The sequence below is a fragment of the Rhodobacter maritimus genome (assembly GCF_058747975.1).
The window spans coordinates 1,853,099-1,963,523 of sequence record NZ_CM179095.1; the positions used below are offsets into that span (position 1 = coordinate 1,853,099).

Annotated in this window: 111 protein-coding genes, 1 tRNA gene and 4 pseudogenes (2 of these 116 cut by a window edge); 41 read left to right on the forward strand and 75 right to left on the reverse strand. The window is 65.1% G+C overall.

Annotation, left to right across the window (positions count from 1 at the left end):
* Positions 1–52 carry the 3' end of an ion channel gene (locus tag AC4PTO_RS09385; RefSeq protein ID WP_123193413.1) on the forward strand. 215 nt of this gene lie to the left of the window's left edge, so only the last 52 of its 267 coding nucleotides appear in the window; the start codon falls outside the window, past its left edge; its stop codon occupies positions 50–52.
* A 53-nt stretch (positions 53–105) separates the two neighbouring features.
* Here the strand turns inward: AC4PTO_RS09385 and AC4PTO_RS09390 are convergent, their stop codons facing one another.
* The gene (locus tag AC4PTO_RS09390) at positions 106–567 is read right to left on the reverse strand and encodes a c-type cytochrome (protein WP_492727971.1); all 462 of its coding nucleotides are present in this window, start codon (positions 565–567) and stop codon (positions 106–108) included.
* Between the two features lie 81 nt (positions 568–648).
* Between AC4PTO_RS09390 and AC4PTO_RS09395 the strand changes: the two genes are divergently transcribed.
* The 8 genes from AC4PTO_RS09395 to AC4PTO_RS09430 all read left to right on the forward strand — a co-directional run bounded on the left by AC4PTO_RS09395 (position 649) and on the right by AC4PTO_RS09430 (position 8,243).
* Positions 649–1,047: a hypothetical protein gene (locus AC4PTO_RS09395; RefSeq protein WP_492727972.1), complete on the forward strand. Its 399-nt coding sequence runs from the start codon at positions 649–651 to the stop codon at positions 1,045–1,047.
* A gap of 72 nt (positions 1,048–1,119) precedes the next feature.
* On the forward strand, positions 1,120–2,673 hold the full coding sequence (locus tag AC4PTO_RS09400) for a multicopper oxidase family protein (RefSeq protein WP_062563567.1): 1,554 nt from the start codon (positions 1,120–1,122) through the stop codon (positions 2,671–2,673).
* A 120-nt stretch (positions 2,674–2,793) separates the two neighbouring features.
* Positions 2,794–2,922 (forward strand): hypothetical protein, encoded by a 129-nt coding sequence (locus tag AC4PTO_RS09405; RefSeq protein WP_264224588.1) that lies wholly within the window; start codon positions 2,794–2,796, stop codon positions 2,920–2,922.
* 16 nt (positions 2,923–2,938) lie between these two features.
* A complete protein-coding gene (locus tag AC4PTO_RS09410; protein WP_492727975.1) occupies positions 2,939–3,325 on the forward strand; it encodes a DUF302 domain-containing protein in 387 nt (128 codons plus the stop codon).
* A 1-nt stretch (position 3,326) separates the two neighbouring features.
* Positions 3,327–3,998 carry a TVP38/TMEM64 family protein gene (locus AC4PTO_RS09415; protein ID WP_492727977.1) on the forward strand — a complete coding sequence of 224 codons (672 nt, stop codon included), beginning with the start codon at positions 3,327–3,329 and terminating at the stop codon, positions 3,996–3,998.
* Positions 3,998–5,350, forward strand: a complete 1,353-nt coding sequence (locus AC4PTO_RS09420) for an APC family permease (protein WP_492727979.1) — start codon at positions 3,998–4,000, stop codon at positions 5,348–5,350. Before AC4PTO_RS09415 ends, AC4PTO_RS09420 begins: the two co-directional genes overlap by 1 nt.
* Before the next feature lie 48 nt (positions 5,351–5,398).
* Entirely contained in the window at positions 5,399–7,732 is a 2,334-nt protein-coding gene (locus tag AC4PTO_RS09425) for a heavy metal translocating P-type ATPase (RefSeq protein WP_097176345.1), read from the forward strand.
* 31 nt (positions 7,733–7,763) lie between these two features.
* Entirely contained in the window at positions 7,764–8,243 is a 480-nt protein-coding gene (locus AC4PTO_RS09430) for a DUF411 domain-containing protein (RefSeq protein ID WP_097176411.1), read from the forward strand.
* Between the two features lie 205 nt (positions 8,244–8,448).
* Here the strand turns inward: AC4PTO_RS09430 and AC4PTO_RS09435 are convergent, their stop codons facing one another.
* Complete coding sequence (locus AC4PTO_RS09435) at positions 8,449–8,664, reverse strand: hypothetical protein (protein WP_272857823.1); 216 nt, start codon at positions 8,662–8,664, stop codon at positions 8,449–8,451.
* A 38-nt stretch (positions 8,665–8,702) separates the two neighbouring features.
* Positions 8,703–9,032, reverse strand: a pseudogene (locus tag AC4PTO_RS09440) (YcbK family protein); the annotation flags it as partial.
* 108 nt (positions 9,033–9,140) lie between these two features.
* Here AC4PTO_RS09440 and AC4PTO_RS09445 point away from each other — a divergent pair.
* Entirely contained in the window at positions 9,141–9,824 is a 684-nt protein-coding gene (locus AC4PTO_RS09445) for a UPF0149 family protein (RefSeq protein WP_492727981.1), read from the forward strand.
* A 63-nt stretch (positions 9,825–9,887) separates the two neighbouring features.
* On the opposite strand, the gene AC4PTO_RS09450 is transcribed toward AC4PTO_RS09445, so the two are convergent.
* From AC4PTO_RS09450 to AC4PTO_RS09480, 7 genes and pseudogenes are all read right to left on the reverse strand, one after another.
* Positions 9,888–10,226, reverse strand: a complete 339-nt coding sequence (locus tag AC4PTO_RS09450; RefSeq protein ID WP_492727982.1) for an HNH endonuclease — start codon at positions 10,224–10,226, stop codon at positions 9,888–9,890.
* Between the two features lie 336 nt (positions 10,227–10,562).
* Complete coding sequence (locus AC4PTO_RS09455; protein WP_492727984.1) at positions 10,563–11,261, reverse strand: recombinase family protein; 699 nt, start codon at positions 11,259–11,261, stop codon at positions 10,563–10,565.
* An 87-nt stretch (positions 11,262–11,348) separates the two neighbouring features.
* On the reverse strand, positions 11,349–11,888 hold the full coding sequence (locus AC4PTO_RS09460; RefSeq protein WP_492727985.1) for a phage terminase small subunit P27 family: 540 nt from the start codon (positions 11,886–11,888) through the stop codon (positions 11,349–11,351).
* Complete coding sequence (locus tag AC4PTO_RS09465) at positions 11,878–12,321, reverse strand: hypothetical protein (protein WP_492727986.1); 444 nt, start codon at positions 12,319–12,321, stop codon at positions 11,878–11,880. Before AC4PTO_RS09465 ends, AC4PTO_RS09460 begins: the two co-directional genes overlap by 11 nt.
* On the reverse strand, positions 12,321–12,539 hold the full coding sequence (locus AC4PTO_RS09470; protein ID WP_492727988.1) for a DUF7220 family protein: 219 nt from the start codon (positions 12,537–12,539) through the stop codon (positions 12,321–12,323). The genes AC4PTO_RS09465 and AC4PTO_RS09470 overlap by 1 nt, the downstream gene beginning before the upstream one ends.
* Positions 12,536–12,910, reverse strand: a pseudogene (locus AC4PTO_RS09475) (DNA methyltransferase); the annotation flags it as partial. The pseudogene AC4PTO_RS09475 and the gene AC4PTO_RS09470, both read right to left, overlap by 4 nt.
* Positions 12,911–12,928: 18 nt before the next feature.
* Positions 12,929–14,677 (reverse strand): annotated as a pseudogene (locus AC4PTO_RS09480) (ParB N-terminal domain-containing protein); the annotation flags it as partial.
* A 495-nt stretch (positions 14,678–15,172) separates the two neighbouring features.
* Between AC4PTO_RS09480 and AC4PTO_RS09485 the strand changes: the two are divergent.
* Positions 15,173–15,610, forward strand: coding sequence for a PACE efflux transporter (locus tag AC4PTO_RS09485; protein ID WP_492727990.1), 438 nt, complete (start codon positions 15,173–15,175; stop codon positions 15,608–15,610).
* A gap of 50 nt (positions 15,611–15,660) precedes the next feature.
* Positions 15,661–16,068 carry a GFA family protein gene (locus AC4PTO_RS09490; protein WP_492727992.1) on the forward strand — a complete coding sequence of 136 codons (408 nt, stop codon included), beginning with the start codon at positions 15,661–15,663 and terminating at the stop codon, positions 16,066–16,068.
* Between the two features lie 9 nt (positions 16,069–16,077).
* Here the strand turns inward: AC4PTO_RS09490 and AC4PTO_RS09495 are convergent, their stop codons facing one another.
* The 5 genes from AC4PTO_RS09495 to AC4PTO_RS09515 all read right to left on the reverse strand — a co-directional run bounded on the left by AC4PTO_RS09495 (position 16,078) and on the right by AC4PTO_RS09515 (position 22,888).
* Positions 16,078–19,059 (reverse strand): bifunctional DNA primase/polymerase, encoded by a 2,982-nt coding sequence (locus AC4PTO_RS09495; RefSeq protein ID WP_492727994.1) that lies wholly within the window; start codon positions 19,057–19,059, stop codon positions 16,078–16,080.
* A 54-nt stretch (positions 19,060–19,113) separates the two neighbouring features.
* Positions 19,114–19,299 (reverse strand): helix-turn-helix transcriptional regulator, encoded by a 186-nt coding sequence (locus AC4PTO_RS09500; protein ID WP_492727996.1) that lies wholly within the window; start codon positions 19,297–19,299, stop codon positions 19,114–19,116.
* The gene (locus AC4PTO_RS09505; RefSeq protein WP_492727998.1) at positions 19,286–19,471 is read right to left on the reverse strand and encodes a hypothetical protein; all 186 of its coding nucleotides are present in this window, start codon (positions 19,469–19,471) and stop codon (positions 19,286–19,288) included. The genes AC4PTO_RS09500 and AC4PTO_RS09505 overlap by 14 nt, the downstream gene beginning before the upstream one ends.
* A gap of 79 nt (positions 19,472–19,550) precedes the next feature.
* On the reverse strand, positions 19,551–20,264 hold the full coding sequence (locus AC4PTO_RS09510) for a sigma-70 RNA polymerase sigma factor region 4 domain-containing protein (RefSeq protein WP_492728000.1): 714 nt from the start codon (positions 20,262–20,264) through the stop codon (positions 19,551–19,553).
* 419 nt (positions 20,265–20,683) lie between these two features.
* Positions 20,684–22,888, reverse strand: coding sequence for a hypothetical protein (locus AC4PTO_RS09515; protein WP_492728002.1), 2,205 nt, complete (start codon positions 22,886–22,888; stop codon positions 20,684–20,686).
* A gap of 363 nt (positions 22,889–23,251) precedes the next feature.
* Here AC4PTO_RS09515 and AC4PTO_RS09520 point away from each other — a divergent pair, with 363 nt between their 5' ends.
* From AC4PTO_RS09520 to AC4PTO_RS09555, 8 genes are all read left to right on the forward strand, one after another.
* Entirely contained in the window at positions 23,252–23,707 is a 456-nt protein-coding gene (locus tag AC4PTO_RS09520) for a DUF2924 domain-containing protein (RefSeq protein WP_492728004.1), read from the forward strand.
* On the forward strand, positions 23,704–25,020 hold the full coding sequence (locus tag AC4PTO_RS09525) for a recombinase family protein (RefSeq protein WP_492728005.1): 1,317 nt from the start codon (positions 23,704–23,706) through the stop codon (positions 25,018–25,020). Before AC4PTO_RS09520 ends, AC4PTO_RS09525 begins: the two co-directional genes overlap by 4 nt.
* Positions 25,017–25,487: a hypothetical protein gene (locus AC4PTO_RS09530; protein ID WP_492728007.1), complete on the forward strand. Its 471-nt coding sequence runs from the start codon at positions 25,017–25,019 to the stop codon at positions 25,485–25,487. Before AC4PTO_RS09525 ends, AC4PTO_RS09530 begins: the two co-directional genes overlap by 4 nt.
* A 141-nt stretch (positions 25,488–25,628) precedes the next feature.
* Entirely contained in the window at positions 25,629–25,772 is a 144-nt protein-coding gene (locus AC4PTO_RS09535; RefSeq protein WP_492733595.1) for a hypothetical protein, read from the forward strand.
* A gap of 33 nt (positions 25,773–25,805) precedes the next feature.
* A complete protein-coding gene (locus AC4PTO_RS09540) occupies positions 25,806–27,683 on the forward strand; it encodes a DNA methyltransferase (protein WP_492728009.1) in 1,878 nt (625 codons plus the stop codon).
* Positions 27,619–29,799 carry an Eco57I restriction-modification methylase domain-containing protein gene (locus tag AC4PTO_RS09545; protein ID WP_492728011.1) on the forward strand — a complete coding sequence of 727 codons (2,181 nt, stop codon included), beginning with the start codon at positions 27,619–27,621 and terminating at the stop codon, positions 29,797–29,799. The genes AC4PTO_RS09540 and AC4PTO_RS09545 overlap by 65 nt, the downstream gene beginning before the upstream one ends.
* On the forward strand, positions 29,789–33,055 hold the full coding sequence (locus AC4PTO_RS09550) for an N-6 DNA methylase (RefSeq protein ID WP_492728013.1): 3,267 nt from the start codon (positions 29,789–29,791) through the stop codon (positions 33,053–33,055). The genes AC4PTO_RS09545 and AC4PTO_RS09550 overlap by 11 nt, the downstream gene beginning before the upstream one ends.
* Positions 33,049–34,134 (forward strand): restriction endonuclease PLD domain-containing protein, encoded by a 1,086-nt coding sequence (locus AC4PTO_RS09555; protein ID WP_492728015.1) that lies wholly within the window; start codon positions 33,049–33,051, stop codon positions 34,132–34,134. Before AC4PTO_RS09550 ends, AC4PTO_RS09555 begins: the two co-directional genes overlap by 7 nt.
* Before the next feature lie 428 nt (positions 34,135–34,562).
* On the opposite strand, the gene AC4PTO_RS09560 is transcribed toward AC4PTO_RS09555, so the two are convergent.
* The 4 genes from AC4PTO_RS09560 to AC4PTO_RS09575 all read right to left on the reverse strand — a co-directional run bounded on the left by AC4PTO_RS09560 (position 34,563) and on the right by AC4PTO_RS09575 (position 37,454).
* Positions 34,563–35,492, reverse strand: a complete 930-nt coding sequence (locus AC4PTO_RS09560; RefSeq protein ID WP_090735052.1) for a cation diffusion facilitator family transporter — start codon at positions 35,490–35,492, stop codon at positions 34,563–34,565.
* A complete protein-coding gene (locus AC4PTO_RS09565) occupies positions 35,482–36,252 on the reverse strand; it encodes a transglutaminase-like domain-containing protein (protein ID WP_137457499.1) in 771 nt (256 codons plus the stop codon). The genes AC4PTO_RS09560 and AC4PTO_RS09565 overlap by 11 nt, the downstream gene beginning before the upstream one ends.
* A gap of 88 nt (positions 36,253–36,340) precedes the next feature.
* Positions 36,341–36,943 (reverse strand): cation efflux transmembrane domain-containing protein, encoded by a 603-nt coding sequence (locus tag AC4PTO_RS09570; protein WP_090735048.1) that lies wholly within the window; start codon positions 36,941–36,943, stop codon positions 36,341–36,343.
* A gap of 82 nt (positions 36,944–37,025) precedes the next feature.
* Positions 37,026–37,454, reverse strand: a complete 429-nt coding sequence (locus AC4PTO_RS09575) for a MerR family transcriptional regulator (RefSeq protein WP_007426244.1) — start codon at positions 37,452–37,454, stop codon at positions 37,026–37,028.
* A 173-nt stretch (positions 37,455–37,627) separates the two neighbouring features.
* Between AC4PTO_RS09575 and AC4PTO_RS09580 the strand changes: the two genes are divergently transcribed.
* Genes AC4PTO_RS09580 through lnt form a run of 10 tightly spaced genes read left to right on the forward strand, consistent with a single transcriptional unit; the run spans position 37,628 to position 45,107 of the window.
* Complete coding sequence (locus tag AC4PTO_RS09580) at positions 37,628–38,230, forward strand: SCO family protein (protein ID WP_255330492.1); 603 nt, start codon at positions 37,628–37,630, stop codon at positions 38,228–38,230.
* A gap of 5 nt (positions 38,231–38,235) precedes the next feature.
* Positions 38,236–38,658 (forward strand): disulfide bond formation protein B, encoded by a 423-nt coding sequence (locus AC4PTO_RS09585; protein ID WP_119001078.1) that lies wholly within the window; start codon positions 38,236–38,238, stop codon positions 38,656–38,658.
* A complete protein-coding gene (locus tag AC4PTO_RS09590) occupies positions 38,655–39,314 on the forward strand; it encodes a DsbA family protein (RefSeq protein WP_119001077.1) in 660 nt (219 codons plus the stop codon). Before AC4PTO_RS09585 ends, AC4PTO_RS09590 begins: the two co-directional genes overlap by 4 nt.
* A 23-nt stretch (positions 39,315–39,337) precedes the next feature.
* On the forward strand, positions 39,338–39,805 hold the full coding sequence (locus tag AC4PTO_RS09595) for a copper chaperone PCu(A)C (protein WP_119001076.1): 468 nt from the start codon (positions 39,338–39,340) through the stop codon (positions 39,803–39,805).
* A complete protein-coding gene (locus AC4PTO_RS09600) occupies positions 39,805–40,431 on the forward strand; it encodes an SCO family protein (RefSeq protein ID WP_119001075.1) in 627 nt (208 codons plus the stop codon). Before AC4PTO_RS09595 ends, AC4PTO_RS09600 begins: the two co-directional genes overlap by 1 nt.
* Positions 40,428–41,801 carry a M23 family metallopeptidase gene (locus AC4PTO_RS09605; RefSeq protein WP_119001074.1) on the forward strand — a complete coding sequence of 458 codons (1,374 nt, stop codon included), beginning with the start codon at positions 40,428–40,430 and terminating at the stop codon, positions 41,799–41,801. Before AC4PTO_RS09600 ends, AC4PTO_RS09605 begins: the two co-directional genes overlap by 4 nt.
* Positions 41,802–41,804: 3 nt before the next feature.
* Positions 41,805–42,260, forward strand: a complete 456-nt coding sequence (locus tag AC4PTO_RS09610) for a DUF411 domain-containing protein (protein WP_119001073.1) — start codon at positions 41,805–41,807, stop codon at positions 42,258–42,260.
* A gap of 12 nt (positions 42,261–42,272) precedes the next feature.
* Positions 42,273–43,055 carry a ZIP family metal transporter gene (locus AC4PTO_RS09615; RefSeq protein ID WP_101498978.1) on the forward strand — a complete coding sequence of 261 codons (783 nt, stop codon included), beginning with the start codon at positions 42,273–42,275 and terminating at the stop codon, positions 43,053–43,055.
* Positions 43,056–43,074: 19 nt separating this feature from the next.
* Complete coding sequence (gene lspA / locus AC4PTO_RS09620) at positions 43,075–43,533, forward strand: signal peptidase II (protein ID WP_090735086.1); 459 nt, start codon at positions 43,075–43,077, stop codon at positions 43,531–43,533.
* Entirely contained in the window at positions 43,500–45,107 is a 1,608-nt protein-coding gene (gene lnt, locus AC4PTO_RS09625) for an apolipoprotein N-acyltransferase (protein WP_119001072.1), read from the forward strand. The genes lspA and lnt overlap by 34 nt, the downstream gene beginning before the upstream one ends.
* Here lnt and AC4PTO_RS09630 read toward each other — a convergent pair.
* Both AC4PTO_RS09630 and AC4PTO_RS09635 read right to left on the reverse strand, forming a co-directional pair.
* A complete protein-coding gene (locus tag AC4PTO_RS09630; RefSeq protein ID WP_040611036.1) occupies positions 45,088–45,600 on the reverse strand; it encodes a L,D-transpeptidase family protein in 513 nt (170 codons plus the stop codon). The two genes, lnt and AC4PTO_RS09630, sit on opposite strands and share 20 nt — an antisense overlap.
* Positions 45,601–45,662: 62 nt before the next feature.
* Entirely contained in the window at positions 45,663–48,017 is a 2,355-nt protein-coding gene (locus AC4PTO_RS09635; RefSeq protein ID WP_119001071.1) for a heavy metal translocating P-type ATPase, read from the reverse strand.
* Positions 48,018–48,198: 181 nt separating this feature from the next.
* Here AC4PTO_RS09635 and AC4PTO_RS09640 point away from each other — a divergent pair, with 181 nt between their 5' ends.
* Positions 48,199–48,483, forward strand: a complete 285-nt coding sequence (locus AC4PTO_RS09640) for a hypothetical protein (protein ID WP_040610620.1) — start codon at positions 48,199–48,201, stop codon at positions 48,481–48,483.
* A 36-nt stretch (positions 48,484–48,519) separates the two neighbouring features.
* Here the strand turns inward: AC4PTO_RS09640 and AC4PTO_RS09645 are convergent, their stop codons facing one another.
* The 16 genes from AC4PTO_RS09645 to AC4PTO_RS09720 all read right to left on the reverse strand — a co-directional run bounded on the left by AC4PTO_RS09645 (position 48,520) and on the right by AC4PTO_RS09720 (position 62,620).
* Positions 48,520–49,200, reverse strand: coding sequence for a L,D-transpeptidase (locus AC4PTO_RS09645; RefSeq protein ID WP_090735029.1), 681 nt, complete (start codon positions 49,198–49,200; stop codon positions 48,520–48,522).
* Between the two features lie 157 nt (positions 49,201–49,357).
* On the reverse strand, positions 49,358–50,434 hold the full coding sequence (locus tag AC4PTO_RS09650; protein ID WP_255330494.1) for a DUF2793 domain-containing protein: 1,077 nt from the start codon (positions 50,432–50,434) through the stop codon (positions 49,358–49,360).
* Between the two features lie 10 nt (positions 50,435–50,444).
* Entirely contained in the window at positions 50,445–54,410 is a 3,966-nt protein-coding gene (locus AC4PTO_RS09655; protein WP_322329514.1) for a baseplate multidomain protein megatron, read from the reverse strand.
* A gap of 9 nt (positions 54,411–54,419) precedes the next feature.
* Positions 54,420–54,854: an NlpC/P60 family protein gene (locus AC4PTO_RS09660; protein WP_090735024.1), complete on the reverse strand. Its 435-nt coding sequence runs from the start codon at positions 54,852–54,854 to the stop codon at positions 54,420–54,422.
* Positions 54,851–55,735 carry a phage/gene transfer agent baseplate hub protein gene (locus AC4PTO_RS09665; protein WP_322329513.1) on the reverse strand — a complete coding sequence of 295 codons (885 nt, stop codon included), beginning with the start codon at positions 55,733–55,735 and terminating at the stop codon, positions 54,851–54,853. Before AC4PTO_RS09665 ends, AC4PTO_RS09660 begins: the two co-directional genes overlap by 4 nt.
* On the reverse strand, positions 55,732–55,875 hold the full coding sequence (locus tag AC4PTO_RS09670) for a hypothetical protein (protein ID WP_155992549.1): 144 nt from the start codon (positions 55,873–55,875) through the stop codon (positions 55,732–55,734). Before AC4PTO_RS09670 ends, AC4PTO_RS09665 begins: the two co-directional genes overlap by 4 nt.
* Entirely contained in the window at positions 55,862–56,092 is a 231-nt protein-coding gene (locus AC4PTO_RS09675) for a hypothetical protein (protein ID WP_272860080.1), read from the reverse strand. The genes AC4PTO_RS09670 and AC4PTO_RS09675 overlap by 14 nt, the downstream gene beginning before the upstream one ends.
* An 86-nt stretch (positions 56,093–56,178) precedes the next feature.
* Positions 56,179–56,409 (reverse strand): hypothetical protein, encoded by a 231-nt coding sequence (locus AC4PTO_RS09680; RefSeq protein WP_272860081.1) that lies wholly within the window; start codon positions 56,407–56,409, stop codon positions 56,179–56,181.
* A 4-nt stretch (positions 56,410–56,413) separates the two neighbouring features.
* Positions 56,414–57,058, reverse strand: a complete 645-nt coding sequence (locus tag AC4PTO_RS09685; protein ID WP_272860082.1) for a lysozyme — start codon at positions 57,056–57,058, stop codon at positions 56,414–56,416.
* Positions 57,059–57,186: 128 nt separating this feature from the next.
* The gene (locus AC4PTO_RS09690; protein ID WP_272860084.1) at positions 57,187–57,537 is read right to left on the reverse strand and encodes a hypothetical protein; all 351 of its coding nucleotides are present in this window, start codon (positions 57,535–57,537) and stop codon (positions 57,187–57,189) included.
* Positions 57,534–58,160, reverse strand: a complete 627-nt coding sequence (locus tag AC4PTO_RS09695; RefSeq protein WP_272860085.1) for a DUF2460 domain-containing protein — start codon at positions 58,158–58,160, stop codon at positions 57,534–57,536. Before AC4PTO_RS09695 ends, AC4PTO_RS09690 begins: the two co-directional genes overlap by 4 nt.
* A 3-nt stretch (positions 58,161–58,163) precedes the next feature.
* A complete protein-coding gene (locus AC4PTO_RS09700) occupies positions 58,164–60,578 on the reverse strand; it encodes a phage tail tape measure C-terminal domain-containing protein (protein ID WP_272860086.1) in 2,415 nt (804 codons plus the stop codon).
* Positions 60,571–60,699: a DUF7697 family protein gene (locus AC4PTO_RS09705; protein ID WP_255453286.1), complete on the reverse strand. Its 129-nt coding sequence runs from the start codon at positions 60,697–60,699 to the stop codon at positions 60,571–60,573. Before AC4PTO_RS09705 ends, AC4PTO_RS09700 begins: the two co-directional genes overlap by 8 nt.
* A 98-nt stretch (positions 60,700–60,797) precedes the next feature.
* Positions 60,798–61,235: a phage-derived protein YdaY family protein gene (locus tag AC4PTO_RS09710; RefSeq protein WP_272860087.1), complete on the reverse strand. Its 438-nt coding sequence runs from the start codon at positions 61,233–61,235 to the stop codon at positions 60,798–60,800.
* On the reverse strand, positions 61,235–62,176 hold the full coding sequence (locus AC4PTO_RS09715) for a phage tail tube protein (protein WP_272860088.1): 942 nt from the start codon (positions 62,174–62,176) through the stop codon (positions 61,235–61,237). The genes AC4PTO_RS09710 and AC4PTO_RS09715 overlap by 1 nt, the downstream gene beginning before the upstream one ends.
* 24 nt (positions 62,177–62,200) lie before the next feature.
* A complete protein-coding gene (locus tag AC4PTO_RS09720) occupies positions 62,201–62,620 on the reverse strand; it encodes an acyl-CoA transferase (protein ID WP_272860089.1) in 420 nt (139 codons plus the stop codon).
* A 99-nt stretch (positions 62,621–62,719) separates the two neighbouring features.
* On the opposite strand from AC4PTO_RS09720, the gene AC4PTO_RS09725 reads away from it, so the two are divergent.
* Positions 62,720–63,592 (forward strand): GIY-YIG nuclease family protein, encoded by an 873-nt coding sequence (locus AC4PTO_RS09725; RefSeq protein ID WP_272860090.1) that lies wholly within the window; start codon positions 62,720–62,722, stop codon positions 63,590–63,592.
* Between the two features lie 60 nt (positions 63,593–63,652).
* On the opposite strand, the gene AC4PTO_RS09730 is transcribed toward AC4PTO_RS09725, so the two are convergent.
* The 8 genes from AC4PTO_RS09730 to AC4PTO_RS09765 all read right to left on the reverse strand — a co-directional run bounded on the left by AC4PTO_RS09730 (position 63,653) and on the right by AC4PTO_RS09765 (position 71,466).
* Positions 63,653–64,282, reverse strand: coding sequence for a DUF6441 family protein (locus AC4PTO_RS09730; protein WP_272860091.1), 630 nt, complete (start codon positions 64,280–64,282; stop codon positions 63,653–63,655).
* Positions 64,279–64,590, reverse strand: coding sequence for a head-tail joining protein (locus AC4PTO_RS09735; RefSeq protein ID WP_272860092.1), 312 nt, complete (start codon positions 64,588–64,590; stop codon positions 64,279–64,281). Before AC4PTO_RS09735 ends, AC4PTO_RS09730 begins: the two co-directional genes overlap by 4 nt.
* Positions 64,590–64,925 carry a DUF2190 family protein gene (locus AC4PTO_RS09740; RefSeq protein WP_036720074.1) on the reverse strand — a complete coding sequence of 112 codons (336 nt, stop codon included), beginning with the start codon at positions 64,923–64,925 and terminating at the stop codon, positions 64,590–64,592. Before AC4PTO_RS09740 ends, AC4PTO_RS09735 begins: the two co-directional genes overlap by 1 nt.
* 77 nt (positions 64,926–65,002) lie before the next feature.
* On the reverse strand, positions 65,003–67,066 hold the full coding sequence (locus AC4PTO_RS09745; RefSeq protein WP_272860093.1) for a prohead protease/major capsid protein fusion protein: 2,064 nt from the start codon (positions 67,064–67,066) through the stop codon (positions 65,003–65,005).
* Between the two features lie 4 nt (positions 67,067–67,070).
* A complete protein-coding gene (locus AC4PTO_RS09750) occupies positions 67,071–68,627 on the reverse strand; it encodes a phage portal protein (protein WP_249501477.1) in 1,557 nt (518 codons plus the stop codon).
* Positions 68,627–68,833 carry a phage head-tail joining protein gene (locus AC4PTO_RS09755; protein ID WP_492728028.1) on the reverse strand — a complete coding sequence of 69 codons (207 nt, stop codon included), beginning with the start codon at positions 68,831–68,833 and terminating at the stop codon, positions 68,627–68,629. The genes AC4PTO_RS09750 and AC4PTO_RS09755 overlap by 1 nt, the downstream gene beginning before the upstream one ends.
* An 82-nt stretch (positions 68,834–68,915) precedes the next feature.
* Positions 68,916–70,922, reverse strand: a complete 2,007-nt coding sequence (locus AC4PTO_RS09760; RefSeq protein WP_492728029.1) for a phage terminase large subunit family protein — start codon at positions 70,920–70,922, stop codon at positions 68,916–68,918.
* Positions 70,870–71,466, reverse strand: a complete 597-nt coding sequence (locus tag AC4PTO_RS09765) for a hypothetical protein (RefSeq protein ID WP_144864451.1) — start codon at positions 71,464–71,466, stop codon at positions 70,870–70,872. Before AC4PTO_RS09765 ends, AC4PTO_RS09760 begins: the two co-directional genes overlap by 53 nt.
* Positions 71,467–71,577: 111 nt before the next feature.
* On the opposite strand from AC4PTO_RS09765, the gene AC4PTO_RS09770 reads away from it, so the two are divergent.
* On the forward strand, positions 71,578–71,850 hold the full coding sequence (locus AC4PTO_RS09770) for a hypothetical protein (RefSeq protein ID WP_036751164.1): 273 nt from the start codon (positions 71,578–71,580) through the stop codon (positions 71,848–71,850).
* 94 nt (positions 71,851–71,944) lie between these two features.
* Complete coding sequence (locus tag AC4PTO_RS09775) at positions 71,945–72,514, forward strand: DUF3489 domain-containing protein (protein WP_492728031.1); 570 nt, start codon at positions 71,945–71,947, stop codon at positions 72,512–72,514.
* 53 nt (positions 72,515–72,567) lie between these two features.
* On the opposite strand, the gene AC4PTO_RS09780 is transcribed toward AC4PTO_RS09775, so the two are convergent.
* From AC4PTO_RS09780 to AC4PTO_RS09855, 16 genes are all read right to left on the reverse strand, one after another.
* A complete protein-coding gene (locus AC4PTO_RS09780; protein WP_188478498.1) occupies positions 72,568–72,792 on the reverse strand; it encodes a DUF7220 family protein in 225 nt (74 codons plus the stop codon).
* A complete protein-coding gene (locus AC4PTO_RS09785; protein WP_492728032.1) occupies positions 72,789–73,778 on the reverse strand; it encodes a DNA cytosine methyltransferase in 990 nt (329 codons plus the stop codon). The genes AC4PTO_RS09780 and AC4PTO_RS09785 overlap by 4 nt, the downstream gene beginning before the upstream one ends.
* Positions 73,778–75,094 (reverse strand): site-specific DNA-methyltransferase, encoded by a 1,317-nt coding sequence (locus AC4PTO_RS09790; protein ID WP_492728034.1) that lies wholly within the window; start codon positions 75,092–75,094, stop codon positions 73,778–73,780. The genes AC4PTO_RS09785 and AC4PTO_RS09790 overlap by 1 nt, the downstream gene beginning before the upstream one ends.
* 405 nt (positions 75,095–75,499) lie before the next feature.
* The gene (locus tag AC4PTO_RS09795; protein ID WP_492728035.1) at positions 75,500–75,946 is read right to left on the reverse strand and encodes a DUF6362 family protein; all 447 of its coding nucleotides are present in this window, start codon (positions 75,944–75,946) and stop codon (positions 75,500–75,502) included.
* Complete coding sequence (locus AC4PTO_RS09800; RefSeq protein ID WP_081969308.1) at positions 75,939–76,142, reverse strand: hypothetical protein; 204 nt, start codon at positions 76,140–76,142, stop codon at positions 75,939–75,941. Before AC4PTO_RS09800 ends, AC4PTO_RS09795 begins: the two co-directional genes overlap by 8 nt.
* Positions 76,139–76,657: a crossover junction endodeoxyribonuclease RuvC gene (locus AC4PTO_RS09805; protein WP_492728038.1), complete on the reverse strand. Its 519-nt coding sequence runs from the start codon at positions 76,655–76,657 to the stop codon at positions 76,139–76,141. The genes AC4PTO_RS09800 and AC4PTO_RS09805 overlap by 4 nt, the downstream gene beginning before the upstream one ends.
* Before the next feature lie 56 nt (positions 76,658–76,713).
* The gene (locus AC4PTO_RS09810) at positions 76,714–79,641 is read right to left on the reverse strand and encodes a DUF7146 domain-containing protein (protein ID WP_492728040.1); all 2,928 of its coding nucleotides are present in this window, start codon (positions 79,639–79,641) and stop codon (positions 76,714–76,716) included.
* Positions 79,634–80,917 carry an ATP-dependent DNA helicase gene (locus AC4PTO_RS09815; protein WP_492728041.1) on the reverse strand — a complete coding sequence of 428 codons (1,284 nt, stop codon included), beginning with the start codon at positions 80,915–80,917 and terminating at the stop codon, positions 79,634–79,636. The genes AC4PTO_RS09810 and AC4PTO_RS09815 overlap by 8 nt, the downstream gene beginning before the upstream one ends.
* Positions 80,914–81,687, reverse strand: a complete 774-nt coding sequence (locus AC4PTO_RS09820) for a hypothetical protein (RefSeq protein ID WP_492728043.1) — start codon at positions 81,685–81,687, stop codon at positions 80,914–80,916. Before AC4PTO_RS09820 ends, AC4PTO_RS09815 begins: the two co-directional genes overlap by 4 nt.
* A 10-nt stretch (positions 81,688–81,697) precedes the next feature.
* Positions 81,698–81,898, reverse strand: coding sequence for a DUF6511 domain-containing protein (locus AC4PTO_RS09825; RefSeq protein WP_234184572.1), 201 nt, complete (start codon positions 81,896–81,898; stop codon positions 81,698–81,700).
* Between the two features lie 164 nt (positions 81,899–82,062).
* The gene (locus AC4PTO_RS09830) at positions 82,063–82,296 is read right to left on the reverse strand and encodes a hypothetical protein (protein WP_492728044.1); all 234 of its coding nucleotides are present in this window, start codon (positions 82,294–82,296) and stop codon (positions 82,063–82,065) included.
* Positions 82,293–83,018, reverse strand: a complete 726-nt coding sequence (locus tag AC4PTO_RS09835; RefSeq protein WP_492728045.1) for a hypothetical protein — start codon at positions 83,016–83,018, stop codon at positions 82,293–82,295. The genes AC4PTO_RS09830 and AC4PTO_RS09835 overlap by 4 nt, the downstream gene beginning before the upstream one ends.
* A 4-nt stretch (positions 83,019–83,022) precedes the next feature.
* Positions 83,023–83,877, reverse strand: a complete 855-nt coding sequence (locus AC4PTO_RS09840) for an ATP-binding protein (protein ID WP_492728047.1) — start codon at positions 83,875–83,877, stop codon at positions 83,023–83,025.
* A complete protein-coding gene (locus AC4PTO_RS09845; protein ID WP_492728048.1) occupies positions 83,874–84,407 on the reverse strand; it encodes a hypothetical protein in 534 nt (177 codons plus the stop codon). Before AC4PTO_RS09845 ends, AC4PTO_RS09840 begins: the two co-directional genes overlap by 4 nt.
* Positions 84,407–84,760, reverse strand: coding sequence for a hypothetical protein (locus AC4PTO_RS09850; protein ID WP_492728049.1), 354 nt, complete (start codon positions 84,758–84,760; stop codon positions 84,407–84,409). The genes AC4PTO_RS09845 and AC4PTO_RS09850 overlap by 1 nt, the downstream gene beginning before the upstream one ends.
* Positions 84,761–84,782: 22 nt before the next feature.
* Positions 84,783–85,376 carry a sigma factor gene (locus AC4PTO_RS09855; RefSeq protein ID WP_492728051.1) on the reverse strand — a complete coding sequence of 198 codons (594 nt, stop codon included), beginning with the start codon at positions 85,374–85,376 and terminating at the stop codon, positions 84,783–84,785.
* A gap of 369 nt (positions 85,377–85,745) precedes the next feature.
* Between AC4PTO_RS09855 and AC4PTO_RS09860 the strand changes: the two genes are divergently transcribed.
* Entirely contained in the window at positions 85,746–86,402 is a 657-nt protein-coding gene (locus AC4PTO_RS09860) for an HNH endonuclease (protein WP_492728052.1), read from the forward strand.
* 81 nt (positions 86,403–86,483) lie between these two features.
* Here AC4PTO_RS09860 and AC4PTO_RS09865 read toward each other — a convergent pair whose 3' ends face one another.
* Together AC4PTO_RS09865 and AC4PTO_RS09870 are read right to left on the reverse strand one after the other, a co-directional pair.
* A complete protein-coding gene (locus AC4PTO_RS09865) occupies positions 86,484–87,434 on the reverse strand; it encodes a hypothetical protein (protein WP_492728053.1) in 951 nt (316 codons plus the stop codon).
* The gene (locus tag AC4PTO_RS09870; protein ID WP_492728054.1) at positions 87,394–88,623 is read right to left on the reverse strand and encodes a hypothetical protein; all 1,230 of its coding nucleotides are present in this window, start codon (positions 88,621–88,623) and stop codon (positions 87,394–87,396) included. Before AC4PTO_RS09870 ends, AC4PTO_RS09865 begins: the two co-directional genes overlap by 41 nt.
* A gap of 349 nt (positions 88,624–88,972) precedes the next feature.
* Between AC4PTO_RS09870 and AC4PTO_RS09875 the strand changes: the two genes are divergently transcribed.
* The 4 genes from AC4PTO_RS09875 (at position 88,973) to AC4PTO_RS09890 (ending at position 93,337) form a co-directional block, all read left to right on the forward strand.
* Positions 88,973–89,428 carry a DUF2924 domain-containing protein gene (locus AC4PTO_RS09875; RefSeq protein ID WP_492728056.1) on the forward strand — a complete coding sequence of 152 codons (456 nt, stop codon included), beginning with the start codon at positions 88,973–88,975 and terminating at the stop codon, positions 89,426–89,428.
* Positions 89,425–90,750 carry a recombinase family protein gene (locus AC4PTO_RS09880; RefSeq protein ID WP_492728057.1) on the forward strand — a complete coding sequence of 442 codons (1,326 nt, stop codon included), beginning with the start codon at positions 89,425–89,427 and terminating at the stop codon, positions 90,748–90,750. The genes AC4PTO_RS09875 and AC4PTO_RS09880 overlap by 4 nt, the downstream gene beginning before the upstream one ends.
* A complete protein-coding gene (locus tag AC4PTO_RS09885; RefSeq protein ID WP_492728059.1) occupies positions 90,747–91,130 on the forward strand; it encodes a hypothetical protein in 384 nt (127 codons plus the stop codon). Before AC4PTO_RS09880 ends, AC4PTO_RS09885 begins: the two co-directional genes overlap by 4 nt.
* Before the next feature lie 86 nt (positions 91,131–91,216).
* Positions 91,217–93,337: a hypothetical protein gene (locus AC4PTO_RS09890; protein ID WP_492728060.1), complete on the forward strand. Its 2,121-nt coding sequence runs from the start codon at positions 91,217–91,219 to the stop codon at positions 93,335–93,337.
* Between the two features lie 111 nt (positions 93,338–93,448).
* On the opposite strand, the gene AC4PTO_RS09895 is transcribed toward AC4PTO_RS09890, so the two are convergent.
* The 4 genes from AC4PTO_RS09895 to AC4PTO_RS09910 all read right to left on the reverse strand — a co-directional run bounded on the left by AC4PTO_RS09895 (position 93,449) and on the right by AC4PTO_RS09910 (position 98,916).
* Entirely contained in the window at positions 93,449–95,989 is a 2,541-nt protein-coding gene (locus AC4PTO_RS09895) for a DEAD/DEAH box helicase family protein (RefSeq protein ID WP_492728062.1), read from the reverse strand.
* Positions 95,982–97,634 carry an Eco57I restriction-modification methylase domain-containing protein gene (locus tag AC4PTO_RS09900; RefSeq protein ID WP_492728064.1) on the reverse strand — a complete coding sequence of 551 codons (1,653 nt, stop codon included), beginning with the start codon at positions 97,632–97,634 and terminating at the stop codon, positions 95,982–95,984. The genes AC4PTO_RS09895 and AC4PTO_RS09900 overlap by 8 nt, the downstream gene beginning before the upstream one ends.
* Positions 97,631–98,284: a DNA methyltransferase gene (locus AC4PTO_RS09905; protein ID WP_492728066.1), complete on the reverse strand. Its 654-nt coding sequence runs from the start codon at positions 98,282–98,284 to the stop codon at positions 97,631–97,633. Before AC4PTO_RS09905 ends, AC4PTO_RS09900 begins: the two co-directional genes overlap by 4 nt.
* Before the next feature lie 542 nt (positions 98,285–98,826).
* Positions 98,827–98,916: transfer RNA gene (locus AC4PTO_RS09910), tRNA-Ser, on the reverse strand.
* 150 nt (positions 98,917–99,066) lie between these two features.
* Between AC4PTO_RS09910 and AC4PTO_RS09915 the strand changes: the two genes are divergently transcribed.
* Positions 99,067–100,167: an AI-2E family transporter gene (locus AC4PTO_RS09915; RefSeq protein WP_492728068.1), complete on the forward strand. Its 1,101-nt coding sequence runs from the start codon at positions 99,067–99,069 to the stop codon at positions 100,165–100,167.
* Between the two features lie 19 nt (positions 100,168–100,186).
* Here the strand turns inward: AC4PTO_RS09915 and AC4PTO_RS09920 are convergent.
* The 8 genes and pseudogenes from AC4PTO_RS09920 to AC4PTO_RS09955 all read right to left on the reverse strand — a co-directional run.
* A pseudogene (locus AC4PTO_RS09920) lies at positions 100,187–100,336 on the reverse strand (alanyl-tRNA editing protein); the annotation flags it as partial.
* Positions 100,333–102,876, reverse strand: coding sequence for a DUF3772 domain-containing protein (locus AC4PTO_RS09925; RefSeq protein ID WP_492728070.1), 2,544 nt, complete (start codon positions 102,874–102,876; stop codon positions 100,333–100,335). The pseudogene AC4PTO_RS09920 and the gene AC4PTO_RS09925, both read right to left, overlap by 4 nt.
* Positions 102,873–103,904 carry a cysteine synthase A gene (locus tag AC4PTO_RS09930; RefSeq protein ID WP_492728072.1) on the reverse strand — a complete coding sequence of 344 codons (1,032 nt, stop codon included), beginning with the start codon at positions 103,902–103,904 and terminating at the stop codon, positions 102,873–102,875. The genes AC4PTO_RS09925 and AC4PTO_RS09930 overlap by 4 nt, the downstream gene beginning before the upstream one ends.
* A gap of 60 nt (positions 103,905–103,964) precedes the next feature.
* The gene (locus AC4PTO_RS09935) at positions 103,965–105,110 is read right to left on the reverse strand and encodes an NUDIX domain-containing protein (protein ID WP_492728074.1); all 1,146 of its coding nucleotides are present in this window, start codon (positions 105,108–105,110) and stop codon (positions 103,965–103,967) included.
* 9 nt (positions 105,111–105,119) lie between these two features.
* Positions 105,120–105,560: a TrgA family protein gene (locus AC4PTO_RS09940; RefSeq protein WP_492728076.1), complete on the reverse strand. Its 441-nt coding sequence runs from the start codon at positions 105,558–105,560 to the stop codon at positions 105,120–105,122.
* Complete coding sequence (locus AC4PTO_RS09945; RefSeq protein WP_492728078.1) at positions 105,561–106,787, reverse strand: class I SAM-dependent methyltransferase; 1,227 nt, start codon at positions 106,785–106,787, stop codon at positions 105,561–105,563.
* Between the two features lie 53 nt (positions 106,788–106,840).
* The gene (locus AC4PTO_RS09950) at positions 106,841–108,253 is read right to left on the reverse strand and encodes a cryptochrome/photolyase family protein (RefSeq protein ID WP_492728080.1); all 1,413 of its coding nucleotides are present in this window, start codon (positions 108,251–108,253) and stop codon (positions 106,841–106,843) included.
* A 33-nt stretch (positions 108,254–108,286) separates the two neighbouring features.
* A complete protein-coding gene (locus AC4PTO_RS09955) occupies positions 108,287–109,540 on the reverse strand; it encodes an aminotransferase class V-fold PLP-dependent enzyme (protein ID WP_492728082.1) in 1,254 nt (417 codons plus the stop codon).
* 188 nt (positions 109,541–109,728) lie between these two features.
* Here AC4PTO_RS09955 and AC4PTO_RS09960 point away from each other — a divergent pair, with 188 nt between their 5' ends.
* Positions 109,729–110,425: the 5' portion of an ABC transporter substrate-binding protein gene (locus AC4PTO_RS09960; protein WP_492728084.1), read on the forward strand. It continues 353 nt past the right edge of the window; 697 of the gene's 1,050 nt are visible here — the first part of the coding sequence; it begins with the start codon at positions 109,729–109,731; its stop codon lies off the right edge, out of view.

Genomic DNA, 110,425 nt, shown 5'->3' on the forward strand with positions numbered 1-110,425 from the left:
GCAGTCGCTCGGCGGCTTCATGGTGCTGACCTGGTCGGCGACGTTCCTCTAACTCGGTCTGCGAACTGGCCTGGCGCGAGTAGCAGCCGACGACCATGGGGAATGTCAGTTTGCCTCCGACACCCTCTCTTGGTATCGGCGCTCGCGCTCTGGCCATGTGCTCTTGATGTAGTCGAGAACGGCGCGGATGTCCGCGTCGCTCAGCACGTCTGCGAAGCCGGGCATGTCGCTCTCGTATCCGCCGCCGACCACGGCGGCGGTGCCTTCCCTAACGATGCGGAACAGGACATCGTCAGGATGGTGCCAGGTGTGGCCGCTGGCGTCGTGGGGTGGCGCCGGCAACCGGCCGGACGGAAGCGGCGAGCGCCAGCCCGGCTGGCCCTCCAGTTCCGCGCCGTGGCAGGTGGCGCACTGATCCGCATAGATCTGGCGTCCTTGCGCGATGATGTCCGCCGACGCCAGGGCGGTGGATGCGGTACCGGCATAACGCCAGCCAGCAAAGACCGCGAGGATCACACCTCCGACGACCAGACCGATCACGACAATATTTCGGAGAGCTTTTTTCAAGACGTCTATCCCCGATCACTGCGGAATAACATTCGCGTTTGGTCGAGACCACGTTGTGCCAGCGGCGAGGCGCCTGCGACTATGGACATTCTCGTGAGCAATGCCTATCTTTGCAGCATGCTCGAACGTGTCGTCACCATGCTTGCCATACTCGCGATCACCGTGGTGACGACGGTGACCTCGGCGCATGCGACACGCATGAGCATGAATTCCGATGTGGATCACGCGATGCATGTCGCCGACATGATGCACTCTCCGGTCATTTCGGGCTTCGACTGTGACGCTGGAGAGCACTGTGGATCGGCCGATGCCGAGATGTGCGAGTTCGTATGCGCAGGCCTCTCTGCCTTCCTGACGTCGGCAGGCGAGGAAGCCGGGCACGCCTACGGCGCCGCCAGTCATGACGTCCCGTCCGCGGCAATCCACGTCAGCCGTGCGCCGGGACTGAACGAACGACCTCCCAAGCTCCGTCTCCTCTGAGCGCGCCCGGGCAGACGCCCGAGGCGCCCCATCGGTATTGATGAACGGGACGGAAGTCCCGAGGAGACGACCATGAACATGCTTTCTCGACGCGGCTTTCTTGCCGCAAGTGCGGCCGCCATTGGCGCTGCACACTTGCCCCGCATCGCCTTCGCGCAAGGGGTGGCGCCGATCAGCCTCTCCGCTGCGACGCGCACGCTCGACATCGACGGTCGCGCTGCCACGGTCTTCGGGCTTGCCGGCCCCGGCGGTCAGGGACTGATCCTCGACCCCGGCCAGAGGTTCCGGGTCGATCTGACCAACGACCTGGACGTCGGTACCATCATCCACTGGCACGGACAGATCCCGCCCAACGCGCAGGACGGTGTGCCGGACATGCCGATGCCCCTCCTCGCACCGGGTGAAACCCGATCCTACGACTTCGAGGCACGGCCCGGCACGCACTGGATGCACAGCCATGTGCCCACCCAGGAGATGCAGCTGCTCGCCGCGCCGCTGATCGTGCGCTCGGCCGAGGACGTTGCTGCCGACCGGCAAGACGTCGTGATGTTCCTTCATGACTTCTCCTTCAAGGCCCCCGAGGAGGTTCTGGCCGAGATCGGCGCAGGTCATGGCGGCGGGCACGGCGCGGGCCATGGTGCCGGTGCATTGCCCGATCAGGGCGCTCCCATGGGAGGCATGGGGGCGATGCAGGGCATGGATCACGGGGCCATGGGCCATGGCGCCACGGGCGGCATGCCGATGGGCAACATGCCCCGAATGGGCGGGATGATGGGTATGGGCGGCCAGATGGGCGGCATGGCCATGGACCTGAACGACTATGACTGGGACGCCTATCTCGCCAATGACCGGACCCTGTCGGACCCGGAGGTGGTCCAGGTCGAGCGCGGTGGCCGTATCCGGCTTCGGGTCATCAACGCCGCTGCGGCGACGGTATTCTGGATCGAGACCGGCGGTGCCGAGGCGCGGCTGGTCGCGGTAGATGGGCACGCGGTCGAACCTCTCGCCGGCACGCGGTTCGGTCTGGCAATGGGCCAGCGTCTGGACATCGAGATCGACCTGCCGCACGAAGGCGGCGCCTGGCCGATCCTCGCCCTGCGCGAAGGCGCGCGCGAGCGCACCGGCCTGATCCTCGCCACGCAGGGTGCCGAAGTGCGGCGTCTCGATGCAATGGCGGATGCCGAAGCGCCCGCGTTCGACACCGATCTGGCGCAGGAGGCGCGCCTCATCGCGCTGGACGCTCTGCCGGATCGACCCGTGGACCGCAGCCAGATGCTGATGCTGGGCGGTTCGATGCAGCCGTACGTCTGGACGATAAACGGGGCAGTCTGGGGCCAGCACCAGCCGATCACCGCACGCAGCGGTGAGCGGGTCGTGCTGTCGTTCCACAACATGTCGATGATGGCGCACCCGATGCATCTGCACGGCCATGTGTTCCAGGTCGTCGGGCTGAACGGGCGTCGGGTCGCCGGTGCACTACGCGACACGGTTCACGTGCCACCGATGTCGATGGTCGATGTCGCCCTCGATGTCGGTGAGGCCGCCCGATGGATGCTGCATTGCCACCACATGCCGCACCTTACGACGGGGATGATGACCGAATTCGCGGTCACGGCGTCCGTCTGATCCCAGCGGGTCGTCCGGACATGGCGCCCCGCCCGGCACCGATCCTGGTCTGTCCTGCCCCATGTTGTCGTGAGGGCCGGCCAAAAGACGCACCCTGCGGGTAAAAATCAGGAGGATGAGATGATGAACTGGAACGACATGGGCCCCGGAATGGGTTTCGGAATGGGGTTTGGCTGGCTCTTCGGCCTGCTGATCCTCGTGCTGCTGGTTTTGGCCATAGCAGCGCTGATCAAGTATCTTCGGAAATAGAAAAAAGGAGTTGGCAATGACCTACACGATCAATCGAATGTTCCCCGACGCCGGTATCGACGACGTCGACGCTCGCGCGCGGAAGGCGCTGGCGGATCACGGTTTTGGCGTTCTGACCGAGATCGACGTCAAGGCGACTATGAAAAAGAAGCTCGACGTCGAGATGCCGGGCTATCGCATCCTCGGCGCCTGCAATCCGAAGATGGCGTGGCAGGCCATCGGGATCGAGCCGCGGGTGGGCGCAATGCTGCCCTGCAACGTCATCCTGCGCGAAGCCGAGGGCGGCGTGGAGATTGGCGCCATCGATCCGGTCGCGTCCATGCAGGCCATCGAGAACGCCGAGTTGCACGCGGTTGCAGGCCAGGTCCGCGATCTGCTGGCGAAGGCCGTCGCAGCGGTTTGAGATGAGCCTGCGCGCCGGCATTGCCATTGGTCTGGCGATCCTCGGGATCGTCCTGCTCGGGGTGTGGTTCATCGCGCCTTCGGCCCTTGCCGAGGTGCGGGACTGGTTCGAGCCCGAGCGGCTGGAGACGCTGGTGGCCCGCGCGGGTCTCTGGGGGCCGGTGCTGATCGTCACGCTCATGACTATCGCGGTCGTGGCCAGCCCGATCCCGAGCGCACCGATTGCGCTGGCGGCTGGCGCGGCCTACGGACATGTCTGGGGCACGGTTCAGGTCGTGATCGGCGCCGAGCTTGGCGCGTTGATCGCCTTCGGCCTTGCGCGGGTTCTGGGGCACGACGCTCTGCGGCGCGTGTTCGGCGCCTCGGTAGATGCCGGGCTTCTCGGCTCGCAGACCGCGCTGACGGCGACAGTCTTTGCGAGCCGCCTCATGCCCTTCGTGTCATTCGACATGATCAGCTACGCCGCGGGGCTCAGCCGCCTGCATGCCTGGCGGTTCGCGCTGGCGACGCTCGCCGGCATCATCCCGGCGAGCTTCCTGCTGGCGCATTTCGGGGGCGAGGCGGTGAGCGGTGACCTTGGCCAGGCCACATGGGCGGTTCTCGGTCTCGGCCTCGTGACCGGGCTGCCGCTGGTCTGGGCCGCCACGCGCGGAAAGGCAGAAAGGAAGAGGTGATGGCCCAGCAGTACCAGAAGAACAGCTTGTCGCTCTTCGACACAGTGGCAATGGGAACCGGCGTGATGATCGGAGCGGGCATTCTCGCACTGACCGGGCAGATTGCAGAACTTGCGGGTCCCTTGTTCCCCCTTGCCTTCGTCGCTGGCGCCGTGGTGACGGGATTCAGCGCCTATACCTACGTCAAGATGTCCAACGCCTGGCCGTCTGCGGGCGGGATCGGGATGATCCTGACCAAGGCCTACGGTCCGACGACGGTCGCGGCCGGTGCCGCGCTGCTGATGGCGCTGTCGATGGTCATCAACGAAAGCCTCGTGGCGCGGACATTTGCGACCTACCTCCTGCGGGGGCTCGATCTGAAGCCCGAAGGCTGGCTGGTCCCTGCCATCGGCGTGGGCCTCATCGTCTTCGCCTACCTCGTGAATGCGGCAGGCAACCGCTCCGTGGGTCTTCTGTCGCAGCTCATGGCGGTGCTCAAGGTGGGCGGCATCGCGGCCTTCGGCATTGCCGCGCTCTGGGCCGGCGGCTTCTCTTTCGAGGCGGCGGAAGGCGCGGATGGCGGTGCGGTTGCGGGCTTCCTTGCCTCGGTGGCGCTCGCGATCCTGGCCTTCAAGGGTTTCACGACGATCACCAACAGCGGCGCCGAGGTCACCGACCCGCACCGCAACGTCGGGCGCGCGATCGTCATCTCCATCGCGATCTGTGTCGTCGTCTACCTTCTCGTCGCCTTTGCCGTCGGCTCCAGCCTGCCGCTCGATCGGATCGTGGCGGCAAAGGACTATGCGCTCGCCGAAGCGGCCGAACCCGCCCTCGGGCGGATCGGCTTCTACCTGACCGTCGCACTGGCTCTGGTCGCGACTGCCTCGGGCGTGATCGCCAGCATCTTCGCGGTATCGCGGATGCTGGCCATGCTGACCGACATGAAGCTGATCCCGCACAGCCATTTCGGGATGCCGGGCACGATCCGCGACCACACGCTCGTCTATACGGTGGTGATCGCCGGAGCGCTGACGATCTTCTTCGACCTCAGCCGGATCGCCTCGCTTGGCGCCTTCTTCTACCTCGTGATGGACATCCTGATCCACTGGGGTGTCTGGCGGACCCTGCGGGTGGAGATCGGCGCGCGGGGATGGGTCTTGCTGACGGCGATCGGACTGGACGCGGTGGTCCTTGCGGCCTTGGCCGCGCTCAAATGGCAGAGCGACCCGCTGATCGTCGTCATCGCGATCGCCGGCATGACCGCCGTTTTCCTGTTTGAGCGCGTCTTCCTCGCGCTCAACCCGCCATCACGCGAACCGGCGCATGGCAGCCACCATTCTGCACAAGAAGAAAGACACGAGCCCACCTCTTGACCTTCCAACGACTGGAGGCCGCAAACCGGGACAGAAAGGACATCAATCATGGCCACCCATCATCACCATCACGCTGCCTCCGACATCAAGCCCGGCGCCAGGACCGCGACCGATCCGGTCTGCGGGATGCAGGTCGAGATCAAGGAGGGCGCGCGGACGCGCGACTACGGCGGCGAGACGTTCCACTTCTGCTCCGCAGGGTGCCAGGAGAAATTCGACGCCGATCCGTACTTCTATGCCTCCGGCAACGCGAAGAAGGCGGGACAGAAGGCCCAGCCCGGCACGCAATACACCTGCCCGATGCACCCCGAGATCGTGCGTGACGAGCCGGGGAGCTGCCCGATCTGCGGCATGGCGCTGGAACCCATGGTGCCTTCGGACGAACCAAGTCACGAGCTCGTCGATTTCACGCGACGCATGTGGATCTCGGCGGCGGCGGCGGTGCCGCTCATCATCATCACCATGGGCGAACTCGTCGGGCTAGACGTGCGTGGGTGGATGGGGCACCGCCTCTCGGTCTATGCCGAGTTCGTGCTGGCGACCCCGGTGATCCTCTGGGCCGCGCTGCCGTTCTTCCGGCGCGGGATCGACTCGATCCGCAATGTCTCGCCGAACATGTGGACGCTGATCTCGCTCGGCGTCGGCGCGGCCTATCTCTACTCGCTGGTCGCGACCTTCGCGCCGGGCGTGTTCCCGGCCGAATACCGGATGGGCCACGGCGTCGGTACGTACTACGAGGCGGCCGTTGTCATCGTGGCGCTTATCTTCGTCGGTCAGGTGCTGGAGCTGCGCGCGCGGGAGCGGACGGGCGACGCGATCCGCGCGCTTCTGGACCTCGCGCCCAAGACCGCTCGGCGCATTTTGGCAGACGGGTCGGAATACGACGCACCGCTCGAGAACATCGTCGAGGGCGACCTTCTGAGGGTCCGGCCCGGAGACAGCGTGCCGGTGGACGGCGAGGTGGTCGAGGGCCGGTCGTCGGTCGACGAGAGCATGATCACGGGCGAACCGGTCCCGGTGGAGAAAGTCGAGGGCGACCGCGTCACCGGCGGCACGATCAACAAGAACGGCACGCTGGCGGTGCGCGCGACGCAGGTGGGCGCTGACACGGTGCTGTCGCAGATCGTCGAGATGGTCGCGGGCGCGCGGCGGTCGCGGGCGCCGATCCAGGGACTCGCGGACAAGGTGTCGTCGATCTTCGTGCCGACCGTCGTTGTGATAGCCATCATCGCCTTCGGCGTCTGGCTCTGGGCCGGGCCCGAACCGGCGCTGGCCTTCGCGATCGCCTCGGCCGTTTCGGTCCTGATCATCGCCTGCCCGTGCGCGCTGGGGCTTGCCACGCCGATCTCCATCACCACGGCCGCCGGCCGGGGCGCGCAGGCGGGCGTCTTGATCAAGGATGCCGAGGCGCTGGAACGCATGGCGCGGGTCGATACGGTGATCGTCGACAAGACAGGCACGTTGACCGAGGGCAAGCCGCGACTGACCGATGTGGTGGCGTTCCACGGCGACGAGGCGGAGGTGCTGGGCCTTGCCGCCGCGCTGGAGCGCGGGTCGGAGCATCCGCTGGCCGAGGCGATCGTCTCGGGAGCGAAGGACCGCGGGTTGACCCCCGAGAACGCACAGGACTTCGAGGCGGTTACCGGCAAGGGCGTGCACGGCACCGTCGCGGGCCGCAGGGTCGCGCTCGGCAATGCGGCGATGATGACCGATCTCGGGCTGTCGACGGACGAGGCCGAGGCAGAGGCCGACACGCTGCGCGCGGACGGCAAGACAGCGATGTTCGTCGCCGTGGATGGCACGCTCGCCGGGATCGTCGCCGTGGCGGACCCGATCAAGGAGACGACAGAAGCGGCGATCCGCGATCTGCACGCGCTGGGTCTCACCGTCATCATGGCCACCGGCGACAACCGGCGCACGGCCGAGGCGGTGGCGGGCAAGCTCGGCATCGACGAGGTCCGCGCGGGCGTCCTGCCGGAGGACAAGCAGAAGCTGGTCGAGGAGCTGCGTGCCAAGGGCAAGTCGGTCGCCATGGCCGGTGATGGCGTGAACGATGCTCCTGCGCTCGCGGCCGCGGACGTCGGCATCGCCATGAGCACCGGCGCCGACGTGGCCGTGGAAAGTGCCGGGATCACGCTCATGCGCGGCGATCTCGTGGGGCTTGTCCGCGCGCGGAAACTGGCCGTCGCGACGCTCAGGAACATCAAGCAGAACCTGTTCTTCGCCTTCGTCTACAACGCCGCAGGCGTGCCCGTCGCCGCGGGGGTGCTCTATCCCCTGACCGGCCTCCTGCTCTCGCCGATGATCGCGGCGGCGGCGATGAGCCTCTCGTCGGTCTCGGTCATCACCAATGCGCTGCGGCTCAGGCGGATCGACCTCTGAGCGCACCTGACTTCAACCCATGGAGAACGACATGACACAAGACACCCTCACCCGACGGGGCCTGCTGATCGGCAGCGCGGCCCTTCTTGCAGGGCTCCCCCAACTGTCGCTGGCGCAATCCGGAGGACCGTCGATACACGTCCTGAAGGACCCGAATTGCGGCTGCTGCTCGGCCTGGATCGAGATCCTGGAGGGTGATGGCTTCACCGTCACGACCGAGGCGAGCATGGGCACGATGCTGATGCGCTACAAGTCCGACAATGGCATCCCGCAAGAGATGGTCTCCTGTCACACCGGCCAAGTCGAGGGCTACATGATCGAGGGCCATGTGCCGGCCGCTGATATCCGGCGGCTGCTGGCCGAGCGTCCCAACGCCGTGGGTCTGGCCGTTCCGGGCATGCCCTACGGTTCCCCCGGCATGGGGCCGGAGAGCGAACGCGAGGCTTACGACGTGTTCCTCATCCTTCATGACGGCAGCACCGAGGTGTACACCAACTACGAGGCTGCCTGACACGGTGGGGTGCCGGTGAAGCCCGGGCGCGAGCGAAGATCCTCGGCCATCGCACGTCCGCGCCTGCTCCCGCATCACGGCATAGTCGCTCAGCATCTCCACTATCGCAGAGGCCTCCGGCAGCAGAGCCAGCTCCTCTGCCGCCGATTCCTGGAAGTCCTCGCTGTACTCGACGACCGGTGGGCACGCCGCCAGGCCCTCGACGTCAGAACTCACCGTCGCGCAGCCTGTCAGCAAGCTCGTGGTGATCGCGAGGACGGCGAGCCGCCGCTTCCAGCATCCGACGTTGGACGTCATTGGCCTTCTCCGTAGTTTCAAGTCGTTCGGCGAGGCGTCCCGCTCGCTCCCCGGAGCGCCGAAGCGAAAGCAGGAACAGGAGCACTGCCAGCGCGATGGCTCCGTAGCGCAGCGCCGCCCGCATCCATGGGCTCGTGGCGATCCCGGTGAGGAGCCCGCAAATCACCGCCGCCCCCACTTCCAGTCATCGAGGCGAGCATAGATCGTGACCACGATCCCGCCGAGAGCGACGGCGATGAACACCCAACGGAGCGTGTCGAGATACGGCACGAGCGGCAGGATGGCGGATTGCGTCTCAGCCAACACCTGCTGCGCGACCTCCACGCCCGCAGCACCCAGTGTCGCCACTCCGGCCGCGCCACCACCCTTCATGGTGCGGCTGGCGGCCAAAATCTCGCGCGCTGGTGGCGTTTCTTCGGCGAAGGCAGTCGCCCGGACAGGGAACCGCTCGCCCCAGCACCGCGCCGGCCCGAGGTCAATACGCATGAACCCCAGGATGGGGTACCCACGCACCCGCAACCGCCCTATCCCCGCTCGGCCGCCGGATTGTGGACGCAGCCCATCACGGCTAAGAATTTTGCAACCGCAGAGGGGGGGGCAATGGATCCGGAAGACGAACGGCTCGACCGCTTGGACGACCTGTTGCATGCGCTGGCCGTCGAGAACGAGCCGATGACGGTCAGTGAACTCGACGGTTTCGTGACGGGCATTCTTGCCTGCCCTGAGATGATCGCACCCTCGGATTGGCTTTCCCATGTCTGGGGTGTCACCGGGAATGCGGGGTTTCCCGATCTCGAGACAGCCCAGGAAACGATCGGGGCGGTGATGGCACACTACAATGATGTCGCGGCCAGGATGACGGCATCGCTGTGGGTCGAGCCCATCTACGAGGTCGACCCCAACAGCGACGAGACACTCTGGGAGCCCTGGGTCGACGGGTTTACCCGCGCCATGGCCTTGAGGCCGGATGCCTGGGACGCGCTTCTTGAGCGCGCCGATGACGAGACCCGCAGCACGATGATCTTCCTCATGGCGCTGCAGGACATCTACATCGGCAACAGCAAGTTCACGGAAGAGGAGATCGACCAGATCGATCTGGAAGCACCCGATCTGATCCCGAACTGCGTGGCAACGATCCTGCACCAGTCGCGCCCCGAACTGTCCCGCTCCGTGCCTGCCAACCTTCCGGACCAGCCTTTCAAGGCTGGCCAGAAGCCCGGTCGAAACGACGCCTGCCCCTGCGGATCAGGGCGCAAATACAAGCAATGCTGTGGCCGGAACTGATCGGTCAGGCCGAAACTCGTGGTTGTCGTGTGACGGGAACTGCCCTGAAAGCTACCCCCGGGCTCACGTCGTCAGATTCGCGGCCAACCAGCGGCCCGCTGCCATACGCCGTTGCACATATGCACGGTAAGCCTCGGGGGCCTTTGGCTGTTTCCGCTGGTGCCGTCTGCTGTTGCAGAACCTGCAGGCGGCAACGATGTTGTCGGCAGTATCCGCACCGCCCTCGGAACGAGGATGCAGATGCTCGGCCGTGCATTGCAGGAGCTTCGGCAATGACGCCGATCTGCCTCGGGCCTGCACGGCGGGCTTCAGGGCATTCTCCCACATCACAAGACCGCAGTAATAGCACCGGCCTCCTTGTTCGATCATCTTCTTCTTGCGGATATTCTTCAGCGCGCCCATGGCACGGGTCCTTTCATTCGACTTCATGAGAAGCGAATGCGCGCCGTCCGACAGGACGTTCCCCGGCAGGAAGCTGAACGCTCGCGCAAGACCCGATGAACTCGTGGTTCGCGTGCCGGACCGCGACACCTGGAAACAAGAAGTTCCAGATCAGAATGGCCTTATGGCCCACTCAAGACAGCCAGTGCTGTCTTCGCAGCTTCCAGAAGACTAATGGCCGCTGCGCATCGCGTCAACGGACCCTTGCATGGCCCCTGCAAGTGGCCCCGTAGGATAGGCCTGCGAGGACCGCGTTCTGACCGTTGTCGCCGACCAGTACTCATAGCGAGCATCGCCCTACAGCCCCTCCAGCGCGGCGATCCTGTGCAGCAGGGCCTTCACATTGCCGACGCCCCACCTGCCGCCGCGCCTTGTCCTGATGCCTCGCGCGGAGAGTTCGGCGGCGATGGCCCTGAGCGATGTTGCACCGCCGGCCCGGATGTCTGCGATGACGGGGGCAAGGTCGCGGGCAAAGCCTTGGGCATTGGCGGTGACGGCGGCGCGCAGGGCGGCCCCGCCCTTGCCAGCCCGCCGCAGGCTGGCGGCGCCGTTCGGATTGCCGAGCCGCACCCCGCGGGACCGGGCCGCGGCAAGGGCCTCCTTCGTCCGCCGCGAGATCGCCTCGCGCTCGGCTTCCGCGACCAGCGCCATCACGCCCACGGTCAGGTCATTGGCCTGCGGCATGTCGCAGGCCAGGAACCGCACCCCGCTGTCCCTGAGCGCCAGCAGGAAGGCCGCATTGCGCGAGAGCCGGTCCAGCCTGGCGATCACCAGCGTGGCCCCCGTGACCTTCGCCAGATGCAGCGCACGGGTCAGTTCCGGACGGTCGGCCTTGCGGCCACTCTCCACTTCGGTGAACCGCGCCAGCACCTCGGCGCCACGGGCAGACGCAAAATCGCCGATTGCCTTGCGCTGCGCCTCTAGGCCGAGCCCGCTCGCGCCCTGCCGTGCCGTCGAGACCCGCTCATAGGCCACCAGCCGCTGCACTGCTGCCATTCGTGCTCCCCCGTGCAGATCTGCGCAACCTTGGATTGGCAGCTGTGTACATTGCTCAACGCACCTCGATAGGGAAGTCGATTGCGGTCAGAGATCTTCGTTTACGGTGATCGTAACCGGGGTGTCGCTGGGCTCATCTCTTTCCCGCGGCTGACCGCCCAACAGCGGCTTGTCGAACCGGTTGCCATCCTCATCCACGCCGACGATCACAACCTCGATCTTGTCCACCGGCGCATGCTGTGCCCCAAGCGGCATATCAAGCCGGGTGCGCGCCACCGGCGTCAGACCGAGCTCCGTCATGTAGCGCCCCATGAGTTCCAGCTGCTTGTTGGCGACCGTCAGCCAGGGGGATTGCTGCACATAACCGCTGGGCGTCTTCAGCAGGGTCGGTGTCCCGGCCAGCTTCTCCTCCGCCTCGACCCAGCGCGCCCAGGCCTGGCAATAGGCTGCCAGCGCAGCCCGATCCGCCAGCGACAGCAACCCGGCGCGGTGCAGCGGTGTGGCAAGTCTGCGCCATTCCTTTTTCGCGACATCGGACAGGTGATCCGGGCAGCGCGGCAGGGCGCCGACCGCGGTATTTCCGAGCGTCCCGGCTCGCGGGACCGGCTTGCGGCCCCTACGGCTCATGGTCCACCGCCTCGCCTGCCCGCGCTTCGACCAGTTGGTGATCGGGCACCCCGGCATTCAGCGCATGTTGTCGCTCTGCAATCTTGTCCAGCAGCATCGCCATGCGTTCGCGCGCACCGGTCGTGCTGACGGTACCGCTGTGTTCGATCTCGGCCCTTTCCCGCCAGCCCGCCTGCGTCTTGAGATAGAAGATGGCGGAGGTGGTGTCCCCTGCCCGGGCCTTTTGCAGCAGCCCATTGGCCACATGCGCGATCGCCTTCGCCTTTCCCCTTTTATAGCGGTCAAGTACCTCCGGGTCGCGATCGCAGATCGCCCGGAACGTATTGCGCGCAATCCCGAGGTAATCGGCAATCTGATCCTGGCTCAAAAGCGCCGCCAGTGTCTCGACCTCGCGCACCTGGTCGCGCGTCAGGGTAATCGGGGGGCGTCCCATCAGGGTCGCTCCGCCTGCCGGGCAAAGAACCGCCGCACCGCATAGCCGCGCACTATCGAAACCCCGCTGAACACAAGGCTGATCGCCAGGTTCTGCCACAGCATCACCTGCAAACCCACGACCGGAAACACCAGCATCTGTGTCACCAGCGCGAGCAACCAGCCGACAGCCGTGCTGAAGATCGCCTCGACCACCGACATGGTGCGGCTCTGCCTCATGCCACCTCCTCCAGCCGTAACTGCGCGATGGCGGCAAAAGCAGAGCCATCCCCCTCGAGGATCGCTGATTTTCCGGTGAACGCCTCCCAGCGCTGCACAGCGACATCGACATAGGCCGGGTCGAGTTCCAGGGCGCAGCAGACGCGACCCGCCGCCTCAGCGGCGATCAGCGTGGTGCCCGACCCGCAGAAGGGCTCGTAGACCGCCTGCCCGGGGCTGGAATTGTTCAGCATCGGGCGACGCATGCACTCCACGGGTTTCTGGGTGCCATGTATCGTCGCGGCGTCCTGGTCGCGGTTGGGGATTGACCACAGCGTCGATTGGGTGCGATCGCCGGACCAGTGCCCCTTGCCGCGCACCGCATACCAGCAGTTATGCGTGACCAGGCCGTCGGCCACGTAGTGCTGATCCTTTTCCACGTCCATCGACCAGACCGGTCCGCTGAACGGCGCCGCGTCGTTGCCGGACACCGTGACCCATTCGAACGCCTCACCAGCTGTCGGCATGGGAAGCTGAAGGATACCGGCAAACAGATTGCAGGCGCGGATCAGACGCGTCGCGCGGCGCGAGAAGATGGCCTGGTCCTTGCTGGAAATGAACGGATGCGCAGGGTCGAGACGGTGATCGCGCAGCAGCAGCGTGGCCCGCGCCTCCAGCGCGCTCATGTCCAGGCAGTCATAAATGCCAGCAATCATTTCGGGCGACCGCTGTGTGCCGCGTTGGAGCGACCAATCATCCACCTCCCAGTGGGTGGTCGGAATGCCGTATCTGCAAGACAGAACCTGTTCGGCACATTGGGCCGTGACGGCGGTCGCATGCACGGACACGATCCAGGCCTCTTCAGCCTTGTTGTCGGCAAGGCGCGTTGCCAAACCAAACCCACGCGAATTGAACAAAGCCACGCGGCCGACCCGCCACCAGTCACCCCGGCGCATCAGATAAACAACCTGCCTGCAGGCGGCATCGGGATCGAGCCGTGCCGAGAACCGATGCTCCGGCGTCGCGCGCGTGACGCGCCCGGCCGCGCAGATCGTATGCATCATGCCGAGATATGGGCGGCTACCAATGCGGGTGATCTTTCGGCCGCGGCGGCGAATTACGCTTTCGTAGCTGTTGTAGGACACAACATGATCGCCCGCCTGCAGGGTCTCGATCGGGACCTCCTCAACCTGCGCCTGTTGCGATCCGGCACCGCGTTTGACGACTTTCTGCACCAGGGTTCCGGCCGGTTGGCACGGTTCATGCTGCCAATGATAATGCCCGCGGCTCAGCACGTGGCGGTCCTTGGCCCAGATGATCTGGCTGCGGATGTCGAAGCCGCTGGCCACCAGGCTTTCCGCAACCGTGGTGGCATGAAGGGCGCCATGCCAGACATAGGCAACGTCCCCCGGAAAGAGCGCCCAGGCCTCACGCCAGTCGGCGCGATCGTCGTTCAGCACCTTGCCGGTGCGCTTGGTCTCGGATGCCCCTGCCCTGTTGCGCCAGTCCGGATCATAGGCCACGCCATAGGGCGGGTCTGTCACCATCAGGTGCGGGCGCACCCCGTCCAGCAGTCGGGCTACGGCAGCTCCGTCGGTCGCATCGCCACAGAGCAGGCGATGGGGGCCGAGGCACCAGAGGTCGCCCGGCCGCGATACCGGTCGTTCCGGCAGCGGTGGCGTGACCTCTTCCTTCAGGTCCACGTCTGCATGGTTCAGCAGTTCATCCAGTTCGTGTCCGTCGAAACCAAGCGCTCCGAGATCGATCTCCAGCTCGACCAGGTCGCCCAGTTCCAGTGAAAGCAATTCGCGATCCCAGCCCGCCTGTTCGGCCAGGCGGTTGTCCGCGAGGATGTAGGCGCGTTTCTGTGCATCGCTCAAATGGGTCAGCTCGATCACCGGCACGGTTGCGAGCCCCAGTTTCTGCGCGGCCAGCACCCGGCCGTGCCCCGCGATGATCCCGTTTTCGCCATCCACAAGCACCGGGTTGTTGAACCCGAACTCCCGGATCGAGCCGGCGATCAGCGCAACCTGCCTGTCGGAATGGGTGCGCGCATTGTTGACATAGGGAATGAGGTCGCCAACGGCCCGCTGCTCGACCGAATGGGCGCCCGACGGTACCTTCACCGCTTCCGGTTTCCGTGCCCTTTGCTGCGCCATGCCCCCGCCCTGGATATCTGCCTGCCTCTGACAGCAGCATATCAAACGCGACAAACCATTGTAATCACGACAATAAATGACAATTCACGACAGGAGGCGACAGGATGGCAGAGTGTATGGAAACCCGTTGGCGCATAGCGGATGGCCGTAAGCGCAAATAAGCCCGCCAATCCACTGAATCGGCGGGCTTAAAACTACGTGAAATTATGAACTCACGGACGCTTCCTTCTATCACAGGAAGGACAAAAATTCAATAATCATTATACCTGGTTTTCGACGGGGGCAGAACCGATTGCCACCTTCGCCGCCTCGGGTCCAGGCAACGCACAAGGCGCGTCGGTACCGACCGGCCCCAAAGGAACCCGGTCAGTCTCTCCATAAAGGGCCGCCCCAGCTTGTAGGCCAAGGCAAAGGCCACTATCCTGGTGTTAGAGGACGACCTCCCCAATCGGGCACAAAAAGCCGGGACGACCCGGCATCACAATTGAGGTTGCCATGCGATCACCGCTTGATCGTCTTCGCCACGCACTGAGCTTCGAAATTCTGGCATTGATCCTCGTCATTCCACTCGGATCGATGGCGTTCGGCTGGCCGATGTATGACATCGGCGTCGTCACAATTGTCAGCGCGACCCTCGCGACACTCTGGAACATGATCTACAACTTCCTGTTCGACGTCGCTCTCGTTCGACTGGCGGGCACCACGCAGAAAACGGTACCCATCCGCGTGTTGCACGCCGCTCTTTTTGAAATCGGATTGTTGATCGTGCTGATGCCATTCATCGCTTGGTATCTGGGTGTATCGCTGTGGCAGGCATTCATTATGGATGTGGCCTTTGCGCTCTTCTACATGGTCTATGCGTTTGTGTTTAACTTGGCCTATGACAGGATGTTTCCCCTGCCGGAGTGGAGCGATAAAACCGTATCCGAGTGACACCGTTACGCGCGCTGGACGTGAAGGTTGTGAGGCAAAGGGGATCTTCCATGACGAACATGACGACCGGACAGTGCCTGTGTGGCGCGGTCAAATTCCAGATCTCCGGCGACTTCGAAAACTTCTTTCTATGTCATTGCACGCGCTGTCGCAAAGATACTGGCTCCGCGCATTCGGCCAACCTGTTCTCATCCAAAGCGAAGATCACATGGCTTTCCGGTGGCACCGTCGTAAGGAATTTCAAGCTGCCGGGATCACAGCATGCAAAGAGCTTCTGCGCTGAATGCGGATCCGCGCTACCAAGCATCCAAATGAACGGCGACCTGCTTGTTGTACCTGCTGGCTCTCTTGATACGCGGATCGACAAGCGTCCCGACGCGCATATCTGCTACGGCAGCCGCGCGCACTGGGATGAGGACCTGAGCGATTTAGAAAAGATTGACGGGCTACCCGGCTGACCAACCAGCTCAACTTGACGAATATTGCCATTCAGCCAATGATCCCAGCGTAGCCTCAAGCAGCAGGCGCATATCGTTCTCGCAGCCTTCGACCCACCAAACCCTCTGCCAGGACCGGCCGCGCCCGGCGCGGCGATAGGCAGCCGATTTAAGGGTCATTTCCCTATAAGAGTCTTTAATAGGGTTTTGACCCTTAAATGCCCCCCTCGCTAAAGCCAGTTTCGCCGCGTTTTCCGACGCGAACAATTCTTGGTGGAGCGCAAAGGCATCCGACGGACTGTCCACGGCCAAACCTGCCAGCAACATCTGCTGAAACACATCCGGTTTCTCGAGGTCCCAGCTCGTCAACTGGTCATAGACGAGTGGCAGCGCCACATCGGCCAGCACATGTACTTCCAGCGGATTGTCGGGGGTGCGGTTGATACCCCTGCCCCGGCCAATAACCTGGATCAATTCGTCGTCGCAGATCGCGGCGCGAAGCGTTTCTGTCATCCCGTCTTCATGGCGGATCACGTCTATGCCTAGAACCGACCCGCCGCGCATGCGAATACCGGCGCGCGCTCTGCGGTAGCGTCCCGCCGGCGCGTTGTCGAAATACGCCCCGGCCAGCGCCTCCAACTCGATGCTGGATGGCAACGGGCGACCGATACTGATCAACATGGCCACATCCCGGTAGCAGTCCAACCCGGCGACCGCGTTGAAATGCGCCACCTCGACATTCGGAATGCCCTCGAACGCCGCCTCGATCGCCTGGTAGGTCACCACCAGAACCGGCTTCGGATAAATGCGTCGGGCCTGCCAGCGCACGTAATCGACGCATTCGCGCAGCCGGTTTTCGCGGCGCCTGACCTCTTCCCGCGCGAGACCCGGCTTGGGGCACAGCATAGTCTTGCCGAAGCTGCCCTGCACATGGCGCAGCTGCATGCACGGCGCCGCGACATCAATGCTTTCGATGGTGATATCCGGCAGGATCGTCCGGATCAGATCGGCTCGCATGGTCGCATCCAGATGCAGGATCGGCTTGCCGCGCAGGCTTTCATGAAGCGCGCGAACACGCCGCAGATCAATCCTGTGGCGGCCGAGGGCGTCGGGAGGTGCAATGCGCAACCCGCCAGACAGCACGCTATTGCGGTCAAGAACGCGCTCTATGGCCTTCCAAAGCGAGACGAGGTCTTGGATCCGCGCATTTTCCGCCGCGATCCGGACTGCAGCCCGTCGGTTCCCTCCCTCCAGACCCGGTCGCAGACCGGGGTCCTGCATCCGCCAGTTTTCAAGACGCGCCGCATCGCGACAGTTTTCAGCCGTAAAACCGGCCCTGACGAACGTCGCACGCTTGATCGGGCCGGCACCGTTCGACGCCAGGGCACGCGCCAGCCTGTCACGAAACAACACCAAATCAGCCATTGCTCCGACCGGCCCGCGCCCGATCCCGTCGCCCATCCCCGCAATCCGCTCACTGGATAAATCTTCGACGAAGATGTCATTGCTCTGCTCCACGGCCCGCGCCCAGCATCCCTCGTCGATCAGCAGCAAGGCGAGATCGTCTTTCGTGAAGGCCAGCCCCGAGAACAGCGCGTCATAGGGGGCAACCACCACATCAGCGTCAGCGATATCTCTGAGATTCTGCTGTTTCAGGCATCCGTCATAGTGCTGGCAACGCGCACCATCCAATCCGATGCAGGCGTTTGGCTTGACCGGCAGACGCGACGCCAGCGCTGCATGGACTGCTTCGAGGTCGCGGCACATCGGCTCGCCGCTCTCCGGATCCAGCCGGTCATATCCGCGCAGGACCGCCACATGCGCACCTGCCGCCGTCCATCCGGTCGCTGTTTCCTCTGCAAGAGCGTGGGATGCGGCGAAGACAACGATGCGATGCGGAAGGTTGTCGGCCTTCAGCGATGCCGCCAGAGACAACAGATGTTCGCGCGACGCCCGGGATTTTCCAAGCCCGACCGTGGCCCGGATGCCCAGCATGGGCAGCGTCAGAGCTTCACCCCGGTGCCAAAACCCCACCTGCGCGCAAAAATCACGCAGATGTTCTTCGAGCTCCGCTCTTCCCTCGTCCACTGACAGCGATGGCGTGGCGTAATCCGGTTCCGGCAGGTCTTTGTCGCGTGCCGGCAAGGTGCCATTCCGGGCCAGCCGCAACTTGTCCTGTACCTTGCGCAGCGCATCGCCCCACCCGTAGAGACGGGCGCCATCCTGTCGTGGACGCGACAGATCGGTACTCTCAGCGAAGGCTTGCCAAACACGATGGGCGATTTCACCGGCCTCGAGCACACCATTTGCGTCCCGGACATCATGCACCGCGTGAAACGCAATTCGGCTCAACCAGTCATCGCGACCGTCGACCACGATCCCGTTGCCATCTCGGATGGGCGTTCCGCTGGCCAGCTTGCTTCTCTGGCCGGCCCGCGGAACGCGGCCCCGGACCTGGTCTTCACCGGACCCGATCTCCGCGAGGAAGGCGGCAAGACCGGCCTGATCCACGACCGGCAGGTCGTCGAGATGAACATCAAGCGGTGTTTCCCCGGTCGGCCAGGCATAGGTACGCTTCGTGACGCTGTGCAGGCCGAATGCCACAAATTGCTGACCGGCGCCCAGAACCTCGACCTTGCCAGCCTTCAGTTTCGCAAAGGGTTCCTCTGTCCGATAGAGCAGCAGGCGTTTGGGCCATTGTCCGACGCGCACCAGCGTCTCCCCCAATCGCTGCTCGGCGAGCTGCCCGACCTCATGCGCGCGGTCCGGATCCATTTCGTCGATGTCGAGCCCGACAAGACGGCCGGTGCGCAACCCGATGCCACAATCGGGGTATCGGTGCGTCCAGTCGGCGATGCGATCGGGTGCAAGACCGATACTTGACCAGCGCGACGGGGCCGGACGCTTCTGGCCCGGAATGATCGGCAGGGGTTCGAACCCGTTGTCGATCAGGCGCTCCGCCGCTTCCGCATAGGTGATATGCCCAGCACCTTCGGGGCGGCCGCTGGCCACCCTTGTGTCCGCCTCATTGTCTCGCGGGTTGCATTTGGCCCCCGCGTGCATCCGTTACGGCTCGCGGCGATGCGCGGCTTCCCAGGCCAGCACATCCGTCATCGAATAGCGGATCGATCCTCCCAGAATGACCCAGGCCGGACCGTAGCGTTCGGCGCGCCAGCGTTCGAGCGTGCGGCCACTGACCTTCCAGCGCGCCTCCAGGTCGCGTTGCGTGATGTAGGTTTCAACCGAGGTCATGATCGCGCTCCCCCTGTTTGCGGCGATAGACCGCGAAGAGCGCCGTGCCATCGGCGGTCTGTTCCACGTAGTGAACCTGGTAGTCGTCCCTGCGGTTGAAGACGAACTGCAGATCCCAAAGTCGGAACAGTCCCGGGATCTTCTGGTAATTCGCATCCCATGCTTGCGTCATGGTGATCTCCTGCATTCCGGCACCGCGGAATTGCGACACCTGCAGGGGAAAGCCGACCGGGGCGCGGGATTGGGACAGGTTAGGCGTCGGAGGACCCAAGTTTTTCCGACAGACGGGAAATGGCGCGCTGGTAGCGTTTGCGCGCGGCCTCATAGGATAACCCCAGGGCCCGTGCAGCCTCCTTCTGGCTGAACCCGAACACCACCACAGCCATGACCAGATCGGCATCCGATCCGACCTGGCGCCGAAGCGTTTCGAGTACGCCCGCGCCCCAATATGCCGACCTGTCGCAGAGGTCGGGACACTCTTCGACGGGGACGTCGCACACAACATCCGCGCGCCGCACCAGTTCCCGCTTGATGTCGCGCTCGATGTTGCGGAGAAACGTTGCAGCGACCCAGGTCACGCGTTCCAGATCAGCAGTGGCGATAGCCTGTGACAGGCGCCCGACCAGTTCGCCGGTCAGGACATCCGGCCCTTCCGGAAAGCCGCGCAGCAGTCGTTTGCGCAGCGCGTCAAGACCCGGCCACAAGGCCAGGATCACAAGGCTGATGGCCGTGTCGGCGGTTTCGTGATCGCCCGACTGCGCCTCTCCGACCAGAGCGCGCAGAAGCCCATTCTTGCGCCCGCCCTGCCCTGTCTTGTCCTGCAGGAACGCCAAAGCGGCGCCGGGATCGGCAAAGCCGGAAAGCTCCCGACGTCGCCGGGCGATCTTGCGATAGGTCTGCTGGAAAGATGCGCGCGTTGTTTGATGGAGGAGGTGCGCGTGAACCTCGTGCCAATGTCTGGACACTCGACGCCTGCCTTACGGCCGGGCGTCGGGCGCCTCATCATGGCCAGGTCAGGGCGTCGTGCGCCTCTCGGGTTGGGAAAGATGTGAGAAACAGGCGACCGGGGGCCGCCTGTTCCAGGTCGTGTCAGGTTTCGTTGAGTGTGTCGCAGCTGCGGCAGACCGCCGATACCGGACGGGGCGACCGGTACTGGTGCCCGCGTGCGAACTGCACCAGCACCACGGATCCGTGCCGCTGTCCGAGCAGCTTGCCGCAACAGGTGCAGCGCCAGTCAGATCCCAGACCGCGCGTGAACGAAGGGTTGAAGGACCGTCTTTGATGTTTCGGCATTTGTCGCCTCCTGATGAAAGATGGCGAAGTCTTGCCGAATGGAATCAGAGCCTGTCAGACCCCCGAACCGGAGCTGGATCGGAGCCGAACGTCAGATGGCGATCTCCCATTGCCCTTTTCCGGGGCTTCGCAGGAAGTCGGCCGTCAGCTTTTTCCAGAGAGGCTGCTTGAAAATGTTCGCCAACGACTGGTCTTCCGCGATCCCGCTGATCAGGTCTGCTGTCGCCATTGGCATCGGGCCGGCGTTGTGCGCATCGACCAGCCGCTGGATGACATCAATGCGGTTCTCGCCCTTGATGTCGATGCTGCCTTTCCCCGGAACAAACAGAGTTGCCATGTTGTCCCCAACCCGGGTGAGTTCGACAGCTTGGCCGCCGCGGGCCAGTATCCGATGGCGTCGAAACACGGACCGGAGCTTGTCTGCAACCAACGCGATTTCGGCTTGCTGCGTGTCGATCTGATCGACAAGCGGCGTCAGAACATTGGCCGCCAGGCACGGTCCGGGAGCGCTGCCGGCCTGCAGGACAAAACCTATTCCGAGGTTGTTGCGCGCCCGAAGCTCAGTATCGACGGCTGAGCGGACCTTCTCCCGGTCGAGACCGCGCGCAAGATAGATCGGGACGTCCCCGCCATCGACACTGAGCGTTCCAAGGTACAGAAGGTGGTCGGTCAGCTTCTCGATTGCAGGCGCATCGAGCACTTCTTCGAGACGTTCCTTCAGGTGTTGCACGACCCAGCCGTCGCGCACCCGATATATCCTGTAGCGATCCGGGTTGCCCGCAGACGTAACCTGTCCCTCGGCGACCTTGAGGTCCGCCACCTTTCGGTGACCGTCCTCCGCATCTCCCTCATCGACCCGAACGACCACTTCGGCTGCAACCGGTCCGACCTCGTCTTCATCGTCGATCAGGTCGTCCTCCTCCCAGCCAGCGGGCACGAGGAAACCCAGATCGGTCAAGAGGCCAGGATCGACACCACGAGCTTGGAGCCATGCACCGGTGACCCTCTCAGCTCCGATGTCCCAGATGGCCAGCAAGGCGGGCATGACCGCCATGCTCTCCTCATCGCCCGGTGCGCGACCATCACGAAGGATGTTCCAGTATGTGAGCAACCGATGCCCCAGAACCCGCTCGAAAGGATCGTCGAGGCTGAGAAGGCTGCTTGTGTTCCCGTCGGTAAGCGTAAAGTCGAGGGTCTGCGCTTTGTCTCGTCCAGCACGGCGATACCGCACCGCGATCTCGATAAAGCGAATTGCGACAGCCCGCTCGAAAATCCTCGGAAGGCCTGGCTGACTATCGATGATTTCGGAGATGTTCTGGTCGATCGTGGTGGAAAGCGAGAGGCGGTTGGCGAGATTGCCGATGCTGATGTCCGCGCGGATCACCTGTGCGCGGTCGATCACCACGTCATCAAGTTCCGGCGGCTCGAGATCGAGTCCATGCAGGAACCGCGAAATGTCGTAGGCCTGAAAGTCGACAGGCTGGTTGGAATAGGTCTGATCGAGAGCGGTCTCGATGAAGCGTTCGGCGACTGTGTGCCTGAGCTTTCGATTGCTGGCACGAACATGGACTCGACCGGTCGATGGCGTGTAGACGATCATCGCCTCGCCGGGTGGCCGGAAGTAGATGCTCGACCGATTGCCATGCTCATCGATCTCCCTAACACTTTTGGGCGGATCAGGATGAAACAGCAGGTACATTTCGGCCGCCGGCTCATCACCGTCTTCAGGGATGTCAAACTTGTCGATGCTGTAGCCATCGCCGCGATCAAGACGCTTGTTGAGATCAACAAGAAGCTCGTCGAGCGATGCGCTGCCGGCATCCGGGCCCCCGTCGACCGAAGGCTCGGCCAAGAAGGTCTGGTAGTGCTTGTCATAGCGCCGGTAGAGACGCAGGTGCAGGCTGTTCTCCGCCGCTTCAAACAACCCATGTTCATTGACGAAGGCCCATAGGCTTCGTGCCAGCTTGTCCCGTTGATTGAGAAGTTCCTGTGCGCGCTCAGGCTCTAGCTTGGACCGCACAAGGCCTTCCAGAACGAATTCCCCCCGACCACTTGCAACCGTCACGATGCGAGCGGCCTCGCCTTCAAGAGGCTTAAGGTGATCCTTCTTTTCTTTCAGCAGTTTTCCGCGTGCAGCCGCTTGGCCCTCCGGATCACCGAGGTCAAACCGGTAAGCGTCCAGCCACTTGAACTTCTCAAACGCCTTGTTTCCAAGAAACGCCGACAACAATTCGGGTTCCGCATCATCGAACAATCGAGAAAGGTTGGGGCAGGTTTTTGCAGGGGCACGTACCATCTCATTCTCCAAATGCTTGCATCAATGTCGCGATAATCACCCGAAGTTGTTTCAACGGCAAATTTGCCGGTTTCTCGGGGTATGTCCCAATCCGATCCGCGCATTGGCTTTTCCCTCCTAAACGAAGAAATTCGAGAAGGAATGCGCCATGCGTGGAACACCCGAAACCGGCCCCAATCCCCTCCCTCCGGACCAGATGCGGCCTCTCGAGCGCCGCGCTGAACTCTGCCGCCTTCTGGCCCTGGGGGTGATCCGGCTACATATGCGAGACAGGGCGCAACCATCTGCGCAGAGGGACGCATTTCGACTTCACTCTCCGCCCGACCAGAGCGGTCATGCAACTCCAACTCGACGGAGAACCGCATGACGACCCACGACCCCATCCCCGCGCGCCTGACCGCGCTGAAGACCACGCCGACCAAAGAATTGAAAAACCAGTGGCGCGAGCTGTTCGACAGCGAACCGCCGCCCTTCAATCGCCGCTACCTGGAATCCCGCCTCGCCTATCGCATCCAGGAACTGGCCTATGGCGGGCTGAAACCCGAGACGATCCGGCGGCTGGAACGGTTGGGCGAGGAACTGGACGACGGCGACAAGAAGAAGCGCAGCATGCGCCTCGACCGCGACCGCCCCATCACCGGCACGCGCCTCCTGCGCGAATGGCAGGGGGTGGAGCAGGTGGTCACGGTGACCAAGGATGGCTTCGAATGGCAGGGCCGGCCCTACAAGTCGCTGTCCGCCATCGCCCGCGCCATCACCGGCACCCGCTGGAACGGCTGGACCTTCTTTGGGCTTAAGAACCACAGGGTGCGGACATGAACGCACCGTCCAAACCCCTCGTCCGCAAGCTGCGCTGTGCCGTCTACACCCGGAAATCTTCCGAGGAGGGGCTGGAGCAGGAGTTCAACAGCCTCCACGCCCAGCGCGAGGCCTGCGAGGCGTTCATTGCCAGCCAGCGGTCCGAGGGCTGGGTGCTGGTGCGGGACCAGTACGACGATGGCGGTGTCTCGGGTGGTACGCTGGAACGCCCCGGCCTGAAGCGACTGATGGCAGACGTCGACGATGGGCTGGTGGATGTCATCGTAGTCTACAAGATCGATCGCCTCAGCCGCTCGCTGGCCGACTTCGCCAAGCTGGTCGAGGTGTTCGACCGCAACGGCGTCACCTTCGTCTCGGTGACGCAATCCTTCAACACCACCACCTCCATGGGCCGGCTGACGCTGAACATCCTGCTGTCCTTCGCCCAGTTCGAACGGGAGGTGACGGCCGAGCGCATTCGCGACAAGGTCGCCGCCAGCCGCAAGAAGGGCATGTGGATGGGCGGGGTACCGCCCTTCGGCTACCGCGTCGAGAACCGCAAGCTGCTGATCGACGAGGACGCCGCTGCACATGTGCGCTGGATCTTCGCCCGTTTCATCGCGATCGGCTCCTGCACGGTGCTGGCCCGCGAAGTCGGCGAACGGGGCCTCGGCACGCCGCGCGGCAACCGGATCGACAAGAAGTACCTCTATCGGATGCTTTCGAACCGCGCCTACCTCGGCGAGGCGGTGCACAAGGGCGACAGCTACCCTGGCGAACACGACGCCATCATCGACAGCGAGACATGGGACCGCGTCCACGCCATCCTGCAGGAGAGTCCGCGAAAACGTGCCGCGCGGACTCGCGCCGACACACCCGCGCTGCTGAAGGGGCTTCTCTTCGGTCCCGATGGCGCCGCGTTCTCGCCGACACACACCCGCAAGGGCGGCAGGCTCTACCGCTACTACGTCAGCCAGACGGTGCTGAAGCACGGCGCCGGGGCGTGTCCCATCGGCCGCGTGCCTGCGGGCGAGATCGAGGCCGCCGTCATCGACCAACTGCGCACCGTGTTCCGCCAGCCGGAGATCGTTGCGGGGACGTGGAAGGCCGCGCGTGCCCACGATGGCGACATCGCAGAGACTGACACACGTGAGGCGCTAAACCGGCTCGATCCACTGTGGGACGAACTTTTTCCGGCGGAGCAGGCGCGCATCGTGGCGCTGCTGGTCGAGCGGGTCGAGATCGGCACTAGCGGACTCAACGTCCGCCTGCGCACGGACGGACTGGTGGCACTGGCGCGCGAAATCACCGCCGATGCAGGAGCAGCCGCATGACCCGGACGCCATCGGTCCCGGAGACCGTTACCATCCATGTTCCGTTCCGACTGGTTAAGCGCGGCGGGCGCAAGGAAATGCAGTTGCCAGAGGGCGCCGCACAAGCGCGGAAGCCGGACAACACGCTAGTCAAAGCGCTGGCGCGCGCCTTCCGCTGGAAGCGCATGCTTGAGACGGGCGAGTTCGCCAACATCGCCGAACTGGCTAAGCGCGAGGGGATCGCTGCACCATATTTGACCCGTGTCCTGCGCCTGACGCTGCTCGCGCCGGACATCGTCGAAGTGATCCTGGACGGGCGTCAGCGCGCATGCCTCACGCTAGAGACGCTGCGAGAGCCTGCCCCGGCTGAGTGGCAAGAGCAGTTGAGTTGGTTGTATCGAAATCATGAAGTTTCGGTGCCCCGTAGTTATCCATTGCCCGCTGCCACCGCATACGGCTACAACCCGAAGCATGGTGAGTCAAAGTGATGCACTTTGTTGCATTCACGGTGCGAATCGCTAGTGTGAACATTAGTGGAACATTCGGAGGGCGCAATGAATCGTCGACCCAAGAAACTCGGTCCCCGGGTCACCGTAAGCGTCACGTCCGGGGACTTCGACGCCTTAAATATGCTGGCCAACAAGGATGATGTGTCGGTCTCTTGGGTGGTAAGGCGCGCGATAGATGAGTATCTGCGCCGTCATCGGCAGCCGGCGCGGGCGGCGCAGAGCCCAGCGTCCGAAAAACAACCGACCGCGTCGCAACTTACGTAACGAAAAGAAGAATTTCCGGGGGACAGTTACCACATGCTTCACATTCAGGCTGAGCCATCCAAATCGGCCCATTCGATGTCGGAGGCTTCTCTGGACGCATTGTACAGGCGACCCTTGGCTGCAAAGAGGACTGGCGCCCTTTACGGTGCCTTTCCATACCCAACTAAGATATCGCCAGAAGCAATCGCTCTGTATATCGCCGCCCACACCAAACCTGGCGACACCGTATTTGACGGGTTCGGAGGCAGTGGGACTACCGGCCTTGCCGCGTTGCTGTGCGAGCGACCGACCGCGGAACTGCGCGCCGAAGCGGCCCGTCTCGGCCTTAACGTGCAATGGGGTGCCCGCAACGCCGTTCTCTATGAGCTGGGCGCGCTCGGCTCGTTTGTCGGCCGGACCCTGACCAATCCGCCCGATCCCGCCGCGTTCAGGAAGGCGGCCGAAGACGTACTGGCCGCAGGCGAGAGCGAAGACGGCTGGATGTACGAGGCGCGAGACCCCTCCGGCGCGAAGGGCTTCCTTCGTCATCTGATCTGGAGCGACAAGCTGCGCTGCCCTGCTTGCCGGGGCGTCGTCACCCTGTGGGATGCGTGCGTCGCGCTTGATCCGGCGGAGATTTCCTCCACCTTCTCCTGCCCGAAATGCAGCCATGAAGAGCCGTTGGACTGTGTGCCGCGGGTGACGGTGCAGGAACGTGACGACGTATTGGGCGAACAGCGCGCCCTGCGCGGGCGGGCGATGGCCCGCGTCTATGGTTCGACCGGAAAAAAACGCTGGTCGCGCCCGGCCACAGCCGCCGACCTGACGCTTATCAAGAAGATCCAGGCCGAGCCGATCCCGTCATGCGTGCCGCAGGCGCTGATCCCTTGGGGTGACCTCTACCGGAAGGGCTACCATCAGGGCATTACGCACGTTCATCATTTCTACACCCGGCGTAACCTCATCGTATTCGCCCGCATGTGGGAGCGTGTGGAATCCTATCGCGGCGCGCTCCGCGAGGGGCTTCGCTTCTGGCTGCTGAGCTACAACGCGGCGCACGGCACGATCATGACGCGCGTCGTGGCGAAGTCCGGTCAGAAGGACCTGGTCGTCACCAGCGCCCAGCCCGGCGTGCTGTATGTCAGCGGCCTGCCGGTCGAGAAGAACTTTTTTGCAGGACTGCGGCGCAAGCTGACGACGATTGCACAGGCGTTCGAGACCATTCACGGCGGCAGCGGCAAGGTCGAAGTCGTCCACGGTTCCAGTTGCGATATCGCGCTGCCATCCGAGAGCATCGACTATGTGTTCACGGACCCGCCCTTCGGGGCCAACATTCCCTATGCCGAACTCAGTTTCATAAACGAGGCTTGGCTCAAGACGTTTACCGACCGCACGGACGAAGCCATCGTGAGCCCGGACCAGGGCAAGGCCATCGACGAGTACAGGGAATTGCTTACGCGGTCGTTCAGTGAGGCCCGCAGGATATTGAAGCCGTCTGGCAAAGCCACGATGGTGTTTCATTCCGCGTCCGCCGACGTCTGGAACGCTTTGCAGCGCGCCTACCGGGATGCCGGTTTCGACGTGGAATATGCGGGGGTGCTCGACAAAAAGCAGGGCAGCTTCAAGCAGGTCACTACCGAAGGGGCCGTGCGCGGCGACCCCGTGCTCCTGTTGGGGCCGCGCCGCAATACCAAGGCCCAGATCGAAAGCAAGGTTGGGGCGGACGACTGTGTATGGGCTGTCGCTACGGCGCTTCACCGCGCGGCGACCGCCGCGCATGATCCGGCCGAAGCGACGGCGCAGAGGCTGTATTCCCGCCTCGTAACGCATTTCCTAAGCCATCATCAGCAAGTCCCAGTCGACGCTGATGTTTTCTATCGCTGGTATGCGGAACAAACGCCGCCCGGAGTACTCTGCAGTGCCGGCGACTGACGCGGTCAGCGCGATCAGGTCCTCGGCGCGATCCTTCGAGGAAGGCCTGCCGGCGGCCCAGCGAAAGCGCCTAGGGCAGTTCTTCACCGGATTGCCGCTGGGAACACTGCTGGCGCACATCGCGCTCGACCCCAATACGCACTCCGTGATCGATCCCATGGCCGGGCACGGCGACCTACTCGACGCGGCGGCATTGACGGCGCGCGCCCGAGGTGCCCGGCTCGGCCGGCTGGACGGCATCGAGCTCGACCCCAAGACGGCCGCCTTCTGCGACCGCCGGACCGTGGCGTTGCAGGCGGACGATGCCGTCGACGCTGCCCGCATTGTCACGGGAAGCGCCTTTGATCCGGCAACTATCGCTGCGCTGGACGCGCCCGGCTACGATCTTGTCATTACCAATCCCCCGTATGTGAGATACCAGTCGCAAAAAGGGAACGGTGCCGGTGTCGGTGATGTGCGCCGGGGCTTGTCCGCGATTGTGGACGCAAGCTTATACGGTGACGAACGCGCGCTTTGGCAGGCTCTGGTTGATGGGTATTCGGGCCTCGCAGATCTTTCCGTGCCAGCCTGGCTCCTGTCCGCCCTGCTAACGCGTCCGGGTGGCTGCCTCGCCTTGGTCGTTCCCGCAACCTGGCGCTCGCGCGACTACGCCGATGTCGTGCGCTACCTGCTACTGCGCGCGTTTCGCCTTGAATTCATCGTTGCCGATACGCAGCCCGGCTGGTTTTCGGACGCGCTGGTGCGCACGCATCTTGTAATCGCGCGGCGGCTCTCTTGGGACGAGGCGCAAGCGCCAGTCTCGGGCCGGTCGCACTTGCCGGCAGCAACTTGGCTGCAAGTTGCGCCAGCGGCGGCGAGCGGAGAATCCCTCGTCGGGAGAGCCTTTCCCGGACCAGAACCGGAGCGGGATTTCGCAGCCTGGGCGCAGGCAACGGACAAGGAGGTTCTAGGTATCGAGAGCCGCCCGTTTGCGCTGGATGGGGAATGGCAAATGCTGGAGCAGCGCCTTGGACGCAAGAGTTGGTTTCAGATCGCCGAAAACCGGCGCGACGCGCTGCCGCTTATTTCAGTCGGGGAGGCAAGGTCGGCGGCGTTGCCGGAGGGTTTGCGCGACATGCTGCCGCCCGGCGCGGCACCGGTGTGTCTCCAGACGCTTGAACGGGCGGGCATCCGGGTCAGCCAAGGCCTGCGTTCGGGTTGCAACCGGTTTTTCTATGTGACGCTTGCCGGTGAGGATGAAAACGAGACCGTTATCGTCAAAGCGTCGGAGAGCTTTCAGAACATGCGTTTCCGCGTTCCGGCGGCGGCGCTGCGGCCTGTTCTCCATCGCCAGGCGGATATGCAGGCCTTCGCGAGCGGCGAACTTCCGGTGACCCGCGTGCTTGATCTATCGAACTGGATCCTGCCAGAAGACGAACCGGCCGTCGCCAAAGCGACGGAGGCTTACCGCAGGTGGGGCCTGTCCGTGCCGCGTGTAATGCCGCCCGAACTTGCATCGTTCGTGCGGCTCGCCTCCCGGTATGCGCCGAACCCCAAAGAGCCTGCGCGGTATATTCCCGATCTTACGGCCGTGCGCACCAATGTCCGTCGGCCCGCCAACGACCGCGACGTTCCGCGCTTTTGGTACATGCTGCCGGCCTTCAACGCGCGCCACCTGCCCGCGATCTTTACGCCGCGCATTAATCACGGAACACCGGCCGTCGCGCTGAATATGCAGCCGCCGGTGCTGATCGATGCCAACTTTTCAACCTTGTGGGCGGAGCAGAGGCAGTGGACAGCGCATGCGCTCTATGCCTTGTTCCACAGCAGCTGGTGCCGGGCGGCGATGGAAGCCGCCGGCACGCCGCTTGGCGGCGGTGCGCTCAAACTCGAAGCGACGCACATTCGACAGGTGCCGATTCCCGCTTTATCGGACTTCGACTGCGAGAGACTTGCCGCGCTCGGACAGCAGCTGGCTGCGGGCGTGCCGACAGCCCAGCACCAGATCGACATGTTCATCCTGGCCGTTTCGTTGCCCGGTGTGAATGAAAACAACCTCAAAGAAGTAGCGCGCCACATCGACTCTCGCCTGGAGGCTGCGTGCGTCGCCCGTCAAAGGACCGTCCATGACAGCTGATATTACCCGCATTCGTGAAACCATCGCGCGCTGCCGTATGCTGCGGGATGCAGGTCATGTCGAGGCGGTGCTGCGCAGCGAGTTCCAGGGACGATTGCGGCTCATGTTCCCGGACACCGCGCATGAGACCTGGATCAACAACTACACCGAAGGCACGGAAGCCCATACCAAGGTGGGCACTGGATCAGGCAAGGCCGCGTCCCGATTCATCGACAATCTGGTGGGTTCGACCACGATTGAGTACGAAGCCGACCTGCGCAACACTGCTAAGCGTGATACCGGCTACGCGCAGGTGCAGGAGCAGGCAGCGGGGCTTGTTCGCGCGGGCATGCCGGTTTCAACGGTCCGGGGCGTACTGTCGGATACGGTCGAATGGTACGCCTACGATGCCGAGCTTGCAGCGGGGGTCGAACCATCAGCCTGCACGGCTGCCGACATCACGCTCGTTGTCATCGACGAACTCAAGCTGCCCGATGACAGCGCCCTGTCCGCCGAGCAGCTCGGCGGATTTATCAAGAAACATCTGGCGCGCGAACAGTCGCGACCGTTGCGGTCGGAATTCCTCGCCTCCGACCTTGGCATGGACTCGGCTGCATACAAGAGCAGTTCGGGGCCCTTGTCGCTGCTGGTGGACGAGGGGCGCAAGGCCGATCCGTCGGCGGGCCTTGCCACCGATCTCTGGTCGCAGTTCGTCGATCATCTGGAAGGGCCCGCGGGCACATTCCGCACCGTCGCGTATGTCGATGAAGCATACGTGACCCTTCTCGCGCGGCTTCTGAGCGCGAACGTGCTTACCGGCAAGGCGGTGCTCAGCACGGACGACGAGTTGAAGACAATCCTGAACGGGGAATTCTTCCGCGACAATTTCCAGCTGGAGAATGTGGTCGAGCTGGATTATTTTGGGTGGCTTCTTAGCCCGGCCTACATCGACCGGCTTGTCGCGGTGGCCCGAGAACTCCAGCGCGATCTCTTTGCTTACGATTTCAGCTGGTATCCTGAAGAGGATTTATTCGGCCGCTTTATGGCGCAGCTCGCCCGCCGCAGCCAGCGCAAGCTGCTCGGCCAGGAATGGACTCCGCACTGGCTCGCCCGTCTGCTTGCCGACCGTTGCATAGACGGCCTCCCGGACGGGGAAAGTCCCCGGATCATCGATATGTGCTGCGGGTCCGGCACGATGCTCGCCGAAATCCTAAAGGCTACACGGGACCGATTCGGCTTTACCGCGATCGAGCAGCTTGAAGACGTTGCGACCGGCTTCGACATCGACCCGCTGGCCGTCAGCCTCGCCAAGACGACCTGGGTTGTCAGCCTCTCGGCCGAGATCAAGGCGGCGACAAAGCCCATCGTCATCCCGGTCTATCATGCGGACTCGCTGTTCGCCGTCACGCCGGTTTCCGCGTCAGTCCCCCTGGTGGGCGAAAGCGATACTATTCCGGTATCGCTTGACGGCACGACCGTACATTTGCCGACAGCGTTGGTGCAGCCGGCGTACCGAGAGTTTTTCGACCGGGTCGTGGACTGGGCTTATGACGAGGCGCGTGATGCGCAGCGACGCGGCACCATTGTGGGATTCAGCAAGGCGGACGCGGACAGTTTTCTCGATGGCACGATCGCGGCGTTCGGGATCACGTTGTCGCCGGAGCTTTACACGCAGCTTTCCGAGGCGCTGTTCCCGCTGGCGCTTCGCATGGCTGAACTGGCCGTCGCCGGGCGCAATGGCATCTGGGCTTTCATCCTACGCAATACCTACAGGCCGGGGCTCCTGAGCGGCCACTTCAACGGGCTTGTGTCCAATCCGCCATGGCTCGCCATGAGTGGGCTGGCCGACAACCCGTACCGCGACTTGCTGAAAGGCCGGGCGAAACTCTACGGCATCCAGCCCGCAGGACAGTCCTTTCTCCATCTTGAGCTGGGGACGATGCACCTACTTCATGCCATCGACCGTTATCTGGGCCCGGATAGCTGCGTCGCCTGCCTTGTACCCGGCACGGTGCTTAACGGCACCCACCACGAACGGCTCAGGCAGCATGATTTCCTGACAAGCGACCGACCGGTGCCGTTCGACATCGCTGAAATCTGGCAGGTCGCCCCCGGAACTTTCAAATATCCCGGCGCGGCGCTGGTCGGTCACAAAAGAGCGAACACGACCGGTCTTCCACAAAGCACGTTCAGCGGCTTCGTTGCGACCGACGCGGGGCTGAATGCCGCAGGCTTTTCGGTTCGCACCATCGGTTCGGCTCGCAGCGCTTGGGTGCTCGAAACGGGCGGCGGCTCAGCAGTGGCCGGGTATGGTGGCGACCTGCCCCAACAAGGAGCCGACCTTATGCCGCGCACAGCCGTCTGTGTGGACATTGTCCAGCATGCGGGCGCGGAGTACCGCGTCGATACGCCGACACGCGCTTCCGCATGGGGATTTACGATCAAGTCAGCCAAGGAAATGGCGGCAGACCGCTTCCCCGGCCATGTCGCGCCGCGCTTCATATATCGCATGGCGCAGTCGGAGAACCTGCTGCCATTCGTTCTCGGTGCTCATCGCGCGCCCATGGCTCTGCCGGCTCTGCGCGCAGCGGGCGGAACGTGGAGCGTTCTCGACGAGGCCGAAATCCGAAGGTTGGGCTTTACTCAGACCGCACGGCGGTTCGCCGCGATTAACCAGAAGCTCAAAACGGTGGGGAAAGGCAAGTCGCTTCAACAGCGCATCGATGAGCGGGGCAAGCTTTCCAAGCAAGTCTTCGGGATGACGGGGCACCTTATTCTGGCTGGAGCCGGCGGCAAGATCATCTGCGCGGCGTGCGTTCCGATTGCGCAGGCTCAAGACCTTGTCGTTGACCAGACCCTCTACTGGAAAGTCGTGACGGACGCGGACGAGGCTTGGTACCAGGTCGGCATGCTCAACAGCGTGGCTCTCACCAACGCGACCCTCGCGTTTAACCCGAAGGGCGATTTTGGCGAGCGGCATCTTCACACGCTGCCATACAGAATGATGCCCAAATACGATGCCGGCAATGCCGATCATCAGAAGATCGCGGCCCTTACCGAGGATATTGCCAATTTAGCGGACGGGCATTGCGCGACGGACCCCTATCTGGCCGATCCTGCCAAAGCACTGTCTGCGCGCCGCCGCAAATTGCGCACGCTGCTCGACGCATCGCCGCTACTGGCGCAGCTCGAGACGCTGGCGCAGTCGGCGCTGGCCGGTGCATCCACCGCATCATCCGGCGGCGACGGTAGCGGGACGCAGGCTCCGGTATGCTAATTGTTCAGAACGCCGCAGAACCGGCGCGCCTGCGCCATGCCCTAGTCGATATGGTCGCGGCGGGGGCCATCGATATCCGCGCAGCGTCGGCATATGTCACGCTCGGCGGCGTCAACATATTGCTGTCTGCCGTCACAAATGCCGTGGGCCCGGCCGCGTTCGCGGCGATGCCCAAAACTCTTGTGACATCCTTTGATTTCGGTCTAACCGAACCTCAAGCGTTGCAGCATTGGCGCGGGCTGGCGAACGCCACCGTCTTCGTATCGGGTGCGCAAAGGCTGGCGCAGGGCTCGCTCATGCCGCAGCGTGCCTTTCATCCCAAGCTTTATACCTTTGGCACCGATCCCCAAACATGCAGCACACTGGTCGGTTCGGCGAACCTGACCAGCCGTGGCTTTAGCGTCAATACCGAGGCGGCATGGGTTCAGCAGGGCGTTTCACGAGCCGATGCCGATGAAGCCTTCGATAAGGCCTGCTATGAAACGACCGCTCTAACCGACGACTTGCTAGCAGCCTATACCGCTCTGCGCCAGGCCCAGCCGCCGCCGCCCGAGATCGAGCAGGAGGCGCAGCCTGTAGTAGCGCCGGCACCCGTCGCCGCTGCCGCGCTACCCCTGTTCAGGCTCGCTATCGCGAACGGAGCCATCAACCCGGCCGATTACGCGGCCATGTGGGTCCACGGTGAGGCCCTTCAGGGCGGATCGAGCAACCAACTGGAACTACCGCGCGGGGGCCATCGGTTCTTCGGCTTTGTGTTCGACCAGTACGACTATCCGCATAATCTAACGATTGGTGAGCCCGTCCTTCGCAGTGGTGCGCGCGTATGGGGCGACAGACGATTGACGTGGCACGGCAACAACAAGATGGAGCGGATGAATCTACCCACGTCCGCGCAGGGTGGATTTGAGTATGCCGACACAGCCGTTATGTTCCGCCGCCTGACCGATGGCTCGTTTGAGCTCATCGTGACCCCTTGGGAGTCAGACCTCGCCCGCTCATGGCGGCTGGCCTCGGCCCAGCGGCAGACGCTATTCCGCTTGGGCACCGTCGCAACTAACCGGATCGTGGGGCTAGTCTGACCATCGATCGACAATCATAGGTCAAGTGGGCATGGATCCTTCACGAGTTCGATGCCAGACCCGACCGAGAAGGGGAAGGAACTGAGAACCTGCCTCACGCGGCAAGAATAAATTAGTTATTTTTTTCAATTGGATAAAGCTGTTCACCGGAAAGCCATCGGTTAACAGGTCCGGAGAATATTGGCCCGAAGAGAACGCGTGTGCGCCTTCCGGGGTATGGGCCGGTTAACAGCCCCTCCCGCATAAGCCCCGAAAACAACGGAAAAATCCGGCCGCAGCCGGATCGGTAGAACGCTTTCGCGGGGGCAAATGGCGGAGGGGATGGGCCTGATATCCAACCTTCTCCACCAAGCTGACACTGCCCGCCCTGCGCTTAAGTGTATGAAGGTGCGAGATAATATCGTTCTTCCGTCAATTCGTGCTCCTGATCATTCATGGCCATTACTACCGTGACCGTAGAGGTTGGCGTTGGTGTGGGCGTTCCTTTCATTCTCGAATTCGAGGCTGGAATGAGCGATGCCGAAGCGCTCGCTCAGTCGTGCTTTGATCTCGCCCTTGATGGCCTCAATTCTTGTCCATCCATCTTCGGCGACGACCACGTGGCAGTCGAGCGCCGCCTCGTGTTCCTGCATCTGCCATAGATGCACGTGGTGGACATCCGTAACGCCGTCCACGTCCCGCATCGCGGCAATCACGGCCGAGTTGTCGATATCCGGCGGGCTGCCCAGCATCAGTGTCCGGATCGGGCCGCCGATCTCGGTCAGTGCGAGATACAGTATATACAGCGCGATACCGATGGTGATTGCGGGATCGACCCAGCGCAGGTCGTAGAGAATGATCAGCGTGCCGCCGACGATCACGGCGACCGAGGCGAGCGCATCCGAGAGGTTGTGCAGGAAGAGCGCGCGGATGTTCACGCTGCCCTTCTGCATGGACCAGGTGAGCGCCGCAGTCAGAGCGTCGACCACGAGCGCCACGCCGCCGAGGATCACGACGGTCCAACCCTGAACCTCGGGCGGATCGATCATGCGCATACCGCCCTCGTAGATCAGGTAAACGCCGACGAGGATGAGTGTCGTGTAGTTGATCAGTGCAGCGACAATCTCGATCCGGCCGTATCCGAAGGTCATGCGTTCGTCGGCGGGCCGCCGCGCGATCTTGCGCGCCGCGAAAGCGATCACCAGCGACGCCATGTCCGAGAAGTTGTGCAGCGCATCCGCGATCAGCGCGAGACTGCCCGAAACGACGCCGCCCGCGATCTGTGCGACGGTCAGAAGGGCGTTCGCCCAGATCGCGATGGACACGCGCCGGTCACCGGATGCGGGATCGATGTGGGCATGGCCGTGATCATGCGGCACGGTGCGTCTCCTCATGAAGATGGTTCGGGCGAGCGAGGCCGGGGATTTGCGGCACCTTGCCCCGCCTAATTGCGCGCACGCGTCTGTTCATCCAGTGGCGGATGACGTGGCGATAGAGCCAGTCGCGCAAGGCGCCGAAGTCCTGGCGATGCCCCCGGTAGAACTCGTCTGGTATAGCGTATGTTGCGAGATCGCGGGCGATGCCGGTCTTCTGGATATATGTGTCGTCGCCGGTCCACTCGACCGGTGGGCCGCTCAAGCAGTCGGTGCTGGCCCCGTAGCCGCAAAGGCTTTCCATCTCGATGAACGCCCGTTGCAGCGATTTCAGAAAGGGCGTGTCCAGGATGAACCCTTCGAGATTGATCCATCCATTCTCGGTCTCGACCTCTACCCAGGAGTGGAGGATTTCCGCGGGGGCCAGCGGATAAACCCACTCGGGCACGACACCGCGCTGGAGCGCCTTGTGGATGGTGAAGCCATGCAGGCGACACCGAATGCCAAGGCAACGTAGCAACGCCATGAGCAGCGTGCCCTTGGTGTTGCACTGGCCGTAGCCGTCCGACAGCACTTCTGAGGCCGGGATGTCGTCGGCACGATTGTAGCCGAAAGCGATCTCGTTTCGGACGAAATCATAGGCGGCACCGATCCGGTCATGCTCGCCAAAAGCCTGCCAGCCGCGGCCCGCGACCAGATCCGCAATAGGAGCGGCTTCGAAATCCAGCAGCCGCGTGGCTGTCAGCAAGGGGTCAATGGCGGGCAAGATGCATCTCCTCGAGTCTGGCGAGGATCTACATAAATGCTCCAGCGACTGTAGCTTCAAGTCCTTTTTCTCAGAAGGCGATCAATCGCTACCGGTCGTCGGCATGAACGGCTTTGTGGTGTTCGCCGTGTGCATCGCGCAGGATGTCGATACCGCCCCACGCCGCGATCCCGGCCACGACCACACCCACGACCAGGTCCGGCCAGTTCGTTCCCAGCCAGGCGACGAGACCGCCAGCCACGACGATCCCGAGGTTCGCGGCGAAGTCGTTCCAGCTGAAGGTGTTCGCCGCGCGGATGTTGACGTCCGGTTCGCGGAGTCGGGCGAGCAACCAGACGCAGACCGCGTTGATCGCCGCGGCGATCAGGGCCATGGCGATCATGATCGTCCCGAGCGGATCTGACCCGCCGATGTAGCGGCGCCATGCATCGTAGAGGATGCCTGCAGCGAACAGGATCAGCAGCCCACCGGAGATGTTCGCCGCTCCGCGTTTCCATTTGCCGGACCGGGACAGCGCAAACAGGCTGATAGCGTAGACGAAGCTGTCGGAAAGGTTGTCGAGGCCGTTGGCGATCAAGGCGCTGGAATCGCCGAACGCACCGGTTGCAAAAAAAGCCACGGCCAGACCGATATTGAGCGCCAGAACGATCCAGAGCGTGCGTCTCTCTTTTGAATCTTGTTCTGCGGCCATTTCTCGTTTTCGGCTCGTGGTTTACGATCGAAGAACTCCTGCGGCTGGTCTAAGTTCCTGCCGCGACATTGGCATGGTCCAATCAGGCCCCAATCTCGTCGTGCTCGGTCAGACATTCAGAATGGTCCCGCAATACCTCCAGCACCCGGCAATCCGCTGTCCGCCCGCCGCTGCACTCGTGGACCATGCGTTTCAGTTCCGTGCGCAGCGCCTTCAGGCGGGCCATGCGCTGCTCCACCCGTTTGAGCTGGCGACGCGCGATGGCATCAGCTTCATCACAGGGCCGATTGGGATGGTCGCTGAGGTCGAGCAGCTCGCGGATCGCATCGAGCGAGAAGCCGAGTTGCCGCGAGTGGCGGATGAAGGACAGGCGATCGAGTTGTGAACCGTCGTAGCGCCTCTGTCCGCCCTCGGTCCGGCCAGGTTCGGGCATGAGCCCGATCTGCTCGTAGTACCGGATGGTCTGCACCTTCGTGCCGGTCTTCTTTGACAGAGTGCCGATCGTGAGCATTCTCACCTCCAGAAAAAATATACAGTCCTTGTAGGTTTTGCGGTGTGAGCGGGCAAGTGCGGGATTCACAGGCGCGTGATGTCGCATCAAGGCGCCATCTTCATGCTTGAACCTTCAGTGGCTAGAGGATGTAGACGCGCAGACACACAAGGATCAATGGCAGGCGAACAGGATTGTCTCTTACATCGGCACAGAAGTTTCTTTGGGTTTTGGCAGGCGTGGCAGCGCTTGCCTTCGTATGGCTTTTACTCTGGTCCGACTATCGTGCCGACAGCGCCCGAACTGACGCCGAGCCGCCTTTCTTCGCTGAGTTCGAACTGACGGACCACCAGGGTATGGTTCGAACCGAGAAGGACTTTGCGGGGCGCTGGATGCTTGTTTTTTTCGGCTTTACCAACTGCCCCGACGTCTGCCCGACGACCCTATCTGAGGTCGCGGCGGTGATGGACGGTCTGGGCGACGATGCCGCCAAGGTCCAGCCGATTTTCATCACCATCGACCCCGAACGGGACACGCCCGCCGCACTCGCCGAATACGTCCCGCTGTTCGATGCGGGCATCATCGGTCTGACCGGCACGCCGGAACAGATCGCCGCCACCTCCGAGACGTTTCCGATCTTCTTTGAACGCGTCGAAGAGGCTGCGGCGCCGGATGGTTACACGATGGGCCACACGTCGCATTTGTTCCTCTTCGATCCCGACGCGGGCTTCGCCGACTCGTGGCCCTACGGCACCTCCGCCGAAGAGATCTTCGCCGATCTGGAAGAGAGGATCTGACCGAAATGAACCGCATATCCGGAGAAATAGCCCTCGGGCTGGCGTGGATCATCGCGCTCGTCGCCTCGCTTGCCGTGCTTTTCATCGGCGAGGTGCTGGGGCAGACGCCCTGTGTGCTGTGCTGGTTCCAGCGCGCCTTCATGTTCCCCTTGGCCATCGTCCTCGGGTTCGGCCTTTGGTGGCGGGACGGCCGCGTGGGGCGCTACGGCATCGCATTGGCGCTTGGCGGCGGCGCAATCGCCCTCTGGCACATAGGGCTGTACGTCGGTCTTGTTCCCGAACGCATCCAGCCCTGCACGGCCACCGGCCCCTCTTGCACCGATGACAACCAACTGGTCTTCGGCGTCCCGATCCCGCTGATGGCGCTCGCCGCCTTCGCGCTGATCGGGGCGCTGTCGGCCCTTTCATTGAAGGACACACGAACATGAACCGACGCGGCCTGATCCTGTCCGTTCTCGCCCTCGGCGTCGCCGGTTTCGGCGGAGCCACCTGGTTTGCAACCCGCCCCGGCCCGGTGGCCGAAGCGGAGCCTGTTGCGCCGGAACTCGCGGACGCGATGATCCGCCCCTACTCGCCCATCCTCGGGCCTGCGGAAGCGCCCGTCACGATCGTCGAATTCTTCGATCCGGCCTGCGAGGCCTGTCGCGCCTTTCATCCCATCGTGAAGGACATCATGGCCGAGCATGGGGATGCTGTCCGCGTCGTGATCCGCTACACGCCCTTCCACGGCGCGGCATCCGAGGAAGCCATCCGCGTGCTCGAGGCGGCGCACATGCAGGACGTTTACGTGCCGGTGCTCGAGGCCGTTCTGCGGGAACAGCCGAGATGGGCGTCACACGGTGCCCCGGCGCCTGGCCTGATCCTTCAGATCGCCACCACGGCCGGACTCGATGCCGAGGCCGCGCGCACGCAAATGCTGGCACCCGATGTCGTGGCGATCCTGAATCAGGATCGTGCCGATGTAGAGACCGTGGGAGTTCGCCAGACGCCCACATTCTTCGTGAACGGCAAGCCGCTCGATCCATTCGGGGAGGCAGAACTGCGGCGATTGGTGGCTGCCGAAGTCGCTGCCGCGCAAAGCTGAATGGAAAGGGCAGGATCAAAACGATGAAAAAGTATATTTTGACCAGCACACTGGCGGCGCTTTTGACCCTTGGAGGGCTCTCAGTGCCCGCGCTGGCCGCACCCGAGGATGTTGTCGTCGAGAACGCGTGGTCCCGCGCCTCCATCGGGGTGAACCGTCCCGGGGCCGCTTACATGACGATCCGCAACACTGGCGACGAGCCGGTGACGCTGATCGGCCTTACAACACCGCTCGCGATGATGCCCGAAATTCACGAGACGAAGACCAATGCCGAGGGTGTGAGTTCCATGAGCCCGGCGGGGGAAATCGCGATCGCCCCGGGCGAGAGCGTCGCGCTCGAACCGGGGGGCCTGCACGCAATGCTAATGCGGCTGCAAGAACCGATGACAGAAGGGGAAACCTTTCCGCTGACCCTGCTTTTCGACGACGGAGGCGAAGTGACGGTCGAGGTGACGATCCTCGGCATCGCCGCGCGGGGGCCGGAGGACTGATGCGGCGACGGGCGATCCTGGGGTACGGCGCGGCTGGTGTCGGGGTGGTCGCCCTGATGCTCTTTGCCGGTTGGTGGCAGGTCGATGGCCCCGGTGGACCTGAGCCTATCGGGCAGCGGCCTGTGGCTCTGACCGCGATGGATTTCCGTCTGACGGATCATGAGGGCAACGCGGTCGGGCCGGAAACCCTGATCCGGCGACCGACGATGGCGTTCTTCGGCTTCACCTACTGTCCCGATGTCTGCCCGACCACGCTCTCGGACATTTCGGGATGGCTCGACGATCTGGGAGACGAGGCCGACGAGATGAACGTGGTTTTCATCACGGTCGATCCCGAGCGCGACACTGTCGAAACGATGGCCGAATATGTCGGCTACTTCCATCCGGCGATTCGCGGCTGGACGGGGCCGGAGGAGCAGATAGCGCGCGTCGCGGACGGCTTCCACGCCACCTACGAAAGGGTGCCGACGGAGAGCGGCGATTACACGATGAACCACAGCGCGAGCGTCTTCCTGTTCGCAGCCTCTGGGCGGTTCGTCACCATGATCGACTATCACGAACCCAGAGAATTCGCGGTGCCGAAAATTCGCCGCGCGCTGGAAGAAGAAATGGAGGGGGCGACATGAGGCTCAGAACTTTGGCGGCTTGTGTCGCAATTGCGGGGACAGTTCCCGGGGCAGCTATCGCGATCTCCGATCTTTTGTCGAAAGAACCCGTGCCGCCGGAACTTGCCCAGGCAGGTAGCTGGATGCCCCAAGGTCCTGAAGCCCCCCAGAACGTTGACATCCCCGTGATGCTGCCCGCGGCGGCATGGGCAGACGATGCATCCGACCTCAGCCCGCTGCCCCTTCTGCAGGTCGCGTTTGCCGACAGGCCGGTAAGGGCGATCGAGCCACCGCTGTCGACGTGGTCGCGCGACATTTTACCAGGCGAGACGCTCGATTTCTTGCTGTCCGAAGCTGGACTTGCGGCTTCTGACAGAGCCGAAGTTGCCCTCGCGCTTGGCGCGGAATACGATCTGCGACGGCTGCGGCCGGGGCACTCGGTCACTGTCGCTTCGACCATGGACGGCAGCCCCCGCACCGTCTCACTTGCCGTCGAGGACGGGGTTCGGATCGAGGTGATTTTCGGCGAGCAGTTGTCCACACAGGTCGTGACTCCGGATCCGGAAATCGTAACCCTTGCCGGCAAAGCCGTGATCGACAGCTCGATCTTCGCGGCACTCGACGAAGCCGGCATACCCGCCCGTTTTTCCGTGGACCTTGCGCAGATGCTGGGTGGGACCGTGGATTTCCGCCGCGAGATGGCCGGCGGCGAAGCACTAAGGCTTCTCTGGCGTGAGGCGCGGGTCGGCGAGGACAGGATCGGACAGCCCGAACTCGCCTTCGCCGCACTGGAGATCGGCGGTTCGCTTTACGAGATCGTATGGCCGGACGACGGCAGCGGTCAGGCGACGATCTACGTCGATGGCGAGGTGCTGCGCGTCTTCGCACAGCCGGTCGAGGGTGCGCGCCTGAGCTCGGTGTTCGGACGCCGCACGCATCCGGTCTTTGGCAACGTCCGGATGCACACCGGCGTCGATTTCGCAGCGGCACGTGGGACACCGGTTCAAGCGACGGCACCGGGGCGGGTCAATTTCATCGGCTGGCGCGGCGGATATGGTCGCGTGGTCGAAATCTTGCACGGCTCCGACACCATGACGCGCTACGCGCATCTGAGCGCCGTGCCGGAAGACTTGGCACAAGGCCAACGCGTTGCGGCGGGAGACGTGATCGGCCGCGTCGGCGCGACTGGCACGGCGACAGGTCCGAACCTGCACTATGAGGTGCTCGTGGATGGGCGCCCGACTGACCCCCTCTCTGACGACCGGCTCGCCGAAGCAGCCGAGCGCGAAGCGGATGATACCGCCGCGCTCTCGCGTCTGGCCGAGGCGCGGGCGCTTCTGAATGAAAACCTCGGCAGCGAGATTGCCGAAACGATAACCGAAAGGCTCTGATCCATGAAACGCATGACCCAAGCTCTGGCCATCACGCTCGCCCTTTTCCCGGCGGCACAGGCCCTCGCAGAGGCAACGGCGATCGACGTCCGCAAGACGAACGGATGCGGCTGCTGCCTCTCGTGGATGAACCATCTCGAAGAAAACGGTTTTGCGCCGACGGGCCAGGACATGTTCGGTGGATCGCTGGTTCGCTTCAAGTTCGACAACGGCGTGCCGCAGCGCATGGTCTCCTGCCACACCGCGGTCATTGATGGCTACGTGATCGAGGGCCATGTCCCGGCCGCTGACATCCGCCGCCTTCTCGAGGAGCGCCCGGACACCGTAGGCCTCGCCGTTCCGGGGATGCCCTATGGCTCGCCCGGTATGGGGCCTGAAGATGACCGCGAAGCCTATGATGTCTTCCTCATCCGCGAGGACGGGTCGACGGAAGTCTTTTCAAGCTACGCCGAAGGATAATCTGGCCCGCCCATGGAAAATCTGTCCCCGATAATGCTCGGCTTTCTCGGAAGTCTCGCCGCCGGTTCGCTCACGGCAGTCGGAGCAGCTCCCGTGCTGTTCGGGCGCATCCCGTCCCGGGCCACGCGCGATCTGTCGCTCGGCTTCGCTGCCGGTGTCATGCTGTCAGCCTCGTTCTTTTCGCTGATCATCCCGGCATTAGATGCCGCAGAGCCGATGTTCGAGAACGGCGCGATGCCTGCGGCCATCGTATGCGTCTCGATCCTTCTGGGCATGGGGGCTGTCGCCCTGATGAACGAAAAGCTGCCGCACGAGCATTTCAAGACGGGACGCGAAGGGCCCGAAGCGGCGTCATTGCGGCGGGTCTGGCTGTTCATCATCGCGATCACGATCCACAACTTTCCCGAGGGTCTCGCGGTCGGGGTCGGGTTCGGTTCCGGTGGCATGGAAGGTGGCCTCCCACTCGCCATCGGCATCGGCTTGCAGAACGCGCCCGAAGGATTGGCCGTCGCGGTGTCGCTGCTGGGCGAGGGATATCCGAAGCTGCGCGCCTGGGGCATTGCGGCGCTGACTGGCATGGTCGAGCCGATTGGCGGTCTGCTCGGGGCCGGCATCATCACACTGTCGGAACCGCTGCTTCCATGGGGACTGGCCTTTGCCGCGGGCGCAATGCTCTACGTCATCAGCCACGAGATTATCCCCGAAACCCATCGCAGCGGCTATCAGAACAGGGCGACGCTCGGCCTGGCTGTCGGGCTCGTTCTGATGCTGTTTCTCGATGTCTGGTTGGGGTGAGGCAATGTCACTACCCAAAGTGATCGGCGTCTTTGCCGCGCTTGCTGCGTTCGCAATCGATCAGATCACCAAAGCCATTGTCGTTGCGAATGCCGCCACTTTTAGCGCCGGGATTTCCGTGTTTCCGGGATTCAACCTCGTCTTTTCTCGTAATGACGGCGTGACTTTCGGGATGCTGGGCGGCGCGCCGTGGTGGAGCCTCACCGCTCTCGCTCTTGCCATCTGTGTTTGGCTTGCTGTCATGCTGTTTCGCGTCGAAAATGCGGCCGAAACACTTGCCTACGGCGCGATCATTGGCGGAGCGCTGGGCAATGTCATCGATCGTGTGCGCTATCGGGCTGTAACAGACTTTCTCGATTTCTACATTGGCACAACACATTGGCCTGCCTTCAACATGGCCGATGTATTTGTCGTCAGTGGCGTAGGGCTCTTGCTCGCCGCGCCATGGATCAGCGCGCGGCGTCCGATCAAGTCGTGAAGACGGAAATTCTGAACCGCATCGCTCTGCGCCCCTGTTTGCTTTCGCGGATGACGCTTGGTTTCGCCGCCGGGGCGCTGACGGTTCTGACTTTCCCGCCTCTTTCGATTCTCCTGCTTGTTCCCGTTGCCTATTCCGCGTTGTTTGTCGGGCTTCGCGATCTCTCCTTCGGGCGCGCTTTCCTCGTCGGCTGGGCGTTTGGTCTCGGCCAGTTCGGTTTCGGGATTTCGTGGATTGCAGAGAGTTTCTACGTCGAGGCCGAGCGGTTCGGGGCGATGGCGATCCCGGCCGTCGCGGGATTGTCCGCAGGTCTCGCGATTTTCCCGGCCATTGCCGCCGCGCTTTTCGCCGAAATCGCGCGGCGTGGAGCCATGGGCAGTCTCTTGGCCTGCCTCCTGTTCGCGACCTCCTGGACCGTGGCCGAGTGGTTGCGCGGTCACGTTCTGACAGGTTTTCCATGGAACCTCGCCGGCTACGCTTTGGTCGATTACGCCGCTCCTCGCCAACCCGCCGCCTGGGTCGGAAGCTATGGGCTAAGCTTTCTCACCGTGTTCGTCGCGGCACTTCCCGGCGCGGCTGTCATGGCGTCCGGGCGGCAACGATTGACCGTTTCGCTCATGGCGCTGGCGGGCATCGCGACGATGTGGGCTGTCGGCACGCTTCGCCTCCAGTCGGATGCACAACAGCCACCCGGTGTCGACCTGCGCATCGTCCAAGGCAACATTCCACAAGAGGAGAAATGGGCGCCCGAGAACCGCGAGGCGACCTTCGCGCGCTATCTTGAGCTTTCAACCCAGCCCGGCGATTTCGACGTTCTTCTTTGGCCGGAAACCGCCTTTCCGGGTTTCCTCGATGAGGATACGGAGGCACGGGATCGCATTGCCGCTGCGCTACCAGACGGCAGGGTGCTGCTCACCGGTGTGCCGGACCGTGTACCGAGCGAAGATGGCACCCGATATTTCAACACGGTCCAGGCTTTTGGCGCGACCGGCAGAATCCTGACCGGATACGCGAAACATCATCTCGTACCCTTCGGCGAATATGTGCCATTCCGCGGCTGGTCGCCCATCGAGCGGCTCACGGCGGGTCTGGGCGATTTTACGCCCGGACCGGGCCCGCGAACGCTTGCGCTTCCGGGTGTGCCGCTGGTCGCCCTAGCGATCTGCTATGAGATCATCTTCCCAAGCCATGTGGTCGACGACCTGTTCAAGCCAGACTGGATCTTCAACGCAACCAACGACGCCTGGTTTGGCACCAGCATCGGACCTGAGCAGCATCTGGCTTCCGCACGTATGCGCGCCGTAGAGGAAGGCCTTCCTGTCATTCGAGCCGCGAATACGGGCATCTCTGCGGTCATCGACACGAGCGGAGAGATCGTTGCGCGGCTCGATACCGGCGAAACGGGCATCATCGACGCTAGCCTGCCCTCCGCGCGACCGCCGACACTCTACGCGAGCTTCGGGGACTGGATGCTGCTGGCGCTCATCTTGGCTTCGTGGAGCTGGGCAACGGCGACCAATGCGACGGCGCGCTACCGCCGCATGAGAAACACCGTCATGCAAAGATGTGGATAGGTGTTCCGTCCTTCACCATTGCATAGATGTCCTCGATCTGCCGATCTGTGACCGCGATGCAGCCAGCTGTCCAGTCGCGGACGTCCGTTGGGTCGATGCCGGGTCGTGGACCACCATGGATGAAGATGTCGCCCCCGGGGGATCGGCCCTGCGCCTCGGCAAAAGCGATGTCGGCCTCATTCGGATAAGAGATGCCAACCGAAAGATGATAAGTGCTTTCAGGGTTGCGCTTATCGACTATGTAGGTGCCCTCCGGGGTCCGGCCGTCTCCCTCGAATTGCTTGTGACCCTCAGGAGCGAAACCCAGCCCGACCGGATAGGTTTGCAATACGCGATCGGCTCCGTCGAGAACAAGCAAGCGCTGCCCCTTATAAAGCCGAACACGGGTCACCTCGGGTCCGCCATAGCTGCGGAACTTGCTGGCACAGCCGGACAAAAACGCTGCGAACCCGCCCAACAGGACGGCGCGGCGGGGAAATCGGATGGTTTTCACTGCTCATGCCTCTTTGGTGAGGTCGGATATGGATATTACGGTACCTTGCAAATGCTGCGTGATCAATGTGCATGGGCAAGCGCGGCCTTTGTCATCTGTGGACCAACCTGTTCACCGCCGGACGGAGGCGCCTTGGCCTCTTGGCTGTTCAGCAGGCGCAGGGCGTTGGCCACCACCAGCAATGACACTCCTACGTCGGCTGCAATAGCGCCCCACATCGATGCCACTCCAAACGCGGTAGCGACAACGAAAACGCCCTTGGTCGCCAAGGAAATACCGATGTTCTGATGGATAATCGACATTGTCCGGCGCGAATGACCGATCAGCCAAGGCACCTTGCCAAGGTCGTCGGTCATCAGGGCAATATCCGCAGTCTCGATTGCCGCGTCCGAACCAACAGCACCCATCGCGATGGCGTAATGCGCCCGCGCCATGGCGGGGGCGTCGTTCACCCCGTCGCCGATCATGGCCACCATGTCATGCGTTTCGACCAGTTCTTCGATGGCTGTCACTTTGTCTTCGGGCAGAAGCTCGGCGCGGACCTCGTCGATGCCGACCTCGGCTGCAACGGCGCGCGCCGTCCGCTCGTTATCGCCCGTCAGCATGACGATGGTCTTCACGCCTTGCGCGTGGAGCTGTGCCACGATGCCCTTGGCGTCGGGGCGGATACGGTCGCGCAATTCCAGGATGCCGGTCACGCCGGTGTCGTCGCCCACGGCAACAAGGGTGCTGCCAGCCCCTTCGATGCGGTCGCGCAAATCCTTCGGAATGGCGTCACCGAAACCCTTCTCCTCGGCAAACCGGTCCGACCCTAGCCAGATCGACCGGCCGTCAGTGCGTCCTTCAAGTCCCCTACCAGGAACGGTTCGGGTATCTTCTGCGGCGGACACCTTGATGCCGTCGGCTTCTGCCCGCGCGAGAATGGCGCGCGCCAAGGGATGCGAGGAACGTGCCTCGAGCCCCGCGGCGAGGGTCATCAGATCCTGCGCCGATGCTCTACCCAGCGGATGCACCGCCGCCACCTCGGGCTCGCCCATGGTGATCGTGCCGGTCTTGTCCATGGCCAGTGCAGTGGTCTTGCCCGGTGCCTCAACATATGCACCGCCCTTGATCAGCACTCCGGCCCGCGCTGAAGCGGTGAGTGCGGCGACGATGGAGACCGGTGTCGAGATGACCAGAGCACACGGGCAGGCGATCACTAGCAGCACGAGTGCATTGTAGAACCAATAATCCCAGGCCCCACCGAAAATGAGCGGCGGCAGCAGGGCAATTGCAATGGCGAGAGCCATGACGATAGGCGTGTAGATGCGGGCGAACTTCGCCACCCATTGCTCCACCGGCGCGCGGCGGGCATGGGCGTCGCCGACCATGCGGATGATCTTGGCCAAGACGGTGTCCGAGGCGGCCTTCGTGGCGCGCACCGTCAATGTGCCTTCGCCGTTGATCGTGCCGGCATAGACTTCGTCGCCTCGTTCCTTTGGGACCAGCGCACTCTCTCCGGTGATTGGCGCCTGATCGACCGCGCCCGCGCCGTCCGTCACCTCACCATCGAGGGGGATACGGTCGCCACCGCGTACTATGAAGCTTGAGCCTACGGCGACTTGAGCCGCCGGAACGTCGGCCTCGCTTCCGTCTTCGCGGATCACGCGCGCCGTCGGTGGTGCAAGATCCAAGAGCGCCGAGACCGCATTCCTCGCACGCCCGACGCTCCAGCTTTCGAGGTAGAGCGAGAGCGAGAAGAAGAACGCAACCGTCGCCGCCTCGAAGAATTCGCCAAGCCCTATGGCACCGGCCACCGCGACCACCATCAGCAGGTTCATGTCGGGCGACAGCCTCCGTGCGGACGACCATGCCTTGGGTGCCACGAGCCAGACACCGAACAGGATCGCAACCGCGAATAGCCCTGCCTCGACCAGTGGCATCGGCGCTTCGCCGTGCCCTGCGAAGAGGCCGAGTGCCCCCCCCATGCCGGTCTCGATGATGTGCCACAGAAATCCCGCGGCCCAGAAGCCGCCACTGAGCGCCGTAAACAGCCGCTGTCGTGCAAGATGGGCCGCCTGGTCGACCGACGCGTTTTCGGCATCCCAGGGCTTGGCGGTCATGCCGGTGCTTGCGACCAGTTCTGCAATTTCGCCGTCCGATACACTCTTGGCGCTGTCGAGAATAGTCATCCGTCCATTGATCACGTCGAACGCGAGATGCTCGGCCCCGCCGATCTTCGGGCCAACCACCTTGTTCAGGATCGCGACCTCCTCGGCGCAATCGAGGCCGGACACCTGAAAACTGCGCCCGCCCGTCGGCGCGGGCGTCGTCGGCTCGATGTCGCCGCACGTTCCCGCGCTCCCGCAACAGTTGCCGCCGTTTGCCTGGTCGTCTTCGGCATGATCGTGATCGTGGTGATGGGTGTCGGACGGCATGAATGGACCTCTGGATTCGGGTGCATCACCATGACATAGCCCCTACAGTAGCTAGAGCTTCAAGAGCAAAATACGGTGGTATTTCAGTTTGTATTTTTGCTAGAAAGTGCGGTGATCCGTGCGGTTTTAGCACTACCCATGAAAACCGTCGCGAGGAGTGGCATAAGCGGAAGGAACAACAATGCTGAGTATTACTCGGACACGGATGAAGATGGCTGTCGTCGCACTCTTTCTGACCGCAAGCTGCGGCTCGCAGGAGGTCGGCCAGTTGCCTGCCACTGAACCCGAGTCCGGCGTTCCCGAGATCGTTCTCGAATTGGCGGCGGACGGTCAGGATCTCTCAACCGTCCGCCTGCTGCCTGACGACGGGTGTTACTGGTACGAGCATCGCGGTCAGGTCGAGACAACGCTCCTGCCACTTCGGGCAAGAAACGGAGCGGCTATCTGTCGGCAGGCGCAGGCCTGACGAATGCGAACGGCAGCATCCGTCGCTCGGCGCGCATCACCACAGGTCGCCAACCTCTGGTGCCGCAAGGCTGCCTTCCGCCGAATAGAGATACGCCGTCGAGCCGATCTCGACACGTGGATAGAGACTGTTGATGTGCGCCATCACCATCCTGACGCAACCCGAGCTGGCTCGGCTGCCGATACTTTGCGGAAACGGGGTACCGTGAATCCGCAAATATGTGTCGCGATCCCCGACGTAGAGGTACATGGCCCGCGATCCGAGCGCGTTCTCGGGCCCGGGTTCCACACCACCCTCGAACTGCGCATAAATCTCCGGTTCCCGCTCGATCATGTTCTGGGTCGGGGTCCAGTGCGGCCACTCGACCTTGCGCTGTATCGTATAGATACCCGGTTCGTAGAGGTCGCCACGCCCGATCGCCACGCCATAACGCATAGCGGTTCCACCCTCCTCGATATGGTAGAGATATCGCGCGACCGCATCGACATGGATATCTCCCGGTACGAGACCGTCCTTCGCGACGACTCGTTGCGGCAGGAACCGCGGGTGCAGACCCCAAGGATTGGAGGTTTCGGGGACATAATTTGGAGGCGTCACCTGTGCATCCCAGGCAGCCTTCTGCGCCTCGGTGGGCCAGGTATCGGCGAGGAGTGGGCCGGAGACCGACGCTGAAAACAGCGCTGTGGTTGATCGAACGAAGTGTCGTCTTGTCAGCATTTGGCAGCCTTTGTTCTGGGCATTTGCGCAGGCTCGCGAGGCACGAGCAGCGCTTTCGTGTCTCGATATGCAACCTCCACCAACTAGAGCTTCAAGGCATTTCTTTCCGCTAGCGCCGCACAGGTCAAAGGGGCGTGTGCAATCCCGTTGTTGCCGCTCAGCCGATCTTCGCGCCCCAGAACGAGGTGTGGTCAGCCGCGAAGTAGCCGTCCGCGACCCGGAAATACCCCTGCAACTCGACGGTGTCGCCCGCAGTGAGCGGGACCATGGTCTGCAGCCAGATCGCGGTGGCTAGCGAGACATGGGTGGCGGAGATTTCGCCGAGGGAGCCGCGGATTTCCGTCGTGCCGTTCAGCACGAGCCGCCCGCGCATGCGGGCCGTGGCGCTGGCGTTGATCTTGTAAAGCAGCGTCGCGCCGAAGAGGTAGGTGCCATCCGAAGGCGCCACGAAATGGTTGTTCGCGGCGTCGAACGCCCCCTGATCGTTATAGTCGGTGTTGTTCAGGCCGATCTTCGTCCAGGTTCCTACGCCGACATAGTTGTCGTAGTTGGTGTACGCCTTGAACCGCGGCAGCCGGGGCTGATCGACGATGCCGTTCGCGTTGTCGACGCTCAGCCCGTCGAAGAAGGTGCTGCCGTCGGCGGAGACGGCGAGCCGGAAACTGTCCGAGCCGAACAGCCCCACCAGCGCCTTGGTCACGAAGCCGGTCTGCAGCGTCAGGCCGAGATCGTCGCCCGCAGCCTCCTTGTTCATGGTGTAGAACAGATCGCCGGTGCCGCCCTCGGCCAAGGTCTTCGCGGTCCAGAGCGCCGCGTTCAGCTTGGCCGAGAACGGATTCGACGCATCGGCCGTCGTGCCGAGTCCCAGCAGCGCAAGGTTCTGCAGCGCGGCCGGCGTGGTTCCTACCCAACCTGACCCGTCATAGACCAGCAGCAGCCCCTCGTCCTCGACCCACGCCCGCCAGCCGGTCCGTGGGGGCAGGCGGAGCCAGGCGCCATCGGTCCAGAGTGCGACGTTTAGGTCCCAGCTGGCCCAGTCGCCTGTCGCGCCCGAGCCGACGATGTAGCGGTCGCCGTCGGCGGGGCTCGCAGGGGGTGCTGCCAGGTCCCGATCGATAACAGAGAGCTGAACGAGCCCGTCGAGGATCCGCAGCGCCTCGTTGTGGGTGACGTGCTTCTGGGCCTGCGCCGCCAGGATATGGGGCAGCAGGAGATGGGTGGTGGCGTCGGACATGGGTTGGCTTTCAGAACGTGAGCGTGACAGTTTTCGGCGCGCCCCGCCCGACGAGGGCGGAGAGCTGGTAGATGCGGATGTTGACGGTGTCGCCGGGGGCGAGCGGCGCGCCCCAGTCGGCGCTCTGCTGGGCGGCGGTGTAGACGGCGCTGGTGGTGGCCGCGCTCAGCACCCGCTTCACGGCCGCGCCGTCGAGGATCTCGACCTCGTAGGTTTCCAGTTCCTCCGCCAGCGGCACCTCCAGCCCGCCCCAGCTGTCGGCGGAAAGAGCGCGGGACCGGCGCGTCCAGCGGATGGTCAGATCGCCGGGCGTGCGTGGGCGACGCCACGGCTGCTCGACATGGGCGACAGAGAAGGGCCGCAGTCCCGCGCCCGCGGGGGTAAAGGTCTGCGCCACATAGGTCTCGTCGCTGACCGGGCGGCTGGCCGGGCCGATGCGCCAGTTCCACGGGATGCCAAGATCGGCCTCGGCGATCGGCAGCGACGCGAGGCTGTCGTCCAGCACCACCACCCGCGCGCCGGCGGGCGCCGGGTTGCCCATGGCACCTTCCGTGCCGCGCTGTCCGCGCAGAAGCCGGGTGAGCCGATATCGACCGGGCGCGAGCAGCTCGGCCGCGCCGGCCTGCACGATCTCCCAGACCCCAGGCGCGCTCTCGATGGCAAGCGCGTTGGCGCCCCCGAACAGGGTCAGGTCGGTGACGCTTTCCAACGTGCCGGTGAGCAGATCGACCACAAGCGCATTTCCGAAATCGAAGCGCGAGGTGGGGCCCGCGTAGAAGTCGGAGACCAGCTGGCCAATCCGGGCGCGACTGCCGAACGTCGTCAGCAGCTCGAAGCCATCGGTCGAAGGACTGCGGAACACCGCAATCTCGCCGGGCCAGGGAACCGCATGCGCGACGACCATCGGCCGATGCGCGGGCTGGTCCTCGGTCAGCTGCGGCAGGTCCATCAGCACCGCGTCCGGCGCGCCGAACACCACGGCGCGCGTCAGCGACGCCGCGCGGGGATCGCCGGGCGGCAGGTCGTAGGTCGCGCGATCCTGGCGGACCGCCTCGATGCCGCGAGCCTCCGCGTCGGCGATGGAGACGAGCCGCAGGTCGACCAGCCGCCCGTCATGGGCGAGCCGGATCGGGTCCGCCGGATCGAGCGCGAGCCGCGAGGGCGGCAGACGGAATGCCGCCGTCTCGCGCCCCACCCACGCCTCCATCAGCGCGCGGCGGCAGCGCCGCTCGGCTTCCTCGGGCGGCACCGCCATCGGGAAGCTCTCCGAGGCGATCCGTGTCGTGTCGACGGTGATGCGCCGCGCCTCGACGAGGGCCGCGTCGTAATCCTCGTCGGCGCGGGCGACCTGCCACTTCAGCGCCTGCGGCAGTTCCGTCTCCTGGCCCCGCGTCAGTTCCAGCACGTCGCCCTCGCGGGCGGCCACAAGATCGTCGGGATCGAACGTGGCGACCGACGCCCGGCCACGCATGATGAAACGGATCACGCCCTCGGTCTCCACGGCGTCGAAGCCGAAGTGGCGCGACAGCGTGGTGATCGACGCGCGCGGACTCTCCAGCGCCGTGATGGCGTAGCCCTCGACCGCGCCCCAGAGGCCGATGACGTCGATCCGCGCCCCGGGCAGCCCGGCGCGCAGGCAGAGGTGCCGCACGAGGGCCGCCAGCGACACAGCGCCGAGCCGCCCCGTCAGCCAGTGGCCGAGCCGCCAGTTCGCGCCGTCCGTCCAGACGTCGGTCAGCGCCGGGAAGAACGGATAGGGCCGCGCGTCCCAGGTCCAGGCGGCGCATTCGGGGACGTGCACCATCCGGCCGCCGTAGTCCGATGACACCGGGTTGTTCGCGGCCTCGCCCCACCAGAGATACGTGGCCTCGAGATAGGCGCGCTGAATGGCGTCATCGCGCCAGCCCCGCGAGAAATGCGGCGTGAAGCTCTCGGATGACTTCGGGTCGAAGAAGACGTTGGGCTGGTTGGTGCCCCGGTCGATGGCCGGGCAGCCGAGTTCGGTGAAGCGGATGGGTTTGGATTGCGGCACCCATGCTGTCGGCGTGCCGCTCTCCACCCCACCGGGGCGATTGTAATGCGGGTTCGACCACCAGCTGCGCAGATCCTTGTAGCGGAAGACCCATGGCTTGCCGGCGGCGCCATCGGCAATCGGCGTCCGGACCTGTGCCGACCGATCCGTCGCCGATGCATAGAACCAGTCGAAGCCTTCGCGGCCCGCGATGTTCGCCTGCAGATAGGCCCGGTCATAGATCGCGGGCCAGCCCTCCTGCGCGTCCGCATGATCGAACCCGTCGCGCCAGTCCGACAGCGGCATGTAATTGTCGATCCCGACGAAATCGATCTCCGGGTCGGCCCAGAGCGGATCGAGGTGGAAGTACACGTCGCCCGAGCCGTCGCCCGGCTGGTGCCCGAAATACTCGCTCCAGTCGGCGGCATAGCCGATATTCGTGCCGGACCCGAGGATCGAGCGCACATCCGCGAGCAGATCCCGGTAGGCCTGCACCGCCGGATAGGTGGCCGCGCCCGAGCGGATCGTCGTCAGCCCCGGCATCTCGGTCCCGATCAGGAACGCATCGACCCCGCCCGCCGCCGCGCAGAGATGGGCGTAGTGCAGCACCATGCGCCGCAGGCCCCAGTCGCTGGATGGCCCGGTCCAGCTGACGCTCTCGCCCGCCACGCTGAAGCTCGCAGGTGTCGCCGCGCCGAACAGCGCCGCGACCTGGCTTGCCGCCGTGGCCGTCTTGTCCACCGTCCCGGCGAACCCCGCAGCCGGGGAACAGGTGATCCGCCCCCGCCAGGGGAACGCAGGCTGACCGGTCTCCGCGGCGTTGTCGGAATACGGGTTCGGCAGCGTGTTGCCGGGTGGCACGTCCATCAGGATGAACGGGTAGAAGGTGACCCGCAGCCCGCGGGCCTTCATCTCCTGGATCGCCTGCACCACCGCGAAGTCGGACGGCGTGCCGCCATAGACCGGGCGGTCCTGATCGTCGCGGCTGACCAGGAAGGCGCTGGCCCGGCTGACGCCGTTGACCGACCAGCTGGCGGGCGTGGTCGACTTGGCCGACACCTCGACGCCGGGCCGCACCTTGCACGATCCCGCGCGCAGATCGTCGCCGAACCACGCCACGACCAGATTGACGCTCTCGACCGCCGGAGCCATCGCCTGCAGCCGGTCCAGCGCTTCGACCATGTCGGTGGAGTCGGCCAGCGCGTTCAGGTTCTCGGGCACCGTCGCGCCGCCGTCGGTCTTGCGGATCGCCTGCGTCGCGTAGGTGAACTCGCCCGAGGCGGGGATCATGGTGACGGCGCGGGTCAGCCCCTCGGCGGTGTCGGGATCGGCGAGCGGGCGGAACACCTCGAAGGAAAGCTGTGGCAGCCGGTTGCCATAGGTCGCAAGCGGCAGCTCCTCGAAGACGACATAGGCCGTGCCGCGATAGGCCGACGTGTTGGCCGCCCCCATCTTCGCGGCGATGAACGGATCGGCCGCCTGCGCCTCACTTCCCGGATACCAGCGCCAGGTCACGCCGGAGAGGTCCATCGGCTTGCCGTCGGCCCAGATGCGCCCGATGCCGGTGATCGGGCCCTCGCAGAGCGCCACGGCAAAGCTGGCATAGTACAGATACTCAGTGGTTTTGACCTTGCCGCCCCCACCGCCCTTGCCGCCGCCCTGCGTGGTGGTCTTCGTCTCCTCGCGGAAATCCGTCGCCCAGATGATGTTGCCGCCCATGCGCATCCGTCCGTAGAGCCGCGGGATGACCGCGCCTTCGGTGGCCGAGGTGATGCGCAGCGTGTCGAGCCGCGCGCCCTCGATGCGCTGGGTGGGCGCCAGCGACGAGATGATCCAGCTGTCGACGACCGAGCCGATGCTGGAGCCGATGAAGCCGCCGATGGTCGCGGCGCTGACGCCGAGGATCGCCCCGCCGATCGAACCGCCAATGGCGGCGCCAGCGGCACCGAGGACAAGCGTTGCCATGGTCGGGTCTCAGCGTTGCGGGAACAGGAAAGCGAAGGCGATGCGCCGCCGCCAGCATGGAGTGAGCGGTTCCTCGATCACGCCGAGCCGCTCGTATGCATGGAGGAAAATGTCTGGGCCGGTCAGGATCCCGACATGCTTGGCGATGGCGCGGGGCTTCATGCGGAAGAGGATCAGCGCGCCGGGGCCTGCCTCGGCGGGCGACACCTCGATCATCATCCGGCGTGCGCTCTCGGCCAGAACCTCGCGCGGCCCGGTCTCGCCCCAGTCCCGGCTGTAGGGCGGGATCGGGAACGGCTCGGGGCCGACGACCTCGCGCCAGACGCCCCGCGCCAGCCCGAGGCAATCGCAGCCGACACCGCGCAGGCTGGCCTGATCATGATACGGCGTTCCGAGCCAGGACCGCGCAATGGTGATGACGTGCTGGGGATCAGCGGCGTTCACAGCACCGACCCCTCGTGCCCGCCGTCCTTCGTGGCGTAGCGCAGCACGGCATCCTGGCCCGGGATGTGCGGGAAACCCCGGAAGTTGACGGTGTTGGCGAACTTCGCGCCGCAGGTCTCCATACGCTTGTCGCAGCCCGCGCGGATGGTGAAGGCGTCGCCGTCGGCGATGGACCGCACCGGCGCCTCGAGCAGCGTCAGCACCGCGATGCCGTCCGTCACGTCATGGCCCAAAACCTCGGTGCGTCGTCCGGCGTTCGCTCCGCTCGTCCAGTCCAGCGTGCCGAAGGTGAACCAGCCGGAGGCGAAGCCGCCGAGGCCCGAGGCGGTGAAGGACCGGTCGCGCAGCAGATCGATCACTGCGCCCGTGCCCTTGTAGGCCGGGCCCTCCAGATCGACGCCGCAGCGTGCATCGCCGAGCGCGGCATCGCAGGTCGCCTGGAAAGTCCGCCCGACCGTCTGGCCGAGCACATGCGCAAGCGAGCGGACCTCGGCAACGAAGGCCAGCCGCCCGCGCCGGATCTGGCCGATGGCGCCGCGCCGCATCAGCACGCGCTGGCTCGTATCGGTCCAGTTCACCCGCCAGACCTCGACCTCTCCATTGTCCCAGCGGCCGTCGAGAATGTCGGTCTCGGTGATCCGGTCCGAGGTCAGCACACCCTCGGCATCCTGCGCGTCGACCGAGAGGTCCGAGCCCGAGCGCACCTCGGACGCAGTGAGCCCGCTCTCGGGTTCGAAGTCCGTGCCATCGAAGCTGAGCGTCCGGTCGTGATCGGTGAAGCCGAAGCTCACGCCGTCGACGCGGGTGATCCGCCAGCACCAGGCAAGAGTTGTTGTGCCGTCGTCGAGATGGGCCTGGAAGCCGTGCGAGAGGGTTTTCATCGGCAGGTTCCCGTCATGCGGTCGTCCAGATCGGCGATCCAGTCCGCCCAGTCCGGCGGCACCTCCGCGACAGTCTCGGCAGGAGGCCGGGCGAGCCGCGCCTCGGCATAGGAGGCACAGCCCGCATCACCAGCGCCCATCGTTGCGGCGCAGCCGGTCAGCAGGATCGTGAGCGCCGCGGCCATCGCGAACCGCGTCGCGCCCGCGCTCGACGCGCTCGTTCTTGTCTTGCATGGCATCGCGTTCCGCCTCCCGTTTGCCCACGCGCTCCCCTTCCGTGCGCCCCCAGACCCGACCGAGGACGACACCTCCAACCGCGGCTAGCGCCGCGACCAGCCAGATCAGGAGCTCAGCCATCGTCCCGCTCTCCGCGGGCTGCGGCCACGCAGAGGGCGATGACGAAGACGCCGAGGCAGCCGCCAACAATCAGACCTGCGAAGAACTCAAGCATCGCCGCGGAACCCCCGCTCGATCCGGTCCCGCAGGCCGATTAGGCCGAGCCCGAGGAACATGAGCCCCGCGGGCGAGGCGTCGCCACTGCCGGCGAGCAGCGCGACCAGGCGGGACAGCTCGGCGAGGGGTCCGGTCGCGGGCAGTGCGAGCGACGCGATGCCGGTGAGCATGGCGAGCAGGCCCGCCCACCAGGTCATGGAATTGGGTCGGACGTAGCGCATGGGATCAGGCCCTCCGGATCAGGTTGGAGAAGAAGGCGGCCAGCCGGGCGAGCCAGCCGCTCGGCGGTGGGGTGACTGGGGCATCGCTCTGCGCGGGCCGCAGGAGCGCCAGCGCTTCGCTCTCCGCCAGCCGCCGGACAGGCTGCGAGAAATCCACGCATCCCGTGCTGTCCACGGACCAGACCGGGATCGTGCCGCCGGGATAGCGGGCGTGGCGGAACAGGTCGCGCTCGGCTTCCCGCCGCGGAATGATCGCCGCCGGTCGCCGCCAGTTCAGAAAAGCGTCGGCGGCTGCAAGGCGATTTCCGGCATTGAGATGTCGGGTCAGCGCAGCCTTCGCGATGCCACCGGTATTGTAGTGGAAGCTGACCAGCGCATCGAACTCGTGCGGCTTGAGCGGCACCGTCACGGCGTGCAGGACGGCGGCCTCGTAAGCAGCCAAGTCGGCCCGGAAAACCCGGAACGCTTCGCGGATCCCGGCGTCGAGATCGGCGGGCATACCGCGCGGCATCGTGGCCGGATCGGGCGGCCCGGCGGCGGCGGTGTGGCCGATGCCGAAGGTCCAGACCTGTTTCACATCGAGATAGGGCCCGGGCACGATTCCTTCGTGCCGGACGAGGGCCAAGAGGCCCCGGTCGGTCATGTGCATGGGATTACCGGAGAAGCGAGAGGATCAGGATCAGAGCCGCGACGGCGAGGCCGACGCGCAGGCGATGGGTAAAGGCCGCTCGAGGGTCGGCCAGGTCGCAGCGGAGGGACCGCGCAAGGCGGAAAAGCTCATTCATCGCCGCCGCCTTCGTTGGCGCGGCGCAGTCGGGCGAGCAGCATCTCGATGAAGGCCGGGCCGAAGACCCCGACGAGATAGGCGGCCGAGCCCGCCGCCCCGCCCGCGGGGATCGCTTCGGGCGGAAGGCTGAGCCAGGCGGTGATCACGGCCATGGAGAGGCTGCCCATCCCGGCGGCGATCAGCCCGCCGAGCAGGATATGCCGGAGCGCTTCGCGCAGCCGCATCTTCGTGGTCAGTGCGTTCGTCGCGCCCCCGAGCGCGCCCCAGGCGGCGAGGATCACGGCGGTCGAGGCCGCGAGCTCGCGCAGCACGGCCGCAACGAAGCTGCCGGTGTCGTTCATCGCCGGATCTCCAGAAGCGGAATGGAGGTGATCGAGCCGAGCCGCTCGAGGTCGAGCGTCACGTCGAGCACGTCGGTGTCGAAGCGGACGGGCACGTCGAACTCGAAGCCCGCGGTGATCGCGACGCCAGCGCCCGGAGCGGCGCTGAAGGTGACGAGGCCGGTTGTCGTGTCGACCGACCAGCCGGAGGGCTGATCGACCCCGCCGAGCGCAATGCGCACGGTGCCCGCCACCGGCTTGGCGATGGTGCGCGTCCAGGATTGCGCGCCGGAGGCGTAGCGCTTCACCAGCTGGAAGGTGGTCGTCGCGCCGTCGCCGGTGCCAATGAGCTGGTCGGTCGGCACCGGTGTGCCCGAAGGCAGACAGGACTTGTGGTCACCCCAATCCTTGAACCGGAAGCTGTGGAGCCTGCCGTTGCGCGCTTCGAAGAAGGCGACGACCGCCGCCAGATCGTCCGCGCGGCGGATGCCGTAGGCGACGTCGTAGCGGCGGCGAGAGTTGGCCCAGCTGGCGTTGCGCTCCTCGTCGCCTGAGGCGAGCTCGACGATCTGCGTGCGCCGCTCCGGCCCGCCCCGTGCGCCCCGGCTGATGTCGTCCGGGAACCGGACCTCGTGAAACGCCATGGCTCAGAGCCCCCTGCGTCCGAGCGAGACCGCACGGGCGATGTCGGCCGCAACCTGTGTGCGGGATTGCCGGAAGCTCTCGGCGTCACGCGCCATGATGGTGACGGTGACCCCGCCCGCGCCGTAGCTCTGCGCCTCGCGCCGCGACAGCACCCGCTCGCCCCGCTGCAGGATCGCGGGCACCTCGTCGTGGCGAAGTCCCGCCATGCCGCCGCTGTGCATCCGAGGCGCAGCGGCGAAGGCCATGGCCGGAACCAAGCGCGAGGGGCCAGCGGAGCCGACTATCCCGCCCGCGTGCAGGACGTTGGCGAAGATGCCGCCCGCCCCGGAGAATACGCCGGAGAGCGCATTGGCGATCGGCCCCAGGATGAACCGCCGCGCCGCCAGCTGGGCGAGATCGGCCAGCAGCGAGGTGACGAGGTCGCGGAAGTTCAGCTTCCCGGTCCGGACGAAATCGCCAACGGCGTTCTCGGCCGACTGGAAGGCGCCGACCAGGCTCTGGCCGATGTCGCCGCCGATCTCGCGGGCCTTGCTGGCGTAATCAGACAGCGCGGCCGTAACCGCCTGCCATCCGGTGACCGCGGTCTCCACATTGGGCTCGGCTGCGGCAGCAGCGGCGCCTGAAGCGGCACCGGCATCGGTCGCGGCCTGTCCGGCGCTGTCGAGCGCGGTCTCGAACCGCTCCGCCGCGGCCGTGGCCTCGGCCAGCGCATCGGCGCCGTCCTCGTCGGTGCCACGCACTGCATCCCGCAGCGCCTGCCAGCTTTCGAGCGGCGCGCGGGCCCCTTCGGCCAGATCGTGCGCGGTGCCCCGGTAGAGGTTCGCCGATTCGAGCGCGCGGTTCGCCGCCTCGGTCAGGCCGAGATCGGGCGCGGTCAGCGGGTTGTCCTCGAACGCCCGGTCGAACGCCACCTGCGCCGCCGTCGTGGCGGCACTGGCTGCCCCCTCGAAGCGGTTCTCGATCTCGCCGAGATCGAGGTCCGGCACCAGCGAGATGCGCCGCTCCGACCCTAGGGCTTCAAGCCCCTCGTTGATGCCGCCGATGAAGCCGTTGATGCGTGAGACCACGCCGTTCAGCATCGCCTCCACGCCATCGACCAGGCTGTTCGCGGCCTGGAACGCCAGATCGCCGATGGCGGCGGGCAGCAGACCCCAGATCGCCTTGATCGCGTCGTAGGCGCCTTCGAAGGTGTTCGCCGCGGTATTGCCGAATCCGACGACACTCTCGATGGCGCTCTGCATGCCCGACGCGGCGTCGGCCTTCAGGTCGAAGAACATCGCCGTGGCGGCCGCGCCCGCCCCCGCCGCACCCATCTTGATGCGTTCCCAGACCTCGACCGCCAGGTCTTTCAGCAGCGACATCGCCTCGCCGAAGCCGCCTGCACCGGAGACGAGCCGGGTGAACTGATAGACAAGCTCGCCCGCGCCGACGATCAGGGCGCCGATGCCGGTTCGGATCAGCGCCCCGCGCAGCACGACAAGCGCCGTGGCGAGGCCGCGTACGGAGAGCGCTGCAGCGGCCATGCCAGCCACCCAGCGACCCGCGAGGAACGCGGCGAAGGTGGCGGCATAGGTTGTCAGGCGGCCGATATTGTCGAAGAGAACGCGGATCGCGATGCCGAGCGGGCCAGTGCGGCTGGCCACCGCCGCCATGGCGTTGGCGACGGCTTCCAGTGCCGGGGCTGCGGCGACGGCCAGCTGGTTGGAGAGCCCACGCCAGATCAGCCCAAGCCGAGAGATGGCGTCGTTCGTCCGCTCGATCTGGTCGGCATCCTGTTCGGAGACGACTACACCGAAGGCGAGGACATCCTCCGTCGCCTGGCGCAGCGTAGCGGTGTCGATCCGGCTCATCGCGATGGAGCCTTCCTCGCCGAAGAGCTGCCCCGCCACGGCTGCTCGCTCGGCGGCGGGCACGAAGTTCTCGATGGCCGCGTTGATGGCGCCGACCCGCTGGTCCAGCGGCAGGGCGATCAGCTCATTGGCCGAGAGCCCCAGCCGGTCGAGCGCATCGGCGGCGGGGCCGGTCCCGGCGGCCGCCTGGCTCAGACGGCGCGTCAGATCCTTGGTGGCCTGTTCGATGCCGGACATCGACACGCCCGCCAGCTCGCCCGCGCGCTCGAGCGTCTGGATCGAGGCGACGGTGGTGCCAAGCGACTGTGCGAGCTTGGCCTGCGCATCGACGATCTGAAGGCCGGAGCGGACCATCGCCACGCCTGCAGCGGCAGCGGCGGCCACGGCAGCGGCTGCCGCGACCCGGACACGCCGCGAGAAGGCAGCGAGCCGGGCGTTGGCAGCTTCCATTTCCCGGCTCAGCCGTCCGAAACCTCGGGCGCCGGCCTCGCCGACGCCTTCCAGCTCGGCACGCACCTGCCGACCACCGACCGCCGCAAGGCGGACGCTGACGCGTTTTTCAGCCATTGGGGCGTTCCATCTGTTCGTTGAGTTTGGCCACCATCACCGCTTCGATCACGGGCAGCAGTTCGGCCATGGCGAGCGGCGGCACGCCGAGGGCGTCCCCGAGCGCCAGTGCGGCGGACATGTCCCAGCCGATCACCGCGCCGGGCAGAACACGCAGCTGGCCGCCGAGACGGCCGACGAGGTCCCAGACCTGCCAACCCTCCGGAGTTTCCGGACGGTTCAGCCGCGCCGGGCAGTCCGGGCAGGCTTGCGCGCAGGCTTGGCAATATCGGTCGCCCCCGCCGAAGGACCATTCGGCAAGAGCGCGGAGGCGTTTTTTTCCTGTTCCAGCAGCAGCCCCTTCGAGACGTAGGTCAGCTGGAAAGCCTCGAAGATCGGCCAGACGTCGAGCAATGCGTCGATGGCCTCGGGGCTCGGGTCGATCGCGTTGCCTTCCGCATCGCCGATACCCTCCCAGGCGAGCACCGCGCGGCGCGCAAGCGCCTTGGCGAACGCGACGGCACGTTCCTCGTCGGAAGCCTCCTCGGACACCGCTTCGACAGCGGGATCGTTGCGCGTCGCCACCATCAGCGCGGTGGTCAGCGGGCGCAGCTGCACCCGCACGCCGGGCGCGAGGTCGTGCCAGCGCGGCGCATTGGTCAGGTCGAGCGTCAGCATCAATACGTCTCCACGTCGTTCACGAGGGTGGCGGTGCACATCCGGCCGACGACGCTGTCGCGCGCCGCCTGCCAGTCGAAGGTCGCCTGCACGCCCTGCGGCCCGGAAATCTCGATGCGCGGGCGCGGCAGGTAGACGGCGTGCACGGTGAAGGTGAAGCTCTCGCCGGACGGCAGGACATAGGCGAATTCCATCTCGCAGGCCTCGCCGTTGATCGCCTGCGTCACCAGCGTCTGATCGGCGAAGCGTACCTCGATCCGTCCCGTGAGCGCCGCGATGGACGGGTCCGCCCCGTCGATGCGATCATCCGAGCGGATGGTCTCGATGCGGTCGAGGTTGTTGGCATAGGTGATCTCGGCCGAGACCACATTGCCGAGCGCCGTGCCGTCGCGCGTGATCGATCCGTTGAAATGCCCGAAGCGCTTCAGCTCCAGCGCGGCGGGCGTCCCGGCGCTGGTCGTCGTGCCCACCGTCTCGCCCTGCGCGACCAGCCGCGCGGTTGCGGTCAGCAGCCCCGAGCGCTGCATCTGCCAGGTGATCTGGTCGAGCACGCAGCCGGAATACATCGCATAGCGCGGCACCTCCGGCATGCCGGTCTCGATCGACATGCTGGGCAGCGTCCAGGACCCCGACTGGAACTCGTGGCTGTACGGGGCTTCCGCGCCCGTGGTCGTGGGCGCGCCGAACGCGGCCTTCAGCCAGAAGCCGAAGGCTTCGGCGTCGAGCGGCACGACGACATCGCCATCGGCCGTCACCGCGTCCTTGATCGGCGCCAGCGGATCGCGGCCGTAGCCGAGAAGCTCTGAGTTCAGCAGCGGCTGCTCCGCGCCGAGCGAACTGCTGGCGAAGGGCATGCGGGTGAAGCCGCTGGCGGGCGGCGTTCCATAGGTCGTCTCGAACGCAAGCGCCATCAGCGCCCGCGCCCCTTGGGCTCGTGCCATGTTCGTCTCCTGTGGTCGGTTGGGTCAGGCCAGCTGGTCGGCCGTGGAATAGTGCAACACCACCGGAATCACGGCGGCCTTCAGGCTCGCCGCGCCCTCGACCGGCAGGTCGACCGGGCGCGGCGCTTCCGCCTCGACCCAGTCGCAGAGCCCGCCCAACGTGCGGTCGGCGGCGAGCGCGGTGCCGATGCTGGCGGTCAGCGTGTCGAAGGCGGCGTCACGGTCGGCACCTTGGACCACCGCCTCGATCTCGGCGCTGTGCTGGTAGTGGTAAGCCAGCGGCGACAACGTCACCTCGGGCTCACCCGGCTCGCCGTCGCGCAGGATCAGCAGGCCATTGGCCGGCACGCGCTCGGGCAGCACCTCGCCGCGCAGGGCCGTGGCGGGCAGCGCCGAAAGCCGCGCGTGCAGCGCGGTGAGGATGGTTTCACGAGGGCTGTGCATGGAAATCCTCGATGACTTCAGTGAAGATCATCAACGTGACCTTTACCCTAGGGCTGACTTCGATGCTAAGCTGCTTTTCGGTGGCAAAATGAGAGCGGCATGACCGGGCTATTCTATACCTATGTTTGGGGCACCCACGGTCGCCGTGGTGGGCCACTAACATTTACCAGCAAACAGAACCGCACGGTTGCCATCCGCAGCACGCAGGAGGGCGATCTCGTTTTTGGCGTGGTCAGCCGAAATCCTGGTGATCCAGATGTCCAGATCCCTGACGAGCTGAGGGGGCGGGTCGCGAACGTCTGGCAGATCAGCCACGGCACTGCAGACACTGCCGAATTCGGGATCGAGGCCCAGAATTCCTGGGACCGACTTGAAGACGGCAGCTATCGATGGCCGTTTGCTCTCCAACCGATCCGAACGTGGATTATTCGAGATGCTCCCGAGTTTCGCGATTTACCCGGCTACACTCCATCGACACATACACAAAGGGCCATCACAACGGTTCAGGAGCTAGGTGACGAGCTTGCAGCTACACTGAAAGACCTCTTGGCTACGAACGGTGAAGAGTTGGAGGTGATGACGCCGCGCTTCCAGACCATGGCAAGCCGTGTGAACCAGCTTCGCCAAAAACATCCATTCGCCCTCAACGGCTATTCCGTCCAGCCAAACGTCGAAGCCACCAACTGCATATACATCGCTACGCTGGGAAAAACCGGCCGCGTATTGAAAATTGGTCATGCGCAGGACGCGAAGCAGCGCTTAATCGAGTTCAACAAGTTCCGGCTTTCCAACGAGCCTCAGTGGGTGCTGCACACGGACCAGCCAATAGGTTCGGTGCAAGACGCCATTGAGGTTGAGAAGTATCTCGGCGAGGCGTTCGCGAAACATCGGACGGAGACGAACAACAACGAAATCTATGTCGATCTTGATCCGATGGCCGTTCTGACGAAATTGGCAACGTTTCGTCGCTAAGGGCAACGGGCCGGGGAGTATCAATTGCTGGCGAGCGTTGGGAAACTCTGAGCGCCGCAGTCAAAGTCTTCCCTCCGCCCAGTTGGCGACAATCAGCCCCGGCACACTGTCCAACGCCCGGTCTGCATCCCGAGCCAGATCCAGCCGCTTCGGCAGCTTGACCTGCGGCACCAGCAGGAAGATCGGCGCAGTGACCTTTCCGCGCCCGGTCTTGGAGCGCGACACGACCGCCTGGCCCTTCGTGTTCAGCCGTCCTTCCGCCACCAGCAAGCTCGGCCCGGTCCGGCGATAGACGAAGCGCAGGCGCAGCCCGCGTCGCCGTTCCCATTCACCGGGCGTGATGCGGCCGCCGCGCAGGGACTTGCCCGCGGCGGGCAGCGGGATCGCCAGCCAGAACCCGTTTTTCGAGCGGATCAGCGGCCCCGTGTCATGCGCGCCCACGATGACCGGAGCCTTGGACCAGACCAGTGCCGCGGCGTCCAGGCTCTCGCCCGACCTCGGGAAGTTCTGGCTCCGGATTGAGTTGGCCAGCCGTGTGCCGAGACCTGCGCCGGTGATCTGCAGCCGCCACGCTGACTTCAGCCCGGTTCCAGCTTCGCGCATGGCGGCCGTCACGGCGCGCTCGCCCGCCGCGATCTCGGCCGCCATCATCGCAACGATGTCGGGATCGATGTCGAGCTTCAGTTTCACACAGGCCTCAGATCCACGGTCCAGACGAGCCGCTCGCGGTCGCGGACGGGCTCGCCCTGGATGAGGAAGGCATCGCCGTTGATCTCGATCCGGTCGCCGGGGCGTGGGGCTGGAACTTCGGCCACGCGCAGATCGATCCGCGTGGTCTCGGACCAGAGTCGCGCATCGCCGAAGTCGGTGATCGCGTCCGCACGCTGGGCGACGGCGCGCACCAGCACGGGCGCGCCGCCGTCGGCGATGTAGACCGCGTCCCGACCGACGTTCGGATCGGCGAAGAGCGCGCCGACGGCAGCGGCGAAGGCGCTCATCAGAAGCTCGCGTTCAGCCGTACCCGGCCGATGGTGTCGCCGGCGCCGCTCGCCACCGCCTCGACAGCCACGCCGATGAGGGTGTTGTCGGTCGCGACCGTGGTGCAGCGCTTGTTGGTGTCGTCCCAATAGACCTTGGCGCCGACGGCCCAGGCCTGGGAGCCGACCTTTGTGATGTCGAAGATGCCGACGAGCGCGGTCTCGACCGCGTCGCCGAGGGCAGCCGCTCCGGCGGCGATGCCGAAGATGGAGCCCACGAGCAGGCCATCGCCCGAGGCGACGGCATAGGGCGCGGTCAGGGTGATGGTGTTGCCGGGCTGGACGTAGGTTTTCATCGCGAGGGTCCTTTCGGAAAAGCGAAGGGCGGCCCGATTGGACCGCCCGCCTGTCAGGGTTCTGCATGGGGTGCGGGTTACGCGCCCGGGTTCTTGTAGAGGCCGCGCCAGTCGATGGCCTTGGCGCCGAAGTCGAGGCGGCACTTGATCTCGACGCCGTCGACGTCGAAGCCGTTGCGCGTCTCGATGTAGGCGCCCTGCTGACCCTCGAGATAGGCGTACTCGATGGTGTCGATCTGGTTCGGCGAGGCCGCCAGATACCAGGCGGTCTCGCTGGCGGCGTCGAGGCGCGGCTCGCTGATCGGCGCCAGCGTGCGGATCGACTGCGGCACCACGCTGGACGTCGCGGCGGGCACCAGGTTCTGGGCGACCAGCTGCTCGGCCTTCAGTTCCAGCGAGGCGGGCACGATCAGGAAGGCGGGCCGAACGTTCAGCACCGTCTTCTTGTCGAGCCCCGTCTGCCTGGCCATGGCGGCGCGGGCCGCGCCGACACTGCTGACATCGAGCGCCGCGCCGGTGCCCGCGAGGTTCTTGTGGGTGGTGTGGAACAGCGCGTTGCCGTCGGCCATGGCCGGGTTGGCGGTGATGATGCCCCAGACCACGTCCGACTCCAGCTGGGCGATGGAGTTGCCGTACATCGCCGGGATGCGCGTGAAGGCATCGAGATCGTCGTTGATCAGCGTCTGGCGGGTGATCGCGACCACCCGGCCATAGGTCTTGACCTTGTAGCTCTCCTTGCTCTCGCCGAGCGTCCCGCGCTTGAACTCGCCGCTCTCGCCGACCTCCAGCAGCTGCGGCGCTTCGCCGAGTTGGACCCGGTGCATCGCCTTGAAGTCGGTGGCCAGAACCTGACGGCAGAACAGCATGAAGGTGCGGGGATAGGCCTCGTAGGCCTGCCGCAGGGTCTTGTTTGTGACCGCCGACAGGATCTCGGGGAAGTCCGAGGTCGAGTGCAGCGCCCGCGTCGCCACCTCGTCGCGCGACAGGCCCCGCGTATTGACGCCCGCATTGCCGAGGCTCTCGCGGGCCAGTTCCATGAGCGTCATGCCGCGATACTGGCGGGCGGCGTCCTCCAGCTGGAACAGCGTCGGGCTGTAGCGATGCAGGAGCGCGTTCGCCACCGCATCGCGGCGGGTGATGCGCTCGTCCCGGCCGCCGAGGGGGACGGAGACATGGGGGAAGGTCCGGGTTTCGTCCGACTTCGCGGCGACCTGGTCGAGGATCAGGCGGCGGGACTCGTCAACGCTGACGCCGCGCTTGACCAGATCCTCGGCGAAGCCCCGCTCGAGGTTCAGGCGGCCCGCGAGATCGTAGATGGTGGAGACGCGGTCGCGCTCGGCCTCGCGGGCGCGGGTGGCAACCGCTTCGGTGTCGGGCGCAGCGGGGGCATCGGTATTTTGAAGCTTCGGCTGGGTGCGGGTTTCCACTGCGGCGACCTTCGGGTCGGGCGCAGCCGGTTTCGGCTCGGTCATGGGGGTGTCCTCGGTTGCGACCGGCTCGGTCGGCTGGGTGGTGGCGGGGGTTGCGGCGTCGCTCGCCGGGGTCTCGGTCTTGTCCGTCATCGGGGATGCTCCTTGCTCTGTGGGGGCGTCCCGGCGGTGAAGGACGCAGTCGTGAAGGGGATGCTGGGCGCGGAAGCCCGCGGCGGGGTCGGCGCCGACCGCGACGGCGGAGACCTCGAAGGGCGTCCAGTCCACCGCCCGCCAAAGCTCGCGGGCGGCCTCGGGCTTCGAGACCTCGAAGCGGTGGACCTGGTAGCCGATGGAGACCGCGCGGATGTGCCCGGCCTGGATGTCGCGCCAGATCGGCTCGACATCGGCGCGTTCGCTGATCCGGACCAGCGCGATGCCGCGGCCGTTCTCGATCCGGGCAGAGCCCGGCACGACCGAGCCGATCACCGCGTCGAGCGTGTCGAGCTCGTGCACCTTCAGGAACGGCGCGCCCGCGTTCAGCCGGTCGAGCCGGACATGGGCGGGATCGAGGCTCAGCTCCTCGTCGTAGGGCTCCCCGAAGAATGTCGCGCGCCGGACGCGGGCCCCGGCCGACCAGACCACCTCGACGGTGCGGGTGTCGGCATCGGCGGTGTTCGGCGCAAGCTCCGCCGACCGGCGCATGGCCGGCAGTTCGATCATCGTGTCCATGAGGTCAGTCCTGTTGGTCGGCCTGCGCCGGGTCATTGTCCGCGTTGGCGGCCGGGTCGTCGGTGTCCGGTTCGTCGGCGGCCGGATCGGTCGCTGTGTCGCCGGTCTGCGCGCTGCCGGTCTTGGTGGCCCGTCGCGGGTCGCTGTCGAGCACCAGCCCCAGCGCATCGAGCTTGGCGTTGGTCGCGGCGATCTCGGCCAGCACCGCGTCCGGGTTGCGTCCCTGTTTCGCGATCACCTCGGCTAGCGTCATGGTGCCCGAGCGGATCGACAGCAGGTTCGCCATCGCGTCCTTCTGCGGATCGACCGCCTCGAACTTCGGCGGCGACCATTCCACAGGCACGATCGGCGACGGGATCTGCCCCGCCGCCCATGCGGCTTCCGTGAACCACCGCCACACCGGGGCGCAGAACATCGGGATGAACAGCTGCCATTGGACGGCGTCGATCTGGCGGCGGAACTCCACGAGACCCGCCCGGATCGAGGAGTAGTTCACTTGGGACAGGTCCCCCGTCAGCAGCTCGTAGGGCACGCGGAAGCCTGCCGAGATCGTGTGCAGGCTCGCGCGCTTGTATTCGCCGTAGCCGCCCGTCGCCGAGGGCTGGTTGAAGCGGATGTCCTTGCCGCCGCGGGCATAGGCGATCAGCCCCGGCTCGAACTGTTCCACCCGGTTGCCGTCGGCATCGACCACGGAGGGCGCGATGCCCTGTTGCGCCTCGTCGTCGCCGAAGACGATGGCGGTGACGCAGGCCTCGGTCTTCTTGCGAACCAGTTCGGCCACTTCATAGTCGTCGAGATCACGCAACGACCGGATCACCGGCGCGCCCCAGGGGACGCCGCGCGCTTGCGTGCGCTGCTTCTCGTAGACATGGGCGATCTCGGTCGCGGGGACCGGGCGGCTCTGCAACCCGTTCTGCAAGGCCCCGTAGGCGTCGCCCGGATGCTCGGCATGCAGCCAGTAAGCCCGGCGCTTCCCGACCGGGTCGAACTCGATCCCCTGCACGAGGCGCCCTGCGCCGAGGGCTCCGGACTTGGTGGCGTCGAGGAAGTCGGCTTCCAGCACCTGCAATTGCAGCGGCACCGGCAGGCCGTCGCTCGCGCGCCGCAGGCGGCGGCGCACCAGAACCTCGCCCGCCTCGACCATCTCCCGGCAGATCAGCGTCTGCAGGCCATAGAAGTCAAGCTGGCCATCGGCGTCGCAGTCCGCCGTCCAGCGCTCGAACAGCGTATCCACCTTCCGGTCCAGCGTGTCGTCACCGCTGGCGGCGCGGGGCATGATCCCTCCGCCGATGATGTTGTTGACCAGCACCGCCACGGCCTTGGCCGCATGCGGGTTGTTGCGCACGAGATCGCGCATCCGGTCGCGCAAGAGCGCCCCGGCCACGTCGATCTCGGTGTCGGCCGAGGATCCCGGCGCGCGCCAGCCCTCGGTTCGCCGTCCTCGCGCGGCGCCGTCATAGCCCCGCGTCAGGGTCTCGAAGGCCTGCCGTGCCAGCACGCGCCGGGCCGCCATGCGCGGCGCCACCGATGCGATGGCGTGGTCGAACCAGTTGGCCGACATCAGCGGTCCCCGCGCGAGAAGCCCGCGAGCCCGGCCACCGGCAGCGGTCGGCTGACGCCCGCAATGGCGCGCTCGATGGTCCGGATGCGGGCGAGCAGATCCTCGGCCGAGCCGTAGTTCACCGACTTGCCGTCGTAGCTCACCCGGGTCGTGCCGCTGGCATATGCCCGGCGCAGCGCCGAAAGTTCGGTTTCTGTCCAGTCCATGCCCTTCGCTCCCGCTCAGTGCGTTCGTTCCCTTGCGACGCTCCACCGGAGCCTCGCATCCGCTGCGCGGACCGGTCCTCACTCAGAACCATCCTCCGCGCCGTCCGAGCCAGTCGGAGCGGCGCTTGCCCTGCGGGGCCTGCCCCGGCCGGTTGATCTGCCCGGCGGGATCGGTGTCGGTGGGGGCGGCCCCGAGCTGATCCTCGAGGTCGCGCCATTTCTCGTCGGGCCAGCGATCCGCGCCCGCGATCCAGGCCGCGGCGCGGGCATAGACCCGGCAATCCAGCGCCTCGTTGCGCTCGCGCAGCTTCTGCCATTCCAGCCGGGCGAAGCCGCGCTTGGTGCGCACCGTGACCAGCTGTTCGGCCACGAACTGCTTCAGCCATTCGTTTTCGACCCAATGCGGCAGATGCACCGACCCGGGCGGGAACACCGCCCCGTCGGCCATCTCCTCCTCGGTCGGCCGCGCCAGCCGCAGGAAGCGATAGGTCTCGGCCTTGAAGGTCGACACCGCCACGGTCCAGAGCCGCGCCCCGCGCCGCAGGCGTTTGCCGCCCTCGGTCGCATCGACGAAGGTCGGGCCCGAGACCGGGCTCGAGCGGTTGAACCCCTCGACGCCCTTCACCGGCGACACCTGCCCAAACCCCTGCGCCCGCGACCAGGAATAGACCGCCGGGGCCTCGTAGCCCGTGTCGATGGCGAGCCGCGCGATCCGCAGATGCGCACCACGTTCATGCGGCCAGCTTCGATCCAGCAGCGCGGTCAGCTCCGACCACGCGTCATGCCGGTCGGGCCCGCCCTCTATCACGACGTGATCGACGAGCCAGCTTTCGAGTCCGCGCCCCCAGGCCCAGACATCGACCTCGATCCGGTCCTTCTGCACGTCGGCCCCGGCGGTCAGGAACAGCCCACCCGCGGGCACCGTGCCGGATGTCCAGCGCTCGCGCCGGTCGTAGAGCCGCTGCCAGTCGGGCGCTTCCCCGGTCTCGACCCATGTCTCGCCGAGAATCGTGTTGCGGAATGCCTTGATCGCCTCGTCCGACCCCTGTGCCGCGTCCCATGCCCGCACGATCCGCTCCCAGCTCAGCCAGCCGATCGGCGAATAAAGCGCTGAAAGGTGATACCCGACCGTGGTCGGGTCGGCGGCCGTGGCGGTCGCCCGCCATTCGCCGCCCTCCAGCATCGCCGTCTTGTGGTGTTCCGCGATTGCCGCGTCGCAGCCCTCGCAGTGATATTCCGCCGTCTCCGGCCGCCCCTTCTGCCAGCGCAGCCGGTCGAACTTCAGCCACTGCATCGCGCCGCAATGCGGGCACGGCACGAAGTACCGCCGCTGGTCGCTGGCCTCGTACTCGCGCTCGATGCGCGACAGCCCCCGGATGGTGGGCGTCGAGACCAACAGCACCTTGCGCCGATGGGCGAAGGTCAGCGACCGCGCCTCGGCCAGCGTGACCGGATCGCCTTCTTCGTCGGCCGAGGCCGGATAGGCGTCGACCTCGTCGAGGAAGATGTAGCGCGCCGGGGTCGAGCGCAGCCCGACCGCCGAGTTCGCTCCGGTCATGATCAGGATGCCGCCCGCAAATTCCTTGGACAGCATGGTGTTGCCCGCGTCCCGCGAGCGCGCCGGTTTGACCCGCTCCCGCAGCTCCGGGCTTTCGTCGATCAGCGGGTCGATCCGCTGGCGCGAGTTGCGCTTGGCCAGTTCCACCGTCGGCTGGACCGCCAGCATCGGACCCGGCGCCTGGTGGATGGCGAAGCCGATCCAGTTGTTGCCGGCTTCCGTCGCGCCGACCTGCGCCGCCTTCATGAACACGATCCGCTGCGTGGGATCGCCGGGCGACAGCCGGTCCATGATATCGCGCATGTACGGCGTGCGCACCGTGCGATACCGCCCCGGTTCGGCCGAGGCGCGGCCCGAGAGCATCCGGTGCCGGTCCGCCCATTCCGAGACGGTCAGGTCCGGGTCGGGCCGCAGCCCGTTGCCCCAGGCGCGCAGGATCTCGCCCGCGCCGTCGAAGTCCGTCAGGCCGTCGCCGCTCTCACCGGAAGTCGGGCCGGACCTCGGCGAGTTCGTCGAGGTGGGCGCGTACATGTTTCTCCAGCACCTTCTGCATCGCGGCTGGCTCTACGGTGATCTGCTGGCCTGTCGCCTCGCTGCACGAGGCCGAGAGCTCGGCCGCCATCAGCGCCGCCGCGCGCGCGGGCCAGTTCACCCATGCGTCCCGTTCCTCCCGCGCCAGGCGGAACACCAGCGCCAGCGCGCGGGCCCGCTCGATCAACTCCCCCTTCAGCTTCTGGAGCCGGATGCGCCGCTCCTGCGCCTTCAGCACCTCGTTCGCGGTTTTTGCCTGCAGGAAGGTCGTGCCGCCGCCGACTGCGGGAACCGCCAGACCCTGTTCGCGCAGCGTGTCGCCGACGGCGGCCACGGCAGCTTCGGGGACAGGCTTCAGCTTCGGCGCGGGCGGTTTCCTCGTCTTCGACGGGTCCGTCGTTTCCGCTCGCCGGGCGTCGCTGGCGGCCGCGTTGATGCTGCCGTCGGGATAGAGGACCAGCCGTTCGGCGGTCTTCGCCTTCTGGATCGCGCCCCGCGACAGCCCGACATGGGCGGCGTACTGGCGCTCGCTCATGCCCTGCATCGACAGCTCCGATTATCATTCGAAATCATGTGCTTATCGAGTTGATAAGCGCACCGGAGAGAGCGAACGTCCGTTCAGAAGGACGATGCAACTCACCACGGAGCCACCACGATGACCACGCGCCTGAACCCGATCACCACCCCCCGCCACGAACTCCGCGCCGAGAAGGCGCGCCGGAACAAGGAAGCGGCACTCGCCGCCTTCATCGGCAAGAAGGCCGAGATCGACGAGATGCTCGCCCGCCTGCAGGCGCTCAGCGACGACCATTTCAACTGCGCCCCCGACGAGGCGGGCTGGGCGATGGTCGGCACCCTCGAGCACTACGCCAGCCTCCTGAAGCGCATCACCGACAGCGCCTTCGGCGAGGGCGAACACGCCCGCTGATCTCCGGCACCGCCGGAACTCCCGCCGCGCGCCCTGCGCGGCTCGGGGTCGTAGAAGGCGCGCATGACGCGGGCCCGAATACGGAGACGACCCCATGACCAAGCTTTCCGATACCCAAGCCATCATCCTCAGCGCCGCCGCCCAACGGCCCGAGCACATCGCCCTGCCGCTGCCCGAGAGCCTGCGGGGTGGCGCCGCCGCCAAGGTGGTCGGCGCGATGCTCGCCAAGGGCTTCCTCGAGGAGGTCGACGCCGACCTGCGCAAGGGCGAGCCCATGTGGCGCGAGAGCGGGGACGGCCACGGCGTCACGCTGGTCGCCACCGACGCGGGCCTCGCCGCCATCGGCATCGAGCCCGAGGACGCGAACACCGCGCCTGCGGGCGCGACGGACGCGCCGACCAAGGAGCCCGCGCCGGACGCACCCACCGAGACCGAGACCGCGCCCAAGGCGCGCACGCCGCGCGAGGGCACCAAGCAAGCCACGTTGATCGCCATGCTGCGCGCGCCCGGGGGAGCCACCCTCGACGAGATCGTCGCCGCCACGGGATGGTTGTCACACACCGCGAGGGGCGCGATGTCCGGCGCGCTGAAAAAGAAGCTTGGCCTGACCATCACCTCCGAGAAGGTCGACGGAAGGGGGCGCGTCTACGCCATCCGTGACTGACGCTCGGCGCCGAAACGGACAGAAACCGCCGCCACCCGTTGGGCGGCGGTTTCTCATTCTGCGCTCCGCATCCGGATTGCCTCGAACAGCCGCCGCAACAGGTAACCGCGCACCAGCGAGACGCCGACGAAGGCGAGGCCGATCGTCAGATGCTCCGGGAGCCCCGTCTCGATCCCGAACCACGGGAATACGACGATCTGCGTGGCGATGGCCAAAACGTAGCCGACGACAACGTTTGCCGCGGCCTCGACCATCGACATGGTCCGGCTCTGCTTCATCGCAGGCTCTCCATGAAGGCCGTCACGAACTCCGCCGCGAGCGGCGGAACGATCGCATTGCCGTAGCCCCGCAGCAGCCCCATGCGACCGGGTATCCCATCAGCCAGCGGGAATGTTCCGGGCTCAACGGGCCGCCAGCGGTCATCGCGGCAGAGGAGCCAGTCCGGATCTCGCCAGACGCCGTCCGTCGCATTGGCCCCGACAGGGTCGGCGCCATCGACCAGTCCACCAGCTTCACCGTCCTGCGGCTCGCATCGGTGTTGCCGGCCGCATTGTATCGCTTCGTGGCGGGCGAGCCCGCCATCGCCGTCGGCCAACCTGCCAGCCAGACCTGTCGGCCGAGCAGCGCATTGATCGGCACCGACCGGCATTCCGATCCGTCCTTGTGATCCCTCGCCGAGGCCGTCGCCCAACCCGCGAGTGACTGCGTCCAGGGTGACGGCGCCGAAGAACAGGCGCTGGCGGATGTGCGGCGCGCCGATGCCCGCAGCCGGCAGATCGGCCGCCGCGACGGCGTAAGATGCCGCTTCCAGGTCAGCCGCCAGAGCGTCGAACCACGCCCAGCCAGCCGGATCCTCAGGCGCTGTTCGAGCCGCGCCGCCAACCGGTCCGAGCACTGCCGCGCTCGCGACCTGCTCGCCGAAGACGAGTTCCGGGCGGCAGGCTGCGACGAGCCGCAGGAAAGCGGGCGCGAGATGGCGGTCATCGTCCTGTCCTTTGCGCTGCCCCGCCTGGCTGAAGGGCTGGCAGGGCGGCGAGCCGGTCCAGACGGACAGGTCCTCGGCCACGCCCGCGAGGCGCAGTGCGTAGGGCCAGCCGCCGATTCCGGCGAAGAAATGGCATTGCGCGAAGCCGCGCAGGTCGGCGGGCTCGACGTCGAGGATGGAACGCTCGTCCACATCGCCATCTGGCAGCAGCCCGGCCGCGATCAACTCCCGCAGCCATGCACAGGCCGCGGGGTCGGCATCGTTGTAGTAGACGGCCATCAGGCGGCATCGGCCTTGTCGCCCAGCCGCTCCGCCTTCACCTGCGCGAAGGTCCGGCCGTCGCCGTCGAGGAACGCGTCGCGGCCAGTCTCGGCCTGCCAGCGTTCAACGGCGACATCGATGTAGGCCGGGCTGATTTCCATCGCGAAGACGCGGCGGCCGTTGGCCTCGCCCGCCATGATCTGCGAACCCGAGCCCGAGAACGGCTCGTAGCAGAGGCCGCCCCGCGCCACATGCTGGCGCATCGGGATGCCAAACGCGTCGAGCGGTTTCGGCGTCGGGTGGTCGGGCCGGTCGTCCTTGGCGAAGCTGGGCAGCGCCCACGTGGACGGCAGGGTCTCCTCGGCAACCTTCGGCGGACGGTTCGGACGGCGCCAACCCATGAAGCAGGGCTCGTGTTTCCAGAGGTAGTGCGACCGGGTCAGGACACCTCGGTCCTTCACCCAGATGATCTGCTGGTGGACGAAGGCCCCAGCCTTTTCCCAGCAGGCTTCCAGCATCGCCTGGCGACGGGAGGCGTGCCAGCAGTACCAGGCGGCGTCCTCGGCGATGGCCTCGGCCACGGCCGCCGCGATGAAGCCGTCGTAGAGTTCGGCGCCCTGCGAACTGTCGTCCCAGGTCGTGCCGTAGGAGGCAGACCAATCCTTGTTGCGGGTCGGATGGTTCGAGCCGTCGTAGTCCACCAGATACGGCGGGTCGGTCGCGAACAGGATTGCCCGCTCGCCGTTCATCAGGCGGCGCACATCGGCCGCGCTGGTGCTGTCACCGCAGAGCAGCCGGTGATCGCCGAGGATCCAGAGATCGCCGGTGCGCGATGCCGGGTTGCGCGGCGGTTCGGGAATGGTCACCGGCGGCACGGAGCCCCCGACGCCACCTTCTTCACCGTCCCCCTCCGGCACGAAGGCCAGCAGCTTGTCCAACTCGCCATCGGAGAAGCCGACCAGCGACAGGTCGAAATCCTCGGCCAGCAGGTCGTTCAGTTCGGCCGACAGCAGCGCCTCGTCCCAGGTGCCGAGTTCGGTCAGCTTGTTGTCCGCGATCCGGTAGGCCCGCCGCTGCGCCTCGGTCAGGTGCCCCAGCACGATCACCGGCGCTTCGGTCAGCCCCAGCTGAGTGGCGGCCAGCACGCGCCCGTGCCCTGCTATCAGTTCGCCGTCATCGGCCACGAGGCAGGGCACGGTCCAGCCGAACTCGGCCATGCTGGCGGCGATCTTCGCGACCTGGTCCGGCCCGTGCGCCTTCGCGTTCTTCGCGTAGGGCTGGAGCTTGGCCAGCGGCCACGTCTCGATCGCGTCCGGGGCGAAGCTCAGCGTCATGGTGGGCAAGGTTCCTCGGTCGGGTGGATGCCGGTGGCTTCCGGACTCCGGATGCCGGGCCGGACTCCACACGGGGTCCAGCGGCTACCAGCGGTGTCCGGTCGGAAGGCCAGCGTTCATTGGTGTTTGCGCGGCGCGCGGGTGGCTCCGGCTTCCGGGTGGCTTCCCAAAAATCCGGCCCTGTCGCTGGCGATGTCCCGCGCTTCGCCCGCCAGCATACGAATGTCGCCAGGAAGGAACCAAGAACTCAATGGGTTAGCCCATTGGACCCCGGCTGGACCCTTCGCTGGACCCCGGAAGCCAGCGCCGCGGCCTCTGCCTGCGCGCTCCTCTCCCGAGCATATTCGCTTTCTAACGGCCTCGACGAAATGTGTAAGGCCCTGCGATGTACACCCGAAAATTTCCTCAGAGGACGATTTTTCTTGACAGCCGATTGGCGTTTTCGATGACGAACTGCTGCGACCGACGGGGCGACGGCACGCGACCGTTCAGCCGCCAGGTGATCACCGCAAGGCCGTACTGCCAGCGCTTGGTCGCTGCCGTGCGCGACAGACCGAACTGCCAGCAGATCGGCTTCCACGCCATGCCGTCGGCGCGGGCCCAGACCAGGCGCCCATCCTCGGGCTCGAGCCAGCGCAGCCAGAGCATCGCTTCCTCGGCCTGCGTGATCTGACGCGGGCTCGGCCTCGGCCGCCGCATCTGCAGTTCCTGGCCAACCTTGTCGGCGAAGCTGTGGAAGTACTCCGGCCAAGCGTTGAAGAAACCCTGCGGCATCACGCCCGGCATCTGCCGCATCACGCCTGCCGCAAGCTCCAACCGGTCCTGAACCTGCGCTGTGGTCCACTCACCCATGACGCGCCTCCCGTTCCCGCTTGCCGTAGAGCCGCTCGCCGAGCTGGCGCACCAGTTCTCGCTCGGGCCAGGTCAGGCGGTCGTCGTCGATGGCGACGGCCAGCAGGCCCTGTTCCTTCCAGCCGTCGCGCTTGACCTCGTCAGGGTTGCGGCGGTGACCGCCATAACCCTTGGGCGTGAACCGCATGCCGCTCATTGCACACCTCCCCGGGTCTCCAGCGCCCAGAGCAGGATCGCGATGGCGTCGGCCTCGTTGTCGTCGGCGGGCGAGAAACCCCGCGTGCGGGCGGCCGCCATCATGGCGTCCTTGTTCGCGTTGCCCTTGCCGGTGGCGTGGCGTTTGATGGTGCCGACCGGCACGCCCTGATAGGCGACGCCCGCGGTCTCCGCCCATGACGTCAGCGTGGCCAGCAGCCCGCCATAGACATGTGCCGCGTCAGTCCCGATGTGCCTGCGCACCTCCTCGAAGTGGATGGCGGTGATGGCTCCGGCGTCGTGGGCCAGCTGCTCGAGCCAGCCCCGGAACCGCAGGTAGCGCATGCCGCCGCCGTCGTAGCGGCTCGACCGGAAGGATACGGTGCCGCTGGTGATCAGACCGTCCGCAGCCTGCAAGGCCCAGCCGGTCGTGGTGCCGAGATCGAGGGCGAGGACGACAGGCACGCCGGGAAACGGGGCGCTCACGGGGGTCGGGGTCAGAGATGCGTGGGCCATGATGGGCTCCTTTCCGGTTTGGTGCTCGATGGGGTGATGGGCGGCGCATGCGGGGCTCATGGATCGAGCTCCCGCAGCCAATCGGGGACGGGTGAACCTCGGGAACCTGCCGCCCGAGGTTCACAAGGAGGTTCACACTGACAAGGCTCTGAATTCACGGGGCTTTGTGAACTTCGCGAACCTTGTGAACCTTTTCCGGCAACATCCTTCGCATGTGCGTGCGCGCGCGCGTGCGAAAGGGTTGGGAGAGGTTCACAAGGTTCACAAGGTTCACATTTGCCATTCCGATCAATGGCTTGATCGTGTGAACCTCGGCTTCGGAGGTTCACACCCGCGCCCCGAGGTTCACACGCGCCGGGCCCCCGTGCGCCGGATTGCGGACGCGACGGCTGCTCGGAGACCTTCAGCTGCCACTTGACCGCCCGCCGAAACGTGCCCGCCTGAACCAGCCTGAGGTTCAGATCGCCCACCCGGAACACGCGGTCCCGCATCTTCTTGATGGCGATCCCGAAGCTGGTCTTCTGCGCGCGGTCCGTGTGGCCGGTGATGGGCGGCGCCGGATCGCAGAACAGGGCCACGTCGAAGAGGTCGGCCGCGCCCACCTCGGCGGTTCCGAACCGGTCCCACCAGGCGGCGATGAAGGCGCTCCAGCCCGCGCCTTCGCTGTCGGAGGCCTCCATCATCTCGTCGAGATTGCCGAGAAAGCCGGGAATGCTGGCAACCTCGAGCACGCCGCCCACGACATGCGCCCAGTTCTCGAAGGAACCGATGGTGCGCGCCCCGCGCGGCTTTCCGGCGGCGATCCATGCCTGGCAGAGCGTGAGACAGGCGGCGACCAGCCGGGGGCGGTTCGCGCGCACCCATGTCATCAGATCGGGATGGCGGAAGCCGGTGCGCTGCCAGGGGCGCTCCTCGTGAGGATCGAGCCGGATGCGCAGGAGGCGGCGCGCCATCTCGTTGGAGAACTCGGGGTTGTTGCCAGTGGCGATCCAGAGGCAGCGGATCGGCAGCCGCGCCATTTCCGATGCGCCGAGGATCCGGTCCTCCCAGAAGGGCGCCGTCAGGGCGGCCGCGACGGCGGAGCTGTCGAGCTTGGCGCGCAGGTTGTCGATCAGCACGATGGCGGGGATCTGGCGCAGCTTCGCGGTGACGCGCTTGCGCCATTCGTCGTCGTCGCGCCCTTCGGTCATGACGCTCGCGCCCGAGCCGGTGAGGATGGTGGCCACGGCATCGACCATCAGTGTTGCGCCGGAGCCAGGGCTGGGCTTCTCGATCAGGTGCAGCGGCGTCGGCCCGTCGATCATGCCGCGCAGGAAGCCGAGCAGCAGCAGCGCGATCACATGCGCCACCTCGGCGGGACCGACGAAGGGGAAGTCGCCGAGCAGATCCTCGCACAGGAGGCTGCGGGCGGCGGCAACCTCGGCGGTTGACGGCTTGGCCGGGATGGTCGGCACGACAAAGCCGGGCGTCGGGGCATAGAGAAGCCGCGCGTCGGGATGATAGCCCGGCGTGGTCAGCAGCGTGCCGCCGCGACCGAACACGGGCGTGTTGACTATGCCCACCAGCACGGGCAGCGCCGGATCGGGTGTGGCCAGCACGGACTTGACCACAGCGATCGGCGGCGGGGCCGCGACCAGCTCGCCCTTGCCGTTCAGCTTCTTCCAGTGCGCCAGCCGCGCCAGCATGTGACGCAGCCGTTCCTCGGTGATCGCGGTGGCGACCGGACGGCCCTCGTCGTCCGGCACCACCCATGTCGGCTGCCCGGCGAAACGGAACACCCATGGCGTCCGGTTCGAGGCCATCAGCAGGCTCCAGACCCGCTCGACCGAGCGGGCGAGATCGCCTTCGTCGGCGCGCAAGGTGGGGATGGCCTCGCCGCTGCCCTGATAGTTGACCGGCCGGTGCTGCCCGATCAGCAGCGTGGGCTCGGCCTCGGTGATGGCCTCCGCATCGGCGATCAGGGCGGCGACAGCCTCGGACCCTTCGCGCAGCAGCAGGTCGTTGAAATCCTCGCCTTCCTCTGGCGGCAGCGCGACGGCCACGTCGCGCCCTTGCGCGCGCAAGCGCCGGGCAGCAGCCTCGGCGGCCCGCAGACCGGCCCCGGAGGTGTCGTTGTCGGCCAGGATCAGCACGCGCCGGACGCCAGGCGGCAGATCGACCTGTTCGAGGCCCGATGTCGACAACGTCGCCCAGACCGGCAGATCGGGGCATGCGGTCATCACCGCGAGGCCGGTCTCGATCCCTTCGGAAAGCGCAAGCCGATCGCCGTCGCCGAGATCGGCGAGACGCACCGCGCCACCAGCCACTCGGCCCAGCATCTTCTTTGCCTTGTCGAGCGGCGCCTTGGTGACTGCCACCTCATCGGTGGCGAGGTAGCTGCGGTGCAGGCCGATGACCGCGCCATCGCGGTCGCGGACCTGGCCAAGCATGGCCGGATAGCCGGTCTTGGTCTCCCAATGGGTCAGGTCAGGGTGAAACAGCAGATCGGCGGCCTCGGGCACGATCAGGCCGCGTCCGGTCAGATACCGCGCGACCGGAGAGCCCGTGATCGTCTCCGCACCCGTCAGGATGTGCGCGATCTCCAGCGCGGGATCGCGCTTCAATGGGGGCGGCGCCTGCGGTGCGCGGCGTTCCGGTGCGCCGGGCGAGATGCCCGCGATCTCGGCCGCCTCGACGATCAGCGCCCGGCCGTCGAGCCCGGTCGCTTCCTCGATGGCGCTGATCGGACCGCCGCCCTGATTGCCGTCGAAGTCGATCCAGTCTCCAGCGTGCGCGCCGCGCAAGGTGATGACACAGGAGCCGGTATTGCGCGGCGCATCGCCCCGGATGTTGGCGAGCCGCCACTCGTCGCCCGACCTGCGCCCGCGCGGAAACAGGCGCGGCACCCAGACTTCCGCGGTCTCGCGAAGGCGCGCCACCACCAGATCGAGGTCGTAGCGTAGAGGCTCACCGCCGAGCGGTTTGGCGTCGTTGAGGTCAAGCAAGGATCACCAGACCTTTCTCGGCCCGCGTGATCGCGGTGTAGAGCCAGCGGTTGCGGTCGGCGGCGCTGCGCCCGAACCCGTCGTCGAACACGACGACGTTCTCCCATTGCGAGCCCTGCGACTTGTGGCAGGTGATCGCGTAGCCCCAGCTGGACTCGATCAGCCCGCGCCGGATCTGCCACTCCCGTCGCCCGCGCTCGGGGTCGTAGGCGACATGATCGGCATATTCGCCGCGCCAGAAACTCTGTCGCCCGCCGAGGCTCACCCCGTCCTCGGTCTCGACCATGGCGCTGAAGGCGAAGGCGTCGTCCGGATCCTGCCGCACCTCGGTGAGGGTCAGGAACATGCCGTTGATCAGCCCGAGATCATGGCGGTTCTTGAGACAGATGATCTTCTCGCCGCCGCCTGTCGGAAAATCCGCACCGAACCCGGCCGCGCGCTTCATCGCGGTGTTCAGCCAGCGCCGCGTCGCGTTGGTGCCGCAGATCACCTGGCCACCCTGGAGCATCTGAGCGGGACCAACCTCGTGGCGGGACATCTTCCAGACATGGTCGTCATGCGCGCCGGGTGGGATCGGCAGTCCCTCGCGGGCCAGCGTCGCGAGCCGCAGGATGGCGCTGTCGCCCGCCTGGCGGTGCACCTCGGTCAGCATCACGTCCGGGGTGGTCTCGGTGAAAAAGCCCGTGTCCTTGACGGGCGGCAGCTGCCCCGGATCGCCCAGCACGAGGATCGGCTTGCCGAAGGCCATGAGATCGTGGGCCATCTCCTTGCCCACCATCGACACCTCGTCGAGCACCAGGAGATCCGCGTCGCGCAGGATCGACTGCTCGTTGATCAGGAACCTCGGTTGGTGGATGTCCTCGAGGCGCAGTTCGAGCTGGGCGATGCGCGTCATCGCGAGACCGCGCTCGGCCGGGCACATGCGCGGCAGGTCGCGCCGCAGCGCCGCCAGATCCTCGGTCGCGCGCGCGATCTCTTCCGGCGTCGCCTCCGAGACGCGGTAGATCAGGCTGTGGATGGTCTGGGCGGGCGTTCCCTTGCGCGTCATGACGAGCGCCGCCTTGCCGGTGAAGGCGGCGAAGAGCACGCCGCCAAGCCCGCCCGGGGTCATGGGTTCCAGCCCCAGCGCCTCGATCGCCATGGCGGTGATCGTGGTCTTGCCGGTCCCGGCATAGCCGAAGAGGCGGAAGATCTGCTGGTCGTGCCGCCGCGTCTCGAACCAGTCGCGGATCGCGGCGATGGCGCGGCCCTGGGTTTCGGAAAGGGTGACGGTCATGCGCGGTCCTCCCAGCAACGCGTCGCGAAGGGGCAGAACCGGCAGAGAAAGAAGTCGGGACTGGTCGCGATGCGCGGCAGCAGATCGCCCGCGTCCGCGGCGCGCAGCACGTCGACCGCCTTGTCCGACAGCGCCTGCGCGGCGGCCGGATCGAACGACACATGCTCGTGGTAGAGCTCGCAGGTGTCCTTGTTCAGCGCCGTGAAAAGCGCGGACCCGAGGCCCATGTAGGCCATGTAGATCTGCATCTGGCCGAAATAGACGGGCTTCGAGAGCTGCACGCCTTTCTTCGCCGTGTCCGACCAGGACGAGGCTTTCAGCGCCTTGTGTTCCCAGAGCAAAGGCCATTCGAGACCGATCTCCGGGCCGCCGATGATCACGCCGTCCACATGGCCGCGAATGCGTCCGCCCGCCGTCTCGAAGCCGAACTGGCCGCCAGCTTGCGTCTGGGTGCGCAGATCGAACCCGGCCTGCCGGAGCCAGCGGATCGCCAGATCCTCGAAGACATGCCCGGCCGCGAAGATGCGAAGAACGCGCCCCTCGAAATCCTTGCCGGGATCGGGCGACGTGCGCGTGACCTCGTAGACCAGCCGCCGCGCGCAGGGCTCGCCGATGCGGCTGGCGCCCAGATAGTCGCGCGGGCGCTGCCCCTCGCGCTCGGCGACCAGCGCAGCATCGATGCGGCCGTTGATCCGTGCGCCGAGGGGTTCGGGATCCGAGGCGTCGCGGCCATACACGAAGCCCGAACCGTGATTGAAATCGACCAGCATCAGCACCCCCTCAGAACGGCACGTCGCCATTGTCGGACTGGCGCTGCATCGATGCCTGAAAGCCGTCGACGCAGGCCTCGATCACGCGGTCGATGTCCGCGGCCGGGCGGTCGAAGAAGGGCTCCATCAGGCCCATCTCCGTCAGCGCCTCGGCGAGCATCCTGCGCGCCTCCACGATGGCGCGCGTCTCCATGTCGGTCTTGTCGATCATGCCGTGGTTCCTTTTGGCGCTGGCCGAGCCCACCATCAGGCAAGCCATCGAGCAGAAGCGGTAATGAGGGTGACGGTCCCAGCGCAGGCCGTGGCAGTAGCCGAAGCCCCGGGCCTCGCGACCGCACTGGGCGCAGGGCACGCGCCGGGCGAGGTCCGCGCGCGTCACCCCACGAGCAGCAGGTCCAGCGCGTCGCGCTCCTCCTTGTCCGGGGCGGCGGTCCGGCGCTCGGAGGACAGCACGATGAACCGGCTGATGGCGTTCGAAGCCATGCATTCCAGATCGCGCCGGGTCAGGCTGGCGATGGGGCGGTCGAGACGCCCGCGCGCCTCGAGCCAGCGTCCCATCGCCAGTGCCGCCTCCGTGGTGACATGCGCCTGCCATTCGTCCGGGCTCACGGGTTCAGCCAGGCCGGGCCGTTGCCGGGTTTGGCGGCGGGCGGCGTCTGGGTGGCGGGTTGGGTGGGGGCCGTCGGCGCACCCCAGGCAGGCGCTGCGGATGCGGAGGCCGCCTGTGGCTGTCCCCAGGCCGGGGTCGCGGGCTGCGCGGCTGCGGCGGCGGGCCGGGGCTTGTTCGAGGGCTGCGCGGGCACGGGCTCGCCCGCCATCACCTTCTGCCATTCGGGCGCCGTGGGCAGCACGACATGGTCGAGCTTGTTGGCGTCCTTGTAGGCGGGGTTGCGGCTCGGCTCGATCTGGATCTTGGCGACGAAGCTGATCCCGTCGAGATCGGCGAGCCCGCGCAGCACCCGCTTGGCTTTCGCCGCCTCGCTCATGTCCTCGGGGTTCAGCCCGAGCGCGCTGTCGATCATGGCGCGGAAGGTCGATTTCGAGATCTTCCAGCCGATCGACTGGCCCTGCTCGTCGAGCTTGCCGCCCTGCACGGTAAAGTTCTGCCAAAACTTGCGCCGGGCATGCGGGCCCTCGGCGACAGTAAACTCGGCGTCGAGCATCAGTACGTCGCTGCCGGGCTGGTTGGAGGCCTTGAGCAGCCCGCGATCCGCGTCGCTCGATCCGTCGGTGCCGCCCTTGCGCAGTGTCATCACCAGCTTGGCGAAGGTGCCGTCGGGGATCAGGTCGCCGGACTGCTGCGGCTCCACGTCGTTCATGTCGAAGGTCATGTCGTCATCCTTTCCGGGGTTGGTTGATCTTGGTGAGGAGCGCGCCGAGATCGGGCGGCTCGGTCAGGTCGAGCCTGCCGCTGCGGTCCTTGGCCGGCAGGCCGAACGGATTGCCGGACTGGCAGACGAGGCGGCGCGCGTTGCCCTTGTCGGGATCGTGCCGCCAGGTCGGGGGCGCATCGGGGCCCGCGCCGGGATCCTGCGTGAAGAGGCTCATTGTGAGCACCTGATCGACGATGCCAGGGAGCTCGCGGGCGACCTTTCCGCCGTCCATCTGCGGCTGCCAGGTCACCCGGTTCATGTCGTCGACGACCTTCTCGAGGATGCCGACGAAGATGACCGTGCGCCCCGGCGCATGTTGAAGGTGCTTGAGAAGCCCGATGACCTCGCGTGCCAGAAGCCCGTAGGCGCCGCGCGTGTCCGGTTTGCCGGTGCGTTCCGACAGCGCCTCGGGACGGGTCTTGGCCCATGCCATGGCCTGGCGCGTGAGATCGGTGATGCTGTCGACGAAAATGATGCGCTTGGTGTCGATCTTCTCGGCCAGCTCGGGATGCTGCGCGCGCAAGTGCGCATGGTGCGCTTCCGAGAAATGCTCCTCGGGCTGGGCGGCCGGGTTCGCGCCGCCGATCAGGCAGGCGATGTCGACCGCGTCGGCAAACCGGCGGATCGGGATGCTGTCGCCCGGCCAGTCCTGGACGGACTTGAGGCCCGCCTCCAGATCGATGCAGAGCGTCTCGGCGGGCGGCAGGGTCTTCAGCAGCGTGGTCTTGCCCGCGCCGCTCGGCCCGAACAGCGCCATGGTGGTCTTGCCCTGCGCCTCGCGCAGCCGGTCGTCGGCGGATATGATGCGCAGGCTCATTGATCGCCCCCCTGCGGGACGATCTCGATCTTCAGCGTCCCGGGCCGGACGGTGCGCGCGGGCTCGAACCCGGCGCGGATGGCGTCGGGCCAGGCGGCGTATTTGCGCTCGGGCACCTTGAAGGCGATGTCGACATACTGGGCGGGATCGTCCCCGGCGGCGCGGATGCGCTCGACCATGGCGGCGAGGCGATCCTGATCCCAATCGACCCGTTTCGGCAGATCGGCGACCACGGTGAAATCACCATCGTCGAAGCGGATCGTGCCGGTGTCCTTGCCCGCCGCCTGCCGTTCCTCGGCGGCGCGGGTGGCGTAGCGGACCGTCAGCGCGCCATCGAGGCGGGCCTTCGCGGCCTTGTCGCGCTTGATGCGCTCGTCGACATCGCGCTGCAGGATGGCCAGCAGTTCGACGGGCAGCTGGGCGATGTCCTGCAAGCCGAGGCCCGGCAGGTCGTCGACGGTGAGGGTGTTCGCGGGGAACGGCATGTAAGGGTCTCCATGATCGGCAAAAAGGGATTGGAAGGCGGTCATCACGCGGCCTCTTGCTCGGCGAGCAGGAGCGCGGACAGCGACACGGCTGCGGCCTTCGGCTTGGCGCGAGCGACGGCGATGTAGGCGAACTGGTCGGGGCCCGTGCGCTCCTGCACCAGGTGCACGAGACCCTGTTCGGCGGCCCAGAAGGCGCGCGACCCGAGCCGGGCCAGTTCCGCGCGCTCCTGATCCGGCAACCGGGCGAACATCGGGAAGATGTCGAGAACCAGAAAGCCGCGATGGTATTCGAGCCGGTCGCCCGGCACGGCCTGCGCCACCCAGGCGCAGAACTCGATCTCGGTGAGCGGTCGGCGGGCGCGGACCGTGATGAAGGGGGTGGTGCCCATGAACATGATCTCCTCCTTTCGCCTCTACTCAGGCCGCCGCGAGATCGTCCCAGGCGGGACCGAGACCGTGGGCGGTGAGGACGTGGCGGAGATCGGCGAGGCGGCGGTAGAGAGCGGACCGGCTGCCAAAACCCTCGGCCGCCAGCGCGGTCACGGGGCGATGCGCCAGCGCCGCGCAGAACCGGCGATCCTCCGCCGGGAGCCGCGCGAGCGCGGTTTCCATGGCGTGGTGAATTTCCGTTACAGCGGCGGCGCAGCAGGTCTGGCCGTGCCAGGCGGCAAGCCCGTCGTCCTCGGTCAGCGTGTCCCCGACCGGCTCGCGGGCTCCGGCCAGAGGCACCTCGAGCGAGAGCATCGACCCACCCTGCGCACGGCGCTGGCGGTGATGGCGCATCGCGATGCGCGAGGACTGGTTGCGCAGAACGATGTTGGCGAAGGCGCCGATGCTGCCGCGCGAGGGATCGTAGGCGGGCAAGCGGCGCAGCAGATCGACCAGGAGATCCTGACCCAGATCCTCGCGCTCGCAGAGCGGCATGCTCAGCCTGCGCCGGAGCCGCTGTGCCGCCGCATCGGCCTCGCGGATGATGGTTTCAATGTCGTCGGGGGAAAGCTCGATCTGCATCGCTGTGCGCCTCGGTCATCTTTTCTGATGAGCCCAAGGTGCCGGATGCGGTCGGCGCGCAGGTGGGAACGGGGTGGGAATAAGGTGGGAGGTTGGTGGGTCGCGCCATTTCCGGTCGCCGGGTTAGAATAGAAGGGCCGACGCGGACCGCTTAGCGGCCACTAAAACCATAAAGCGCCAAACCACGCATGGATAACGCACTCATCATATCTGCTGTCGATGGCGGCTCACCGCGGTGAATACTGTGCTTCGACCGCGTGAAGCTGATGATTGCGCGACTTGAGAGTGCCGGGATAAGTTCCACGAACATTTATAGCGACGGAGGCGTGCTCGACGATGGCAGACCTAATTTTTGACCGGAAGCACGCCATGGAAGCGATCCGCTTGGCAAAAACCAACGGGCAGGAATGGCTATATGAAAGCTATCCCAAGCCAAACGGACAGAAGCGCCGGTCGAGCACGGGTTTTCTGATGCACGAAGGCGCGGCCTACCCGGTAAAACCGCTGGGACGTCTGGCAAACGAGATTGCCGGCAACCCTATGACCGCTAATCCCATCACGAATGTTTTCAGGAAATACTTCGAGAAGTTGGGGTTCCAGTTGATCGACAGCCCCGAGGACGAGGCGGAAACCGCGACTCAGCGACAGCGCCGCCTCGCCGAAGTTTGGGAGCGCCCGGGCCAAGCTCGGTTTCGCCGCGCCGTCTTTGAGATGTTCGGCGCGCGCTGTGTTGTGACAGGATGCGAGACGCTGATGGCGTTGGAAGCCGCACACGTTCTGCCTGTGTCCAGCGGCGGCGGCGATGAAGGATGGAATGGCATTCCTCTTCGCGCCGACTTGCACAGGCTCTTCGACGCTGGCGCCATCATGATCGATCCTACCTCGTGGAAACTCTCGGTGGTTGATGCCTTGCGTGAAGAATACGGCCAGTATCACGGTCTGGACCTCGAGCCGGTCATCGCCGAGATCGACGGAGCAGCGGAGCTGGCGGCGGCATTGCGGAAGCGAATGGCAATGATCGGCTAAATGCGAGCTGGACCGACCCGGCTCCAGCTGACGAAAGCGGACTCAAGGAAGGAAGCGCGCGAGACGCTGCTGGTTACCTTTTCAACCGTCGACCACGATGTCTGATGCATGGACGCCGAGCCGGTAGCCCCGGTTACGCACCGTTTCGATCAGGGCCTTGCTCTCGCCATCGGTGAACCCGGCAGCCTTGAAGGCATCCCGCAGCTCCCGGATCAGATCCTTGGCTTCGCGCGCCGTGGTGCCTTCGACATGAGAACCGGAGGCGACCTGATCGCGCGACAGCGCCTTCTCGAGCAGGCGTTCGAACACGGGGAAAATCTGACGCGACAGAATGACGGAACGACCTACCCAATGAACCTCGGCCGCCGCCCTCCGAACACGAAGCACGGGCGCCAGCGGGATCGGCGCCAGAGCCGCGATGTCGATTGTGCCGCCGAGGCCATTTGTGGCGGGCGTCAGCACCTTGAGGATTTCGATGAGATGAAAGCCCGCATCCTGGTGTCGCCGGGCAATCTCCGCTGGCAACTGCGGCGCGAGGATCGTGACGTCCGAGCCCTGCGCCGCTTGGCGCAACGATGCGGCAATGCCGTCGCCGGTCAGGGCTGCAGGCTCCAGCGCAAGAAACACTGCGCGCCCCGATGGCGTATCGCCGAGCCGCCAGACCTTCTCCGCGGCGCGTTTCGGGGCTGCAGCGAACCCTGCTGCGGCGCCGATCACGGATGCCAGCCCATCAGCGCCGATGCGGAACACGCGCACATCATCTTCGGTGAGTTCGATGTCCTGTCGATGATCGAACGGGCACTCAGCCCGAAACGCATCGCCGATTTTCCGGATCGGCCTACAGGGGAGTCCGCATTCGCAGCCGTCGCAGACGTCCCAATCGGAGAGCGGCGCCTGTTCGACGAGGACACGTTTCGCCAGCAGCCGGTCGAAAACCGGACCGAAGAACGGCGCGGCAAGCTCGCCTGACAGGATCGCGTCGTCGCCAGCCTCACTCAGCCGCGTCAACAACCTCAAAATCGTCTCGGTCATTCATCAGCCCGTTCCGTTCGATCAGCTTCATCACCCGCGCCTCGTGCTGGGTGCGGCGGAACTGCACGACGCCCGGGGGCCGCAGCTTGACCGTGACCTGCGGCTGGCGCTTGCCGTCGCCCTTGAACAGGATCCGGAACACGAGCTCGCCCAGCCTCCAGGCGCCGCCGAACGAGACCGGTGTGCTGCCGAAATGCTGGAGCGCGTCACCGCCGAGATCCCGCGACCGCAGCGTGCGCACCACGCGGGGATACCCCTTCTTGCCGGGCGCCATCAGGTCGGCCGCCGCCTCGATGATCAGCACCTTGTCTATCAGCGGATCGTAGGCGGCATCGAAGGTAAAGCCCGGTCCGGCCAGTTCGACCGGGCGCAGGGTATAGAGGTCCTGCGCGTCGTCACCGTCGAAGAAGCCGGGCCTGTCGAGGATGATCGAGGCGAAGAGTTCCGCGATCTCGGGCTGATGCGCCTTCCTGATGCGGGCCAGCCGCAACATCCCGGTGTTCTCGGAGTATCGCAGCACGGCGTGGGAAATCTGGCGCACGCTGATGACCCGTTCGATCTGGCCCTCAACGACCGGCATGGTCGAAACCATGGAGCCGTGGCTGACCACGAGGTTGATCTCGTCATCGTCGTCGTAGTCGCCCACCCGGCAGTAGTCCCCGAGAAATGCGTCACGGAAGAGCGCGGCAACGGCCGTCCGGAACGCCTCGACCTTCTCCGCCGTCAGATCGATCGCGACGCCACGTTCCCGCCCGGCATATTCATGCAGGCGGTCGGCGGTGAGCATCGCCATGTGATCGGCGGCCGCGTCAAACAGATCGGGATGCTCCAGAAACACCCGGACGGCGATGTGCTTGGGATCATGCGCCTTGTTCGGCGTGTCCTCGTCGCCGGTCTTCATGTCGGGGAACAGATCGACGCCCTGACGGGCGGCCTGCGCCTGGATGATCTCAAGGCCGCGGGCATCGCCCAGTTCCGCAATGCGGTGCAGATCGCCGCGCAGCCCCTCGGGATAGCTGTCCTCGGCGCCGGTCAGCAGTTTCTCCAGCGCCTCGCGGGCGGCATCCTCCTCCTGGTCCAGCAGGTCGACGGAGAAGCCCTTGTACTTGCCCTCGTGCCGCGCCAGCAGTGGCTTCATCAGGGCGAGATCGATGGTCTTGATGAACCGGGGGTTCACGAACTTCTTCAAATTGCCAGCCACGACGAATCCCCTTTCCTGCAAAACCAGTGTTCTTGATACGTTCTTTCGTGTGATTCATCAACCTGCGCGGGATCGGCTGGGACGCTTTCTGACATCGACGAGTAGAGGCCAGAGGAGACGACTGCTCCGAGGCCCGCATGAAACGCCCCAATCCCCTCCCGCCCGACCAGATGACGCCCGCAGAGCGCCGCGCCGAGCTGTGCGGCCTGCTGGCGCTCGGGCTGGTTCGGTTGCGGATACGGGATATGGGCGAAGTATCTGACGCGACGGGAGAACGTTGCCTACACTATCCGCCCGACCAATGCCGTCATGCAACTCCAACTCACCGGAGAAATGCATGAACAAGCCCGATCCCATTCCCGCGCGCCTGGCCGCGCTCAAGACCACACCTACGCCCGACCTGAAGCAACAGTGGCGCGACCTGTTCGATAGCGAGCCGCCGCCGTTCAATCGCCGCTACCTCGAAAGCCGGCTGGCCTATCGCATCCAGGAACTCGCCTATGGCGGGCTGAAGCCCGAGACGATCCGGCGGCTGGAACGGCTTGGCGAGGAACTGGACGGCGGGGACAAGAGGAAGCGCGGCATCCGCGCCGACCGCGACCGCCCGATCACCGGCACGCGCCTCCTGCGCGAATGGCAGGGCGTCGAGCAGATCGTCACCGTAACTTCCGACGGCTTCGAATGGCAGGGGCGGCCGTACAAGTCGCTGTCGGCCATCGCCCGCGCCATCACCGGCACGCGCTGGAACGGCTGGGTCTTCTTCGGCCTCAAGAACCACAGGGGGCGGACGTGACGAAGCCGCCTGAAAAATCCAAGGTCGTCCGCAAGCTGCGGTGTGCCATCTACACCCGGAAATCCTCCGAGGAGGGGCTCGAGCAGGAGTTCAACAGCCTCCACGCCCAGCGCGAGGCCTGCGAGGCGTACATCGCCAGCCAGCGGTCTGAGGGCTGGGTTCTTGTCCGCGATCAGTATGACGACGGCGGCATTTCCGGCGGCACTCTGGAACGCCCCGGCCTGAAGCAATTGGTGGAGGATATCGAGGACGGGCTGGTCGACGTGGTGGTGGTCTACAAGATCGACCGCCTCAGCCGCTCGCTGGCCGATTTCGCCAAGCTGGTCGAAGTGTTCGACCGGAACGGGGTGACCTTCGTCTCGGTGACGCAGTCGTTCAACACGACGACCTCCATGGGGCGGCTGACGCTAAACATCCTGCTGTCCTTCGCCCAGTTCGAGCGCGAAGTGACCGCCGAGCGCATCCGCGACAAGGTCGCCGCCAGCCGCAAGAAGGGCATGTGGATGGGCGGGGTGCCGCCCTACGGCTACCGCGTCGAGAACCGCAAGCTGGTGGTGGACGAGGAAGCCGCAGCGCATGTGCGCTGGATCTTCGCCCGCTTCCTCGAGATCGGGTCCTGCACGGAACTGGCGCGGGAGGTCGGCATGCGGGGACTTCGGACGCCCCGCGGCAACCGGATCGACAAGAAATACATCTATCGGATGCTCAGCAACCGCGCCTACATCGGCGAGGCGGTCCACAAGGGCGACAGCTATCCCGGCGAACACGACGCCATCATCGACGGCGACACGTGGGGCAAGGTCCACGCCATCCTGCAGGAAAGCCCGCGCAAGCGCGCCGCGCGCACCCGCGCCGACACGCCCGCGCTGATGAAGGGGCTGCTGTTCGGGCCGGACGGCGCGGCCTTCTCGCCGACGCACACCCGGAAGGGCGACAAGCTATACCGCTACTATGTCAGTCAGACTGTGCTGAAGCACGGTGCCGGGTCGTGCCCGGTCGGCCGCGTCCCCGCGGGCGAGATCGAGGCCGCCGTGATCGACCAGCTCCGCGCCGTGTTCCGCCAGCCTGAGATCGTTGCAGGGACGTGGAAGGCGGCGCGGGCCCACGCCGACGACATCGCCGAGGTCGACGCCCGTGCGGCCCTGCAACAACTGGACCCGCTGTGGGACGAATTCTTCCCCGCCGAGCAGGCGCGCATCGTCACGCTGCTGGTCGAGCGCGTCGATATCGGCACGAACGGGCTCAACTTCCGGCTCCGGATAGACGGCCTCGGAGGGCTCGTGCGCGAGATGCTGTCTGGCAGCATCGGAGAAGCGGTGTGACCCGCGCGACGCCGATCCCCGAGACGGTGACGCTCCACGTGCCGTTCCGCGTCGTGAAGCGCGGCGGTCGGAAGGAGATGCAGTTGCCGGAAGGCGCCGCGCAGACGCGACGGAGCGACAACGCGCTCGTCAAGGCGCTGGCGCGAGCGTTCCGTTGGAAAAGGATGCTGGAATCGGGCGAGTTCACGACCATCGCCGAACTGGCCGAGCGTGAGGGGATCGCGCCCTCATATATGAACCGCATTCTGCGCCTGACACTGCTCGCCCCCGAAACCGTCGAGGCGATCTTGGATGGCCGGCCGGGACCGGAGGTGACGCTCGCGCGCGTGCTGGGTTCGTTTCCGATGGAGTGGGGAAAGCAGACGCTGCACTTCAGCTGAACACCAACTTCGCCGCGAGGTTCGCGACGAAATGCTTCGCGGCCCGCCGCTTACGCCATGAAAACACTTCCTTAAGGAGGCCGTCCGTGGAAGATTGCGAAGGTGCGGTTGCATCTCTGGAGAAACGCAGCCGCGATAACAGTGATTTGCCGGTTGAGTTTATGGAAAGCCTTCTGCAAGGCCGCCTTCGGAACACTTACCTCGCTGCCTCGAAGGGTATGATCCCCCTGTATGAGGCCGTCGTAAACTCGATCCAGGCGATCGAGGACGATGCTGCCGCAGGTGCGCAGCCGATCCGATCACACAAGATCACAGTGAGGGTGATCCGATCGCTGCAGACCTCGCTCCAACTCGAGGTGAAAGGCAGCGCGCGAGAGAGGATCACGGGGTTCGAGGTCACGGACGATGGCATCGGTTTCACCGAAGACAACTGGAAGTCCTTTCGAACCCTCGACAGTCTTTGGAAAGCTCAGCGAGGCTGCCGCGGCATAGGGCGCTTGATGTGGCTGAAGGCATTCAAGCAAGTGCGGGTCGATTCGGTGTTCGCCGAGGACAGCGAGCTTAAATGCCGACGGTTCCGCTTCGATGTCGCGCACGATGTAAAGCCGGAAGGGGACGTGGAGTCTGCCTCCGGCCCAAAGCGAACCGTGCTTTGTCTCGAAGGCTTCGAGCCACGCTTTGCCGAGCAGGCGCCGAAGACAGCCCGGGTGATCGCCATTGGATTGCTCGAACATTGCCTCTGGTACTTTGTCCGAGAGCAGGGCGTTCCAGAGATCGTCGTCGAGGACGGGCCGGATCGCCTCGTGCTGGACGACCTGTACGACGAACACATGCACTCCGCCGCTCACGCCGAACAGGTCGAGATCAAGGGTGAGCCATTCGAGATTATGCATGTGAAGTTCCGCGCCGCCGTCAACAAAACTCACGGGTTAAACTACTGCGCAGCCGGAAGACTCGTGAAAGAAGAGGCAATCCAAGGGAAGATTCCCGGGCTGGCCGGAGCCGTGACGGACGATCGCGGACAGTTCACCTATGCCGCGTACCTCACCAGTCCATTCCTCAACGAACGCGTCGTGGAGCAGCGCATCGGCTTCAACATCGAGGACGAGGTGGACGGCATGTTCGCCGCTACCGACATCTCGTTCCGCGACATCCGAGAAGCGGTGCTACCACGCGTGAAAGTGTTTCTTTCTGATGCGCTTGAGCAGAACATTGCGGCCGGCAAAGAACGGGTCGCGACGTTCGTCGCGAAGAAGGCACCCCGATACCGCCCCATCCTCGCGCACATCCCCTCAGACGAACTGGTCGTTGACGCTAACATCTCGGACGCCAACCTCGACGCCTTGCTGCACAAGCACCTGTTTCGCGTGGAGCAGAACCTTCTAAGTGAAGGGCACAAGGTGCTGTCGCCCGGCGACGATGAAACCGAGGAGGCATACGAGAAGCGCCTAGATGACTACCTGCAGAAGGTATCGGACCTGAAGCAGTCCGACTTGGCGAACTATGTCACGCACAGGCGCGTTATCATTGATCTCTTGGCAAAGGCGATAGAACGGGACGCGTCGGGTCGATACGTCCGCGAGGACGTCATCCATGAGTTGATCGTGCCGATGCGCGTCACGTCGGATGACCTTGCGTTTCGCCGCCAGAGCCTGTGGCTACTGGATGAACGGCTCGCGTTTCACGACTTCCTCGCATCAGACAAGCCGATTGCGACCATGCCGATAACCGAGAGTGCTTGCGGCAAGGAGCCTGACGTTGCCTCCCTGCGCACTTTCGACAACCCGCTTCTCGTTTCGGACAAGGCGACCGGACCAGCAGCATCGCTCACGGTCGTGGAGATCAAGCGGCCGATGCGCAGCGGCTTTAAGGCGGGACAGTCCGAAGAGCACGATCCGATCCTGCAGGCGTTGGACTACCTGAGGCGACTTCGGGAGGGCGCGAAGGCGAAGAACGGCAGACCGATTCCGAATGCCGACAAGATTCCGGGATTTGTCTACGTGGTTGCGGACCTGACCGATCATCTCAGGGGGTGCTGTGAACTCCACCATCTCAAGATCACGGCGGACGGCATGGGCTACTTCGGCTACCATCCGAGCGCCTTCTACAATGCCTATATTCAAGTGATTTCATTCGACGGGCTGGTGGCGTCGGCGACAGAGCGCAATCGCGCGTTCTTCGACCGCTTGGGACTTCCAAGCAGCTAGCGTCTTCATTCGGAAAGGTCATACACAAGTATTGAATTTCGCTATATTCAATTATCCACGCATTGTTGCGTGATATCTCGGTTTCTTATCAACTTCAGCAGTTGATCCGATTTATTCCCGCGCGACCACAGTGTCATACAACCCGTAGTGAGTCAGTCCTTTGTGGCTTTCGATGCCCGTGTACCGCAATGAGGCGTCCTCGTAGCGTCGGAAAGCGAAGACCGCCTGGTTCATCTGCTCTGTGTTGAACACTTTGAGGCGCACGAGCAGGTGGAAATCTTTCACCGTCAGTCCTGTGACCGTCAGAAACAGGTCCGGCTCGAGCTTGGTGATCACGTCCTGCAAAGTGTTTTCGCGAAAATCGGTCAGGTACATGAATGCCGGAATCCGTGTGGCGAACTTGATCAGCTTCTCCTGCACAAGCTTCCGCTTAGACTTGTATTCCTTTTCCTCGGCCGTGAGTTCCTTCTTCTCCTTTTCAGTGAGACCACCGTTCTTGGCCTTGTTCTTGAGTTCCTTGACCTTCTCGCTCTTGTTGATGATCGTCTCGATGATGTTGTCACCTAGCGAGCGCCAACCCTCGATGCGTTCCACCGCTGCCATCGCTTCGGGGTTGTCGAGGACACGACGGAGGGTTTCGTTGTCCACATTCACCAGCATCGCGCTTTCCCATTTGCGCGCGAGCAGCGTCGCCGAGGTTCCGGCCATCGCGATGTCGAGGATGCCACCCGCGTCGATCTGCGTCATGTTCGCGCCGTCGTAGGCTAGCACGGGCAGAAACGACACGAGGTCCTTAACGGCGTTCTCGGGGTTTGGCTCATTCGGGGCCAGGCCGATCCCGTACTCGGACAGCTGGCGAAGCGCCCTCGTCGGCGCGAAGTCGAACACGAAGCAGATCGGCTTTAGGATCTCCTCCTCGTTGGGATTGTCGCCATTCGGGTTCTTGATGGACCACGGAGACTGAACGCGAAACGCCGCCTGAAAGTAGGTCTCGGGCGATTTCAGATTGCGGAGCATCATGATCGACGACCACTGCGGCACGGTCACGCCGGTAGTCAGCTTGCCACAGGATAGCGTGATCGTCTTTGTGTCGAAGCCGCTCCCGATCGCTTTGCGTACTGGCGGCAGCGCATCCAAACCGATCCCCGCCGACGCACCGGCAGAGACAACGACGTCGTAGTCGTGCCAGAAGGTGTTGTGCTTCTCGGCCAGCAGGTTGGCCATCGCGTGGCACGCCGCCACGTTGGGCAGAAACCAGAACGAGTGCTGTAGGTATGGCAGCAAGCGCACATCCGAGTACGGGAATGGCGGCCGCGTGCCTGTCTTGAGGCTCTCGACAGCCCGTGGCCCATACTGGCCCCGAATGATGTCGAGCCACTTCTGCACGTCGCTCTTGTGCTTGAACCGGGCCCCCGGCCCGATGCCGGTCGCGGAGAAGAACTCGTTGAGATCAAATTCGTCAAACTCCCCGGCGCTCGCAATTGCCAGGAGCTCATCGGGCATCTGGTACGTCAGGAGCCGCATCTGTGGCAGCGCGCCGTAGGGATTCCACTTGTTAGGATGCTTGGCGGCGAATTCCGCCTTCGCGCGTTGCTCGTCAGTGTAGGTCCAGTTGAAGATCTGTTCCTCGATGAACTCGCCGGTCGCGAGCGCCTTGAACGGCGTTCCGGACAGGTAGACGTAGGCCCGTGTCGTGATCGGCAGGAACTCGGTCTCGTCGTTGGACAGGACGTTAAGGTCCTCGTTCACGCTATCTAGACCGGGGTCATATTCCAGCTTGGCCTCCTTCTTAGCGACCGCCTCTTCCTCGCCCTCGAACAGTTCTTTCGCGGTCTCCCGCCAAGCCCCGAAATGGTACTCGTCGAACACGACGAGGTCCCAGTTCACCTGGTGCAGCCACTCGTTCTTCGCCTTGATGTTCCCTGCGGCGTCGCGGCCCAGCAAGTCCTGGAACGAGCCGAAGTAGACGACGGGCTTGGAGCGGTCGATCTGGGTCGGATCGCCGCCGGAGTTTTTCGACAGATACTGCCAGCCGTCGAAATCGACGTGGCTCTCCAGATCAGTCTGCCACGCATCCTCGACCGCCGGCTTAAAGGTAACCACCAGAACCCGCTTGGCGCCGAGTTTCTTCGCCAGCTGGTAGGTCGTGAAGGTCTTGCCGAAGCGCATCTTGGCGTTCCAGAGGAACCGCGGCACCGCATGCATGTCCTCCGCCCAGCGTGACATGAAATAGCCATGCGTGACGTCCACCGCCTCGGCCTGCTCCCGGCGCATCGGGAACGTCAGGTGATGGTTGCCGCTGAATTTCTTGCCTGTCCGCAGCTCGGTCAGGACCGTCTTCACGTCGCTCAGCGTGCAATTCATCCACTCCAGTTCGCTGTTCGCGAAGCCCTTGCGGGCTAGAGCAGCGCGCACCTCATGGTCGGTGAAAACAGTGCCGTCGTCCCGCTCGGCGGGCTCGTCCAGTTCGATGCGGTAGTTCTTGATGGCTGCCGTCCTGAGCTGCTCGGCGACGCGCCGCTTCACATCGCGCGTCGTCTGCCCGATCTTGAGAAGACCGGCGTGCGCATCGTCGGCGATGGAATAGGCGTAGATGCGGGGGCGGGCTTCCGGCTTCGGGGCGAGGATTTCATCGATGGTCGGCTTATGCATCGTCGCCGTCGTCCACCGAGACGTCGCCCAACAGATCGCTCGCCACATCCATAGGGCGGACAATCTTCTCGACGAAGGCGATTTCGTCTTCGGATAGGCCGTAGCGCGCATAAAGGTCCGCATCGGTCCACGTCCGTGTCCAGTCTTGGATCGGAACGAAGGTATAGACTTTGCGGGTTACGTGCTGCGAAGACTTGTGCAGCAAGATCAGAAATCGGGTCAGGCGGCATGCAAGATAGGAGAGAGCACTATCTGCTTCCTCCTTGGTGTCGAAAGGGCCGATGGTCAAATAAGTTTCGGATGAGATTGACCCGGGTCCGGCAACAAATGGCGTGCTAATTATCTTATGGGGATAGCTGTCCCGGTTGCCGGTTCCGGGAGCAGCATAACCGGCGAAAAGCTTCCATCGATCAATCAGGTGTTGGCCGGATCGAACATCATCACGAGCAACGTAACCAACTCCACCGTTCTGGTGGATAGTTACATCGCCTGGCGATCTCTTCTTTTTGCCCTTGAAGAACGTCCTGAAGCCAAAAGCTCTAGCGGAACTTACCAACCGATCAAAACGGCGCGCTTCCGGCAAAGACATGACCTCGTTCTGTCCCGTCTCGCGGGCCATGACCTTGCGGAGAATGGAAACACCTTCATTGTATCGAATAAAGATCTCGGCACCTTCTTCAAGCAGCGGGCGCGAGGCTTCGGAAATCGGCCAATCCTTGAAATGCGTAGCAACCCGGCAAGGGCCGCGATTTTCTTGATCCCAGAGAAAATAGCAGACACCGCCTTTCAGACCCACGCCTGGGAATACGTCCGCAGCGCTCAGGAAATCATCAATCGAGCGCAGTCGATCATCCTTCAGCATCGACTCGCGGAAATCATCGAGTCCTTTGCCTCCGGAAAACCAGCGGGACGGAATGACCATCGTCAGATAGCGAGGTTCAAGGTTTTTCGCCTGCTCGACGAACTTCTGGTAAATTGGGGCGGCGCTGGTTCCGTGCCCACCGTCGTCCAACTGATACGGTGGATTTCCGATGATAACGTCGAAGTGCATGTCGCCTCCAAACAGCTCGGCAACCCGAGTCTTGATGTCGTCAGTATGAATGAATGCATAGGCGTGGGTCTCGAGCCCCTCGCCACGGTCGAGCGACGCCTGACTGGCCCCGCAGAACTTGCACTTGCCGTCCGCCCAAGTGTGTTCGGTGCGCTCGAACCAGATATTGCCCGAGTCACTGTTGAAGCGCCTGGTCACGGCATGCGCGCCGTTGGCATGCTTCGAGCAATATACGCTACGTCGTGCAAGCATGGCGGTCAGTTGGGTAATGCCGATGCCGAACACCTGCTGCGATAGGATGTGATCAACGCGCTCCTGAAGGTCCGGGATCTCTTCGGACAGCCCCGCTGTGAGGCGGACGGTGATTTCGCGAAGGAATACGCCAGACTTGGTGAAGGGGTCCAGGAACGTCACATTCCGGTCGGCCCAGATGTTCGCTCCATCGTGACCTGCTGCCCAGGCCTCCGCGAGCGTGTCAAGCATCCGGTTCGCAAATTCTGGCGGCGTGAAGACCTCGTCGTTCGACAGGTTCGCGATGCACGTCAGCACATCGGGATTGCGCCCGCGAAGGGCAAAGCCAGCCTGTATGCTCATGCAGCCTCCATCGGCGTGCCACCGGAGCCAGCGGCGAGGTCGCGGACCGTCATCGACGGGTAGGTCCTGATCGGGGTGAAGAGCTCATGCTTGCCGAGATGCGCGAACAGCGATCCTTCCGCGCTGAACCTCGATGAGCCAGTGAGGACGTCTAGGCGGAAGTCTCGCCGCTGGAACTTGCCCCTGCCGATATAACCCCATTCGGCGAATGTGATCGGCTCGCTATCATGCCTTCGCATCGTAACCGCGTCACCATGGAGGAGATTGCACGACAGCACGAACGATGCGGCGCGATACAGGTCGTCCGATTTGTCGAGACCGAGATAGTCCGAAAATATCTCGATCAGGTTCGCCCGGCACTCGGCGATGTTGTCTTCGAGCAGTTCAATGCCGTAAATGCACATAAGGCCGAGAAGGGAGTAATGCGCCTTCTCAAATTGGGATTTTCCAAACTTGGTTTCGACGGCAGCAAGTTTTCTCTGCAGAACGCGAACCAGAAAATTGCCACTCCCGCAGGCCGGTTCCAGAAAACGCGAGTCAATTCTGTCCGTCTCGTCTTTGACGAGGTCGAGCATGGCGTCGACCAGCCATGGCGGCGTGAACACTTCGCCATGGTCGGCAACTCGTTTCTTTGATCTTATCAGGCTCATGTTTTAGTAATGGCAGCTTGGCTCGACCCGGTAAACACGAGATGAGCGCGTCGCGGTAAGTTTGCGGCCTATGCGGTCGAGAGACGCGCAGATCGGAGGGCCGCTCAGGGTGGAGATACTCCCCCGCATTGCTGTCTCCCAGACTCGGTAGGTTGCCAAGCGTTCCTCACCGCGTCCACGCCGAGCGGGGTCTTGCCCTAGTTCCCCACGCCCGGCGTCGCGGCGAGGGCGGACTGCTTTGCCTTCCTGACGACTTTGGCTTCCTTTGCTGCGATCCTGAGTTCGATTTCTGTTCCATCTCGCGAATGCCACCGACGTCGAAGTGCACAGCCAGTCCGCTGAAAAAAACTAGCGAAGTCAGTTCATTACAGGCAATTCACCAAAACAGAGCAGTCCTCAGGTCCGGAGAATATCGGCCCGGAGAGACCGTTTCCGGGCCTCCTGGCGCCGCCGCCGGTGCTCAGCCCATCCCGCATAACCCTCGAAAACAACGGAAAAATCCGGCCGCAGCCGGATCGGGAGAACGCTTTCGCGAGGGCAAGTGGCGGACGGTGAGGGATTCGAACCCTCGAGACGGTTCCCCGCCTACACACTTTCCAGGCGTGCGCCTTCGACCACTCGGCCAACCGTCCGTGCCGCGCTCTGTAACCGCAAACGGCATCAGGGTGCAAGAGGGCAGACGCCGATACCGCAGATCTGCTTGTCTTGCCCGCCCCCGCCACTTAGGCTTGTTGCAACAACAGGATGCACCGCATCCGGCAAGGTATGGGATGACATCACGCATGAAGGACAGCCAGGAGCACGGCCAGCCCGCGATGTCGGCCGACGCGCGGCCCACGTCCACCGCGCTGCCCACCGTCTTTCTGGGGATCATCGCCTTCGCGCTCGTGCTTTTCCTGCTGGTCGAGGCGCGCTTCATCCTGATCTCGCTCGCGATTGCCATCATCCTGTTTTCGCTGACCTCCGAGGCGATCAACGCGATCGCGCGGATGCATATCGGCCCGGTGCGGGTGCCCAACTGGCTGGCCTCGATCGTGGCGCTGATCCTGATCTCGTCGGGGCTTCTGACCGCAAGCGCGGTCCTTCTGGCGCAGGCCAACGAGGTGGTCACGATGATCCTGGCCTATGCCGAACCCGCGCAAAGCGCGATTGCCGAACTGTTCGGCTGGATGGGCGCGGATGTCGAGGCGGCGGTGCTGGAATCCATGCAGAGCATCGAGATTGCGGGCTACCTGAGCACGCTGGCGGGACAGGCCTCGAACCTTCTGTCGGCCACGGTGCTGATCATCCTGTTCGTGGGCTTCATGTTCGCCGAGCGGGTCTGGTTCCACGCCAAGCTCGAAAGCCTGATCGGCGATCACGGCCGGGCGCGGCGCGTGGCAGAGACCATCGGTTCGATCATGCGGCGGGTGAACCATTACCTCATGGTGAAGGCGGCGGTCAGCGCGGTGACGGGGGCGGCGGTCTTCTTCGTCTTCAAGATGGCGGGCTTCGGGCTGGCGATGCCGGTGGCGGTGCTGACCTTCGCGCTGAACTTCATCCCCTCGCTCGGCTCGATCATCGCCACGGCGGTCGCGGCGCTTGCCGTCTATGTGCTGACGCAGGATGCCTCGTCCGCGCTTGGGGTGCTGCTGGTCGTGGGGCTTCTGCAATTCGTGATCGGCAATGTGATCGACCCGATGCTGATGGGCCGCGCGCTGCGGCTGTCCTCGTTCGGGATCATCATGTCGCTGGCCTTCTGGGGCGCGGTCTGGGGCTTGCCGGGGATGTTCCTTGCGGTGCCGATCATGGTGGCTCTGATGATCGTCTGCGCGCAGTCGCCGGCGCTGCGGCCGCTGGCCATCCTCTTGTCGCGCGAGGGCCTTCCCGAAGAGGACGGCTGAGGCCCCTGCCCGCCTAGGCCAGGTGCCCCGCATCGCCGGGCTGCCCGCCGCCGGTGGGATAGAAGATCGAAACATCGCAAACGATCCCGCCCTCATCGGTATGGGCGATCACGCGGGCGGGCGCATCCCGCAGATAGGGATCGGTGCGGTAAAGCGGGACCGTGGTCATGTCGTGCTTTCTCCGTCGCCGTCATCGCCGTCATCATCGTTGTCACGGGCCAGGGGCACGGGGCGTTCGCGCATGGGATAATCGCTGGGGCCGGGCACCGTGCGGGCGATCCCCTCGCCCGGCTCCGGCGCGGCCGCGGGCGGAGTCCCGGCACCGCCCTGTGCGGCGGGGTCGCGCGATGCCGGCGCGGAACGAAGCGCTTCTGGGTTGCGCAGCCAGATGTCGCGCTGCGCGAAGGGGATCTCGATCCCTTCCTCGGTGAAGCGGGCGGCGATCTGGTGGTTCATGTCGGACAGGACCTGCATCTTGAAGTTCACATCCGACAGGATCGCGCGGATCTCGAAATTCAGGCTGTCCGCGCCAAAGCCCACGAACAGCGCACGCGGCTCGGGGTTCATCATGACCAGCGGATGGTTTTCCGCGATCTCGCGCAGGATCGCCTCGATCCTGTGGGTGTCCGAACCGTAGGCAACCCCGACCGGCACGATCACGCGGCCGGTCTTGTTGCCCCGCGTCCAGTTCGTCACCTGCCCCGAGATCAGATCGGCGTTGGGCACGATGACCTCGGCGCGGTCGAACGTCTCGATCCGGGTGGAGCGCACCGAGATCGCGCGCACCACGCCCTGCTGGGTGCCCACCTCGATCCAGTCCCCCTCGGAGATCGGGCGCTCGATCAGCAGGATGATCCCCGAAACGAAGTTCGACACGATATTCTGAAGGCCGAAGCCGATCCCGACCGACAGCGCCCCCGCAACGATGGCCAGCGAGGACAGGTCGATCCCGGCCGAGGAAATCGCCAGCAGCGCGGCAAGAAAGATCCCGACATAGCCCAGCCCGGAGATGATGGCGTTCTGACCGCCCTTGTCGATCGTGGTCTTGGGCAGGATCGAGGATTTCAACGCCCCCTGCAAAAGCCGCGTCACCATGTAGCCGATGGCGAACACCACCGCGAAAGTCAGGAACACCGTGGGCGAAATGCGCACGCCGCCGAAGGACACGCCCGTGCGGAACGAAGTCCACAGCTCGGCCATGTCCTCGATCCGCGCCCCCCAGATCAGAGCCAGGATCGGCATCGCCGCCAGCATCAGCACAAAGCCTGCAAGCACCGGCACAAGCCCCTCGCGCCGGGTTTCATCGCCCCGGCCAAACATCACATAAAGCTCGGCCAGGAAGCTCTGGATCACCGCGACAAGAGCCAGCAGGCCAAGCGACAGGATCGCAGGCCAGATCAGCGCATTGGCCGCACTGACATAGCCGATCACCCCCAGCACCGGCGCGCAGATCCCGATGACGATGGCGGCGTAGCCCACCCAATGCAAAAGCTTGTAGCGGAAGGCGGTATCTTCGTCCTGCTCGCGCCGCAGACTGCCTTGCTTGCGCAAGAGCTGCCCCATGCGGAACAGCACCAGCGCCGCGAAGATCTGCAATGGCACCTGCAGGACCGAAATCGCCGCATCGGCACGCTGCGCGACCTCTTGCGCCTTGTCCGCGCTGACATTCCCCGCGCCGCCAAGATAATCCTGCGCGCGCGGCACGATCCAGTCGATCAGCAACACCTGAATCCCGGTCGCAAGGCCCAGCATCACGGCGTGAAAGCGCCCCTCGGTGCGGCCCTCCTCGGCAAGGTTCAGCGCGCTCGACACGCCCGGACGGGTCGGGAACACGCGCCCGCCCAGCCACCATGCTTGAAGAATGATCAGAAGGACGATAGGCATCAGCTCGAACAGGCGCAGCATGATCGGGCCGAAGAACGCCGTGCTTGAAAGCGCCGTGGTCAGAAGCACCGCCCCGATGACCGGCAACACCACCTGCCCGATCGAGACGACCCCCGAAATCAGCTCGCGCCCGCGCATGGCCGTCTTGGTCAGAAGCCATTCGTTCAGCCAGCCCATCCAGCGCCCGCCGCGCGCCAGAAGCAAGCCCGCTACGATCAGCAGCCCCACGATCAGCGGGGCGTTGTTGCGCAGCGTCTCGAAGTTGATCGGACGCGTGAAACGCCAGACGGTCTCTTCATAGATCCACACGCCCATCCAGCGGAACAGCGACACCGCCGCAGGCCAGTTGACCGGGTTCGCGGCCGAGGGCGACAGGCGCAAAAGCTTGTCTGCCTGCCGGTCGCGCGTGATCCGGTCGATCTTGCGGATCACGCCATCGGCATGGCTCGCGGCCTCGCCCGCGGTAATTCCGGGCGCCTGCAACCGGGCGAGCCGTTCATTCAGCTCCGCGCGCCGCGCGGCGATGGTGGCATCCTCGCTTTCGCCCTCGGCAGGCGCGGGGCCAAGCGCTGCGATCTGGTTGCGCAATGTCTCGATCTGATCGGCATTCGCGCCCTGCGCAGCCACGAATTCGTTGCGCGCCTTCACGATCTGGGCGCGCAGGTCCGACAGTTGCGCATCAGTGGCCGTGCCATCGGCAAGGATCTCGTCGGCGCGCGCGGCCGTCTGCTCCCACGCATCGTAATCGGGGCCGACAGTCTCTTGCGCGGCGGCGGGAAGGGCCAGGAGCAGCGCCAGAAGAAGGATGCGCAGGGCGGATATCATCCCTCGAACACCTCGGGCAGGTCCTGCGCGGCACGGTCAAGCCATGCCGGAACCGGCAGGTTCCTGGCGTGCAGGAATTCGGGGTTGAACAGCTTGGACTGATAGCGCGTGCCATAATCGCACAGGATCGTCACGATGGTATGGCCCGGCCCCATGTCGCGCGCCATGCGGATCGCGCCTGCGACATTGATGCCGGAAGAGCCGCCAAGGCACAGCCCTTCGTCCGAAAGCAAATCGAACACCACCGGAAGCGCCTCTGCATCGGGGATCGAATAGCTGTAATCGGGGCGGATCCCTTCAAGGTTGGCGGTGATACGCCCCTGCCCGATCCCCTCGGTGATCGAGCTGCCTTCGGATTTCAGCACGCCCTCGGTATAGAAGGAATGCAGCGTCGCGCCCTCGGGGTCGGCAAGGCCGATCTTCACGCCTTTCGGTTGCAGCGCCATCGCCAGCCCCGCAAGCGTCCCGCCCGAACCGACCGCGCAGATCACCCCGTCGACCTTGCCGCCGGTCTGTTCCCAGATCTCGGGGCCGGTGGTTTCCAGATGGGCCTGGCGGTTGGCCACGTTGTCGAACTGGTTGGCCCAGATCGCGCCATTCGGCTCGGTCCGCGCAAGCGCCTCGGCCAGGCGGCCGGAATAGCGCACATAGTTGTTGGGGTTCGAATAGGGCGCGGCGGGCACCTGGACAAGCTCTGCCCCGGCAAGGCGCAGCATGTCCTTCTTTTCCTGGCTTTGCGTCTCGGGGATCACGATCACCGTGCGGAACCCCATCGAGGCCCCCACCAGCGCAAGCCCGATGCCGGTATTGCCCGCGGTGCCCTCGACGATCGTGCCGCCGGGCTTCAGAAGCCCCTTCGCCACCGCGTCGCGGATGATGAAAAGCGCCGCGCGATCCTTCACCGACTGGCCGGGATTCATGAACTCGGCCTTGCCCAGGATCGTGCAGCCCGTCTCTTCCGAGGCCTTGCGCAGCCGGATGAGGGGTGTGTTGCCGATTGCCTCGGCCAGATCGTTACAGATGCGCATGACTCTCCCCGGATTGGACCTGTCTCAGGCAACCAGACTTAAGCCGCGCGCGCCGAACCCTCAACCCCCGTGAGGGGCATCGGGCCGGGTGCGCAGATCGTTACGGATACGGGCCAGCCAAAGCGCAAGGATCACCAGCGGCGCATTGTCGGCCTCGCCGCTGTCGACAAGCGCCATCAGCGCCTCGAAGGACAGCACATGGGCGCGGATGTCCTCGCCCTCATCGGCCAGCCCGCCGGGCTGCGCGGCCACATCAGGAATATCCGCCAAACCAATGAATGTATAAAGATATTCAGATTTCGCGCCGGGCGAGGGATAGAAGTTCGGCGCCGCGATCATCCGCTCGATCGCAAGGCCCGCCTCTTCCATCGCCTCGCGCAGCGCGGCCTCTTGCGGGGTTTCGCCGGCGTCGATGCGCCCCGCGACCGGCTCGATCAGCCAGGGATTGAGATCACCGCGCGCGAACGGCCCCACGCGGAATTGCTCGATCAGCAGCACCCGGTCACGCACCGGATCATAGGGCAGCACCACCGCCGCGTCCCCCGATACGAAGGCCTCGCGGTGCAAGACGGGGCTTTGGCCGCCCGCGAAAAGACAGTGCGAAAGCCGGTATTCCTCAAGCGCGAAATAGCCCGAGAATGCGGGCACCCGCTGGTGGACCTGCACATCCTCCGGCGCCGCCTGCCGCCGGATGCGCGCGGGTTTGCCCTCTTGCGCGCGTAGGCGCGAGGCCGCGCGCACCAGCATCATCGGATAGCGCCGCAGCGCGGCCTCGGGGCTGAGCCGCCCCATCCCGGCGATGAATTCGCCCGCGGCCTCGGTCACGATCGCGGACCAGTCGCGCGCCCAGGCCGCAAAATCCCAGGGCGCACCGGGCTGCCAATGACCGGGCTGCGGAAGATAGACCCGTGCGACCTCTGATCTCGTATCAGCATCAACCTTCAGCCCTTTGATATCGAAGGCAAAACCGGCCTCGTAATAGTCAAGGCGCGCAAGATCTTCGGGGGTTGCATCGAACAATACGCCCTCGGCGCCCGCGCCGCCCGCCACCAGCAGCGGAAAGGCCTGCGGGGCATCGCCGATCATCGCCTCGCGCACCTCATGACCGGCCAGGCGCGCCGGGCGGACACGAACATCGTGGCCCACCACCCGCGCCAGAAGCGGCAGGTGGCGCAACGTGCCATAAAAGAAGCAAGACGTGCGCAAGCCGGGCCCCTACACCCAGCGCCGATGCGCCCATTCCGACAGAACGCCTGCAAGGGCCCCGCCCACCAAAAGCACGATGATCACATCGGGCTTGAGCGCGGCGATGCCGAATTCGATCCCCTGACTGACGATATCGGTCAACGCGTCCATCGGCCCGTCATAGCGCATCCGCACCGAAAGGCGGATCATCTGGACAAGCCCGAGGAAGAACAGCACAAGGATCACCATGTAGACCGAGGCCCGCATGCCCGCCTGTGCCGTCATCCACATCCCCTTGCCGACCGCGCGCCCGATCACCCGCCAGCCAAGGATCAACCCGAAACATCCAGCCACGACAGGCAACATGCCTGACTGCGCGACCGCAGGAAGGTAAGGAAGAACAAGGGCGCCGGTGAAAAAACCGGCCGCGGCAAGGGCCAGGGCTGCAAAGAGTTTGGCGGCTGTCGGCATCTAGTCTTGCGGCCTCATGTAACTGAACTGTGTCACATCGCAGTTTCCGCGCTGAAATGCCCCCGCGCAAGAGCTAAGGTATAAATTCCACATTCTGCGGAAACGTGTGTCGAATCCCATCGCCTCGATATCCGGCCAGCGGGCGTTGAAGCGCCGATACCACTCGTGCAGGGTGCGCGCGTAATCGGGGCCGAAGGACAGGGCGCCCACGGGGCGTAGGCCGGCGTCTTCGGGCAGGCTTCGCATCAGCGAGGGGGGCGGAAGCATCCCGCCGGGAAATATATATTTCTGAATGAAATCAGGGCTTTTCCGGTATATCCTGAAGCGTCTTTCCTGCACCGTTATGGCCTGGATACAGGCCCGCGCACCATGCCCGAGGCGCGCCTGCACCGTACGGAAGAAGGTCGGCCAGTATTTCTCGCCCACGGCCTCGAACATCTCGATCGAGGCGATGGCGTCGAAGGTGCCGGTCGTGTCACGGTAGTCCTGAAGGCGGATCTCGACCCGGTCCGACAGACCGGCCCGTGCGATGCGCCGCGTGGCGAATTCGTGCTGTGCGCGAGAAATCGTAAGACAAGTCAATCTCAGGTCGCGCTCGGCGGCGGCATATTCCGCGAATCCGCCCCAACCGCAGCCGATCTCAAGCACATGGTCGCCCGGGGCGACATGCAGCGCATCGACGAGGGCGGCGTATTTCGCCCTCTGCGCCTCTCGCAGCGTTGCAGCGTTGCGATAAAGCGCCGAGGAATAGGTCATCGAAGGATCGAGCCAGAGCGCGTAGAACTCATTTCCTAAGTCGTAATGCGAAGCGATGTTGCGCCGTGCCTGCGCGCGCGAGTTGCCGCGCAACCAGTGGCGAAACGCTTCGTAGCGGCGCAGCAACGCCATACCCGGAAAGCCGTCGTAAAGCTCGTCATTATCGGCATGGATTAGGTCCATGAAGACCATGAGGTCGGGGCTGGACCAGCCACCTTCCAGATAAGCCTCGCAAAAACCCAGATCGCCTTCGCGGATCAGCCGCGCGAACACATCCGGATCATGGATCCGCAATTCAGCCTGCGGACCGGGATGCGCGCCCTGGGCACGGAAGCGGCGGCCATCCGGCAGCACGAAATCAAGCCTGCCGTTACGCAGATCCTTCGCAACGGCGAAGACCCGAGCGAACCACCGGGGCAAGTTCGCCTGTCCTGTCGTCGAGGTCAGGATATCCTTGGACAAGTCATACATATGCGTGTCCCCCCAATGCAGTTCTCAAGGATACACGAAGCCGTATAAGGCAGTTACCTTACACGATTTTCATATGCTGACAAAGCGCGCCGGCGCCCTTCGTCAAGCCCGATCCTCCGTTCGGGATAGGGCTGGCCCGCCGACAGGCCCCATGCGCGGGGGCAAGCCGCGAAGAACTGCAGCGCGTCGGGTGAGGGCGCGCGCGCGCCTTCGGCTATGAACTTTGCCCGGTAAGCCCCTTCTGCATCGAACTTTTTCGCCTGTGTTTCTGGGTTGAACACGCGAAAATAGGGGGCCGCGTCCGGACCCGACCCCGCAACCCATTGCCAGCCCATGGCATTGGCGGCCGGATCCCAGTCGGTCAGGCATTCCGCAAACCAGCCAAGCCCCACGCGCCAGTCGGTCAGCAGGTGCTTGGTCAGATATGAAGCCGCGATCATGCGCGCCCGGTTGTGCATGGTGCCGGTCACATACATCTCGCGCATGGCGGCGTCGACGAAGGACTCTCCGGTCATGCCGCGGCGCCAAGCTTCGGCGTCGTCATTGTCGCCCCGCCATGGGAAGCCGTCCCATTCGCTGCGCCAGTTCTGCCGGTCAAGCCGTGGAAAGTGATAGAAAAGATGCCAGGCGAACTCTCTCCAGGCCAGCTCTTGCAGGAAGGTTTCCGCCCCCTGGGCGCCTTCCTCAAGGCGGCGCCAGCCCGCCTGCCAGATGGCAAGCGCAGAGATCTCGCCATAGGTCAGGTTTTCCGAAAGGCCCGATGTGGCGGGTTCGGCGGGGAAATCGCGCCGCTGGTGATACTCCCCGATGCCCGCCTCGAGGAAGGCGTCAAGACGGGCAAGCGCCGCAGCCTCTCCGATCCGGGCGTGGCGCGCGATGATCGCGGCGCCGCGATTCATCGCCGTCCCCATCTGCCAACGCTCCAGATTTTCACTTTCTGGCCATTTGGTTGGGGGGCGAAGCGCAGAAACGGTGTGGACTCCGGGCCGTGGGTTTCGCCCCTTCAGCGCGCGCCAATAGGGGGTGAACACCCGATACGGGCCGCCGGTCGTGGTTTCGACACGCCACGGCTCGAACAACAGATGGCCGGGGAAGCTTTCGGCGCGCAGCCCCTCATCACGCAGCGCCGCTTTCACCGCACTGTCGCGCGCCCGGCTGGCCGGATCATAAAGCCGCGACCAGCACACCGCCCCCGCCCCGGTTTCCGCCACCAGAGCGCGCAGCACGGCAAGCGCGGGCCCGCGCCGCAGGATCAGCCGCGATCCGATCCCCTCAAGCCGCTGCGCGAAGGACTCGACCGCCTTGCCCATGCGCCAGCGCGCCGCCGCGCCAAGATCCGCCACCGTTTCGTCGTGAATGAAGATCGGGATCACGGGCCTTCCCGAACCGGTCGCAAAATCCATCGCGGGATGGTCATGCAGACGCAGATCGCGCCGCAGCCACAAAAGGATCGGTCGTTCCGCCATGGCTGCCCCCGTCCCCGCGCTGTTCCCGTGGCATCACGCCACCAGGCTTGCCTCAAGCGCCTCGTCCAGCGCGCCGATCAGCCGGGCGACATCCTCGGCCGAGGTATAATGCACGAAGGACAGCCGAAGCACACCCTGTTCGGGATCCACCCCCATCGCGGCAAGCGGACGTTGGGCATAGAAATGCCCCGCCCCGCAATCCAGCCGGCGCGCGGCAAGCGCCTGTGCCACCGGCCCCGCCGGACGATCGAGCGCAAGCGCGATGGTGGGCGCGCGCCGCGCGGCATCGGAGGGCCCAAGCAGCCGCAGGCGGGGATGATGCTCAAGAAAGGTCAGCAAGGGTTGCAACAGCGCGATTTCCTGCCCGCGCATCAGGTCATGCACCCGCCTGCCCCGCTGGCGCGGGTCATCCGCCCGTTCGAAATGGTGATCGTGCAGCGCATCGACGTAATCGGCCATGCCGCAACAGGCCGCGACCTGCGCATGATCGGGCCCGGCGGGCACGAAACGCTTCCACAAGGGCGCCGCGTTGAACCAATGGGCCTGATTGGGCAGCCGCTCGGCCAGCGGGCGGCGCACCACCATGATCCCCTGATGCGGCCCATAGGTCTTGTAGGCCGAGAACAGGTAGATATCGGCCCCAAGCGCGCCGACATCAGGCAGGCCATGGGGCGCATAGCTGACCCCGTCGACACAGCAGACCGCCCCGGCCTCATGCACCAGCGCAACGATTTCGGCCACGGGATTGATCTCTCCGATGACGTTCGAGCAATGCGGAAAGCAGACCAGCCGCACCCGGCCATCCGCAAGAAGCGCCCGCAACGCCGCCGGATCGAGATGGCCGGTCGTCGCGTCGATCCGCCATTCGCGCAGCTCGATCCCGTCTTCGGCCAGACGCCGCCAGACACCGGAATTCGCCTCGTGATCCTGATCCGTCACGACGATGGCGTCACCGGGTTCAAGCACGCGCCGGAAGGCCTGCGCCAGCACATAGGTATTGGCGCTGGTCGAGGGGCCGAAGCTCAGCTCGTCGGTCTCCACCCCCAGAAGGGCGGCCAGGCGCACGCGCGCCTCGTCCATCTCTTCGCCACCCGCGCAAGAGGCCGGGAACGCGCCGTAGGGTTGCACCTTGCGCTGCCGGTAGAACCGCGTCAGCCGGTCGATCACCGGCGCACAGGCATAAGATCCGCCCGCATTCTCGAAAAACCCGCGGCCTTGCAGCGCCGCTTCCGCGAAGGCGGGAAACTGTGTGCGCACGAAGGTCAGATCGAGCTTTGGGGTGGACATCTGCGGCTCCTGTAATTCGCGCTACGGTTGATCCGGCGTCTGCGCGGCAGGATGCCCGTATCGGTAGCGCAACGTCAAGCGCCCGCACCTGTGCAAGGCATGGGCAGGGCAAAAGGATTTTGCTCTTGTCGGTCCGCACGACGCGCTTTAGCGTCATGATCAGAAACACTGAAAACCACGGGGATGACATGAAGAAAACCACTGTTCTGCTGGCCGGTGTGGCCCTTTCGGCGCTGAGCCTGCCGGCGCGCGCGGGCGACCCCGAGCTGCTGGTCTTCGACTGGGCCGGCTTCGAGGAAGAGGGCCTTTTCGCAACCTATGTCGAGAAATACGGCGACCGGCCGTCCTATGCCTTCTACGGCGATGACGACGAGGCCTATCAAAAGCTGGCCTCCGGCTTCAAGGCCGATGTCGCGCATCCCTGCTCTCAGATGGTGTCGAAATACCGCGATGCCGGCCTGATCGAGCCGTGGGACGTCTCGAAGATCCCGGAATTCGACAATATAGCACCGCGCTTCCTTGATTCTCCGATCTTCAAGGACGACCAGGGCGTCTGGTATATTCCGGCCGACTGGGGCGTGACCGCGGTGGCCTACAACCCCGATGAGGTGCCGGCCGAGGACGTCGCCTCGCTCGACGTGTTCCTGAACCCGAAATATGCCGGGCGCACCTCGATGCCCGACAGCTCGGACGATGTCTGGGCGCTTGCCTATCTGGCCACCGGCGTGACCGACTGGACCGATATCAGCGACGAACAGTTCGCCGCCGCCGCCGCCTGGCTGCGCGAGGCGCACAAGAACATCCGCTCCTACTGGTCCGATCCGGCCGAGATGTCGCAGATCATGGCCTCGGGCGAGGTTCTGGTGGCCTGGTCCTGGAACGACG

Bases quoted from the DNA above. Each gene is read 5' to 3' on its own strand.
- AC4PTO_RS09535 (WP_492733595.1), top strand. From the start codon at position 25,629: ATGCTGGCCAACAAGGATGATGTGTCGGTCTCTTGGGTGGTAAGGCGC.
- AC4PTO_RS09770 (WP_036751164.1), top strand. From the start codon at position 71,578: ATGACCACGCGCCTGAACCCGATCACCACCCCCCGCCACGAACTCCGC.
- AC4PTO_RS09790 (WP_492728034.1), bottom strand. From the start codon at position 75,094: ATGACGCTGAGCTTCGCCCCGGACGCGATCGAGACGTGGCCGCTGGCC.
- AC4PTO_RS09670 (WP_155992549.1), bottom strand. From the start codon at position 55,875: ATGGGCGCTGGTGATGCGGGCTGTGCCTCCTATGCCGAGGCGCGGCTC.
- AC4PTO_RS09705 (WP_255453286.1), bottom strand. From the start codon at position 60,699: ATGTCCGCCGCACTGGCGCTCGGGGACGCCCTCGGCGTGCCGCCGCTC.
- AC4PTO_RS09435 (WP_272857823.1), bottom strand. From the start codon at position 8,664: ATGCGGGCGGCGCTGCGCTACGGAGCCATCGCGCTGGCAGTGCTCCTG.
- AC4PTO_RS09795 (WP_492728035.1), bottom strand. From the start codon at position 75,946: ATGGGTGAGTGGACCACAGCGCAGGTTCAGGACCGGTTGGAGCTTGCG.
- AC4PTO_RS09710 (WP_272860087.1), bottom strand. From the start codon at position 61,235: ATGCTGACGCTCGACCTGACCAATGCGCCGCGCTGGCACGACCTCGCG.
- AC4PTO_RS09925 (WP_492728070.1), bottom strand. From the start codon at position 102,876: ATGATATCCGCCCTGCGCATCCTTCTTCTGGCGCTGCTCCTGGCCCTT.
- AC4PTO_RS09645 (WP_090735029.1), bottom strand. From the start codon at position 49,200: ATGCTGACAAGACGACACTTCGTTCGATCAACCACAGCGCTGTTTTCA.
- AC4PTO_RS09450 (WP_492727982.1), bottom strand. From the start codon at position 10,226: ATGGGCGCGCTGAAGAATATCCGCAAGAAGAAGATGATCGAACAAGGA.
- AC4PTO_RS09930 (WP_492728072.1), bottom strand. From the start codon at position 103,904: ATGCGCATCTGTAACGATCTGGCCGAGGCAATCGGCAACACACCCCTC.
- AC4PTO_RS09940 (WP_492728076.1), bottom strand. From the start codon at position 105,560: ATGCCGACAGCCGCCAAACTCTTTGCAGCCCTGGCCCTTGCCGCGGCC.
- AC4PTO_RS09615 (WP_101498978.1), top strand. From the start codon at position 42,273: ATGGAAAATCTGTCCCCGATAATGCTCGGCTTTCTCGGAAGTCTCGCC.
- AC4PTO_RS09755 (WP_492728028.1), bottom strand. From the start codon at position 68,833: ATGGACTGGACAGAAACCGAACTTTCGGCGCTGCGCCGGGCATATGCC.
- AC4PTO_RS09600 (WP_119001075.1), top strand. From the start codon at position 39,805: ATGCGGCGACGGGCGATCCTGGGGTACGGCGCGGCTGGTGTCGGGGTG.
- AC4PTO_RS09455 (WP_492727984.1), bottom strand. From the start codon at position 11,261: ATGGCAGCAGTGCAGCGGCTGGTGGCCTATGAGCGGGTCTCGACGGCA.
- AC4PTO_RS09585 (WP_119001078.1), top strand. From the start codon at position 38,236: ATGAACCGCATATCCGGAGAAATAGCCCTCGGGCTGGCGTGGATCATC.
- AC4PTO_RS09825 (WP_234184572.1), bottom strand. From the start codon at position 81,898: ATGATCGACAAGACCGACATGGAGACGCGCGCCATCGTGGAGGCGCGC.
- AC4PTO_RS09655 (WP_322329514.1), bottom strand. From the start codon at position 54,410: ATGGCAACGCTTGTCCTCGGTGCCGCTGGCGCCGCCATTGGCGGTTCG.
- AC4PTO_RS09665 (WP_322329513.1), bottom strand. From the start codon at position 55,735: ATGAAAACCCTCTCGCACGGCTTCCAGGCCCATCTCGACGACGGCACA.
- AC4PTO_RS09525 (WP_492728005.1), top strand. From the start codon at position 23,704: ATGAACGCACCGTCCAAACCCCTCGTCCGCAAGCTGCGCTGTGCCGTC.
- AC4PTO_RS09395 (WP_492727972.1), top strand. From the start codon at position 649: ATGGACATTCTCGTGAGCAATGCCTATCTTTGCAGCATGCTCGAACGT.
- AC4PTO_RS09715 (WP_272860088.1), bottom strand. From the start codon at position 62,176: ATGGCACGAGCCCAAGGGGCGCGGGCGCTGATGGCGCTTGCGTTCGAG.
- AC4PTO_RS09420 (WP_492727979.1), top strand. From the start codon at position 3,998: ATGGCCCAGCAGTACCAGAAGAACAGCTTGTCGCTCTTCGACACAGTG.
- AC4PTO_RS09785 (WP_492728032.1), bottom strand. From the start codon at position 73,778: ATGGCCGTCTACTACAACGATGCCGACCCCGCGGCCTGTGCATGGCTG.
- AC4PTO_RS09540 (WP_492728009.1), top strand. From the start codon at position 25,806: ATGCTTCACATTCAGGCTGAGCCATCCAAATCGGCCCATTCGATGTCG.
- AC4PTO_RS09950 (WP_492728080.1), bottom strand. From the start codon at position 108,253: ATGGCGGAACGACCGATCCTTTTGTGGCTGCGGCGCGATCTGCGTCTG.
- AC4PTO_RS09425 (WP_097176345.1), top strand. From the start codon at position 5,399: ATGGCCACCCATCATCACCATCACGCTGCCTCCGACATCAAGCCCGGC.
- AC4PTO_RS09765 (WP_144864451.1), bottom strand. From the start codon at position 71,466: ATGCAGGGCATGAGCGAGCGCCAGTACGCCGCCCATGTCGGGCTGTCG.
- AC4PTO_RS09550 (WP_492728013.1), top strand. From the start codon at position 29,789: ATGACAGCTGATATTACCCGCATTCGTGAAACCATCGCGCGCTGCCGT.
- AC4PTO_RS09555 (WP_492728015.1), top strand. From the start codon at position 33,049: ATGCTAATTGTTCAGAACGCCGCAGAACCGGCGCGCCTGCGCCATGCC.
- AC4PTO_RS09635 (WP_119001071.1), bottom strand. From the start codon at position 48,017: ATGCCGTCCGACACCCATCACCACGATCACGATCATGCCGAAGACGAC.
- AC4PTO_RS09695 (WP_272860085.1), bottom strand. From the start codon at position 58,160: ATGGCGTTTCACGAGGTCCGGTTCCCGGACGACATCAGCCGGGGCGCA.
- AC4PTO_RS09740 (WP_036720074.1), bottom strand. From the start codon at position 64,925: ATGAAAACCTACGTCCAGCCCGGCAACACCATCACCCTGACCGCGCCC.
- AC4PTO_RS09895 (WP_492728062.1), bottom strand. From the start codon at position 95,989: ATGCATAAGCCGACCATCGATGAAATCCTCGCCCCGAAGCCGGAAGCC.
- AC4PTO_RS09875 (WP_492728056.1), top strand. From the start codon at position 88,973: ATGAACAAGCCCGATCCCATTCCCGCGCGCCTGGCCGCGCTCAAGACC.
- AC4PTO_RS09570 (WP_090735048.1), bottom strand. From the start codon at position 36,943: ATGGCCGCAGAACAAGATTCAAAAGAGAGACGCACGCTCTGGATCGTT.
- AC4PTO_RS09520 (WP_492728004.1), top strand. From the start codon at position 23,252: ATGACGACCCACGACCCCATCCCCGCGCGCCTGACCGCGCTGAAGACC.
- AC4PTO_RS09650 (WP_255330494.1), bottom strand. From the start codon at position 50,434: ATGTCCGACGCCACCACCCATCTCCTGCTGCCCCATATCCTGGCGGCG.
- AC4PTO_RS09465 (WP_492727986.1), bottom strand. From the start codon at position 12,321: ATGGGACGCCCCCCGATTACCCTGACGCGCGACCAGGTGCGCGAGGTC.
- AC4PTO_RS09515 (WP_492728002.1), bottom strand. From the start codon at position 22,888: ATGGTACGTGCCCCTGCAAAAACCTGCCCCAACCTTTCTCGATTGTTC.
- AC4PTO_RS09595 (WP_119001076.1), top strand. From the start codon at position 39,338: ATGAAAAAGTATATTTTGACCAGCACACTGGCGGCGCTTTTGACCCTT.
- AC4PTO_RS09860 (WP_492728052.1), top strand. From the start codon at position 85,746: ATGGAAGCGATCCGCTTGGCAAAAACCAACGGGCAGGAATGGCTATAT.
- AC4PTO_RS09800 (WP_081969308.1), bottom strand. From the start codon at position 76,142: ATGAGCGGCATGCGGTTCACGCCCAAGGGTTATGGCGGTCACCGCCGC.
- AC4PTO_RS09955 (WP_492728082.1), bottom strand. From the start codon at position 109,540: ATGTCCACCCCAAAGCTCGATCTGACCTTCGTGCGCACACAGTTTCCC.
- AC4PTO_RS09415 (WP_492727977.1), top strand. From the start codon at position 3,327: ATGAGCCTGCGCGCCGGCATTGCCATTGGTCTGGCGATCCTCGGGATC.
- AC4PTO_RS09680 (WP_272860081.1), bottom strand. From the start codon at position 56,409: ATGCGCTACGTCCGACCCAATTCCATGACCTGGTGGGCGGGCCTGCTC.
- AC4PTO_RS09675 (WP_272860080.1), bottom strand. From the start codon at position 56,092: ATGGCTGAGCTCCTGATCTGGCTGGTCGCGGCGCTAGCCGCGGTTGGA.
- AC4PTO_RS09915 (WP_492728068.1), top strand. From the start codon at position 99,067: ATGAAGGACAGCCAGGAGCACGGCCAGCCCGCGATGTCGGCCGACGCG.
- AC4PTO_RS09745 (WP_272860093.1), bottom strand. From the start codon at position 67,066: ATGGACACGATGATCGAACTGCCGGCCATGCGCCGGTCGGCGGAGCTT.
- AC4PTO_RS09815 (WP_492728041.1), bottom strand. From the start codon at position 80,917: ATGACCGTCACCCTTTCCGAAACCCAGGGCCGCGCCATCGCCGCGATC.
- AC4PTO_RS09855 (WP_492728051.1), bottom strand. From the start codon at position 85,376: ATGCAGATCGAGCTTTCCCCCGACGACATTGAAACCATCATCCGCGAG.
- AC4PTO_RS09900 (WP_492728064.1), bottom strand. From the start codon at position 97,634: ATGAGCATACAGGCTGGCTTTGCCCTTCGCGGGCGCAATCCCGATGTG.
- AC4PTO_RS09410 (WP_492727975.1), top strand. From the start codon at position 2,939: ATGACCTACACGATCAATCGAATGTTCCCCGACGCCGGTATCGACGAC.
- AC4PTO_RS09610 (WP_119001073.1), top strand. From the start codon at position 41,805: ATGAAACGCATGACCCAAGCTCTGGCCATCACGCTCGCCCTTTTCCCG.
- AC4PTO_RS09805 (WP_492728038.1), bottom strand. From the start codon at position 76,657: ATGGCCCACGCATCTCTGACCCCGACCCCCGTGAGCGCCCCGTTTCCC.
- AC4PTO_RS09485 (WP_492727990.1), top strand. From the start codon at position 15,173: ATGCGATCACCGCTTGATCGTCTTCGCCACGCACTGAGCTTCGAAATT.
- AC4PTO_RS09700 (WP_272860086.1), bottom strand. From the start codon at position 60,578: ATGGCTGAAAAACGCGTCAGCGTCCGCCTTGCGGCGGTCGGTGGTCGG.
- AC4PTO_RS09720 (WP_272860089.1), bottom strand. From the start codon at position 62,620: ATGCACAGCCCTCGTGAAACCATCCTCACCGCGCTGCACGCGCGGCTT.
- AC4PTO_RS09430 (WP_097176411.1), top strand. From the start codon at position 7,764: ATGACACAAGACACCCTCACCCGACGGGGCCTGCTGATCGGCAGCGCG.
- AC4PTO_RS09590 (WP_119001077.1), top strand. From the start codon at position 38,655: ATGAACCGACGCGGCCTGATCCTGTCCGTTCTCGCCCTCGGCGTCGCC.
- AC4PTO_RS09775 (WP_492728031.1), top strand. From the start codon at position 71,945: ATGACCAAGCTTTCCGATACCCAAGCCATCATCCTCAGCGCCGCCGCC.
- AC4PTO_RS09725 (WP_272860090.1), top strand. From the start codon at position 62,720: ATGACCGGGCTATTCTATACCTATGTTTGGGGCACCCACGGTCGCCGT.
- AC4PTO_RS09750 (WP_249501477.1), bottom strand. From the start codon at position 68,627: ATGTCGGCCAACTGGTTCGACCACGCCATCGCATCGGTGGCGCCGCGC.
- AC4PTO_RS09490 (WP_492727992.1), top strand. From the start codon at position 15,661: ATGACGAACATGACGACCGGACAGTGCCTGTGTGGCGCGGTCAAATTC.
- AC4PTO_RS09690 (WP_272860084.1), bottom strand. From the start codon at position 57,537: ATGAACGACACCGGCAGCTTCGTTGCGGCCGTGCTGCGCGAGCTCGCG.
- AC4PTO_RS09845 (WP_492728048.1), bottom strand. From the start codon at position 84,407: ATGACCGCCTTCCAATCCCTTTTTGCCGATCATGGAGACCCTTACATG.
- AC4PTO_RS09605 (WP_119001074.1), top strand. From the start codon at position 40,428: ATGAGGCTCAGAACTTTGGCGGCTTGTGTCGCAATTGCGGGGACAGTT.
- AC4PTO_RS09460 (WP_492727985.1), bottom strand. From the start codon at position 11,888: ATGAGCCGTAGGGGCCGCAAGCCGGTCCCGCGAGCCGGGACGCTCGGA.
- AC4PTO_RS09865 (WP_492728053.1), bottom strand. From the start codon at position 87,434: ATGACCGAGACGATTTTGAGGTTGTTGACGCGGCTGAGTGAGGCTGGC.
- AC4PTO_RS09945 (WP_492728078.1), bottom strand. From the start codon at position 106,787: ATGTATGACTTGTCCAAGGATATCCTGACCTCGACGACAGGACAGGCG.
- AC4PTO_RS09400 (WP_062563567.1), top strand. From the start codon at position 1,120: ATGAACATGCTTTCTCGACGCGGCTTTCTTGCCGCAAGTGCGGCCGCC.
- AC4PTO_RS09505 (WP_492727998.1), bottom strand. From the start codon at position 19,471: ATGACGCAAGCATGGGATGCGAATTACCAGAAGATCCCGGGACTGTTC.
- AC4PTO_RS09530 (WP_492728007.1), top strand. From the start codon at position 25,017: ATGACCCGGACGCCATCGGTCCCGGAGACCGTTACCATCCATGTTCCG.
- AC4PTO_RS09405 (WP_264224588.1), top strand. From the start codon at position 2,794: ATGATGAACTGGAACGACATGGGCCCCGGAATGGGTTTCGGAATGGGG.
- AC4PTO_RS09905 (WP_492728066.1), bottom strand. From the start codon at position 98,284: ATGAGCCTGATAAGATCAAAGAAACGAGTTGCCGACCATGGCGAAGTG.
- AC4PTO_RS09820 (WP_492728043.1), bottom strand. From the start codon at position 81,687: ATGCTGGTCGATTTCAATCACGGTTCGGGCTTCGTGTATGGCCGCGAC.
- AC4PTO_RS09640 (WP_040610620.1), top strand. From the start codon at position 48,199: ATGCTGAGTATTACTCGGACACGGATGAAGATGGCTGTCGTCGCACTC.
- AC4PTO_RS09735 (WP_272860092.1), bottom strand. From the start codon at position 64,590: ATGAGCGCCTTCGCCGCTGCCGTCGGCGCGCTCTTCGCCGATCCGAAC.
- AC4PTO_RS09575 (WP_007426244.1), bottom strand. From the start codon at position 37,454: ATGCTCACGATCGGCACTCTGTCAAAGAAGACCGGCACGAAGGTGCAG.
- AC4PTO_RS09780 (WP_188478498.1), bottom strand. From the start codon at position 72,792: ATGAAGCAGAGCCGGACCATGTCGATGGTCGAGGCCGCGGCAAACGTT.
- lnt (WP_119001072.1), top strand. From the start codon at position 43,500: ATGGATCAGCGCGCGGCGTCCGATCAAGTCGTGAAGACGGAAATTCTG.
- AC4PTO_RS09685 (WP_272860082.1), bottom strand. From the start codon at position 57,058: ATGCACATGACCGACCGGGGCCTCTTGGCCCTCGTCCGGCACGAAGGA.
- AC4PTO_RS09500 (WP_492727996.1), bottom strand. From the start codon at position 19,299: ATGACCTCGGTTGAAACCTACATCACGCAACGCGACCTGGAGGCGCGC.
- AC4PTO_RS09840 (WP_492728047.1), bottom strand. From the start codon at position 83,877: ATGAGCCTGCGCATCATATCCGCCGACGACCGGCTGCGCGAGGCGCAG.
- AC4PTO_RS09850 (WP_492728049.1), bottom strand. From the start codon at position 84,760: ATGTTCATGGGCACCACCCCCTTCATCACGGTCCGCGCCCGCCGACCG.
- AC4PTO_RS09445 (WP_492727981.1), top strand. From the start codon at position 9,141: ATGGATCCGGAAGACGAACGGCTCGACCGCTTGGACGACCTGTTGCAT.
- AC4PTO_RS09470 (WP_492727988.1), bottom strand. From the start codon at position 12,539: ATGAGGCAGAGCCGCACCATGTCGGTGGTCGAGGCGATCTTCAGCACG.
- AC4PTO_RS09835 (WP_492728045.1), bottom strand. From the start codon at position 83,018: ATGACCTTCGACATGAACGACGTGGAGCCGCAGCAGTCCGGCGACCTG.
- AC4PTO_RS09760 (WP_492728029.1), bottom strand. From the start codon at position 70,922: ATGTACGCGCCCACCTCGACGAACTCGCCGAGGTCCGGCCCGACTTCC.
- AC4PTO_RS09545 (WP_492728011.1), top strand. From the start codon at position 27,619: ATGTTTTCTATCGCTGGTATGCGGAACAAACGCCGCCCGGAGTACTCT.